Consider the following 115,343-nt stretch of genomic DNA (forward strand, 5'->3'; position numbering starts at 1 on the left):
CCGAGCCAATCGCCACCTTATAGAAGATGGCCAGCACTCCGGAGGAGTAGCCCATGTCCACCGCCAGTGTCTCCATCTGCCCCTGTACCGACGGCAGGGCCAGCGCCAGCGCCTCCTTGATGGCGTGGACGTCCGGCGCGCAGTTAAGCTTCGCGGCAATCACCGCCAGCTGGACCGGGTCGTGATGGGCCAGCAGGTTTTCCAGCGCGCTCAGCGCCAGCCCGGCCTCCGGGATATTGGAGAGCAGGCCGCCGAAGCCAATCGGCAGCAGCAGTAACGGCTCGAACTTTTTAGCAATCGCCAGCCACAGCAGCAGCAGGCTGACCAGCAGCATCGCCGCCTGGCCGGCCTGCAGGTGCATCAGCCCCATGCCCTGAATCAGGGCGTTCAGACTTTCCATTTGCGCTCCTCGTCCTTACGCCAGCTGCAGCAGGGTGTCGCCGACCGCCACCGCATCGCCGGATTTCACTGCGATACCGCGTACGGTACCGGCCTGCGCGGCGCGGATTTCGGTTTCCATCTTCATGGCTTCCAGAATCAGCAGCACCTCGCCTTCCGCCACCGCCTGGCCTTCGCTGGCCAGCACCTTCCAGATGGTGCCCGCCAGCGGCGCGGTCACCGGGGTGCCGGCGCCGGCCGGGGCGGCAGCCTGAACCGGTGCGGAAGACGGGGTGGCCGCCGTCAGCTGGCTGACGTCGCCGCCGTCGCTGACCTTGACCACGAAGGCTTTGCCTTCCACTTCCACGGTGTAGACGCCGGAGGCGGCGGCTTTTGCCGGCGCGGCAGAGGTGGCTTCTTCCACCTGCGGCACCGGCTCAAAGGCCGCCGGGTTGTGGCGGTTTTCGAGGAACTTCAGGCCGATTTGCGGGAACAGCGCCACGGTGAGCACGTCGTCGATGGCGTTTTCAGAAAGCGTGATGCCCTTCTCCTGCGCCTGGCTTTTCACGTCGGCTTCCAGCGCGGCCAGCTCCGGCTTCAGCAGGTCGGCCGGGCGGCAGGTGACGGCGTCGGTGCCATCGAGCACCCGCGCCTGCAGGGCGGCGTTAACCGGCGCCGGGGTGTGGCCGTATTCGCCTTTCAGGATACCGGCGGTCTCCTTCGCAATGGTTTTGTAGCGTTCGCCGCCCAGCACGTTGAGCACCGCCTGGGTGCCGACAATTTGTGAAGTCGGGGTGACCAGCGGGATGAAGCCGAGGTCCTCACGCACGCGGGGGATTTCCGCCAGCACCTGGTCCAGCTTATCGGCGGCGCTCTGCTGCTTCAGCTGGCCTTCGAGGTTGGTGAGCATGCCACCCGGCACCTGGGCGACCAGGATACGGCTGTCGGTGCCTTTCAGCTGGCCTTCGAAGGCGTGGTATTTTTTGCGCACCTCGCGGAAGTACGCGGCGATGCTCTCCAGCTTATGGATATCGAGGCCGGTGTCGTACGGCGTGCCGGCGAGGGTAGCCACCAGCGCTTCGGTGGCCGGGTGGCCATAGGTGGCGCTCATCGAGGAGATGGCGGTATCGACGCCGTCGACGCCGGCTTCAATGGCCTTCAGCAGTGCCATCTCCGCCATGCCGGTGGTGGCGTGGCAGTGCAGGTGCAGGGTGACGTCATAGCGTTTTTTGATTTCGCTGACCAGCTCAAAGGCGGCATGCGGGGTGAGGATGCCGGACATGTCCTTGATGGCGATGGAGTCGACGCCGGTCTCCAGCAGTTGTTCGGTGAGGTCGAGCCAGGTCTGCAGGGTGTGCGCCGGGCTGGTGGTGTAGCTGAGGGTGCCCTGGGCGTGGGCGCCGTAGCGGCGGACCGCCTGCAGGGCGGCCTGCATGTTGCGCGGGTCGTTCATGGCATCAAAGACGCGGAACACGTCCATGCCGTTTTTGACGGCGCGCTCCACAAAGCGCTCCACTACATCATCGGCGTAGTGGCGGTAGCCGAGCAGGTTCTGGCCGCGGAGCAGCATCTGCAGCGGAGTTTTCGGCATTGCCTTTTTCAGCTCGCGCAGGCGGACCCACGGGTCCTCGCCGAGGAAGCGGATGCAGGCGTCAAAGGTGGCGCCGCCCCAGCATTCGAGGGAGCGGTAGCCGACGTCGTCGAGCGCAGCCGCAACGGGCAGCATATCGTCGAGACGCAGACGGGTGGCGAACAGGGACTGGTGGGCGTCGCGCAGGACGACATCGGTAATGGCAACGGTCATGAATTCCTCCGTGAATTAAGAATTAAGGCGGCGATGGTGGTGAATGGCGGCGACAATCGCCGGCTTTAAACGAGCGAAGTCGTCGGCGGGCGCGACGGCCGCGGGCGCCGGTTTGGGCGCGGCAGGCGGCTCAGGGAACAGACGGGTAACGGCGAGAGACATTCCCCGGATGGCGAAAATGAGCAGCAGCAGAAACGCCAGCACGAAGCCCATGCCGAGGAACATCAGGGTGAAGCCTTCGCCTAACAGAACGGCATCAGTCATAAAAAATCTCGAATAAGGGCACGATGGCGCGTTGGTTGGCGAGCTTGTCGACGCTTCCGGCTAAGGAGCAGGGTGGATTTCCCGCAGCCGCCCCCGGCGCTGGTCCCTGACTGGGTCAACTTCTTCGGCCGCTCAACGGCGCCATCGTGCGTATGGGTTAAATCATCATGCCGAACACGATGCTGGCGATGACCAGCACAATACCGCCGCCCAAACGGGAGGAGATTTGCGCATAAGAGATAAGGCTCATACGGTTACAGGCAGAAAGAACTTCCAGGTCGCCGGAACCGCCGCGGTTAGCCATACACAGGCCAGCGGTGATCGCTGATTCAATTGGGAAGAAGCCCATCATCCAGCCGCCAATCGCCGCGCCGATCACTGCGCCGATAACGATAATGGCGGCGATAACGACGTTAGCGAAGGTGATGGCGTTGATGATTTCCTGCAGGTCGGTGTAGCAGACGCCGACGCCGACCATCAGTACCCACAGCAGCTGTTTAGAGAAGAAATCAGACAGACGCTTGGCGCCGGCTTTGATTTCCGGTGAACACAGGCCGGAGGCGTTCAGCGCTGCAACGATCAGCACCATCCACGCGAAGTAGTGAATCGAAACGCCGCCAATGCTTGGCAGGATTTTCTTCGCGACGACGTACGCCAGCAGGAAACAGGTCGTGGCAAGCACCAGACCGACGGCGGTTTCACGATGCGTGATTTGTCCCGCTTTCTCGTCATCTTCGACTTTGAACGAGGCTTTACGCACCAGTTCGCCTTCGCCGCTCATCCAGGTGTGTTTTTTGCCGATGATATCGAGGACGGCGGCAAAGACGATGGCGAAGATGTTAGCGATGGTCAGAATAGCGATAGCGGTTGAGTAGTACTCTTCGCGAGAACGACCGGTGACGGAGTGATAGATCTCCGACAGCGGAACCGCGCCCGCGCCGTTGCCGCCACCCATGATCGGCAGGACATACAGCATCATGATGCGATCCACCGGAATGCCGAACACCAGGCCGATAGCGATGCCGAAAATAGACGCGCCGACAATGCCCATCAGGATGGTTGGAATATAGCCGAGCAGAGATTTCAGCAGCAGCCGGCGGTTCACCGACAGAATTGCTCCGGTAATTAATACCGCGATGAATAAGTTAAGGAAGTTACTCTTATCCATAACGTTGCTGATAGCATCGATTTCTTTCTGCGTAAAAATACCGGCGTAAACAAAATAAGCGGCTACCAGGAAAATCATTACTGGAGCACCACCTATATATTTGTTGAATATTGGCAGGCGTTTGCCAATTTCACCGAATATAGCGCCGATGATAAACATGATGGCAAAACCGCCGACGATGTCGGTGGGTAAAGCGTTATAAAAATGTGAAAGTAATAGCGTAATTAACGCAAACGCGTAAAGGGGAAGCGGCATGCCGAAGATTTTAAATCCCAGCAGGTCGCTAACACCCTTCTTCTCCGTCGCCGGAGCCTGACTCATGTTAGTCATAAACGTTTTCCTGTTTATTGATGGAGTAATAATACCGGCGCATAGTAATAAATAGCTTTAGTGGTAAGGTGTGATTACCTTCACTGAATACTCGTGTTTTTTATTAATTTAATTGGTTTAATGATGCTGAATTAATTAACAACATAAAAACCATAAAGCCAATTAAGCCACGAGAAAAACTGTGACTTAAATACAAGTATCAACAGCCGAACGCTGGCGAAATACAGTTCGTTTTGGAATAACGAAGCGCTAAAAATGACTCTGATATTAAAACGCGTTCAGCTATTAAAAGATAAACCGCGGCGAGAAGCGATCGATCGGTTTCTTCGCCAGCATCAGCTGTCGTTAGAAGCCGACTGTGAAATGGCGATCGTCGCCGAGTATCAACAGCGGCTGGTCGGCTGCGGTGCTATTGCCGGCAATGTACTGAAATGTATTGCCATCGATCCCTCGCTGCAGGGGGAAGGGCTGAGCCTTAAATTACTGACCGAGCTCCTGACGCTGGCCTATGAATTGGGGCGCAGCGAACTGTTTTTGTTCACTAAACCTTGCAATGCCGCGCTATTTTCCGGCGCCGGCTTCTGGCCGATAGCCCAGGCGGGCGACCGCGCCGTGCTAATGGAAAATAGCCGCGAACGACTGACTCGTTACTGCCGACAGCTGGCGATGTATCGTCAGCCGGGAAAAAAAATCGGCGCTATCGTGATGAACGCCAACCCCTTCACCCTTGGCCACCGCTGGTTGGTGGAACAGGCGGCCAGCCAGTGCGACTGGCTACATCTGTTTGTGGTCAAAGAAGATGCGTCCTGCTTTTCCTATCACGATCGCTTCAAACTCATTGAACAGGGGATTGCCGGCATCGATAACGTGACGCTGCACCCCGGTTCGGCGTATCTGATCTCGCGGGCGACGTTCCCCGGCTATTTCCTGAAAGAGCAGGGGGTGGTTGATGACTGCCACAGCCAGATTGACCTGCAGCTCTTCCGCGAGCGCCTGGCCCCGGCGCTGCAGATCACCCATCGCTTTGTTGGCACCGAGCCGCTGTGTCCCCTGACTCGTAATTACAACCAGCGCATGAAGTCACTACTGGAAGCGCCAGGCGAGGCGCCGCCCATTGAAGTGGTTGAGCTGGCGCGAATCGAAAAAAATGGCGGGCCCGTGTCGGCCTCCCGAGTACGCGAACTCTATCGACAGCGCAACTGGCAGGCGGTCGCGGCGCTGGTACCGCCGGGGACCCTCTCTTTTCTGATGCAACTGGCGGAAAGCGAACATCAAACCGCCTGATTTTTATGCCCTAACTAAGGATTTTCCCCTATGGAAATGAAGATTGACGCCCTGGCCGGCACGCTGGAGTCCAGCGATGTGATGGTCAGGATTGGACCGGCGGCGCAGCCGGGCATTCAGCTGGAAATCGACAGCATTGTGAAACAGCAGTTTGGCGCCGCAATTGAGCAGGTAGTCAGAGAAACGCTGGCGCAGCTTGGCGTGAAGCAGGCCAACGTGGTGGTCGATGATAAAGGCGCGCTGGAGTGCGTACTGCGGGCCCGCGTACAGGCCGCGGCGCTGCGCGCGGCGCAACAGTCCCAATTACAATGGAGCCAGCTATGAAACCACGTCGCAGTATGCTGTTCATCCCTGGCGCCAATGCCGCCATGTTAAGCACTTCATTCGTTTACGGCGCCGATGCGGTGATGTTCGACCTTGAAGATGCCGTTTCGCTACGCGAAAAAGATACCGCCCGCCTGCTGGTGCATCAGGCGCTGCAGCATCCGCTGTATCAGGATATCGAAACCGTGGTGCGCATTAACCCGCTGAATACGCCGTTCGGTCTCGCCGACCTTGAAGCGGTAGTCCGCGCGGGCGTGGATATGGTGCGTCTGCCGAAAACCGACAGCAAAGAAGATATCCATGAGCTGGAAGCGCATGTTGAGCGGATTGAACGCGAGTGCGGCCGGGAAGTGGGCAGCACCAAGTTAATGGCGGCGATCGAGTCGGCGCTGGGCGTGGTGAACGCGGTGGAGATCGCCCGCGCCAGCCCACGTCTGGCGGCGATCGCGCTGGCGGCCTTCGATTACGTTATGGATATGGGCACCTCCCGCGGCGACGGTACTGAACTGTTCTACGCCCGCTGCGCCGTGCTGCATGCCGCGCGCGTTGCCGGCATCGCCGCCTATGACGTGGTGTGGTCGGATATCAATAACGAAGAGGGCTTCCTGGCGGAAGCTAATCTGGCCAAAAACCTCGGTTTTAACGGCAAATCGTTGGTTAACCCACGACAAATTGAACTCCTGCATCAGGTCTATGCCCCGACGCGCAAAGAGGTCGATCACGCGCTGGAAGTGATTGCCGCGGCGGAAGAAGCCGAAACGCGAGGTCTTGGCGTGGTATCGCTGAACGGCAAGATGATCGATGGACCGATTATCGACCATGCTCGCAAAGTGGTGGCGCTCTCGGCTTCCGGTATTCGTGATTAAGGGGAATAAGATGAAAGAGACAGTAACAATGCTTAATCAGCAGTACGTGATGCCGGAAGGGTTAGCGCCTTATGCGGGCGTGACGGCGAAAAGCCCGTGGTTGGCGAGCGAAAGCGAAAAACGTCAGCGTAAAATCTGCGATTCGCTGGAAACGGCGATTCGTCGTTCCGGTTTGCAAAACGGCATGACCATTTCGTTCCACCACGCGTTTCGCGGCGGTGACAAAGTCGTCAATATGGTAGTGGCGAAGCTGGCGGAAATGGGTTTTCGCGATCTGACGCTGGCATCCAGTTCGCTGATCGACGCCCACTGGCCGCTGATCGAGCATATTAAAAATGGCGTGATCCGCCAGATCTACACCTCCGGCCTGCGCGGCAAGTTGGGCGAGGAGATCTCCGCCGGTTTAATGGAAAACCCGGTACAGATCCACTCCCACGGCGGTCGCGTACAGCTGATTCAAAGCGGCGAGCTGTCGATTGATGTCGCGTTTCTCGGCGTTCCTTGCTGCGATGAGTTTGGCAACGCCAACGGCTTTAGCGGTAAATCACGCTGCGGTTCGCTGGGCTACGCGCGCGTTGATGCGGAACATGCCAAATGCGTAGTGCTGCTGACCGAAGAGTGGGTGGATTATCCTAACTATCCGGCCAGTATCGCCCAGGATCAGGTCGATCTGATAGTCCAGGTGGACGAAGTCGGTGATCCGGAAAAAATCACCGCTGGCGCGATCCGTCTGACCAGCAACCCGCGTGAGTTGCTGATCGCCCGCCAGGCGGCGAAAGTCGTTGAGCATTCCGGGTACTTTAAAGACGGTTTCTCGCTGCAGACCGGTACCGGCGGCGCCTCGCTGGCGGTGAGCCGCTTCCTCGAAGATAAAATGCGCCGTAACGGTATTACCGCCAGCTTCGGCCTTGGCGGCATCACCGGGACGATGGTTGACCTGCACGAAAAAGGGTTGATTAAAACGCTGCTCGATACCCAGTCGTTTGATGGCGACGCGGCGCGTTCATTGGCGCAGAACCCAAACCACGTTGAGATCTCCACCAACCAGTATGCCAGCCCGGGCTCTAAAGGCGCCTCCTGCGAGCGCTTAAACGTGGTGATGCTCAGCGCGCTGGAAATCGATACCGACTTTAACGTTAACGTGATGACCGGCTCTAACGGCGTGCTGCGCGGCGCGTCCGGCGGCCATAGCGATACCGCCGCCGGTGCGGATTTGACCATCATTACCGCGCCATTAGTTCGCGGCCGTATTCCCTGCGTCGTGGAAAAAGTGCTGACCCGCGTCACGCCGGGAGCCAGCGTAGATGTGCTGGTCACCGACCATGGCATAGCGGTAAACCCGGCGCGCCAGGATCTGATCGACAATTTGCGCAACGCGGGCATTCCGCTGATGACTATTGAGGAACTGCAGCAGCGTGCGGAACTGCTAACTGGCAAGCCGCAGCCGATCGAGTTTACCGATCGGGTGGTGGCGGTGGTGCGCTATCGCGATGGCTCCGTGCTTGATGTTATTCGTCAGGTGAAAAACAGCGACTAAATGCAGAGGGGGAAGGGCAATGAGCGAAGTGTTAATCAATCCGCAGCGTTCGCTGCGCGTGAAACCGCTGAACGCTGAAGAGGTGGTCAGCGCGGTAGAGCGCGCGCTGTTGACCGAAGTTCGCCTGACCCCAAAGCCCGGGTTGGTGGATATTCGTAACGCTGGCGCCCATCACGATATGGACCTGGCCTCGTTTGAGGCCAGTACCGCGGTGGTGGCGCCGTGGATGGAGAAATTTTTCATCATGGGCCACGATACCGCGGCGATCGTGCCGGAACAGGTGTTAATGATGCTGCGTCCAGTGGGAATGGCCTGTGAGAACGATATGCTGGAGGTCACCGGCGGGGTGAATACCCATCGCGGGGCGATCTTCGCTTTCGGTTTGCTGAGCGCGGCGGCGGGAAGGCTGGTATCGAAAGGGGAGCCGATTGAACAGCATCGGCTGTGCGACCAGGTGGCGCGATTCTGTCGCGGCATGGTTATGCAAGAACTCTCCGCTTCCAGCGGCGAACCGTTAAGCAAAGGCGAAGCCCATTTTCTACGTTATGGTCTCTCCGGCGCCCGCGGCGAGGCTGAGAGCGGCTTTCGTACCGTGCGTACCCAGGCGCTACCGGTGTTCAACCGCATGATGGAAGAGACTGGCGATAGCAACCTGGCGTTGCTGCAAACCTTGCTGCATCTGATGGCGTGGAATGATGACACCAATCTGGTCTCACGCGGCGGGCTTGCCGGCTTGAACTTTGTGCAGCAGGAGGCGCAGCGGCTGTTGTGGCAGGGCGGCGTCATGGCTGACGGCGGGCTGGAGGCGTTGCGTCAATTCGATGACGAACTGATTGCCCGCCACCTTAGCCCCGGCGGCAGCGCCGATTTGTTGGCGGTAACCTGGTTTTTGTCCGCTTTTCCCGCCGGTGAGCTTTTCCCTCTTTGATTTAGTACAACAACGCCTTAGCCCGCACCGCGCGGGCGGGGCGCTACCGTACCCCCACCCGAATTCCACTACTTAAACGCCGAATCGCGGCACAATCATATAGTTTTTACTGATATCGACCGCCGTTTGTCATAAATTTCTAATTATCGGCGTTTTTGAGTAGCGGCTATGCAACGGGCTGGTTACTCTGAAAACAATTCACGTGAAGTTAACAAAAGAGAATAGCTATGCAAGATGCACAAATCCGCGTGGCCATCGCCGGCGCGGGAGGCCGGATGGGACGCCAGTTAATTCAGGCTGCGCTGCAGATGGAAGGCGTGGCGCTTGGCGCGGCGCTGGAGCGCGAAGGTTCAAGCCTGGTGGGCAGCGATGCGGGCGAGCTGGCAGGCGCAGGCAAATCAGGCGTTACGGTACAAAGTAGCCTGGCGGCGGTAAACGATGATTTCGATGTATTGATCGATTTTACTCGCCCGGAAGGCACGCTCAACCATCTGGCTTTCTGCCGTCAGCACGGCAAAGGGATGGTGATCGGCACCACCGGTTTTGATGATGCCGGAAAGCAGGCGATTAGCGATGCCGCGCAGGACATTGCCATCGTCTTTGCCGCTAACTTTAGCGTTGGCGTCAACGTGCTGTTAAAGCTGCTGGAGAAAGCGGCGAAGGTGATGGGCGATTATACCGATATCGAAATTATCGAAGCGCACCACAGGCATAAAGTGGATGCGCCATCAGGTACCGCGCTGGCGATGGGCGAGGCGATCGCCGGGGCATTGAACAAAGATCTGAAGGACTGCGCCGTCTACAGTCGTGAAGGTCATACCGGCGAACGCGTTCCGGGTACCATTGGCTTTGCTACCGTTCGCGCGGGCGACATCGTCGGCGAACATACGGCGATGTTCGCCGATATCGGGGAACGTATCGAAATTACCCACAAGGCTTCCAGTCGGATGACTTTTGCCAATGGCGCCGTTCGTTCTGCTTTATGGTTGAAAGACAAAAAAAGTGGTCTCTTTGATATGAAAGATGTGCTTGATCTGAATGTTTTATAATGATTATTACCCATCGTGATGTGGTTATTGCATTCAATATGTGATTGATTGCAAAGGGCAATATTTTATTGCCCTTTTTTATTTTTGCATCTTGAACTGTTTTTCTTTGTTAGTGGTTTAAAAATCTGACTTATCTCATTATTTATGGTTATTAGATTGTAAATTTTGACCATCTGGTCCACTTTTTTCCCCTCCGGTGAGTGATTTTACAGTTTTCCACGCCCGCAAGCGTTTTCTCAACCAGGTTAGTTGATCTTTTTACCGTAAAAATCGCCCGTTACGCGCCAGTGGCGTAAAATAAGGTTAAAAATATCTGCTTTAAGTTGACTTTTACCCGACATCTCTCCAGAATGCCGCCGTTTGCCAAAATTCTGCGGGCAAAAATTTGCATTGATTCAGATCTATGTCTGAATTAATATGCAAATAAAGTGAGTGAATATTCTCTGGAGGGTGTTTTGATTAAGTCAGCGCTTTTGGTTCTGGAAGACGGAACCCAGTTTCACGGTCGGGCCATCGGGGCAACCGGCACGGCGGTTGGGGAAGTCGTTTTCAATACTTCAATGACCGGTTATCAAGAAATCCTCACTGATCCTTCCTATTCCCGCCAAATCGTCACTCTTACTTATCCCCATATTGGAAATGTCGGCACCAACGCCGCCGATGAAGAATCTTCTCAGGTACATGCACAAGGTCTGGTGATTCGCGACCTGCCGCTGATTGCCAGCAATTTCCGCAATACCGAAGACCTTTCTTCTTACCTGAAGCGCCATAACATTGTGGCCATTGCCGATATCGATACCCGTAAGCTGACGCGTTTACTGCGTGAGAAAGGGGCGCAGAATGGCTGCATCATCGCCGGCGATAATCTTGATGCCCAACTGGCGCTGGAAAAAGCCCAGGCATTCCCTGGTCTGAACGGCATGGACCTGGCGAAAGAGGTCACGACCGCAGAGACTTACGCCTGGACCCAGGGGAGCTGGACACTGGCGGGCGACCTGCCGGAAGCGAAGGCGGAAAGCGATCTGCCGTTCCACGTCGTGGCTTATGACTTCGGCGCCAAGCGCAATATCCTGCGGATGCTGGTTGACCGCGGCTGCCGCCTGACTATCGTTCCGGCGCAAACGTCGGCAGAAGACGTGCTTAAACTGAATCCGGACGGTATTTTCCTGTCTAACGGCCCTGGCGACCCGGCGCCGTGCGATTACGCCATTGCGGCGATTGAAAAATTCCTCACCACCGATATTCCGGTCTTTGGCATCTGTCTCGGCCATCAGCTGCTGGCGCTGGCGAGCGGCGCGAAGACCATTAAGATGAAATTCGGCCACCACGGCGGTAACCACCCGGTTAAAGATATCGATAACAATGTAGTGATGATTACCGCTCAGAACCACGGCTTTGCCGTTGACGAAGCGACGCTGCCTGCCAACCTGCGCGTGACCCACAAGTCACTGTTCGACGGTACCCTGCAGGGGATCCATCGTACCGACAAGCCGGCGTTTAGCTTCCAGGGGCACCCTGAAGCGAGCCCGGGTCCGCACGATGCCGCGCCGCTGTTCGACCACTTTATCGAGTTAATTGAGCAATACCGTCAGTCCGCGAAATAATCAGGAGTAAAAGAGCCATGCCAAAACGTACAGACATAAAAAGTATCCTGATTCTGGGCGCGGGCCCGATTGTTATCGGTCAGGCGTGTGAGTTTGACTACTCTGGCGCCCAGGCCTGTAAAGCCCTGCGCGAAGAGGGTTACCGCGTTATTCTGGTGAACTCTAACCCGGCGACCATCATGACCGACCCGGAAATGGCCGATGCGACCTATATCGAGCCGATTCACTGGGAAGTGGTGCGTAAAATTATCGAAAAAGAGCGTCCGGACGCGGTGCTGCCGACCATGGGCGGCCAGACCGCGCTGAACTGCGCGCTGGAGCTGGAGCGTCAGGGCGTGCTGGCAGAGTTCGGTGTGACCATGATTGGTGCGACCGCCGATGCGATCGATAAAGCGGAAGACCGCCGTCGCTTCGACGTGGCGATGAAAAAAATCGGTCTCGACACCGCGCGTTCCGGCATTGCGCACACCATGGAAGAAGCGCTGGCGGTGGCCGCTGAAGTTGGCTTCCCATGCATCATCCGTCCGTCCTTTACTATGGGCGGCACCGGCGGCGGTATCGCCTATAACCGCGAAGAGTTCGAAGAAATCTGCGAACGCGGCCTGGATCTCTCTCCGACCAACGAACTGCTGATTGATGAATCGCTGATCGGCTGGAAAGAGTACGAGATGGAAGTCGTACGCGATAAGAACGACAACTGCATCATCGTCTGCTCGATTGAAAACTTCGATGCCATGGGGATTCACACCGGCGACTCCATCACCGTCGCCCCGGCGCAGACCCTGACCGACAAAGAATACCAAATCATGCGTAACGCCTCGATGGCGGTACTGCGTGAAATCGGTGTGGAAACCGGCGGTTCTAACGTACAGTTCTCGGTGAACCCGAAAGATGGTCGCCTTATCGTTATCGAAATGAACCCGCGCGTATCCCGCTCTTCGGCGCTGGCCTCAAAAGCGACCGGCTTCCCGATTGCCAAAGTGGCGGCGAAGCTGGCGGTAGGTTACACCCTCGATGAGCTGATGAACGACATTACCGGCGGCCGTACTCCGGCTTCCTTCGAACCGTCCATCGACTATGTTGTGACCAAAATTCCACGCTTTAACTTTGAAAAATTTGCTGGCGCTAACGACCGTCTGACCACGCAGATGAAATCCGTCGGCGAAGTGATGGCGATTGGTCGCACGCAGCAGGAATCTCTGCAGAAAGCGCTGCGCGGCCTGGAAGTGGGCGCCACCGGCTTCGACCCGAAAGTCAGCCTCGACGATCCGGAAGCGCTGACCAAAATCCGCCGCGAGCTGAAAGACGCGGGCGCCGAGCGTATCTGGTACATCGCTGATGCCTTCCGCGCCGGCCTCTCCGTCGACGGCGTCTTCAACCTGACCAATATCGACCGCTGGTTCCTGGTACAAATCGAAGAGCTGGTGCGCCTGGAAGAGAAAGTGGCGGCTGTGGGCATCAACGGCCTCGACGCTGACTTCCTGCGCCACCTGAAGCGTAAAGGCTTTGCCGATGCGCGTCTGGCGAAACTGGCGGGCGTGCGCGAAGCGGAAATCCGCAAGCTGCGCGATCACTACAACCTGCACCCGGTCTACAAGCGCGTGGATACCTGCGCGGCGGAATTCGCCACCGATACCGCCTACATGTACTCTACCTATGAAGACGAGTGCGAATCCAACCCGTCGGTAGACCGCGATAAAATCATGGTGCTCGGCGGCGGCCCGAACCGTATCGGCCAGGGTATCGAGTTTGACTACTGCTGCGTACACGCTTCGCTGGCGCTGCGCGAAGACGGTTACGAGACCATCATGGTCAACTGTAACCCGGAAACCGTTTCGACCGACTACGACACCTCCGACCGTCTGTACTTCGAGCCGGTAACGCTGGAGGACGTACTGGAAATCGTGCGCATCGAGAAGCCGAAAGGCGTCATCGTGCAGTACGGCGGCCAGACCCCACTGAAGCTGGCGCGTGAACTGGAAGCCGCAGGCGTGCCGGTTATCGGCACCAGCCCGGACGCCATCGACCGCGCTGAAGACCGCGAGCGCTTCCAGCATGCGGTTGACCGCCTGAAACTGAAGCAGCCGGCGAACGCCACCGTGACTGCGATTGAGCAAGCGGTTGAGAAGGCAAAAGAGATCGGCTATCCGCTGGTGGTTCGCCCGTCTTACGTGCTCGGCGGCCGCGCGATGGAAATCGTTTATGACGAAGCTGACCTGCGCCGTTACTTCCAGACCGCGGTGAGCGTTTCTAACGATGCGCCGGTACTGCTGGACCGTTTCCTCGACGACGCGGTTGAAGTCGATGTTGACGCTATCTGCGATGGCGAAATGGTGCTGATTGGCGGCATCATGGAACATATCGAACAAGCGGGCGTGCACTCCGGCGACTCCGCCTGTTCTCTGCCAGCCTACACTCTGAGCAAAGAGATTCAGGATGTGATGCGTGAGCAGGTGCAGAAACTGGCCTTCGAACTGCAGGTTCGCGGCCTGATGAACGTACAGTTCGCGGTGAAAAACAACGAAGTGTACCTGATTGAAGTCAACCCGCGCGCGGCGCGTACCGTACCGTTCGTCTCGAAAGCCACCGGCGTACCGCTGGCGAAAGTGGCGGCACGCGTAATGGCCGGTAAAACCCTGGCGCAGCAGGGCGTCACCAAAGAAATCATCCCGCCGTACTACTCGGTGAAAGAGGTGGTGCTGCCGTTCAACAAATTCCCGGGCGTTGACCCGCTGTTAGGGCCGGAAATGCGCTCTACCGGGGAAGTGATGGGCGTGGGCCGCACCTTCGCGGAAGCGTTCGCCAAAGCGCAGCTGGGCAGCAACTCCACCATGAAGAAACAGGGCCGCGCGCTGCTCTCCGTTCGCGAAGGCGACAAAGAGCGCGTTGTCGACCTGGCGGCAAAACTGCTGAAACAGGGCTTCGAGCTGGATGCAACCCACGGTACCGCGATTGTTCTGGGTGAAGCCGGTATCAATCCGCGTCTGGTGAACAAGGTGCATGAAGGTCGTCCGCACATTCAGGACCGTATCAAGAATGGCGAATATACCTACATCATCAACACCACCGCAGGACGTCAGGCGATTGAAGACTCCAAGCTGATTCGCCGCAGCGCGCTGCAATACAAGGTGCATTACGACACCACCCTGAACGGCGGCTTCGCCACCGCGATGGCGCTGAATGCCGATGCGACCGAGAAGGTGATTTCGGTGCAGGAAATGCACGCGCAAATCACCAAATAAGCGTACCGGCCGGGCCGGATAGCGACACACAGGGGCTGACGATATCGTCGGCCCTTTTTTTTATGGCAATCATCTTCGGAGAGTTCTGCTTTTATCTGCCTGCCGGGTCAGGCTAACTATAGTTAGCACGATAACGATACCAATTGATGAAAAGACAGGAGGATACAATGCGGAACAAAATTCTGGTGGCATCCGCGCTGGCGGCAACGGCGATGGTATTTGTGGCAGGTTGCTCATCAAATCAGTCGCTCAAAACGACAGATGGCAAAACAATTGTGACCAGCGGTAAGCCGCAGGTCGATGATGATACAGGCCTTGTATCCTACAAAAATGCGGAAACCGGTCGCGTGGAGCAGATTAATCGCGACCAGGTGAAGTCAATGGACGAGCTGGATAACTAAAAAAAAAGCAGTGGCTTCGGCCACTGCTTTTTACCTTTCAGGGTATAGCGATTACCAACGGTGATTCAGCAGAATGTGGCCGCCATACGCGGCGTAGCTGTTTTCACCCCATTCGCCGCTGGCGCGCAGCGAGAGAGTGGTGGTCTCGTTCACATTGCCGGTTATGCCCAGCTCTAACTGACCGCGATCGTCCGGCGTATCATTGCTGACTTTTTCGCCATTGAATGCCAGATCGTTTTGACCCGCGCCTTTCAGCCAGTTCACGGCGACATAAGGCTGCCATGCTTTAACATCTTGCTGCTCGAAGTAGCTGCTCTTCACGCCGAGACGGCCAAAGAGGCTGTTGTTGTCGAGGGTTGTCACCCGCACGCCATCCGGGTCGGTATGATTTTCCTGATCGAGATAGCTGTAGATCATCTGCGCCTGAGGTTCAATCTTCCACGTACGCGCATTGTCTGAAGGGATCACCCAGGCATGGCCGACTTCGACAGAGGCGGCAAAACCTTTGCTATCATACTTTTCATTGTTGCGATTGCTGGTGACCGTGTTGTTATACCAGCTGTAGGACGCCCAGGTATCGATGTAGCTGCCCAGACGTAATTTCGGATCTTCCTGCCAGGTCGCGTACAGGCCAACGTTGAAACCGTCGACTTTACCCTGCGCGTCACGCACGTTGTGTTTCGCATCCGAGTCTGTTTTCGCCTGGCCCGCGCCAAACATGCCGCCGGCACGCAGTATCCCTTTGTCCATCGGCTTGCTCATGAAATCACTGCCGACCTGAAGCACGGTGGTAGTGGTGTCATAGCTGACTTTATCGCCGCCGGCATCGTTCTCATGATAGCGGCCCTTAACGTACATCCAGGTGTTCAGATTGTCTTCGTTGCGGAACGTGAGCTGGTCGCGATCGTCACGTTTATGCAGGAACATACTCTGCGCAGCAAGGTAGTTACCCAGATAAGCGCCGACTTCCGGCGCCATCACTTCTGGCGCGGATTGACCGCCATTATCGGTATTGCTGCCGTTATCGCTGTCGCCATCAGTGCCACTGCCGCCATCAGTGCCGCTATCGCTGCCGCTGTCACCATCGTCAGTATCATCCGACGGATCGTCAGACGGGGTCGCTTTGGATTCCAGATACCAGTTGCCGTTGTCGTGTTGATACAGACCGTATTCATAAGCCCCGGCGACAACCGGTTTGGACAAGGTGAGCTGCGCCTCGGAGTTGCCGCCAACGCTGACAATCTCCATACCATTAACGGTTTGTGCGCCCAGCCCGCCGATATTGGCGATGCTGACGCCAGACTGCCCGTAGCTGCTGCCGGTGATGGACAGATGGTCGGTCGGCGCGCTGTCTTCGCCGAGGGTGCTGTTCATTACGATCTGGCTGCCGGCGGAACCGGTATAGTCGCCGTTAATCGTAAAATTGTTGCCAACGCTATTATCGGCGGCGCTGAGTAACAGCGTACCGCTGTTGGTCACATTGCCGTTAATCGTATCGACGCCGGATGTTCTTAGCGTTGCGTTACCTTCAACCGCATTCCACGCCGCGAGGATACCGCCGCTGAGGATATCAATGTTGTTATTCACTTCGCCGGCGCTGGCAAATTGCGCGCCATTTTCGATGGTGATGGTGGCGTCGCTGTCTGCTACACCGAGAGTGGCGCCTTCCGCGACCAGAGTGGTGCCGCTTTTCAGAAGGGTATTACCGGTATAGCGATTGGTGCCGGTTAAGGTCAGGGTATTGGCATCGACTTTTTCCACGTTGCCGCTACCGATGATGCTGGTGGCAAACGTAGAGTCGCTTCCCTGATTGAAGATCACTGTGCCATTGTTGGTCATGCTGCCGGTGAGGGTCGCGGTTTTCTGCCCGTTGCCCAACTGTAGCGTGGCCGCTTCCGCGACCAGCGTGTTGCCGCTATTAGCGACAGCGCCCGCCAGCGTTAACTGACCGCTATTAACCTGGAGGGAATCGCCGCTGCCGATGATGTCCAGGTTGCCGGTGAGCGTCCAGGCCTCGCCGTTCATTTTCACGGAGGCAAAACCGTCGCCATCATGAAGGCCGACAAAATTGCTGTCTTCCGTACCAGAGCCCACCAGCGAGAGTGTGTTACCTGTAGAGCCCGTGGAGATGACATCGCCGATGAGGGAAGAGCCGGTATTGAGCACCAGGCTGTTATGTTTGCTGCTGGCAAACATGACGGCCGTACCGCCGCCGCCGAGTAAACCGCTGTTGATAATATCGGCTTTCGCGCTATCAACGACGTTGATCCCGTTTTGGCTGCCCTGCACGGTGCCGCTGTTGCTAATTTTGCTGTTGCCGTCGCTTAACGCCACACCATCACCAGCGGTACCAGTGATGGCGCCGCTGTTATCTAACCCGACGCCAATTTGCGAACTCAGGCCGTTTTTGCCGGTGATCACGCCGGTATCGGTATTGGTGATACTAATTGCCGATGACTCTTCGCTAACGAAAATACCGTTGTTGGAGCCAGTAATGATTCCACTATTATTAATCGCACCCGCCATTGATTGCACGTTAACGGCATTATCAGTTGCAGATGAAATAATTGCATTTTCATTATTATTTATTTCAACGGATTGTCCTTCGATATTAATATCCAGACCGATCCCCGTTCCTGCAATATTGCCTTCATTAGTGATTTTTTTGACGTTCATTCCGCTAACGGATACCGCCGGGGTGCTCTCTGCGGAAGAGATGGTGACGTCTCTATTGATGACGTACTCCGCGTCGACGGAGAAGTCTTGCGGCTCTGAGGTTGACTGATCAATCGTGGCAGCGCTAACGACTATTGGCGTTAACATTAATAAGGCGGGAAATATCCTTGCCAGCGTTTTGGTTGTTCTGTTTAGTTCAAAGTGTTTATTGCTCATGTACACATCCATTTGAGTAAATAGCGGTCCGGGATATCGCTATAAATTAGTGTTTATATTTAGTGTAAAGAATGGGCTCAAAACGAAGAGCGTAAAATTATTGGATTTACTTTCTATGGTGTATAGGGTTATTTATTAAATAATGCTTTAAGGTTCCCTTAAAATATATGACGATTGTATTATTGATAATTATTAATTCGTAGAGTGGATTATTTTCGGTATCAACGCGTGTTTTGCTTACCAACATGTCACTACGGCAGGAAAACTTGGCAATCGCTGTGATTGACTTTTCTCTCGCTATTCCCCCCTTTCAGTGAGCGAGTTAACTGTCTACACTCACTGCTACAAGAATACAAAAGACAGGCCTATTCATGATTCTGATAATTTACTCGCATCCTTATCCGCATCACTCGCATGCGAATAAACGGATGCTTGAGCAAGCAGGGACGCTTGATGGCGTAGAGATACGCTCCCTCTATGAGCTATATCCCGACTTCAATATCGATATCGCTGCCGAGCAGGCGGCGCTGGCGCGCGCCGATCTGGTTATCTGGCAGCATCCAATGCAGTGGTACAGCGTACCGCCGCTGCTAAAACTGTGGATGGATAAAGTGCTGTCTCACGGCTGGGCGTACGGCCACAATGGTATTGCGTTGCATGGTAAATCGCTGATGTGGGCGGTTACTACCGGCGGCGGCGAAAGCCATTTCGATATTGGTTCATTCCCCGGCTTTGACGTGCTGGCGCAGCCTCTGCAGGCGACGGCGCTGTACTGTGGCATGAAATGGCTGCCGCCGTTTGCCATGCACTGTACCTTTATCTGCGATGACGAAACGCTGCAGGCGCAGGCCCGTCATTATCGTCAACGCTTAATCGAATGGCAGGAGGCGCATAACAATGGATAGCCATACGCTAATACAGGCGCTGATCTACCTCGGCTCCGCTGCGCTTATCGTGCCGATCGCCGTGCGTCTGGGGCTGGGGTCGGTACTGGGGTATTTGATCGCCGGCTGCGTTATCGGCCCGTGGGGGCTGCGCTTGGTCACTGACGCTGAGGCGATTCTGCATTTCGCCGAAATCGGCGTCGTACTGATGCTGTTTGTCATCGGTCTTGAGCTGGATCCGCAGCGCTTATGGAAGCTGCGCGCCTCGGTATTTGGCGGCGGCGCGCTGCAAATGGTGGTGTGCGGCGCGTTTATCGGGCTGTTCTGCATGCTGCTTGGATTGCGCTGGCAGGTTGCGGAGCTCATCGGGATGACGCTGGCGCTGTCGTCGACGGCGATTGCGATGCAGGCGATGAATGAACGTAACCTGACGGTGACGCAACTGGGGCGTAGCGCTTTTGCCGTGCTGTTGTTCCAGGATATCGCTGCTATTCCTTTGGTTGCGATGATCCCGTTGCTGGCGGCCAGCGGCGGCTCAACGACCCTGGCCGCGTTTGCGCTGTCGGCGTTGAAAGTCGCCGGCGCGCTGGCGCTGGTGGTGCTGTTAGGGCGCTATCTGACCCGGCCGGTGCTGCGCTTCGTTGCCCGTTCCGGCCTGCGCGAAGTATTCAGCGCCGTGGCCTTGTTCCTGGTGTTCGGCTTCGGATTGCTGCTGGAAGAAGTGGGACTGTCGATGGCGATGGGCGCGTTTCTTGCCGGGGTGCTTCTGGCAAGTTCGGAATACCGACATGCGCTGGAAAGCGATATCGAACCGTTTAAAGGGTTGCTGTTGGGGCTGTTCTTTATCGGCGTCGGCATGTCTATTGACTTTGGTACCCTCGTCACCCATCCGCTACGTATCCTGATCCTGCTGGTGGGTTTCCTGGCGATCAAGGCCCTGATGCTGTGGCTGATTGCTAAACCGCTGGGCGTACCGCGCGCGCAGCGCCGCTGGTTTGCCGTGCTGCTGGGGCAGGGGAGTGAGTTCGCTTTCGTGGTCTTCGGCGCCGCGCAGATGGCCGATGTGCTGGATAGTGAATGGGCGAAGGCGCTGACGCTGGCGGTGGCGTTATCCATGGCGGCAACGCCCATCCTGCTGGTGCTGCTGACGCGGATGGAGAAATCCGCCAGCGGCCAGGAGCGCGAAGCGGACGAGATTGACGAAGAGCAGCCGCGAGTGATTATCGCCGGTTTTGGCCGCTATGGGCAGATTGCCGGGCGCGTGCTGCTTTCCAGTGGCGTGAAAATGGTTATCCTCGATCACGATCCGGATCACGTTGATACCCTGCGCAAGTTCGATATGAAGGTGTTTTACGGTGATGCCACGCGAGTGGATCTGCTGGAATCGGCAGGAGCGGCAAAGGCAGAAGTGCTGATTAACGCCATCGACGACCCGCAGGCCAGCCTGCAACTGGTGGAGCTGGCGAAAGAGCACTTCCCGCATCTGCAGATCATTTCGCGTGCCCGCGATGTCGATCACTACATTCAGCTGCGCCAGGCCGGGGTGGAAGCGCCGGAGCGTGAGACCTTCGAATCGGCGCTGAAAAGCGGCCGCATGACGCTGGAAGCCCTGGGCCTTGGCGCTTATGAGGCCCGCGAGCGCGCCGATCTGTTCCGTCGTTTCAACCAACAGATGGTAGAAGAGATGGTGGCGATGGCGGAAAATGATGCCGCCTCGCGGGTGGCGGTGTTTAAACGGACCAGCGATATGCTTACCGGCATTATCAACGAGGACCGTAATCATCTGTCGCTGGTGCAGCGTCACGGCTGGCAAGGCACTGAAGAAGGACGGCACACCGGAGACGTTCGCGATGAGCCGGAGAATAAGCCTTCAACCTGAGGTGGTAAGCAAATGTTGCGTTAACTTTACAGCTAACATTTTGTTTTCAATTTAGTTCCTGATCTGGCGGCTCATAAGGGTTACGTGGGCTCGCCAGCAAATCTAAAAATTTTCATGTTCTTTACTCTTCGTTCAGTCGACGAAGTATTACGCTTTCCGTATAGTGGCGGCAATTTTTTGCATTCGGGAAATTTTCAATGATTAGTCTGATTGCGGCGTTAGCTGTAGATCGCGTAATTGGCATGGAGAACGCTATGCCATGGGACTTGCCTGCCGATCTCGCCTGGTTTAAACGTAATACCTTAAACAAGCCGGTGGTTATGGGGCGTTTGACCTGGGAATCCATCGGTCGCCCGTTGCCAGGACGTAAAAATATCGTTATCAGCAGCAAGCCGGGCAGCGACGATCGCGTGCAGTGGGTGAAGTCTGTTGATGAAGCGATTGCCGCCTGCGGCGACGCGGAAGAGATTATGGTGATCGGCGGTGGCCGCGTTTACGAGCAGTTCCTGCCAAAAGCGCACAAACTCTACCTGACCCATATTGATGCGGAAGTGGAAGGGGATACCCATTTCCCGGATTACGATCCGGACGAATGGGAATCGGTATTCAGCGAGTTCCACGATGCCGATGCGCAAAACTCCCATAGCTACTGCTTCGAGATCCTCGAGCGCCGTTAAGCGAAATCGCATGGATTAAAAACCCCGGTCGCGTCAGGCGTGGCCGGGGTTTTGTTTTATCAGGAATATCCCGGCGACCATCCGGTACAGGCCGTAGGTCGGGTAAGGCGTAGCCGCCACCCGGTAAACAAACGGCGCCGTGGGTAGATACTGTTATCAGTTTGCAATGGTTTCGCTCCTGGAAAAGCGGTTGTTCTGTGCTGTTTCCGAACATATTGCGCTCCCAATATTTCTTCTGCGTTATGTCTCTCATGGCGCAGGGAGCGCACAGAGGGCGGCCAGTCGCCGCCGCCCTCTGTACTCCCGGGCTCTGGCCGCCAAAATCGCCACTTCGTGGTGCCTTCGACTTATCCCTGCAGGCTTCGGGTCGGGCCGAGGCAGCGTCCTTGCAAATCACGGCCCTCAGCCCGCATCCATGCGGGCTGCCCCGGCCTGCCGGGAACGTCTCAGCGATTTTGAGGCCACCAACACCGGCAGTTTCAGTAGCCATGGGGAGAGAGGTAGAGTTGAGAGCTTCAGCTCACAACGGTACAGGCCGTAGGTCGGGTAAGGCGTAGCCGCCACCCGACAAAAAAACGGCGCCGCGGGTAGCCCGGATAAGGCGCAGCGCGCCACTATCCGGGATCGACTCAGGAGGCGACCGCTTCGCCCTCGTCGAGGCTTTTCTGGCGGTTGGAACGCTGGGTGAAATACGTTTTATCTTCCCAGCGCAGGCAGGTCAGATCGCCCCCCCAGCAGCAGCCGGTATCCAGCGCGTAGATCCCTTCCGGCGTACCGCGGCCTTCCAACGACGCCCAGTGGCCAAAGGCGATACTGTACTCGCGAGCGACAGGGCCCGGAATGGCAAACCATGGCTTCAGCGGGGCGGGCGCGTCTTCCGGCGCCTCTTTGCTGTACATATCCAACTGGCCGTTCGGGAAGCAATAGCGCATGCGGGTGAAGGCGTTGGTGATAAAGCGCAGGCGCGCCAGGCCGCTGAGCTCATTGCTCCAGTGGTTCGGCATATCACCGTACATCGCGTCGAGGAAGAACGGATAGGAGTCGCTGGCCAGCACGGCTTCGACATCGCGCGCGCACTGTTTGGCGGTTTCCAGATCCCACTGTGGCGTGATGCCGGCATGAGCCATCACCAGCTTTTTCTCTTCGTCCACCTGCATCAACGGCTGGCGACGAAGCCAGTTAAGGAGTTCGTCAGCGTCGGGCGCTTCCAGCAGCGGCGTCAGGCGGTCTTTGGGTTTGTTGCGGCTGATGCCGGCAAATACCGCCAGCAGGTGCAGGTCATGGTTGCCCAATACGATGCGTACGCTATCGCCGAGCGTTTTCACAAACCGCAGCACTTCCAGAGAGCCGGGGCCGCGTGCGACCAGATCGCCAGTGAGCCACAGTGTGTCCGTATCAGGGTTAAACTCCACCTGCTCCAGCAATGCGATCAGTTCATCGTAGCAACCATGAACGTCGCCAATAAGGTATGTAGCCATTGTTTTAATGTATAAGCGTTGGAACTGCGAGACGGAAGACAGGGATCTCGATATTGAACGGCACGCCGTTGCTATCAATCATCTCATAGTGACCCTGCATGGTGCCCAGCGGCGTTTCGATAACCGCGCCGCTGGTATATTGATACTCTTCGCCGGCAGGGATGTGCGGCTGTTCGCCGACCACCCCTTCACCCTGGACTTCCGTCTCGCGACCGTGTCCATTGGTGATAAGCCAGTAGCGGCCGAGAAGCTGAACCTGACTCCGCCCCAGGTTGCGAATGGTGACGGTGTAAGCGAAGACGTAGCGCTCTTCTTCCGGAGAAGATTGCGATTCGATATAGACGCTTTGCACCTGGACGCAAACACGAGGCGAATTAATCATGGTTAGCTCTCCTTCGAAGGCAGATTGTTGGATAACCAGTTGGCCATCTTACAGTACTGCTCTACAGAAATATTTTCCGCACGTACCGCCGGGTCGACGCCCAGCTCCGTCAGCACTTCAACGCTAAACAGATTGCCGAGACTATTACGAATGGTCTTACGGCGCTGGTTGAAGGCTTCAGTTGTGATACGGCTCAGCACGCGGACATCCTTCACCGGGTACGGCATGGTGCGGTGCGGCACCAGACGCACGACGGCAGAATCCACTTTTGGCGGCGGCGTAAAGGCGGTCGGCGGAACTTCAAGTACCGGGATCACCTGGCAGTAGTACTGCGCCATTACGCTTAAACGACCATACGCTTTACTGTTCGGCCCGGCAACCAGACGATTAACCACTTCCTTCTGCAGCATAAAATGCATATCGGCAATGGCATCAGTATAGCTGAAGAGGTGGAACATCAGCGGCGTTGAGATGTTGTACGGCAGGTTGCCGAAGACGCGCAGCGGTTGGCCCATTTTCTCCGACAGTTCGCCGAAATTCATGGTCATCGCATCCTGCTGGTAAATGGTCAGCTTAGGTCCGAGGAACGGATGCGTCTGTAGGCGGGCCGCCAGATCGCGGTCCAGCTCGATAACGGTTAATTGATCGAGGCGTTCGCCGACCGGTTCGGTCAGCGCGGCGAGACCTGGGCCGATTTCGACCATCGCCTGGCCTTTCTGTGGATTGATGGCCGAGACAATGCTGTCGATCACGAACTGATCGTTGAGAAAGTTTTGCCCGAAGCGTTTACGGGCTAAATGGCCCTGATGGACTCGATTATTCATTGGGTATTAACAATCATTTTGATGGCGAGATTAAGCGCCGTGATAAAACTGCCGACGTCCGCTTTTCCCTGTCCGGCTAATTCCAGCGCGGTACCGTGGTCAACGGAGGTACGAATAAAAGGTAAACCGAGCGTAATATTCACGCCACGGCCAAAGCCCTGGTATTTTAGCACGGGCAGGCCCTGATCGTGGTACATCGCGAGTACCGCATCGGCATTATCGAGATATTTTGGCTGAAAAAGGGTATCCGCAGGCAATGGACCGCTAAGATTCATGCCCTTCGCCCGCATCTCTTCCAGCACCGGAATGATGGTATCGATCTCTTCCGTCCCCATGTGGCCACCTTCGCCGGCGTGGGGATTCAGGCCGCAAACCAGCACGTGCGGTTGAGCGATACCAAATTTATGCCGCAGATCGGCATCCAGGATGGTAATCACTTCGCGCAGCAGCTCCGGCGTAATCGCCTCGCTTATTGCCTTCAGCGGAAGATGGGTCGTGGCCAGCGCGACCCGCAGCTCTTCGGTCGCCAGCATCATGACCACTTTACTGGCGTGAGCGCGCTCTTCGAAGAACTCGGTATGACCGGTAAAGGAGATGCCGGCGTCGTTGATGTTGCCTTTGTGCACCGGCCCGGTAATCAGCGCCGCGAATTCGCCATTAAGGCAGCCATCGCAGGCGCGCGCCAGCGTTTCCACCACATAACTGCCATTCTCGACATCGAGCACGCCCGGCTGCACCGGCGCGTTGAGGGGGACGGAAAGCAGCGTGAGCGTTCCTGCCCGCTGCGGCTGCGGAGGGCGCGTTGGATCGTAGGGGAGGAGCGATAAAGGAAGACCGAGCTGGCAGGCTCGGTCAGTTAACAGGGCGCCATCGGCGCAAATAACCAGTTCAACCGGCCAGTCGCGCTGCGCAAGCTCGGCGACAAGGTCGGGACCAATCCCTGCGGGTTCGCCGGGAGTGATAACAACACGTTGCATAGAAACGTTCCTTCGGGCTCGTTATTGCCCGGCTACGCAGTCAACCCCAGCGTTTGCTGGGGTGACCGGTCTACCCTCCGGCACGTCTTAACGTGGCGCAGAGGGCTGAACTTTAGTTGCTCAGAATTTTGACGTAAGCGCTGGCGCGCTGTTCCTGCATCCAGGTTGCCGCTTCTTCAGAGAATTTGCGGTTCATCAGCATGCGGTAAGCGCGGTCTTTCTGCGCGGCGTCGGTTCTGTCGACGTTGCGGGTATCCATCAGTTGGATCAGGTGCCAGCCGAAGGAGGAGTGAACCGGACCGCTAGTCTGGCCTTTGTTGAGGCGCATCAGCGCATCGCGGAACGCAGGATCGAAGATATCCGGCGTTGCCCAGCCTAAGTCGCCGCCCTGGTTGGCGGAGCCCGGGTCCTGAGAAAACTCTTTCGCTGCTTTATCGAAAGTCGTTTTACCGCTCTTAATGTCTGCCGCAATCTGCTCCAGCTTCGCCTGGGCCTGGGCGTCATTCATGATCGGCGACGGCTTCAGCAGGATGTGACGGGCATGAACTTCGGTGACGGAGATATTCTGGCTGCCGCCGCGCATATCGTTCACTTTCAGGATGTGGAAGCCGACGCCGGAACGAATCGGACCGACAACATCGCCTTTCTTCGCGGTGCTCAGCGCCTGCGCGAAGATGCCCGGCAGCTCCTGAATACGGCCCCAACCCATCTGGCCGCCTTTCAGCGCCTGCTGGTCAGCGGAATAGGTGATAGCCAGTTTGCCGAAGTTAGCGCCGCTACGGGCCTGTTCAACGACGGACTTCGCCTGTTCTTCCGCAGCCGCAACCTGATCGGAGGTCGGGTTTTCCGGCAGCGCGATCAGGATGTGGCTCAGGTTCAGCTCGGTGCTGGCATCGTTCTGATCGCCAATCTGCTTGGCCAGCGCTTCAACTTCCTGCGGCAGCACGGTGATGCGGCGGCGCACTTCGTTGTTACGCACTTCCGAAATCAGCATCTCTTTACGGATCTGGTTACGGTAGGTGTTGTAGTTGATGCCTTCATAGGCCAGACGGCTACGCATCTGATCCATCGACATGTTGTTCTGTTTGGCGATGTTAGCGATGGCCTGATCAAGCTGATCGTCGCTGACTTTTACGCCCATTTTCTGCCCCATTTGCAGAACGATCTGGTCCATGATCAATCTTTCGAGGATCTGATGACGCAGGGTGGCGTCATCCGGCAGCTGCTGTCCCGCCTGACCAGCGTTGAGCTTCACCGACTGCATCAGACCATCGACGTCGCTTTCCAGAACAACGCCATTATTGACGACAGCCGCTACTTTATCGACCACCTGCGGGGCGGCGAAACTGGTATTCGCGATCATGGCGATACCGAGAAGCAGCGTTTTCCAGTTCTTCATACTTTTTCCATTTCAATTAACCGCAAATGCGGATTACGTTTTAAACCAGACGCCTTACAGGGAGCTCTGGTACGGCAAAATGTTCGAGCGCAGCATCTGCTGGGTGCCAAGACCGTAGTTGGAGCTCAGACCACGCAGTTCGATGTTGATACCGAAGGTGTTATCGTATTTGCTCTCGCCGCCGTTGCTGTTGTTATCCCAGCCGTTGAGCTTACGTTCGTAGCCAAGGCGGATAGCGTAGCAGCAAGAGTTGTACTGCACCCCTAACATCTGGTTAGCCGCTTTTTTGGTATTGGTATCGAAGTAGTATGCGCCGACCACAGACCAACGATCGACAATCGGCCAGCTGGCGGTCATACCTACCTGAGAAATACCCTCTTTGTACTGCTGAGCGGTGGAATACGAAGGCAGCGTCGCCTGAATATATTCCGGACTCGCATAACGGTAGTTCAGTTGCACTAAGCGGTTTTCGTCGCGGCGGTATTCAATGGTTCCGTTGCCGGTTGCGACGTTATCCAGACGCGTATCATACTGGATCCCCCCGCGTAAACCCCAGTCATCGGAGATGCGCCAGTAAGTGTCGCCGGCCCACACCAGTGAACCCGTGGTGTCGTTATTCTCCCAGTTGATGTTGTCCGCACCGGTCCGAGACTCGGTGAAATAGTAGATTTGACCAACGGAAATATTAAAACGTTCAACGGCCGCGTCATCATATACGCGAGATGTGAGACCGGTGGTGACCTGGTTTGCCGAGGCAATACGGTCCAGACCGCTGTAGGAGCGGTCGCGGAACAGGCCGCTATAGTCGGACTGCAGCAGGGTCGAGTCGTAGACGCCGATGTGGCTCTGGTCGCGATACGGGATATACAGGTACTGCATGCGCGGTTCCAGGGTTTGGGTATAACCCTCCTGCATATCGCGCTCGAAGACCAATTTGCCGTCAATTTTGAACTCTGGCATCACGCGGTTAACGGAATCTTTGTAATCGGTACCGTTGGCCGCGTTGTACTTATCGAGATTGCTCTGCTGGTAATGCGTCGCCAGCAGCTTCGCCTCGGTGTTGATGCTTCCCCAGCCGTTAGACAGCGGCAGGTTGATCGTCGGCTCCATGTGCAGACGCGTTGCTTCCGGCATATCACCGTTGGTGTTGACGAAGTGCACCGCCTGCGCATACAGATGGGTGTCGAACGGGCCAACGTCATTCTGATAGGCGTTAACATCCAGCTGCGGTTCGGCGCCGTAGGAGTTGCTTGAGCTACGGTCGAAGACCTGGAACTGCTTGGTCGACACGGTGGCGTCAAAATGCTGGTTAACGTAACCGGCGCTGAATTTCTGCGTCGCGTAGCCGTCGGTACTGGAACCGTACTTGGAGCTGAAGTCGTTAAAATAATCCGGATCGCTGACTTTGGTGTAGTCGGCGTTCAGACGCCAGACCTGATCGATAACCGCGTTGTGGTTCCAGTAGAACATCCAGCGGCGGCTGTTGCTGTCGTTAGGATGATCGTCTTCGTACACTTTATCAGACGGCAGATAATCGAATTCAAATAAACCTGCGCCCGCCTGGGTCAGATAGCGGAATTCGTTTTCCCACATCACGCCGCCGCGTTTATTCATGTAGTGCGGCGTAATCGTGGCGTCGAAATTCGGTGCGATATTCCAGTAATAAGGCAGCGAGAACTCAACGCCATTTTTAGTACTGTATTTGGCGTTAGGGATCAGGAAACCGGAACGGCGCTTATCGCCGACAGGAAGCTGCAGATACGGGCTATAAAAAATAGGGACGGAACCAAGCTTAAAGCGCGCGTTCCAGATTTCGGCAACCTGCTCTTCGCGGTCATGGATAACTTCGCTGCCGACGACGCTCCAGGTATCAGAGCCCGGCAGACAGGAGGTGAAGCTGCCGTTTTCAAGTATGGTATAGCGGTTTTCGCCGCGTTGTTTCATCAGGTCGGCGGTACCGCGCCCCTGACGGCCAACCATCTGATAGTCGCCTTTCCAGACGTTGGTATCCTTGGTATTCAGGTTCGACCACGCCTTTGGTCCCTTCAGAATGACCTGGTTGTCGTCGTAATGAACGTTGCCAAGCGCATCAACGGTACGCACCGGCTGCGGTTGTCCCGCCGGCTGCTGCTGATGCAACTGCACCTCGTCGGCCTGCAGGCGACTATTCCCCTGATTAATATCAACGTTGCCGGTAAATACGGCATTATCAGGGTAGTTGCCTTTCGCATGATCGGCGTTAATCGTCACCGGCTGATCGTTAGGCTTCCCTTCAACGAGAGGGCGATTATAGCTTGGCACGCCAAGCATACATTGCGTGGCGAGATCGGCGGCCATGCCCTGTTGGCTATACAAGGCGCTGGCGATCATGGTGGCCAGGAGGCTGGGGATACGTTTTTTCATACGTTTTATTTGTTGTTCCGTCATCTTGTGGCAGCGGCTTGCAAACGGTCAGAGCCTAACGTACTCATCTTAATCGCGCTAGTCTTAATCCGCTCGTTTCGTTTCTGAGCGTTAGGCACCGTGTAGAATGGCGAGTATGATAAAGCAAATTATAGGCGATGTCCCACATGACCGTGGCGTCAACGCTTGGTAACGTGCGGTCAGATATAGCTTAACTGGTAGCGGAAAGATTGGGGAGTCTATGCAGTATTTGGGTAAAGTGATTGGTGTAGCGGTTGCATTATTGATGGGTGGCGGCTTCTGGGGCGTGGTGCTTGGCTTTTTAGTCGGCCATATGTTTGACCGGGCCCGTAGCCGTCGCCTGAATTTATTTGCCAACCAGCAGGAGCGGCAGTCGCTGTTCTTTTCCACCACTTTTGAAGTGATGGGGCATCTGACCAAATCGAAAGGTCGCGTCACGGAAGCCGATATTCATGTGGCGAATGTGCTGATGGATCGAATGAACCTGCACGGCGAGTCGCGCACCGCGGCGCAGCAGGCTTTTCGCGCCGGTAAGGCCGATAATTATCCGCTGCGCGAGAAAATGCGTCAGCTGCGCAGCGTCTGCTTTGGTCGCTTCGATTTAATTAGGATGTTTCTGGAAATTCAGCTGCAGGCGGCCTTCGCCGACGGCGAATTACATCCCAATGAGCGCGAAGTATTGTTTGTTATCGCCGACGAGCTCGGTATCTCGCGCGCGCAGTTCGAGCAGTTCCTGCGTATGATGCAGGGCGGCGCGCAGTTCGGCGGCGGCTCGCAGCAGCAATCCTATGGTCAGCGCGGCGGCAATGGCGGCTGGCAACAGGCGCAGCGCGGCCCAACCCTTGAAGACGCTTGTAACGTGCTCGGCGTGAAACCGACCGATGATGCCACAACCGTCAAGCGCGCCTATCGTAAACTAATGAGCGAGCATCATCCGGACAAGCTGGTGGCCAAAGGGCTGCCGCCGGAGATGATGGAAATGGCGAAGCAGAAAGCGCAGGAGATCCAGAAAGCCTGGGAGCTCATCAAAGAGCAGCGCGGCTTCTGAAAACCGTGAGGCTTCTCCTGCGGGGAGAAGCCTTAGTTCGCGCCCCGCGCGCGGCGATACATCCGCCGCGGGTGGCCAATCTTACCGTACAGCATTTCCACTTCCAGAAAACTCACTTCTACGCAGTGCTCGAGATAACGACGGGCGGTGGTCTTGCTCAGTCCGGTTTCGCTGACCACTTCGTCCACTGAAAAGCAGTGCGTTTCGCGGCCATGAAATAAATTTTGCACCAGCGCCAGGGTCTTTTCCTCGATGCCCTTGCTGCCGTTATCGGCGCGAAAATTTTTGGCCTGCAGCTGATACAGGGAATCAACGTTTTGCTGATCGACGATTTTCCATTCCCGCTGCTGGTCATAAAACTGAATAAAGCGCTCCAGCGACTGGCTCAACCGTTTCCATGAGACCGGCTTGAGAATGTAGTCGAAGGCGCCATTGCGTATCGCCTGGCTGCAGGTTTCCATATCGCTGGCGGCGGTGATGAAAATGACCGAACAATTGGCGTTGGCCAGAAGCGGGTCGGTCATCAGCGTAACGCCTTTGCCGTCCGGCAGATAATTATCCAGCAGGACCAACTGCGGTGGTCTGGCGTTCAGCATCTGCCGTGCCTGGGAAAGCGAGGCGGCCGTTCCCGCCAGCCGCATGCGCGGGTGTTTCTGAATGAGCTCGGCGTGCAGGCGGGCCAGCTCGTTTTCATCTTCGATGATCAGCACATCGACCAGATCATGATGCATCGTTGGTCTCCGGTTGCGGATGGGCTGGCGGGTCGGCGGGAATAAACAGAGTAAATATCGTTCCGCGCGGCGCATTATCGGCGACTTCAATCGTGCCGCCAGCCTGGGTCACATAATGTTCAATAAGATACAGACCAATACCGTGATCGCCACGGGTTTTCGTCGTCACTCCACGTTCAAAAATACGCTCGCGGATATCCGGGCGGATACCGACACCGCGGTCGGCCACCTCAATCATCAGCTCGCGGGCGTTGAGTTGAATCAGTACCTCGACCGGCTCGTGCGGTAGTTCGGCGCGTTGCGTGGCTTCAATGGCGTTATCCAGCAGATTGCCGATGATCGAAATAAGTTCCGACTCCATCAGCGACGACAGCGGGCGATCGATACGGCAGGCCGGATCAAAGCTCAGTTCAACGCCTTTTTCATAGGCGCGGGTGGCTTTACCCAGCAGCAGGCCGCATAGCGTCGGCGATCGGAAACGCGAGGAGATGAAGTCCAGTAGCTCCTGGGCATGCTCCGATTGCGCCTGTATATAGCGAATAGCTTCGTCGTAGTGGCCCATATGCAGCAGGCCGGAGAGCGTGGTCATGCGGTTGAGCTGTTCGTGGCGCATAATGCGCAGGTTATCGACATAGCGTTTCACCTGGCTTAGCTGAGCGGTGAGGGCGTTAATTTCATCGCGGTCGCGGAAGGTGATCACCCAGCCCTGCAGCGAGTTTTCCAGCATGATGCGCACCCGGCTGGCGAGTACCGTCAACTGGTTAAAGCGACACAGTTCATCGTGAGTATCATTCGCCAGCATGGCGTCGCTGGCGAAGAACGGCTGCGGGGCGATCACGCTATCAATCGATTTGCCGCGCAGCAGATGCGCGGGCTGCTTAAGTCCCAGCAGGCTGCGGGCGGCGTGGTTAATCACTTCAATTCTTCGCTGGCTGTCGATAACGATAACTCCTTCGAAAATCGATTCCATCATCGCTTTTTGCTGGCGTACCAGCAGGCCAATTTCGCGCGGCTCCAGCGAAAAAATCTGTTTTTTAATACTGCGGGTAAAATACCAGGAGAAGATAAACAGGGCGATCAGCAACAGAATGGCGGCGACAAAAATATTCACCACCTTTTGCACGGTGATGCTGTCGAGATAGCTGGTCAGATAGCCGACGGAGACAATGCCAATCACCCTCCCGTTATCATCGACAATGGGCGTTTTACTGCGTAGCGAGACGCCTAAACCACCTTTACGGATGGTGGTGATAGTTTTGCCTTCCAGCACCGCCTGGTTATCGCCGCCCACTAAGCGGGTGCCGACCCATTCCGGGTGTACGGAATGAAACAGATGCACGCCTTTATCATCACCGATGACGATAAAGCTGGCGTCGCTGTGGACGGCGATTTGCTTCATAAAGGCGCTGATAGCCTGCGGGTCGTGCAGGCTAACCTGCTGGCGCAGATTGGGCATCAGCGCAATCTCTTCGGCCTGAATTTTCGCCCTGGCGCTCATTTCCTGATACAGCTGGCGGCTGGCGTCGAGATAATAATAGACCCCAAGCAGAGCGAATAAGATGGAGAAAAAGGCCACCAGGGAGATGAACAGCTTAAATTGAAATGAAACTTTCATAGTTATGCGCACAGTATTTGAGATGCGGCAACGATATCGTCAGCGGCCAGAAGGATAATTTATCTACTGGCGCCTATTTATAAAGGGTAATTATCCGGTTATTAAAAAAACCATAAAAACCACGCTAAGAAATTAGATATATATCACTAGAGTCAATAGAAACCATAAAAACCATAACGACCATTAAAACTTCTTTTTTAATCTGCCCCCTCTCACATTAACGCCGTGCTCCCCCCTCTACCCTGAACAGGAATAATAACTACAGGGCTGAATTTATGAGCACCACAGACAACGCATTCTCTGCAACCCTTGAACCTATTAACAAACCGAAGGCCTCGCTGAAGCAGCGCTGGTGGCACGTGATGGATAGCTGGAAAGTGGGGATTATCCCGCTGCCGCTATTTTTGTTGGCCGGCGGTCTTATCGCGCTGGACTGCCTTGGCGGCAAGCTGCCGAGCGATATCGTGGTGATGGTGGCGACGCTGGCCTTCTTCGGTTTTGCCTGCGGCGAGTTCGGCAAGCGCCTGCCGGTACTTGGTAAGCTTGGCGCGGCGGCGATTTGCGCCACCTTTATTCCTTCCGCGCTGGTCCATTACGGCCTGCTGCCGGATGTGGTGGTTGAATCCACCACCAAATTCTATAAATCGACCAATATTCTTTATCTCTACATCTGCTGCATTATCGTTGGCAGCATTATGAGCATGAACCGCACCACGTTGATTCAGGGGTTCCTGAAGATCTTCCTGCCGATGCTGTGCGGCGAAGTTGTCGGTATGTTGGTCGGCGTGGGAGTTGGCAGTCTGTTGGGGATGGATCCGTTCCAGGTCTTCTTCTTTATCGTGCTGCCGATTATGGCCGGCGGCGTGGGCGAGGGGGCGATCCCGCTGTCGATTGGCTATGCGGCGCTGATGCATATGGATCAGGGCGTTGCGCTGGGACGCGTGCTGCCGATGGTGATGCTGGGCAGTCTGACGGCGATTGTCATCGCCGGCTGTCTGAACCAGCTTGGTAAACGCTTCCCGCATCTGACCGGCGAAGGCCAGCTAATGCCGAACCGCAGTAATGAAACCCGCAGCCTGAGCGAAAGCGAAGGATTTGGCGGTAAAACGGATGTGGCGACGCTGGCCTCTGGCGCGCTGCTGGCGGTGCTGCTGTATATGATGGGCATGCTGGGACACAAATTGATTGGCCTGCCGGCGCCGGTTGGCATGTTGTTCCTCGCGGTGCTGCTGAAGCTGGCGAATGTCGTTTCGCCGCGCCTGCAGGAGGGCTCGCAGGTGGTGTATAAATTCTTCCGTACCGCGGTGACTTACCCGATTCTGTTTGCCGTCGGCGTGGCGATTACCCCGTGGCAGGAGCTGGTAAACGCCTTCACGCTGACCAACCTGCTGGTCATTGTTTGCACCGTGTCGGCGTTGGTGGCCACCGGGTTCTTCGTCGGCAAAAAAATGGGGATGCATCCGGTCGACGTGGCGATTGTCTCCTGTTGCCAGAGCGGGCAGGGCGGCACCGGCGACGTCGCTATCCTGACTTCCGGTAACCGTATGAACCTGATGCCCTTCGCCCAGATAGCCACCCGTATCGGCGGCGCGATTAATGTGTCGTTAGGGCTGCTGTTCTTAAGTCATTTCTTATCGTGATTTAGTGCTGCGCTAATAGCAAAAACTGCCATTTCCCTCCGCAGGACGAAGAAAATTTCTTTGTCCTGCATCCTAAATTCTGTGCAATTAGCGATACAATAGGCGGCGTTATCCGCGATAGCGACGGCAGCCCCGAGCTGTCTTTTTGATCATTAAAGGAGAGGAAAGAATGTCAGTGCATACTCCCGCCCGGGCGGGCGTCAGCATGGAAAATCTGCTGGCGGCGAAAGAGCAGCGCGCAGCCCGTCAACAAGACTGGCTCAACCATTATCAACAACCGGTCATTTCTCTCACCCTGGTAACGCCAGGGGCGGTAAAAGACAGTATTCGCTATCGCAATATGATGGGTGTTGCGCTGCAGGCCTGTGACCAACTTCTGTGGCAGCAGCGTTGGAAAACGCTCGACCGCCAGGTGTTGTGGCTGCCTACCGGCCCGGAAGCGATGTGGTGCGTTGAGCACTCCGCGGAAGAGATCAAAGCGCTATGCAGCGAACTGGAACAGAATCATCCGCTGGGTCGCCTGTGGGATATCGATGTCATTTGTCCGCAAGCGGGGCTGATTAGCCGCCAGGCGCAGGGCGAAGCGATGCGCCGCTGCCTGCTGTGCGATGAACCGGCCCACGCCTGCGCGCGCAGCCGTCGTCACGACACCGGGCTGGTGGTCGCTCGCGTTGAACAGATGATTGATGCGTGGTTCGCCCGCGATTAATCGCGTTAGCGTTAGAGATTTCCCCGGCGGCGTAGCGCAACCGGGGGCGTCCGGATAATGACTTAAAAGTCGATCGGCGCGCGGAAGGTCATCGCGTTGCCGTAGGCGGGATGGGTGATGGTTAACGTTTCTGCATGCAGTAGCAGGCGCGGGGCCATCGCCAGCGCCTCCGGCGTGGCGTAAAAGCGGTCGCCGAGGATCGGATGCCCTAACGCCAGCATATGCACGCGAAGCTGATGCGAGCGCCCGGTAATCGGCTTCAGGCGCACGCGGGCGGTGTTGTCCTCCGCGTACTCCAGCACTTCATATTCGGTTTGCGCCGCTTTGCCGGTTTCATAACACACCTTCTGCTTTGGCCGGTTCGGCCAGTCGCAAATTAGCGGTAAATCCACCAGACCTTCCGCAGGCTGCGGATGACCCCAGACGCGGGCGACGTACTGCTTTTTCGGCTCGCGCTCGCGGAACTGACGCTTTAGTTCACGCTCGGCGGCCTTATTCAGCGCCACCACAATCACGCCGCTGGTAGCCATATCCAGGCGATGCACCGATTCGGCCTGCGGGAAATCGCGCTGGATACGCGTCATCACGCTATCCTTATGCTCCTCCAGCCTGCCGGGCACGGACAACAAGCCGCTCGGCTTGTTGACCACCATAATGTGCTCATCCTGATACAGAATCACCAGCCAGGGATCCTGCGGCGGATTGTAGTTTTCCATCGCCATTTTCGCGTTCCGTTACTGGTGAGTGACGACGATCAGACGCAGCGCGTCCAGACGCCACCCGGCCTGCGCCAGCGCATCCATCACCTGCTGGCGGTTGCTTTCGATCGCCGCCAGTTCGTCGTCACGGATGTTCGGGTTCACCGCTTTCAGCGCTTCGAGACGCGACAGTTCAGCCGTCAGTTTATCATCGGCTTCGTTACGCGCCGCGTCGATCAGCGCCTGCGCCGCTTTGGCTATCTGCGCTTCGCCCTGCTGCAGAATCGCGTGAACGTCCTGCTGCACCGCGTTGACCAGTTTGCTACCGGTATGGCGGTTGACCGCGCTCAACTGGCGGTTGAAGCTTTCGAACTCCACCTGCGCGGCGAGGTTGTTGCCGTTTTTATCCAGCAGCATGCGAACCGGGGTCGCCGGCAGGAAGCGGTTAAGCTGTAATTGCTTCGGCGCCTGCGCTTCGACGACGTAGATTAACTCCAGCAGCAGTGTGCCAACCGGCAGCGCCTTGTTCTTCAGCAGCGAAATGGTGCTGCTACCGGTATCACCGGAGAGGATCAGATCCAGACCGTTGCGAATCAGCGGGTGTTCCCAGGTGATGAACTGCGCGTCTTCACGCGACAGCGCCACGTCACGCTCGAAGGTAATGGTGCAGCCATCTTCCGGCAGGCCCGGGAAATCCGGCACCAGCATATGATCGGACGGGGTCAGGACGATCAGGTTTTCGCCGCGGTCATCCTGGTTGATGCCGACGATATCGAACAGGTTCATTGAGAAGGCGATCAGGCTGGTATCGTCATCCTGCTCTTCGATGCTCTCCGCCAGGGCCTGCGCTTTTTCGCCGCCGTTGGAGTGGATCTCCAGCAGACGGTCGCGGCCCTGTTCCAGCTGCGCTTTCAGCGCTTCATGCTGCTGGCGGCAGGATTTGATCAGATCGTCGAAGCCATCGGTGGATTCTGGCGCGGCAAGGTAGTTTATCAGCTCATCATGGACGCTGTCGTAGACGGTACGGCCGGTCGGGCAGGTATGTTCGAAGGCGTCGAGCCCTTCGTGATACCAGCGCACCAGCACCGACTGCGCGGTTTTTTCCAGATACGGCACGTGGATCTGGATATCGTGCGCCTGGCCGATACGGTCGAGACGGCCAATACGCTGCTCCAGCAGATCCGGGTTAAACGGCAGGTCGAACATCACCAGGTTGCTGGCGAACTGGAAGTTACGCCCTTCGGAGCCGATTTCGGAACACAGCAACACCTGCGCGCCGGTGTCTTCTTCGGCAAACCACGCCGCGGCGCGGTCGCGTTCGATAATCGACATCCCTTCATGGAATACCGCGGCGCGAATACCTTCGCGCTCGCGCAGTACCTGCTCCAGCTGCAGCGCGGTGGCGGCTTTGGCGCAAATCACCAGCACTTTCTGCGAACGGTGGCTGGTCAGGTAACCCATCAGCCATTCGACGCGCGGATCGAAGTTCCACCAGGTGCCGGTATCGCCTTCAAACTCCTGATAGATCTGCTCCGGATAAAGCATATCGCGCGCGCGCTCTTCCGCGGTTTTGCGCGCGCCCATAATACCGGAGACCTTGATGGCCGTCTGGTACTGGGTCGGTAGCGGCAGGCGAATAGTGTGCAGCTCACGTTTCGGGAAACCTTTCACGCCGTTACGGGTGTTACGGAACAGCACGCGGCTGGTGCCGTGGCGGTCCATCAGCATCGAAACCAGCTCCTGGCGCGCGGCCTGAGCATCTTCACGATCGCTGTTGGCAGCCTGCAGCAGCGGCTCGATATCCTGCTCGCCGATCAGATCGCCAAGGGTATTGAGTTCATTATCGTTTAGCTTGTTGCCCGCCAGCAGCAGGGCGACGGCGTCGGCGACCGGGCGATAGTTTTGCTGTTCTTCAACAAACTGTTCAAAATCGTGGAAGCGGTTTGGATCCAGCAGACGCAGGCGCGCAAAGTGGCTCTCCATGCCCAGCTGTTCCGGCGTCGCGGTCAACAACAGGATGCCCGGTACGCGTTCGGCCAGCTGTTCAATGGCCTGATATTCACGGCTCGGCGCCTCTTCGCTCCACACCAGGTGGTGCGCTTCATCGACCACCATCAGGTCCCACTCGGCGTCGCACAGGTGCTCCAGGCGCTGCTTGCTGCGGCGTACGAAGTCTAAGGAACAGATCACCAGCTGTTCGGTTTCGAACGGGTTGTAGGCGTCGTGCTGCGCTTCGGCATAGCGTTCGTCGTCAAACAGCGAGAAGCGCAGGTTGAAGCGGCGCAGCATTTCCACCAGCCACTGGTGCTGGAGGGTTTCCGGGACCACGATCAGCACGCGCTCGGCGGCGCCGGAGAGCAGCTGCTGGTGGAGGATCATCCCGGCTTCGATGGTTTTACCTAAGCCCACTTCATCGGCCAGCAGAACGCGCGGCGCGTGACGACGGCCTACGTCGTGGGCAATATTTAACTGGTGCGGGATCAGGCTGGTGCGCTGGCCGCGCAGGCCGCTCCACGGCATGCGGTACTGTTCGCTCTGGAACTTACGCGCGCGGTAGCGCAGGGCAAAGCGGTCCATCCGGTCGATTTGCCCGGCGAACAGGCGGTCCTGCGGCTTGCTGAAGGCGAGCTTACTATCGAGCAGGACTTCGCGCAGGGTAACATGTTCTTCTTGCGTATCCAGGCGGGTGCCGGTGTAGGACAGCAGCCCATTTTCTTCATTTACTTCGTCAACGTGGAGCTGCCAGCCTTCGTGGCTGGTAATGGTATCACCCGGGTTAAACATCACGCGGGTAATCGGGGAATCGTTGCGAGAGTACAGACGGTTTTCGCCGATGGCGGGGAAAAGGAGAGTGACCATGCGCGCATCCAGCGCTACCACTGTCCCTAGTCCTAGTTCGCTCTCTGTATCGCTAATCCAGCGTTGACCAAGTGTAAAAGGCATATGTGTTCGGCTCTTTGTTCTTTAATTGCAGGCAATAGTGCATCCTCAGCATAGTTACGCTGAGGAATCAAAATTGGGTCCAGGAATGGAAAGGGCGCTATGGTACTGGATGCCGCGGTGTTAGTCACCTGTCAAAATAGCCCCAGTTGCCCTGTCACTATTGTAGCAAAGTCGTCGTTGACGAAGGGAAGGATTCCTTCCGCCACCGGCTGCAATTGCTTTGACAGATAGTGATCGTAATCGAGCGGCGACTGCTGGTAATCCACCGGCTCCGGGCCGCCGGTAGTCCAGACATATTTAATGGTGCCGCGCTGCTGATACTGCTGCGCCCGTCCAAGCTTCACGTTGTGTTCATCCGCCAGCCTCGCGGCGCGCACGTGCGGCGGCACGTTACGTTGATACTCTGCCAGCGGTCGGCGCAGGCGCTTGCGATAAACCAGTTGCTCATCGAGCTCGCCGTTCATCAGCCTGGCGATAGTCTCCCGCACATAATCCTGATACGGCTGATGGCGGAAGATGCGTAGATACAGCTCCTGTTGAAACTGCTGGGCCAGCGGCGTCCAGTCGGTGCGTACCGTCTCCAGCCCCTTGAACACCATGCGCTGGGTATCGCCTTCCTGAATCATCCCGGCATAACGTTTTTTACTGCCGGTATCGGCGCCGCGGATCGTCGGCATTAAAAAGCGGCAAAAGTGGGTTTCATACTCCAGCTCCAGCGCGCTGGTCAGTTGGCTTTTACCCAATTCCTGCGCCCACCAGTCGTTGACATAGGCAACCAGCTTGCGGCCGATTTCCGCCGCCTGCGCTTCGCTATGCGGGCGTTTGAGCCAGACGAAGGTGGAGTCGGTATCGCCGTAGATAACGTCATAGCCCTGGGCTTCAATCAGCGCTTTGGTCTGGCGCATGATCGCGTGGCCGCGCATGGTGATCGACGACGCCAGCCGTGGATCGAAAAAGCGGCAGGCGCTGGTCCCCAGCACGCCGTAAAAGGCGTTCATGATGATCTTCAGCGCCTGCGACAGCGGCTTATTATGCTGACGCTTGGCTTCATCGCGGCCGTGCCAGATCTGCCCGACGATGCCTGGCAGGCAGTGCTTTTCACGCGAGAAGCGGGCGCCGAGAAATCCTTCGGTGCTGTGGCGGTCATCGGGCTGCGCCAGCCCTTCAACCAGGCCGACCGGATCGATTAAAAAGGTGCGGATGATCGACGGATACAGGCTTTTGTAGTCCAGCACCAGTACCGAGTCATACAGGCCGGGGCGGGAGTCCATGACGTAGCCGCCGGGACTGGCCTGCGGGGGAATTTCGCCGAGATTCGGCGCCACGTAGCCCAGCCGGTGCATGCGTGGGAAATAGAGATGGCTGAAGGCGGCGACCGATCCGCCGTGGCGATCGGCGGGCAGACCGTTGACCGTCGCCCGTTCGAGCAGAAACGGCATGATCTCCGTCTTGTGAAAGATCCGTGTCACCAGCTCGCAATCCTGTAGGTTATAGGTGGCCAGCGCCGGTTTATCTTCATGAAAGCGGCGATCGATTTCGTCCATCCGATCCCACGGGTTGTCGATAGCTTTACCTTCGCCCAGCAGCTCGCGGGCGACGGCCTCGAGTGAAAATGAGGAGAAGTTCCAGAACGCCGATTTTAGCGCTTCGATGCCGTCGATAATCAGCCGGCCGTTGGCCTGGGCGAAAAAGACGCCGTTCTTAAAACCGTGCTCGCGCCACTCCAGCTCGCTATTGCCGCGGCCGAGCAGCAGCGGGATGCGGTAGCGCTCGGCGTGTTTTTGCAGGACCCGCAGATCGAACTGCACCACGTTCCAGCCGATCAGCACGTCGGGATCGTGTTCGGCAAACCAGGCGTTGAGCTTTTCCAGCAGCAGCGGACGGCTGGCAACGTAGACCAGGCTGAAGCCCACATCCGGCGGCGTAGCGGGCTCGGGGCCCAGCATGTAGACCACCCGCTGGCCGCAGCCTTCCAGGCCGATGCAGTAGAGCTCGCCGTGGCGGCTGGTTTCGATATCCAGCGAGACCCATTTCAGCGGCGGGCGATAGTCCGGATGCGGTTTCATGCGCGCGTTAACCAGCTGTGAACCCCGCGTTTCGCCTTCTACCCAAACCGGGGCGGTGATAAAGCGCTCCATCAGGTAACGCTCCGGCGGGCGGATATCGCCTTCGTAAACGGTGACGCCGTTTTCACGTAGCTTTTTTTCCAGCCGCATCAGCTGGCGATGGCCGCGGCAGTACAGGCCGAAAACCGGCTGGCGATGGAAATCTTTTAGCGCGAGCTGGGCCAGACGATAGCCGTTTTCACCCTGCAGCAGACGTTCAGCCTGCGACCGCTGCGCTTCAGGAATAAACGCGACGGATTCCTGCGGCGGCAGCGTGACCTGCAGCGGGCCGTTATCGGTCGCCAGCCAGAAGGCCAGTTCCGTTCCCTGCGGGGTATCCCGCCAGTGACGGGTGAGTAAAAATCCTGCTTGCGGCTGCGTCACGCGTGCTCTCAACGATAAAAAACCAGGCCTGATTATAGCCTGGTTTCACGATGGGTGCTGGGGTTTTATACAGGCATTCAGCGCCGCGGTTGCCCCGGATTTCGGCTTGCGCCTCATCCGGGCTACGCCCGGCATGTGATCTGTAGGCCCGCGCAAGCGCAGCGCCGCCGGGCAATATCCGTGGATCAGGTGCCGCTTTGCGCCGGATGGCGGCTGCGCCTTATCCGGCCTACGGTTCTATTCACCATGCTGGCTGAAACTGCCGGTGTTGGTGGCCTCAAAATCGCTGAGACGTTCCCGGAAGGCCGGGGCAGCCCGCATGGATGCGGGCTGAGGGCCGTGATTTGCAAGGACGCTGCCTCGGCCCGACCCGAAGCCTGCAGGGATAAGTCGAAGGCACCACGAAGTGGCGATTTTGGCGGCCAGAGCCCGGGAGTACAGAGGGCGGCGGCGACTGGCCGCCCTCTGTGCGCTCCCTGCGCCATGAGAGACATAACGCAGAAAAATTAACCGGGAGCGCAATGTGCTCTGAATTAACACAAAACACACGTTTTTCCCGGACCAAAACAGTTGTAAACCGACAACAGTTTCTACAACATGGCCCAACCAGCGGCCGTTATTGGCCGTAGTAGGCTTTGGCCCCGTGCTTACGCAGATAGTGCTTATCGAGCAGCGTCTGCTGCATATCCGGCAACTGCGGCGCCAGCTGGCGGCAGAAGATCCCCATATAGGCGATCTCCTCCAGCACGATGGCATTGTGTACCGCGTCTTCGGCGTTTTTACCCCAGGCAAATGGGCCGTGGGAATGCACCAGCACGCCGGGCATTTGCGCCGGATCGATTCCCTGCTGACGGAAGGTTTCGACAATCACATTGCCGGTTTCCCACTCATATTCGCCGTTGATCTCCGCATCGGTCATCAACCGGGTGCAGGGGACCGGGCCATAAAAATAGTCTGCGTGGGTGGTGCCGGTCGCCGGAATAGATTGTCCGGCCTGCGCCCAGATGGTGGCGTGGCGCGAATGGGTATGCACAATCCCGCCAAGCGTCGGAAACGCCTGATACAGCAGGCGATGGGTCGGCGTATCGGAAGAGGGCTTTTTGTTGCCTTCCACCACTTCACCGGTCTCCAGACTGACGACGACCATGTCGTCAGCGGTCATCAGGCCGTAATCTACGCCGGAGGGTTTAATAACCAATACCCCTTTGTCACGATCGACGGCGCTGACGTTACCCCAGGTTAAGGTCACCAGATTATGCTGCGGTAGCGCTAAGTTGGCCTCCAGCACCTGGCGTTTGAGATCTTCTAACATCTTGTTCTCCCTGCCCGATGAGCGGATTGTCATCGGGCATTATGCTTGTGCGCTTAGCGTTTTGAACCGTAATAGACTTCATTCCAGCGCAGCGCGTCTTTGAACGACGGCAGGCGGGTGTCGTTGTCGATGACGGTCAGTTCAATATCCTGCAGCTCGGCAAACTGGTGCATATCGTCGAGGGTTAGCGCATGGCTGAAGACGGTATGGTGCGCGCCGCCGGCGATGATCCAGGCTTCCGAGGCGGTACGTAGATCCGGTTGCGCCTGCCACAACGCGTTGGCCACCGGCAGCTTCGGCAGATCGTGCGGCGTCGCGACGGTTTCGATGGTGTTGACCAGCAGGCGGAAGCGATCGCCTAAATCAATCAGGCTGGCGACGATCGCCGGGCCGGTTTGGGTGTTGAAGATCAGACGGGCCGGATCGGCCTTGCCGCCAATGCCCAGCGGCTGGACGTCGAGGATCGGCTTCTCGGCGGTAGCGATAGTTGGGCACACTTCCAGCATGTGCGAGCCCAGCACCAGATCGTTGCCGTTGTCGAAGTGATAGGTGTAATCCTCCATAAAAGAGGTGCCGCCCTGCAGACCGGTCGACATCACTTTCATGATGCGTAGCAGAGCGGCGGTTTTCCAGTCGCCTTCGCCGGCAAAGCCGTAGCCCTGTTGCATCAGGCGCTGTACGGCGAGACCCGGCAGCTGTTTCAGGCCGTGAAGGTCTTCAAAGGTGGTGGTAAAGGCGTGGAAACCGCCTTGCTCAAGGAAGCGTTTCATCCCCAGTTCGATGCGCGCGGCGTCCAGCACGTTCTGGCGCTTATCGCCGTGCACCTGCGCTGCTGGCGTCAGGCGGTAGCTGCTTTCGTATTCATCGACCAGCGCGTTGATATCGCCGTCGCTGATGCTATTCACCACCTGCACCAGATCGCCGACCGCCCAGGTGTTGACCGAGAAGCCGAACTTAATCTGCGCCGCCACTTTATCACCGTCGGTTACCGCCACTTCGCGCATGTTATCGCCAAAGCGGCACACTTTCAGATGACGGGTATCCTGCTTAGAAACCGCCTGGCGCATCCACGCGCCGATGCGCTGGTGCGCTTCTTTATCCTGCCAGTGGCCGGTGACGACGCTGTGCTGCTGACGCATGCGCGCGCCGATAAAGCCGAATTCGCGGCCGCCGTGCGCGGTCTGGTTGAGGTTCATAAAGTCCATATCAATGCTGTCCCATGGCAGGGAGGCGTTGAATTGGGTATGGAATTGCAGAAGCGGCTTGTTGAGGAGCGTCAGGCCGTTAATCCACATTTTCGCCGGCGAGAAGGTGTGCAGCCAGACCACTAATCCGGCGCATTTATCATCGTAGTTGGCGTCGCGGCAAATATGCGTGATTTCATCCGGCGTGGTGCCGAGTGGTTTCAGCACCAGCTTGCACGGCAGTTTTGATTCCGCATTCAGGCTATTCACCACATGTTCGGCATGTTTCGTCACCTGGCGTAGGGTCTCCTGGCCATACAGGTGCTGGCTGCCAATTACGAACCATACTTCATAGTTATCAAAAATCGTCATTTTCGTATCCTTAATGGGTGAGCGCTGCCGGAGATTGCGGGGCGTTTTCCGCCTTTGCAGCCGAAGGGAGATAGTGTTGTTCCGCGCTAGCCGACCACTGCTGGTAGCGCTGATACAGTTGTTCGAAACGTTGCGCCTGTTGCGCGCGCGGCTGCAGGGTGTTTTCCACCTCGCTTGCCATGTTGCGCTGCGCGGCAGGGATATCCGGATAGACGCCCGCGGCGACGGCGGCGAAGATGGCGGCGCCCAACGCGCAGCATTGATCGGAGGCGACAATCTGCAGCGGGCGGTTCAGGACGTCGCAGCAGGCCTGCATGATGACCTGGTTCTTGCGTGCGATGCCGCCGAGCGCCATCACGTTATTCACCGGAATGCCCTGATCGGTGAAGCACTCCATAATGGCGCGAGCGCCGAAGGCGGTGGCGGCAATCAATCCGCCGAACAATGCCGGGGCGTCGGTGGCCAGATTTAAATCGGTAATAACGCCTTTCAGCCGCTGGTTGGCGTTCGGCGTGCGGCGGCCGTTGAACCAGTCCAACACCACCGGCAGGTGATCGAGGGACGGATTATTGGCCCAGGCTTCGGTGAGCGTAGGCAGCAGCTGTTTTTGACTGGCTTTGATTGGCTCGCGCAATTCAGGGTGCTGTTGGGCCAGCTGTTCCAGCGGCCAGCCGAGAATGCGGCCAAACCAGGCATAGATATCGCCGAATGCCGACTGACCGGCCTCCATACCGATGAAATCCGGCACCACGCTGCCGTCCACCTGGCCGCAGATACCTTTCACCGTGCGGTTGCCCACGCTCTGTTTATCGGCGATCAGAATGTCGCAGGTGGAGGTGCCGATCACTTTAACCAACGCGTTAGGCTGCGCGCCGGCGCCGACCGCGCCCATATGGCAATCGAAGGCGCCGCCGGAAATGACCACCGTTTCCGGCAGACCGAGGCGCTGCGCCCATTCGGCGGTCAGGTTGCCGACGGGGAGATCCGCGGTCCAGGTGTCGCGGAATAGTGGCCAGGTAAGGTGGCGGTTAATAATCGGGTCGAGTTCGTCGAAGAAACTGGCGGGCGGCAGTCCACCCCAGCTTTCGTGCCACAACGATTTGTGGCCGGCGCTACAGCGACCGCGACGGATATCCTGCGGACGGGTGGTGCCGGAAAGCAGGGCGGGTACCCAGTCACAAAGCTCAATCCACGACGCCGCGGCCTGCGCGACGGCGCTATCTTCGCGAGTGACGTGAAGGATCTTGGCCCAGAACCATTCGCTGGAGTAGATGCCGCCGATATAGCGCGAGTAGTCTTCTTTACCCGGCGCGTGGCACAGGCGGGTGATGGCCTCCGCCTCTTCCACCGCGGTGTGATCTTTCCACAGCACGAACATGGCGTTCGGGTTGTCAGCGAATTCTTCGCGCAGCGCCAGCACGTTTCCGTCTGCATCAATCGGCGCCGGGGTTGAGCCGGTGCTGTCGACGCCGATACCGACCACCGTCGCCCGTTGTTCAGCGCTTAATGCCGCCAGTACGCTTTTCAGCGCTGATTCCATGGATTCAATGTAATCGCGCGGGTGATGGCGGAAGCGGTTATTCGGCCCATCGCAGAACAGCCCTTCCTGCCAGCGTGGATACCACTCTACGCTCGCGGCCAGTTCCGCGCCGGTAGCGCATTCCACCGCCAGCGCGCGTACTGAGTCACTACCAAAATCGAGGCCAATCGCAATTGCCATCTTGTTACTCCATGCTGAAATCATTCATGCAGCAACAGTAGATATCCCCGGCCAAATCCGTCAGGCCGTATTCGCTAATCTTATGGATTATATTGCTGTCACCTTGCAAAGTGTGACGCCGTGCAAATATTCGATGTGGACTTTCCTGCCGTATTTATAGACACTTTTGTTATGCGCTGGATCAACGCGGAATGCGTGCTGGTAGCGCTTTTTTCGCTAGCTGTGCGGGTTTTTGTCTAAATTCCCACCGGTATCGCAGTCGAAACAGCGTGGATGGCGATAAAATGATGAATATGGACAATTGGTGTCAAAAAACTCGTGGAGAACGACGCTTATGGCCGAAACGCAAAACGATCCGCTGCTGCCGGGCTACTCCTTTAACGCCCATCTGGTCACCGGCCTGACGCCGATTGAGGCGCAGGGATATCTCGATTTCTTTATCGACCGCCCGCTGGGCATGAAAGGCTATATTCTCAACCTGACGATCCGCGGCGAGGGGGTGATCAACAACCACGGCGAACAGTTCGTCTGTCGCCCCGGCGATATGCTGCTGTTTCCGCCGGGGGAGATTCACCACTATGGCCGCCATCCCGACGCCAGCGAGTGGTATCACCAGTGGGTCTATTTCCGCCCACGCGCCTACTGGCATGAATGGCTCAACTGGCCGACGATCTTCGCCCATACCGGTTTTTTCCGCCCGGATGAGCAATGGCAGGCGCGGTTTGGCGAACTGTTCGGGCAGATCGTTGACGCCGGGCAGGGGGCGGGGCGCTATTCCGAACTGCTGGCGATTAACCTGCTGGAACAGTTGCTACTGCGGCGCATGGAGGCGATTAACGAATCGCTGCATCCGCCGCTGGATAACCGGGTGCGCGACGCCTGTCAGTACATCAGCGACCATCTGGCGGACAGCCATTTCGATATCGCCAGCGTCGCCCAGCACGTCTGTTTGTCGCCTTCTCGTTTGTCGCATCTGTTTCGCCAGCAGTTGGGGATAAGCGTACTTGGCTGGCGGGAAGACCAGCGAATTAGCCAGGCCAAACTGCTGTTGAGTACCACCCGGATGCCGATTGCCAGCGTCGGCCGCAACGTTGGCTTCGAAGATCAGCTCTATTTTTCGCGAGTCTTTAAAAAATGCACCGGCGCCAGCCCCAGTGAATTCCGCGCAGGATGTGAATAAAAAGTAAAGAAAGTGAAATGATGACCCGCTTAAATGTCACAGCCAGTAAACTATTAAGACAATTGGTGGCTTGACGACGACGTGACGGCTCCGGAGAATCCGGGCTTCGTTTTTTAACCGGGTACATTATGCAGGCATTGCTGGAACACTTTATCACCCAATCCACGGTCTACTCGTTGATAGCCGTGATGCTGGTGGCATTTCTTGAGTCGCTGGCGCTAGTGGGGCTTATCTTACCCGGCACGGTCATGATGGCTGGTCTGGGGGCGCTTATCGGCAGCGGCGAAGTTAACTTCTGGCAGGCGTGGCTGGCGGGGATTGTCGGCTGCCTGTTGGGAGACTGGATCTCATTCTGGCTCGGCTGGCGCTTTAAAAAGCCGTTACGCCGCTGGTCGTTTATGAAAAAAAATCGCGCGTTGCTGGAGAAAACCGAACACGCGCTGCACCAGCACAGCATGGTGACGATTCTGATTGGCCGCTTTGTCGGACCGACGCGGCCATTGGTGCCGATGGTCGCCGGGATGCTCGACCTGCCGGTAGCGAAGTTCGTGCTGCCGAATATTATTGGCTGCCTGCTCTGGCCGCCGCTCTATTTCCTCCCCGGCATTCTGGCGGGGGCGGCGATAGATATTCCTGCCGATGAAAACAGCGCCAGCTTCAAGTGGCTGCTACTGGGCGCGGCGCTGCTGGCGTGGCTGGCGGGCTGGCTGTGCTGGCGGCTGTGGCGGAGCGCGAAAACTTCCGGCGATCGTCTGACCCGTTGGTTACCGCGTGGACGCCTGCTGTGGCTGACGCCGTTGATGGTGACGCTGGCGGTAGCGGCGCTAACGTTTGTCTTCCGCCACCCCCTGATGCCGGTCTACCTTGAGATCCTGCATAAGGTCATTTTGCGCTAATTCCCAACAGCGCCGAGGCGCTGCTGTTGCCGCTTAACAGATCGTCAGTGGCGCCGTCCCAGGCAATGCGCCCTTCGGCGACCACGATGGAGCGAGGCGCAATGCGCGCCGCATCCTCCACGCTGTGCGATACCATCAACAGCGTCAACTGCTGCCGCTGACAGACATCGGCGACCAGCGTTAGCATCTCCTGGCGTAGTGCCGGATCGAGCGCCGAGAAGGGTTCATCAAGCAGCAGCACCGGCTGTTGGCGTACCAGACAGCGGGCCAGCGCCGCCCGCTGCCGCTGGCCGCCGGATAGCTCGCCAGGCAGGCGATCCAGCAGCGTATCCATTCCCATTTGTTCGGCTATCGCCGTGACCTGCGCGCGCTGCTCGCGGTTCAGCTTCAGGCCGGGGTGGATGCCGAGGCCAATATTCTGCCGGACGGTGAGATGGTTAAACAGGTTGTTCTCCTGAAACAGCATAGAAACCGGACGCTGTGCCGGCGGCGTGGCGTTATGCTTCTCGCCGTCGATCAGCAGGCTACCGCTGGCGGGGGGCAGAAACCCGGCAATCAGATTCAGCAGCGTGCTCTTTCCGGCGCCGCTGGGACCGAGCACGGCGATGCACTCTCCGCGCTCGACGCTGAGCGTAAAGCGCATCGGCAAGTGCTGATACAGCCAGGTGACATCATTGAGTTTTAGCATCGCGTCCCGGTAGTTTCTCGATCAAAGTAAAAAGGATAAAGCACAGCAACAGGAGCAGGAGGGCGGTGACCGCGCCGTCCTGGCTGCGGTAGGAGCCGATCTGCTGATACAGATAGAACGGCAGCGTGCGGAAAGATTCATTGCCGAATAGCGCCACCACGCCGAAGTCGCCGATTGACAGCACGCAGGCGAAAGCCAGGGCCTGCGCCAGCGGCCGTTTCAGCGCACGCAGCTCCACTACCCGCAGCCGGTTAAAACCTTGTAGCCCCAACGACTGACACAAAGCGCCATAGCGGGCGGCAATATCGCGCATTGGATTTTCCAGCACTTTCAGAGCATAGGGGATAGCCATCAGCGCGTTGGTAAAGATGACAATCCCGTCGGCGGATTCCGGCAGGCCGACGCTGTTATTGAGCAGCAGGAAGAAACCGGTCGCCAGCACAATCCCCGGCATGGCGAGGATGAGCATACCGCTGAGCTCCAGCGTCTGCCCGGCCAGCGGCAGGTTGCGGGCGCGCAGTTCGCGACTGCTCCACAGCAGCATCATGGTCAGGATAACGCTGAGCACACCGGCGGCGAGGGCGATACGCAGCGAGGTCCACAGCGCCTGCCATAGCGCGGCTTGGCCCAGCACCTTCGGCAGATTGACGTTGAGACCATCGACGATCACCGCCAGTAGCGGCGGAAGCAGCAACAGCAGAGCGAGCGCGATTAGCGCGTAATCACACAGGCGACTATGCAGACGGTCGTCGGGGTCGCGCCAGCCTTGTACCTGACTGGCGCCGATCGCCACGGCTTTGCTCAGGCGCTGGCTCAGCAGCACCAGCCCAAGGCAGCAGATCATTTGAATAATCGCTAACAGCGCCGCCCGTGCCGGGTCGTAATCAAAGCTCAGCGCCTGATAGATAGCCAGCTCAATGGTGGTGGCCCGCGGCCCGCCGCCTAGTGACAGCACGGTGGCAAAACTTGCGAAGCACAGCATAAAAATCAGCGCGGCCACCGGCGGGATCTGCCGACGCAGCCACGGCCATTCCACAAGACGGAAGAAGACGAAACCGCGCATGCCGAGCTGAGCGGCGATTTGCCGCTGTTCGCCGGGGATGTTTTCCAGCGCCTGCAGCAGCAGGCGGGTCGCCATCGGCATATTAAAGAACACATGGGCCAGCAGGATGCCCTGTAAGCCATATGGCGAGAAATCCCACTGCCAGCCGAGCGCGTGGAATAGAGCGGCGAGCCAACCCTGGCGGCCATAGACGCTGAGGATGCCGAACACCGCCACCAGAACCGGCAGGATCAACGTCATCGCGCACAGGCGCAGCAGCAGCGTGCGCCCCGGAAAGCGGCGGCGATACAGGGCGCGGGCAAGGAATATCGCCGGCACTACCGAAAACAGCGCCGACAAAAACGCCTGCCAGAAAGAAAAGCGTACGACGTGCCAGAGATAGCTATCGCTGAGGATCGTCTGCCAGGGCGCCTGCGGCGCCTCCAACCACAGCGCCAGAAACGCCGCCAGCGCTACGATGACCAGTAAGCAGGCCGCCGCGGCGCCGGGGATCAACCAGCCGAAACTTAGCGGCTGACGGCGCGTTGCCATGAACCGATCCAGTTTTGACGTTCAGCGGCGACCTGCTGCGGGGTGAACTGCAGTGTGGTTTGCGGTTTGGTCAGCGTGTTGAAGCCAGCCGGCAGCGCCACCTGGGTCACCGGGTACATCCAGTTGCCGGTGGGGATGGCGTTCTGGAAGCCTGGCGAGACCATAAATTTCAGGAACTTCTCAGCCAGTTCCGGCTGCTTGCTGGCGGCGGTACGCGCGGCGACTTCAACCTGCAGATAGTGGCCTTCGGTAAAGTCCGCCGCGGCATAATTATCTTTTTTCTCTTCGATGAGGTGATAAGCCGGCGAGGTGGTATAGCTCAACACCAGGTCGCTTTCGCCTTTCAGGAACAGGCCGTAGGCTTCGCTCCAGCCCTTGGTGACGGTGACGGTTTTGGCCGCCAGCTTCTGCCAGGCTTCCGGCGCCTTATCGCCATACACCTTTTGCATCCACAGCAGCAGGCCGAGCCCCGGCGTACTGGTGCGCGGGTCTTCGTAAATCACGCGCCATTTCTGCGGGCTCTCGACCAGATCTTTCAGGCTTTTCGGCGGATTTTTCAGCTTGTTTTTGTCATACACGAAGGCGAAGTAGCCGTAGTCGTAAGGTACAAAAGTGTCATTATCCCAGCCGCCGGGTACGGTGACTGCGCTGGCCGGCACGCCGCTTTTGGCAAACAGTTTGCTCTGCGCCGCCGCTGCCAGCAGATTGTTATCAAGGCCGAGCACGACATCGGCTTTGCTGTTTTTGCCTTCCATTCGCAGCCGGTTAAGCAGCGATACGCCATCTTCGAGGGCGACATATTTCAGTTCGCAGCCGCAATCGGCCTCAAAGGCCTTTTTCACCGCCGGGCCAGGCCCCCAGTCGGCGGAGAATGAATCGTAGGTGTAAACGGTCAGGACCGGTTTAGCAAAGACCGGGGCGGCGACCAGCGCCAGCAGGGGAAGCAGTTTTTTCAACACTTTGCACCTCAGTATATGGGGAGGCAAAGGATTTTGAGTAGGCCTCAAATCCCTTCGCCGGCGTTATCCGGATCAGGTTCGACGGGTATTTTCTCAGCCCATACGCTTCATCCTTCAAGCCGCATCTGCGTTAGCTTCGCGTGTTCACCCCAGTCACATAGTTACCTATGCTCCAGGGGATTCACCCGCTTGCTGCCTTGATGCAACTTGAATGATATTGCGTATGTTTATTAGCACCCCGTTGAGAACGGCGATAGTGTAATGATTTTGTTAGATGACGCAAAGCATTCAGGGCTCCGGCGGGGCGAACCACGCCGATTTAAAGTCGAACCAGCCGAGGGTGTTCATGCGCACGCCGCGCATACTGCGCTGGCCCTGAATCATTAGCCAGTGGTGGATCAGCGGAACAATATGCTGTTTCTCCAGCAGTTGCTGGCTCCAGGTCGCCGGGTTGAACTCGCCCGCGCGCCAGCGGTTGGCGTCAGCCTCCCAGTCGATGGGAATGCAGTGATGCATCAGCGGCACTTCATATAAATAGGCGAACAGGGAAAAATCGATTGGCAACGTGAAGTTGACGCTGTTGAGCCAGATATCGCTCACCGTTTCGCCGCGATGCCAGTCGTCGTACTCCAGTTCCTGAATGTTCAGCCTCACCTGATGTTCCGCCAGCAACGCCCGCATGATCCCGCCAATGACCCGATGTTCCACATGATCGCGATAGTAGGTGAGGGTAACTGACTCCAGGCCGGCGGGTTTTTCGCAGGCGTGACTGCGGGCGTGGTGCCAGCGCGGCAGCAAGCCGTAGGCCGGGAACCAGTTGCCTTGATAGTGCTCGCCGGCGTGATACAGCAGGTTGGCGGGCTGGAACAGATAACTTAACCAGCGGCGCACGTCATCATTGCCGCCCAGCGGGCTTCGACTATCAAAGAGCAGGTAATAGCACCCCTCTTCCAGGCGGCTCTCTACGGCTTTTTCGCTCTCGGTATTGCCCTGCAGGGTTAAGCCGCCGTTGGGTTCTTCGCTAATTTCCGGCAGCACCCAGACGTTAACCTCATCGATCAGCGCCCGATAGCCGAAGTACTCTTCGAAGGCATGGATTTTTAACTGGTTTTGATTATTGCGCGCGACCGCGTAAGGGCCGGTACCGATAGGCATACTGGAAAAGTTCTCCATCGTCCGCCATTCCTGCGGCAGCGCCATCGCCGGGACCTGGCCTAACAGCCAGGGCAGCCAACGATCCGGCTGGCTGAGGTGAATATCCAGCGTCCAGGCGGTCGGCGAGACGATGCGCTCGATATGGGAAAATAGCGGCAGTTCGCTGCTGCGCTGTAGCGAGGAGATAACGTCGGCCATCTCCAGCTCCCGGCCATGATGGAAATGAATGCCGGGACGCAGAAAAAAGCGCCAGTGGTTAGGCGAAATTTGCTGCCAGTGGTGGGCGATATCGGCCTCCAGTTCCCCATTTTCCTCATTTACCCGCGTCAGCGCGCTAAAAATTTGCCGCGCGATGTGGGTCTCCGAACGGCGCAACGCGCTGCCGGGCAGCAGATTCTTCATCGGCCGATAGTAGAGCACGCGCAGGATGTGGCGCCCCTGGCGGAAGCTGCGGCCAAGATGGGAGATCAACATCTGTCTGACCGCGGTTTTATCGCCAACCAGTTGCACCAGCTGATCGATGCGATCCTGCTCCAGTAGATCCTCGGCGCGCTGCTGCTGCAGCGCCAGACCGGTATAAAGGAAGGTCAGTCGTGAACGCTTGCCGCGCCCGGCTTCGGATTCCCAGGCAAGCCAGCCGCGCGCTTCCATCAGATTAAGCAAGGTGCGCATATGGCGGCGCGAACAGCTGAGCATTTCCGCCAGTTCGTTGAGGGTGGTCTGCTGCGACCTGCCGTCGCAGCATTGCCACAGGCGGATGAACTGTTGTTGCAGACGACTGGAAGGCATAAAAGGGGAACTCCTGACGAAAACTCAGCAATTTATCAGTTCCTATATTAAGCCAATAATGGACCTCGATGAAGTAAGGAGATGAATATGACGAGGTCAACCACTAAGCAGTTCTATCAACGGTACTTTTCTGCGACGCAGGGAGCGTCCTGGCTGGCCCGCCAGTTAGCAGGTAGGCAGCAGAAAATGCTGGAGGAATTGATGCAGTGGGGAGTTACGTCGCCGACCTCCGATCGTTGACTTGCCGACATCATGTGTGACTGAGTATTGGTGTTATACTCGCCATCTTCAGGCTGCAAGCGCATTGGCTGCAACTCGAAATCCAGAGTATTGAATCACCCGCCAGCAGATTGCTTCTGCTGGCTTTTTTCGTTTACTTCGCGTGTGTTAAGGATATTTCATGCTGTGGTTGATGACTATGGGGCGACGGCTAAACGGCGTCTACGCCGCCTTTATGCTGGTGGCTTTTATGATGGGGGTGGCCGGGGCGCTGCAGGCGCCGACGCTTAGCCTGTTTCTCAGCCGCGAAGTCGGCGCGCAGCCGTTCTGGGTTGGCCTGTTTTATACGGTGAATGCGATTGCCGGTATCCTGGTGAGCCTGGCGCTGGCCAAACGATCCGATAGCCGCGGCGATCGTCGGCGGTTAATTATGTTCTGCTGCCTGATGGCAGTGGGTAACGCGCTGCTGTTCGCTTTCAACCGCCATTATCTGACGCTTATTACCTGCGGTGTCATGCTGGCTTCGGTCGCTAATGCGGCAATGCCGCAGCTGTTTGCCCTCGCCCGCGAATACGCCGATAGCTCTGCCCGCGAAGTGGTGATGTTCAGCTCGGTGATGCGCGCCCAGCTGTCGCTGGCGTGGGTCATTGGCCCACCGCTGGCTTTTATGCTGGCGTTGAATTATGGCTTTACGACCATGTTCTCCATTGCCGCCGGGATTTTTGTCATCAGCCTGGCGCTGATTGCCTTTAAGCTGCCTTCGGTGGCGCGAGTGACGCAACTGCAGGAAGGCAGCAGCCTGCCGGAGCTGGAAGGCGGCTGGCGCGATAAAAACGTGCGCATGCTGTTTATCGCTTCTACGCTGATGTGGACCTGCAACACGATGTATATCATCGATATGCCGTTGTGGATCAGTAGCGATCTTGGCCTGCCGGATAGTCTGGCGGGGATACTGATGGGCACGGCTGCCGGTCTTGAAATTCCGGCGATGATCCTGGCCGGCTACTACGTTAAGCGTTGGGGTAAACGCAAAATGATGGTGGCGGCAGTCGCCGCCGGCGTGCTGTTCTATGTGGGGCTGATCATGTTCCATGGCCGCACGGCGCTGCTGGCGCTGCAGCTATTCAATGCTATTTTCATCGGTATTATCGCCGGGATCGGCATGTTGTGGTTCCAGGATCTGATGCCGGGGCGCGCCGGGGCGGCGACCACGCTGTTTACCAATAGTATCTCCACCGGGGTTATTCTGGCCGGAGTGATTCAGGGAGCGCTGTCGCAAAGCTATGGTCACGGTAGCGTGTACTGGACAATCGCGGCGATTTCTCTGCTGACGCTGTTTTTGACCAGCCGGGTTAAAGATATTTAAGTCAATCTCCCGCGCCGGCCATGCTGGCCCGGCGCGGGATAGCGTTACTTCAGTACGATTCGCTTGATGTCGCCGATAATAAAGATGTAGGCAATCACTCCGATCAGGGCGGTCACGCCAACGTAAATGAGAGCGTAAAAGAAGTTACCGGTGGCTGATATAATCACGCCAATGATGAGTGGCGCAATAATTGATGCCAGGTTGGCGCAGAAGTTAAATATACCGCCGGTCAATCCAGCCATATTATTCGGGGCAATATCAGATATTAACGTCCAGCCCAGACCGACCATTCCCTGACCAAAGAAAGCGATCGACATAATAATAATCACCGTCGAATTCGCGCTGACCCAATTGGCGGCGATAATGCAGCTGGAAAGGAGTAATCCGGAAATTATTGGAAGTTTTCGGCTTATATTTGCCGAGCCGGTACGCTTAAGTAGCCTGTCGGAAAGCCAGCCGCCGAAGATGATGCCAACCGCGGCGGCCAGGAAGGGCCAGGTGGCGAAAAAACCTACATGAAGCCACGGTAGATGGCGTTCGTTGGCCAGATAGGTTGGAAACCAGGTGAGGAAAAAGACCAGCGTGGTGTTACCGGCAAACTGCCCCAGGCTGGCGCCGATAATTTGTCGGCAGCACAGTAGCCGCCTGGCATCACGCCAGTTAAATGGAATGTTTTCACTCTTATTGGCAATCTGGTTGGCGCCAATATAATCCAGTTCTGCTTTATTTGCTGTTTTCGATTCATGTGGCTCATGATAAAAACGCCACCATACGAAAGTGAATAAAATTCCAAGCCCTCCGGTCAGAAAAAATAAGGTGCGCCAGCCGTGGTGTTCGAGGATTAAAAATAACAATGGCGAGAAGGCGGCTAACCCAATGTATTCACCAACCGTATAAGTTGCGGTAGCCCTGGCCCGTTCATGCTGGGGAAACCATTTGCTGACGATGCGGCTATTGGCCGGAAAGCAGGGGGCTTCACTGACGCCCAGGCCCAGACGCAAAAGGAGCAAAGATTTCAGCCCCAGAGAGAAGCTTTGCAGCAGCGTAAACAGAGACCAAAAGAAGATGGAGAGGGCGTAGGTCAATTTATTACCGAATCGGTCTAAAAACATGCCGCCAGGAATTTGCGCCAGCGCATAAGTCCAGGCAAAAGCGGAAAAAACAATGCCCATCATCGCCGGATCAATATGGATTTCAGTGGTTAATTTTGGAGCAACGATTCCAAGAATGGTACGATCGAGATAATTAATCATCGTACCCAGCGATAACAGCGATAAAATAAAAATACGCGTTCTGCTTCTTTTTAGCGTGCCGGGCGATGATGCTAGACTCCCTTGAGCGTCAGGTATGCACATAAAGATTTCCTTTAAAGTTTAAAATATTTTTGCATGTATTTATGCATGCAGAAATACTCTAAGGATTCATAGACTGGGTCTATGAATGGCAACGCTTTGTTACGCACAAAAGGAAATATCAAATAATATTTGATGTGAATCTGATATTGACTCGTTGTAGCGTATTATCAACCTGCCGCATGGTATATTAAACGCAGTGGTCTTATTCTTATATTATACGGACAAAAATAATGAACCTGAAGCAACTTTATTATTTTAAGCGATTGAGCGAGACGGAGCATTACACCGAGGCAGCATCCAGTCTGTTCATTACTCAACCCTCGCTAAGCCACGCCATATCTGAGCTGGAGAAGGAACTTGGCGTGGCGCTGTTCGCCAGAAAAGGACGCAACGTCAAAATTACGCAAAACGGTAAACGTTTTTTACCCTATGTGGAGGATGCGCTCGCTTCTCTGGAGAACGGGCGTCTGACGCTGCAAAACAATGATAGTGAAAAGAAAGAGAATATTCGTATCGCCTTTATTTATACGATGGGTGAATCTGTTGTTCCGCAGTTAATTAATAAATACACTAATTCACCTTCCAGTCACAAGGTGACTTTTTCCTTTACGCAAGGCACTTCGCTTTCGTTATTACAGGCGTTAAAGGCAGGAAAAACCGATCTGGCGATTTGTTCATATATTGCCGATGAACCCGAAATCGACTTTATTCCTATTATTCAGCAGGAGTTGGTGGTGGTGACCGCGAAAGATCATCCGCTTGCCCGGCTGTATGATAATGAGGTCGATTTGGTTGAGACGATTCACTATCCCTATATCTATTTTTCAGAGAATAGCGGTCTGCGGCCATTTATTGATAATGTCTTTATGCAACAAAAACTGGTACCGGATATCGCCTGCTACGTCGATGAAGATACTGCGATGGCGGGGCTGGTTAGCATCGACTATGGCATTGCGATTATGCCGAGGATCTCCGCACTGGCAAATTATAACGTGCGCATTCTGAAGATTAAAAATGCGATCCCACCTCGTTATATTTACCTCGCAACAATGAAAGAAAGGGTACTTTCCTCAGCGATTCAATCGTTTAAAAACGTCATCATTAACGATAGCCAGAGAATCAACTGAGCAAGCGCCCGGAGACTGGCTCCGGGCAGCCTGTTTATCAGGACAAAATGTCCATCAGTTCGCGCAGCTTAGCGATGGCAATCTGGCCCGGCGCGGAGGCCTGGCCGACGGTGCCAAAGGTCATCGCTGAACCGAACAAGCGACCGGTTACCCGGCTAACGCCGCCGGATTTGCCCATCGACATGGTGATCAGCGGGCGCGTCGCATACTTCTCTTTCATGGTCAGCGTGGCGGAAAGCAGAGTGAGAACGTCCTGAGGCGTCTGCGGCATCACCGCGATCTTCGGCAGATCGGCACCCAGATCCTGCATTCGACGCAGTCGATAGATGATATCTTCCTGCGCCGGCGTTTTATGGAAATCATGATTGCTCATAATCACTTTTACGCCGGCCTGATGGGCGTCGTTCACCAGCGCGCGAATTTGCGCTTCATCGTTAAACAACTCGATGTCGATAACATCGACTAATCCGCTTAGCGCCGCCTGGCGGTTAAGTTCAAAATACGCTTCGTCGCTGATTTCCGTTTCGCCGCCTTCTTTCTTACTGCGGAAGGTGAACAGCAGCGGGAGTGCTTTCAGGGTATGACGGATTTCCGCCAGTGCGGCCAGCACCTGGGGGATTTCCCGGACGTGAGTAAAATGGTCAACGCGCCATTCGATAATATCAGCGCCCGCGTCAACCAGGCCCTGAGCATTAGTCAGCAGTTCATCCAGCGTTTTTCCGATCAGCGGTACGCAAATTAAGGTTTCGCCTTCCTTGAAGGTGATGTTCTTTACGGTTACTGCAGTTGTCATGTAGGTATCCATTATTGTTGTCGTTGAACCTCAGGCGGTGACGGTGGTGCGAGACACTCTTTGCGCCGCGCGAGCCTGAAGTTGACGATAGCCGATGTACAGGGCGATCACAAAGCCGATGACGGCGATCAGGAAATCAAACCACATAATGCTGGCAATGCTAATCTGCGAAAGCTTTGCGGTGATAAGCGGGATCGTGAAGCTCGCGATGCTGCCTGCGGTGTAGAAGATCCCCGTTGCCTTGCCTTTGCCGTTCGGAAAGCTCATTGCCATGATGGTCGCCCCCAGCTGCAGTACCCCGCCGGCGGCGGCAAAGCCGATAACGAAGGCAAAACCGGTAACCATCACCGGTGTCGGGAATAAGCACACTAACAGCAGTGAGACCATCGACAGACAGGTGTAAATGATCATGGCTACCGCGGAGCTGAACACCTCTTTGACGAAGGCGGCGGTCACGAAGACGCAGACCAGTGAACCGACGGTATAGATACTCAGCAGCTTGATCGCCGAGGCATAAGGCATACCGACCACGAACTGGCCATATTGCGCCAGCCACTGGCTTACCAGGTAAAAGGTCGCCATGCCGATATAGCCGTACAGGGTAAAGATTACCATGTCCAGTTTGTTGGCTTGCGGTTTAGCGGAAGCCGCTGCCTGCGCCGCTGGGATCTCTTCTTTTTTGGCCGCCTGGCTATCGGGGAACGGCATCTTGAGCAGATAGATTGCGCTCAAGATAAACAGAGCCGCCGCAATCACAAACGACCAGCCAAACCACAGATTTGCCCATATCAGCAGGCTGATAATGAACGGCAGCAGGAACTGCCCTGCGGAAACGAAGGCTTTGATGAGCACGTTAGCGCGGCTGGCGGAGTGCGGGAAAGACTCCATCAGCGCCGGATAGGTTCCGGAGTCGAGGAAGCTGTTCGCCAGACCAGCCATGATGCCGAACACGTAGGCCAGATAGATATTTTTGGTCAGCAGAATGCCGACGAAGAAGATCAGATAACTCAGGATCCCTAGATAGATAAAAGGCTTACGACCAAAGCGATCCGACAAAAAGCCGGTCACGATCGTCGCCAGCTTACCGATACCTAATGAGGAGATAACGATCGATACGCCGGCAGCGTCTGTTCCCCACTGTTCCTGAAGATGGGCCATGTTGAGGGTGATTAACAGCACCCCCATGCCATGGATCAGGTAGTTGAGATACAGCCCTGCCGCAGTAGGGATGTATTTATTTTTCATCTCTGGCCTCTTAGAACAGAATGCTCTTGACGTATTCAACCGGCATTTCTTTGCCCGTCCAGATTTCGAACGCGCGCGCGCCTTGCCACAGCATCATTCCCAGGCCGTTGAGGGTCCGGCAGCCTTTTTTCTCCGCCACTTCCAGCAGATAGGTTTTACGCGGGTTATAGACGACGTCGGAGACAATCAGATCCGGGCGCAGGAAGCTGTCGTTTGGCAGCAGCATTTGGCCTTCGAAAGGCTTCATACCGACGCCGGTGGCGTTGGTGAGGATCACGCTGCTGTCGATTTCGGCGCGCAGCTTGTCATGATCGTCGAGATCGAAAAGGTGGATCTCGCAGTCGGTGTTATCGCGGATCTTGGCCACGGTCTGCTCGGCATTGGCGAAGAACTTGTCTTTGCGGTTGAAGATCGAGATGGCCTTCACGCCGTCGAGCGCGGCCTGTACGCTGATGGCGGTAGCCGCGCCGCCTGCGCCGAGGATGGTCATCTTTTTGCCGATGATATCGATACCAGCCTCCGACAGCGCGCGCATATAGCCGGTGCCGTCGGTAATGTGGCCGGTTAACACGCCATTATCGTTGACCACGGTATTGACCGCGCCGACCAGCTGCGCCGCCGGCGAGAGCTTATCGAGATACTGGCAAATTTCGGTTTTATTCGGCATTGAGACGTTGTAACCGCGCAGCTTCAGCGCGCGGAAACCCTGTACGACATCTTTTAGCTCCTGGTTATCGACTTCGAACGCCAGGTAGGCGTAATCCAGGCCAAGATGGGCAAAGGCTTCGTTGTGCATAGTCGGCGACATGCTATGACGAATCGGGGTAGCGATTAAGCCAATCAGTTCGGTATGACCGGTAAGACGTTCTGCCATGATAAATATCCTCAATATGTTAAAAATGGAATCTGTTGCGCTTCGCGATTGCCGAGTACGCCCATGTCTTCGAGTATCTCCAGCACGTTGCGGCCTTCGCGCACGCCGTCGATAATTCGCCGGGCCGACAGGCTGTCGCCGATATTCATGATTTTTACGTTGTTGGCGGCGGCCCACTGGGCGATGTCGTCGAGACCAGCGCGGTTAGCGCGCATTCCCAGGCAGACAAAGCCGTAGTCGAAGGGAATATCGAACGTGCCGCTGGCGGTACTCACGGTGAAATGGTCTGGCGCTACGGCGGTTAATCGGGTCCGCATGTGTTGTTCCACCTGGTGTTCGTCCAGCATGGTCAACATCGCGTTTTTGGTAATAATGTCGAGGTCCTGTCCCGGCGCGTCTTGCATTTCAATTAGCACCGTCTCGGCGCCGCGCGCGGAGAAGTATTCAATGACGTCCAGGCCGACGGCGCCGCCGCCAACCACCACGATGCGTTTACCTGCGGCATCGGCAAAGGTGTCCAGATGGTTAATCATTCCGGTTATCGAGAACAGGCGACCACCTTCGGCGTCAATGTTCTCGCGCAGGCCGTCGATAGGCGGCAGCAGAGGAATCGAGCCGGTGGCATTGACGATGAGCTGTGGATGCAGCGCGGCGACTGAAGCGACATCGGCGCGTTTACCGACCTGCAGCATCAGATTGCTTAGCCCGGAAAGGCGGTTTTTCATAAACTGCGGGAAATCAGCGATCCGTTTTTTCTCCGGCAGCAGCGCAATGGTGCTGGCCAGGCCGCCGACGTGGCTTTTCTCTTCCAGCAGCCAGGTGTTGCAGCCGACTTCCGCGGCGGTACAGGCGGCTTCCATTCCGGCCGTGCCGGCGCCGATCACCACGACGTTGGTTTCTCGTGAGACTCGCTGCTGCTTGTAAGCGTCGCCGTGGATAATGTCCGGATTGATCGAGCAGCGCAGCGGGCGAGAGCGGGCGATACGGTGATCCGCACAGCCGATATTGCAGGAGATGCATTTGCGCATCAGACGCTCATTGCCGCTTTGTACTTTCTGCACCCATTCTGGCTCGGCAATCAACCCACGACCAATGGCGATCAGATCGGCATCGCCGGTAGCGAGGATATCTTCGGCGATTTTTGGCGAACGAATGTTGCCGGCGATCACCGTCGGCTTATGGAATTTGTCGCGTACCGCGCGAGAGAGGTAGCGCTTCCAGCCGTCTTCCAGCGACATCTGGTCGATTTGCAGGTTCAGGTTATCGTTCTGCGCGGCAGAGACGTTAATGATGTCGACTTTGTCCTGGCACAGTTCGAGGATGCGCAGCGAATCTTCCAGCGTGTTGCCGCCCTTTAAGAAATCGTCGGCGCTGATGCGCAGGCTGATGGGGAAACGCGGCCCGACGCAGGCGCGAACCTTATCGATAATCAGGCTTAATATGCGGGTGCGGTTTTCGATACTGCCGCCAAATTCGTCGGTACGTTTATTAAATAACGGTGACAAAAACTGGCTAATTAAATAGGAATGGCCGCCATGAATTTCTACGCAGTCAAATCCGGCGCGGCGCACGCGCTCCGCGGCGTCGCCGAATTTGTCGACCGCGTGATAAATTTCCTCATGGGTCATTGGCCGCGGAATATTACCGTGCTTTTTCGACGGCGTGCTGGAAGCGGATAACGGCGTCTGTCCATTCAGGCGATAAGCATAAGCCGAAGCGCCCGCGTGGTTCAGCTGAATCGCTACGCAAGCGCCGTGTTTATGAAGGGTTTCGGTTAATTTAAACAGGCGTGGGATATATTGATCGTTATCGATGCGTAACTGCGTTGTACCATTGGAGGCGAAGGGAAAATCGATGCAGATATTTTCCACAGTAATGAGCCCGGTGCCGCCTTTCGCCCGCAGCTCGTAGTATTCAAGCTGTTCCTGCGAGACCTCGCCGTTGAGGGTAGCCATATTGGTGCCCATCGGCGGCATAATAATACGGTTTTTTATGGTCATCCCGTTGATGGTCAGCGGGCTGAATAGGTGAGGATAGTGGCTCATTTAGGCTCTCCACAAGAACGCCCGGCGGCCCACGAGGTGATGTAAGCGGCGTGGCGTATCTAAAGTTAATATTTCTCTGTCTGGAAAGATAACGAGCCAGGGAGGGGAAAAATAATGCTTTTTTTTGCGCTGAGCTATAGGGGTTTTCTATGGAGTTAACCGTTAATTCACATATTGCTCGGTTTGTTTTAAATACTTCCGTTGATTATTTACTTGTCATTGTTGATATATACAAAAATAGCCTGCTATTGCCGGTATAAATGCACGATGAGGGATGGGAAGGATAAAATTATCTATTAATTATACGTATTAATATGCGCCTGAGAGGGGCAAAAAGAGAAAGCCCGGCTTGTTCACCGGGCTTGAAGATTAGTTCATAAAGGCGGGCTGTTGGCGTTCGTAGGCGGAAATCGCCTCTTGATGCTGCAGCGTCAGGCCGATGCTATCCAGGCCGTTGAGCATACAGTGGCGGCGGAAGTCGTCGATTTTAAAGCTGTAGGTTTTATCCCCGGCTTTAACCACCTGAGCTTCAAGGTCTACTTCAAAGCTGATGCCCGGGTTCGCCTGTACCAGCTTGAACAGCTCGTCCACCTGCTCATCGCTGAGCGTCACCGGCAGCAGTTGGTTATTAAAGCTGTTGCCGTAAAAGATATCGGCAAAGCTTGGCGCAATCACCACTTTGAAACCGTAATCGGTCAACGCCCACGGCGCGTGCTCGCGCGAGGAGCCGCAGCCGAAGTTTTCACGCGCCAGCAGGATAGACGCCCCTTTATATTGCGGGAAGTTCAGCACGAACTCCGGGTTCGGTTGCTGCCCCTGGTCGTCGAGGAAACGCCAGTCGTTAAACAGGTGCGCGCCAAAGCCGGTACGCGTCACTTTCTGCAGGAACTGCTTTGGAATGATCGCATCGGTATCGACGTTTGCGGCATCCAGCGGAACCACCAGGCCAGTATGTTGGGTAAATTTCTCTGCCATGATGGTCTCCTTATTTCAAGTTACGGATATCGGCGAAATGGCCGGTAACCGCTGCTGCCGCGGCCATCGCCGGGCTGACTAAATGGGTGCGTCCGCCGCGGCCTTGACGGCCTTCAAAGTTACGGTTGCTGGTAGAGGCGCAACGTTCGCCGGGATTCAGGCGGTCGTTGTTCATCGCCAGGCACATGGAGCAGCCCGGTAAGCGCCACTCAAAACCGGCGTCGATGAAAATCTTATCCAAACCTTCGGCTTCCGCCTGCGCTTTCACCGGGCCGGAGCCGGGGACGACCAGCGCCTGTACGCCCGGCGCCACTTTACGTCCTTTGGCGATTTCCGCCGCCGCGCGTAAATCTTCGATTCGCGAGTTAGTACAGGAACCGATAAAGACTTTGTCGATCGCGACCTCGGTCAACGGTACGCCGGATTTCAGGCCCATATAGGCCAGCGCTTTTTCGGCGCTGGCGCGCTCGACCGGATCGCTGAACGACGCCGGATCCGGGATAATATCGGTAACCGAGATGACCTGGCCTGGATTGGTGCCCCAGGTGACCTGCGGCGCAATCTCTTCCGCCTGCAGCGTCACCACGGTATCGAAGGTGGCGTCATCATCGGTTTTCAGCGTTTTCCAGTATTCCACCGCGTCGGCGAAATCCTGGCCCTTCGGCGCGTGCAGGCGGCCCTGCACGTAATTGAATGTCGTCTCGTCAGGCGCGACCAGACCCGCTTTGGCGCCCATCTCGATTGCCATATTGCACAGAGTCATACGGCCTTCCATGCTCAGATCGCGAATGGCTTCGCCGCAGAATTCGACGACATGGCCGGTACCGCCGGCGCTACCGGTTTTACCAATGATTGCCAGCACAATGTCTTTCGCGGTAATGCCCGGCGCCGCTTTGCCACGGACTTCGATTTTCATGGTCTTCGCGCGCCCCTGTTTCAGGGTCTGAGTCGCCAGTACATGTTCAACTTCAGAGGTGCCGATACCGAATGCCAGCGCGCCGAATGCGCCGTGGGTCGCGGTATGGGAATCGCCGCACACGATGGTCATCCCCGGCAGGGTGACGCCCTGTTCCGGGCCCATCACGTGTACGATGCCCTGGAACGGGTGATTTAAGTCATACAGCTCAACGCCAAATTCTTTGCAGTTCTTAATCAGTTCCTGCATCTGGATGCGGGCCATTTCGCCGGAGGCGTTGATATCTTTGGTCTGCGTCGAGACGTTGTGATCCATGGTGGCGAATGTTTTACCCGGCTGACGCACCTGGCGGCCATGGGCGCGCAGCCCGTCAAACGCCTGCGGAGAGGTGACTTCGTGCACCAGATGGCGGTCGATATACAGCAGCGGTGTTTCGTTCTGCGCTTCGTACACCACGTGCGCATCAAATAATTTCTCGTATAACGTCTTCGCCATGATTACACCCCTTCCGCGACATAGCGGGCAATGATATCGCCCATTTCATCTGTACTGACCGCCGCCGTACCGCGCGCTAAGTCGCCGGTACGAATGCCTTCTTCTAATGCGCGGTTGATAGCGCGTTCAATGGCGCTCGCCGCGTCGCCCGCATCCAGGCTGTAGCGTAGCAGCAGCGCCAGCGACAGGATTTGCGCAATCGGATTGGCGATATTTTTGCCCGCGATGTCCGGCGCCGAGCCGCCCGCTGGTTCATACAGGCCAAAACCTTGCTCGTTGAGGCTGGCGGACGGCAACATGCCCATAGAGCCGGTGATCATCGCGCACTCGTCGGACAGGATGTCGCCAAACAGGTTGGAGCACAGCAGTACGTCGAACTGCGACGGATCTTTAATAAGCTGCATGGTGGCATTATCGATATACATATGCGCCAGTTCGACGTCCGGATACTCTTTGCCAATCTCGTTGACGATTTCGCGCCACAGGATAGAAGACTGCAGGACGTTGGCTTTATCGATTGACGTCACTTTATGGCGACGTTTGCGCGCCGATTCAAAGGCGATACGCGCGATGCGCTCAATTTCAAAACGATGGTATACCTCGGTATCGAAGGCTTTTTCGTGCTGGCCGCTGCCTTCACGACCTTTCGGCTGACCGAAGTAGATGCCGCCGGTCAGTTCGCGCACGCACAGAATGTCGAAGCCATTGGCGGCGATATCGGCGCGCAGCGGGCAGAATGCTTCCAGCCCCTGATACAGTTTAGCCGGGCGCAGGTTGCTGAATAATTTGAAGTGTTTACGCAGCGGCAGCAGCGCGCCGCGCTCCGGCTGTTCGGCCGGCGGCAGATGTTCCCACTTCGGGCCGCCGACGGATCCGAACAGAATCGCGTCAGCCTGCTCGCAGCCATCAACGGTAGCTTGCGGCAGCGGCATGCCCTGACGGTCGATGGCGATGCCGCCCACGTCGTACTGGCTGGTGGTGATACGCATTGAAAAACGGTTACGAACGGCTTCCAGTACTTTCATCGCCTGGTTCATCACTTCCGGGCCAATTCCATCACCCGGCAAAACGGCAATATGATAATTCTTCGACATTACACGGTTTCCTTGTTGTTCTCTTTATTCTGAGCCTGGCGTTGCAATTCTTTTTCGACTTCGGCGGCGCGCCAGATGTTGTTAAGCACATGTACCATCGCTTTTGCTGAAGATTCGACGATATCGGTCGCCAGGCCGACGCCGTGGAAGCGGCGACCGTTGTATTCCACGACAATATCCACCTGACCCAGCGCATCTTTGCCGTGGCCTTTGGCGCTTAAGCCATACTTCACTAAGTCGATGTTGTAGTCTGTCACACGGTTGATTGCCTGGTAGATAGCGTCAACCGGACCGTTGCCGTTGGCGGCTTCGGTTTTAATGTCATCACCGCAGGCCAGCTTGATAGAGGCGGTAGCGATATCGCTGGAGCCAGACTGGACGCTGAAGTAGTCCAGACGGAAATGCTCTGGCTCTTCCTGCTGTTTATTGATAAATGCCAGCGCTTCCAGGTCATAGTCGAAGACCTGGCCTTTTTTATCCGCCAGCTTCAGGAAGGCGTCATACAGATGATCCAGGTTGTAGTCGCTCTCTTTGTAGCCCATCTCTTCCATACGGTGTTTCACCGCCGCGCGACCGGAGCGTGAAGTCAGGTTCAGCTGTACCTGGTTCAGGCCGATGGATTCCGGGGTCATGATTTCGTAGTTTTCGCGGTTCTTCAGCACGCCATCCTGATGAATACCGGAGGAGTGGGCGAAGGCGCCGGTACCGACGATAGCTTTGTTAGCCGGGATCGGCATATTGCAGATTTGGCTGACGGTCTGGCTGGTACGCCAGATTTCATGGTGATTGATATTGGTGTGCACGTTCATGATGTCTTTGCGCACCTTGATCGCCATGATGACTTCTTCCAGCGCGCAGTTACCGGCGCGTTCGCCGATACCGTTCATCGCGCCTTCTACCTGACGAGCGCCAGCGTGGACGGCTGCGAGGGCGTTGCCGACGGCGATACCTAAATCATCATGGGTGTGGACTGAAATAATTGCTTTATCAATGTTTGGTACGCGTTCATACAGGCCGCTGATGATGTTGGCGTATTCGAATGGCATGGTGTAGCCGACGGTATCCGGGATATTAATGGTCGTGGCGCCGGCGCGGATAGCCGCTTCAACGACGCGAGCCAGATCGTCGATCGGCGTACGGCCTGCGTCTTCACAGGAGAATTCCACGTCGTCGGTATAGTTACGCGCACGTTTCACCATATAAATAGCGCGTTCGATGACTTCATCCAGCGTGCTGCGCAGCTTGGTGGCGATATGCATCGGAGACGTGGCGATGAAGGTGTGGATGCGGAACGCTTCCGCCACTTTTAAGGATTCCGCCGCCACGTCGATATCTTTCTCAACGCAGCGCGCCAGAGCGCAAACGCGGCTATTTTTGATGGTGCGAGCGATGGTCTGTACCGATTCAAAATCGCCCGGGGAAGAAACCGGGAAACCGACTTCCATTACATCGACGCCCATACGTTCGAGGGCCATGGCGATCTGCAGCTTCTCTTTCACGCTCAGGCTGGCCTGTAACGCTTGTTCCCCATCACGTAAGGTCGTATCGAAAATAATGACTTGCTGGCTCATGGTTGAGATCCTTAATCTGTTGCCTGGCGCCTTGCTTCGAGCATAAAAAAACCCGCGCAATGGCGCGGGTTTAGTGTCTTGCTGGAAGATGACTTAACGCTGAACGTCGCCCAACAGCCTACCGCGCACAATGGATGCGTTTAGTAGTAGTAGGCTGGTGAAGCGAGTGGTGCGAATCATGCGTCATACTCCAGTTGAAATCGATATGCTTTTAGAGTTACTGGATAGCGGTTTTGATGTCAACCCCAGGCAAGATAAAAACTGTTTTTAACCCGTCATATGAATTAGCTAATTGTGCTGGATTATCCCTCATTTCGCCGACGATCCTATTTGAGACATTCATCGACTGCTGGAAAAATAAAACAATTAGAAAAAATAATTTTCATTCAAGGACTCAATGTCAATGGGGGATGCCTGGTTGATAAGGTAATGAAACATAAAGTGTTATATGCCTTTTACCTTTATGCGCTGCCGCATTGAGTCGTTCGAAAGGATAACGAAGTGTTAATTTTTATCAGGTAAAAAATAGATAGTTAATTAATACTTAAATTGCAATTAACTATTGGTGGTGTTGTTTATTCCTGTGATCTATGGGTACACTTTATATCATCAAGTAAATGATATGTTTTAGGCGAGTTCCGGTGATATCCAGTGAGGTTTTTCGTCGCTACTCATAACCTTGATATATTCCTAAAATTCCATTTTGCCCTTTTGCAGATTTAATATGCATGATAAATGATATTGTCTTAATTAATTACTGCACTTTGGTAAAAGGAATTTAGCGTGACGGTGGAGTTAGATATGTTAATTGAAAATACTGAATATAAATCAGCCCCGGGACAGGAAGTCGTCAAACCACAACTGCGGATGGTGGATCTCAACCTGCTGACCGTGTTTGATGCGGTGATGCAGGAACAAAATATTACCCGTGCGGCCCATACTCTCGGCATGTCCCAACCGGCGGTGAGTAACGCGGTATCTCGTCTCAAGGTGATGTTTAATGATGAGCTGTTCGTTCGCTATGGGCGCGGCATTCAGCCAACGGCGCGGGCCTATCAGCTGTTCGGCTCAGTACGCCAGGCATTGCAACTGGTGCAAAATGAGTTGCCGGGTTCCGGTTTTGAACCGCTGAGCAGCGAGCGCGTATTTAACCTCTGCGTTTGTAGCCCATTGGATAATTACTTAACCTCGCTAATATTTAATAAAGTTGGTGAAATCGCGCCAAATATTCATCTGGTCTTTAAATCAGCGCTACATCAAAACACCGAACATCAGCTGCGTTATCAGGAAATTGAATTCGTTATCGGTTATGAAGAGTTCCGTCGCCCGGAGTTTGCCTGCATACCTTTATTCAAAGATGAAATGGTTCTGGTGGCCAGCCGTAAACATCCGCGTATTTCCGGGCCGCTAACGGAAGCGGATATTTATCAGGAAGAGCACGCGGTCGTCGCATTGGATCGTTATGCGTCATTTAGCCAGCCGTGGTATGACTCCGTGGATAAACAATCCTGTATTGCTTATCAGGGTAATGCCATGGTTAGCGTATTAAACGTGGTGTCACAAACCCACATGGTGGCAATAGCGCCACCTTGGTTGGCCAATGAATTCGCTGATAAATTAGATTTGCAGATCTTACCGTTGCCGCTGAAGGTCAACAGCCGTACCTGCTTCCTCTCCTGGCACGAAGCGGCCGGTCGTGATAAAGGCCATCAATGGATGGAAGAGTTATTGGCGAATATCTGTCAGCGCTAATCGACGTTATCGACCAACGGCGGTGAAAGCGCCAGCTTATCTGAATAAACTTTAAAAAAGCAGAATATTATTCTGTTTGTCACCGCGGGTTCTCGCAACCCGACGGTGAAAAATGGATGATTTTCTGCCGTAAGCCGTTTCTCCCGAGTATTGGCTATCTCATTTTGTTATTCCTGAAGCAATCCTCCATATATTTCTCCAGATGCTTTCTTTTCTGCTTTTAAGAGGCGCGCTATACGCTCTCAGGCGAATTGCCTGCCTGTTGGCGAGCAGTTATGTTAATGCACAGCAAGTCGTTCACCTCAATGCGCTGCCTTTAGCGGCGCATCATACGACGCGTGCGGAAAATGACTTCCGCCGTCGTGAAAACAATAAGCCTGGAGGCAAACCATGGAGATGTTGTCAGGAGCCGAGATGGTCGTCCAATCGCTTGTCGATCAGGGCGTCAAGCAAGTATTCGGCTATCCCGGAGGCGCGGTCCTCGATATCTATGATGCATTACATACCCTCGGCGGCATTGACCATGTGCTGGTCCGCCATGAGCAGGCGGCGGTGCATATGGCCGACGGGCTGGCGCGCGCAACCGGCGAAGTAGGGGTGGTGCTGGTGACCTCCGGTCCGGGAGCGACTAACGCTATTACCGGTATCGCAACGGCTTACATGGATTCTATTCCACTGGTCATTCTTTCCGGGCAGGTCGCCACCTCGCTGATTGGCTACGATGCCTTCCAGGAGTGCGATATGGTCGGTATCTCGCGCCCGGTGGTTAAACACAGCTTCCTCGTGAAACAGACTGAAGATATCCCCGGTATTTTAAAGAAAGCCTTCTGGCTGGCGGCCAGCGGCCGACCGGGGCCGGTAGTGGTCGATTTGCCGAAGGATATTCTCAATCCGGCGAAAAAGCTGCCTTATGTTTGGCCGGATGCGGTCAGCATGCGTTCCTATAACCCGACAACCAGCGGTCATAAAGGGCAGATCAAACGTGCGTTGCAAACGCTGGTGGCGGCGAAAAAACCGGTCGTATACGTTGGCGGCGGGGCAATCAATTCGCAGTGTGAAGCACAGCTGCGTACCTTGGTCGAAAAGCTGAAGCTACCGGTGGTCTCTTCATTAATGGGTTTAGGCGCTTTTCCGGCGACTCATCAGCAGGCGCTTGGCATGCTGGGGATGCACGGTACCTATGAAGCCAACATGACCATGCATCATTCCGACGTTATTTTTGCAGTCGGCGTCCGCTTTGACGATCGTACCACCAACAATTTGGCTAAGTACTGCCCGAACGCCACGGTGCTGCATATTGATATCGATCCCACGTCGATCTCCAAAACCGTCCCGGCAGATGTGCCGATCGTCGGCGACGCGCGCCAGGTGCTTGACCAGATGTTTGATCTGCTTGAACAGGAAGAGAGCCAGCAACCGCTGGATGAGATCCGCGACTGGTGGCAGCAGATCGAACAGTGGCGTTCCCGTCACTGTCTGCAATACGACACGCAAAGCGGCAAGATCAAACCGCAGGCGGTGATTGAGGCTATCTGGCGCCTGACCAATGGTGATGCTTACGTGACTTCCGATGTTGGACAGCATCAGATGTTCGCCGCGCTCTATTATCCATTCGATAAACCAAGACGTTGGATTAATTCCGGCGGCCTCGGCACGATGGGCTTTGGCCTGCCAGCGGCACTGGGCGTGAAGATGGCGCTACCGCAAGAAACCGTTATCTGCGTGACCGGTGACGGTAGCATCCAGATGAACATTCAGGAGCTTTCCACCGCCCTGCAGTATGAACTGCCGGTGCTGGTGCTGAACCTGAATAACCGCTACCTCGGAATGGTAAAGCAGTGGCAGGATATGCTCTATTCTGGCCGCCATTCGCAGTCCTATATGGAATCGCTGCCGGACTTCGTTCGCGTCGCCGAGGCTTATGGCCACGTTGGTATTCGTATCAGCGAGCCGCAAGAGCTGGAAGCGAAGCTGGCGGAAGCCCTGGAGCAGGTGCGTAATAATCGTCTGGTGTTCGTTGATGTTACGGTTGATGGTAGCGAGCATGTTTATCCCATGCAGATCCGCGGCGGCGGCATGGACGAAATGTGGTTGAGCAAAACGGAGAGAACCTGATTATGCGCCGGATATTATCTGTATTACTGGAGAACGAATCGGGAGCGTTATCCCGGGTGATCGGCCTCTTTTCGCAGCGCGGCTACAATATTGAAAGCCTGACGGTAGCGCCAACCGACGATCCGACGTTGTCCCGCATGACCATCCAGACGGTGGGCGACGAAAAAGCCATTGAGCAGATTGAAAAGCAATTACATAAGCTGGTGGACGTGCTGCGGGTCAGCGAACTGGGTCAGGGCTCCCACGTCGAACGTGAAATCATGCTGGTGAAAGTGCAGGCCAGCGGTTATGGCCGCGAAGAGGTGAAACGCAACACCGAGATCTTCCGCGGGCAGATCATTGACGTCACGCCATCTATTTATACCGTGCAGTTGGCCGGAACCAGCGATAAGCTGGATGCGTTCCTGGCTTCTTTACGCGATGTCGCGCGCATTGTTGAAGTGGCGCGATCCGGAGTAGTCGGCCTGTCGCGCGGCGATAAAATCATGCGCTAACCCCTGGCAAACTGACGTAAAAACAGCCCGACACGAACTGTCGGGTTATTTTTTTGCGAATTCCGTAGGAACTGTGGACGAAAGCGGTTGCCGCGCTATCTATTCTGCGTTTAGATGTTATAAAAATGGAACTCTATACTCTAACGAGTATGTCTATTTAATGGTTGTTTTTTGTACTTCTTACCCAAGGGGCAATTGTGAAACTGGATGAAATCGCCCGGCTGGCCGGTGTTTCAAGAACCACCGCGAGCTATGTGATTAATGGCAAAGCGAAGCAGTATCGCGTCAGCGATAAAACGGTCGAGAAGGTGATGGCGGTGGTGCGCGAGCACAACTACCACCCGAATGCGGTCGCTGCTGGCCTGCGCGCAGGACGCACGCGTTCAATCGGTCTGGTGATCCCGGATCTCGAAAATACCAGTTATACCCGTATTGCGAACTATCTGGAGCGCCAGGCGCGTCAGCGCGGCTACCAGTTGCTGATCGCCTGCTCGGAAGATCAGCCGGATAACGAAATGCGCTGTATTGAGCATCTGCTGCAGCGTCAGGTGGATGCAATTATCGTTTCGACTTCGCTGCCGCCGGAGCACCCGTTCTATCAGCGCTGGGCGAACGATCCTTTCCCGATTGTCGCGCTCGACCGCGCGCTCGATCGTGAACACTTTACCAGCGTCGTCGGCGCCGATCAGGACGACGCCGAGATGCTTGCCGCCGAGCTGCGCAAATTCCCCGGTGACCGAGTGCTCTATCTGGGAGCGCTGCCGGAGCTGTCGGTGAGCTTCCTGCGTGAGCAGGGTTTCCGTTCAGCCTGGAAAGACGACCCGCGCGAGGTGAACTTCCTCTATGCCAACAGCTATGAACGCGAAGCCGCGGCCCAGCTGTTTGAACGGTGGCTGGAAACGCATCCGATGCCGCAACTGCTGTTCACCACCTCTTTCCCGCTGCTGCAGGGGGTGATGGATGTTACGCTGCGCCGTGAGGGCAAACTGCCATCTGAGCTGGCCATCGCCACCTTCGGTGATAACGAACTGCTCGACTTCCTGCAGTGCCCGGTGCTGGCGGTCGCGCAGCGTCATCGCGACGTTGCCGAGCGCGTTTTAGAGATTGTACTGGCAAGCCTGGATGAACCACGTAAGCCGAAACCGGGCTTAAGTCGTATTCGTCGTAACCTCTATCATCGCGGAAGTTTGAATCGTCGCTGATTCATTTGCGAAAAAAGGTTAAGATTCTTCGTAGGTTATTCGCCAGATGGATCAGCATCTGGCGATATTCCATACAATTTACGTAGAGATTCGTAAATCTATTCGCTTTCAGACAAATCCCTAAACTTCTTTACGCCTTATTTTGTTTTATTCTGGAGCAGGCTTTTTTTGTATCCAAATGGTGCAAGAAAAAGCGCAGCGGCATTAATTTGAATTGTTTTGTTACATTCTTCGTAATAATTGCTGAATTAACAATCGCTTTATCCCACCTTCACCGCCGCTGAGAGCGTCAGGCCGCGGCACAAGTGCTTCTCCGTCCACAACAGGCACTGTTAACGGACATCAGAATGACCTAAAATGCCGCTCGCGTCGCAAACTGACACTTTATATTTTCCCGCTGAAGATATTTTGTCGTTTTTAACTGTTACGGGTTTGTTGGTTATTTTCTTACACGTATTCATAACGTTAATTTGCCTCGTTTGTTGGTGATTTATTCATCAGGGCTAATATCGGCTGTAAATAATGGGTTTTTGCGCTCCGTTGGCATTAGTGCTGGCTTGACAAGCTTTTCCTCCGCTCCGTAAACTCCTTTAGGTGGGAATTTGTGGGGTAAAGTGGCGAAAAGGGGTGAGGCTGGCATGTTCCGTGGAGCAACGTTAGTCAATCTCGACAGTAAAGGCCGTTTGGCCGTACCGACGCGCTACCGCGACGGGCTGATCGAGGATGCTTCTGGTCAAATGGTATGCACCATTGACATTCATCACCCGTGCCTGCTGCTTTATCCTTTGCCTGAATGGGAAATCATCGAGCAAAAATTGTCGCGTTTGTCGAGCATGAATCCCGTTGAGCGGCGCGTACAGCGCCTGCTTTTGGGGCATGCCAGCGAATGTCAGATGGATAGCGCCGGACGATTGCTAATCGCGCCGGTGCTGCGGCAACATGCCGGGCTGACAAAAGAAGTGATGCTGGTCGGACAGTTTAATAAATTTGAACTGTGGGATGAAACGACCTGGTATCAACGGGTCAAGGAAGATATCGACGCTGAGCAGTCCGCTACCGGTGAACTGTCGGAGCGCCTGCAGGATTTGTCTTTATAAAATGATGGAAAATTTTAAACATACTACGGTACTTCTGGATGAAGCCGTTAACGGCCTGAAAATTCGTCCAAATGGTATCTACATTGATGGAACCTTTGGCCGCGGTGGTCACTCGCGTCTGATCCTCTCCCAACTGGGGGCGGAAGGGCGCCTGCTGGCAATCGATCGCGACCCGACGGCTATTGCCGTTGCGCAAACCATCGATGACCCACGTTTTTCCATCGTACATGGTCCTTTCTCGCAGCTGGCTGACTACGTCGCCGAGCGCAATCTTACCGGCAAGATCGACGGTATTCTTCTCGACCTTGGCGTTTCTTCACCGCAGTTGGACGACGCGGAACGCGGGTTCTCCTTTATGCGCGATGGTCCGCTGGACATGCGCATGGATCCGACTCGCGGTCAGTCCGCCGCCGAATGGTTACAGACCGCCGAAGAAGCCGACATCGCCTGGGTAATCAAAACCTTTGGCGAGGAGCGTTTCGGTAAACGTATCGCGCGCGCGATCGTTGAGCGTAACCGCATTGAGCCGATGACCCGTACCAAAGAGCTGGCGGAAGTTATCGCGGCGGCAACGCCGGTGAAAGATAAGCACAAACATCCCGCGACCCGTACCTTCCAGGCGGTGCGCATTTGGGTGAACAGTGAACTGGAGGAGATAGAGCAGGCGCTAAAAAGCTCGCTCGGCGTGCTGGCCCCCGGCGGTCGGCTGTCGATTATCAGTTTCCATTCGCTGGAAGACCGCATTGTGAAGCGCTTTATGCGTGAGCAAAGCCGCGGTCCGCAGGTTCCAGCAGGGATCCCGATGACTGAAGAGCAGCTCAGGAAACTGGGCGGCCGTCAGTTGCGAGCACTAGGCAAGTTGATGCCGGGCGAAGAAGAGGTGGCAGAGAATCCACGCGCCCGTAGTTCAGTGCTGCGTATCGCAGAGAGGACGAACGCATGATCGGCAGAGTGACAGTAGCCTTAAGCAAAGTTAAAGGATCGTTAGGAAGCAACGAGCGCCATGCCTTGCCTGGCGTTATCGGGGACGATCTTCTGCGGTTTGGGAAGCTGCCACTCTGCCTGTTCATTTGCATCATCATAACGGCAGTGACCGTGGTGACGACGGCGCACCATACCCGTCTGTTAACCGCGCAGCGTGAACAATTGGTTCTGGAGCGTGACGCTCTGGATATTGAATGGCGCAACCTGATCCTCGAAGAGAATGCCCTTGGCGATCACAGTCGGGTTGAGCGGATCGCGACAGAGAAGTTGCAGATGCAACACGTTGATCCATCACAAGAAAATATAGTGGTACAGAAATAAGGATTATTGCGACGCATGAAAGCAGCGCCGAAAACGCCAAAAGCAAAACGTCAGGAAGAACAGGCCAACTTTATTAGTTGGCGTTTTGCGTTGCTGTGCGGATGTATTTTAATCGCTCTCGCCTTCCTGCTTGGCCGCGTCGCGTGGCTGCAGGTGGTGAGCCCGGATATGCTGGTGCGTCAGGGAGATATGCGTTCCCTGCGTGTGCAGGAAGTGTCAACCGCGCGCGGCATGATTACCGACCGCTCCGGCCGCCCGCTGGCGGTCAGCGTGCCGGTAAAAGCCATCTGGGCCGACCCGAAAGAGCTGCATGATGCCGGAGGCGTGACGCTCGATAACCGCTGGAAAGCGTTAGCCGATGCGCTGAACATGCCGCTGGACCAGCTGGCATCGCGCATCAACAGCAACCCGCGGATGCGTTTTATCTATCTGGCGCGTCAGGTGAACCCTGACATGGCTGACTACATCAAAAAACTGAAGCTGCCGGGGATTCATCTGCGTGAGGAGTCTCGCCGTTACTATCCGTCAGGCGAAGTAACCGCTCACCTCATTGGCTTCACCAACGTCGATAGCCAGGGGATTGAAGGGGTTGAGAAAAGCTTTGATAAGTGGCTGACCGGCCAGCCGGGCGAGCGTATCGTGCGTAAAGACCGCTATGGTCGCGTGATCGAAGACATTTCTTCCACCGACAGCCAGGCGGCGCATAACCTCGCGCTGAGCATCGACGAGCGCCTGCAGGCGCTGGTTTATCGCGAACTGAATAATGCGGTGGCGTTCAACAAAGCGGAATCAGGCACCGCCGTTTTGGTCGACGTCAACACCGGTGAAGTGCTGGCGATGGCGAATAGCCCGTCGTACAACCCGAATAATTTCGCGGGTACGTCCAAAGATACCATGCGTAACCGCGCCATCACCGACGTATTCGAACCGGGTTCAACGGTCAAACCGATGGTGGTGATGACGGCGCTGCAGCGCGGCATCGTCAATGAAAATACCGTGCTGAACACCATTCCATATCGAATTAACGGCCACGAAATCAAAGACGTGGCGCGCTATAGCGAATTAACCCTGACCGGGGTGCTACAGAAGTCGAGTAACGTCGGCGTTTCTAAGCTGGCGTTAGCGATGCCGTCCTCAGCGTTAGTAGATACTTACTCACGTTTTGGGCTTGGAAAGGCGACCAATTTGGGGTTGGTCGGAGAACGCAGTGGCTTATATCCTCAAAAACAACGGTGGTCTGACATAGAGAGGGCCACCTTTTCTTTCGGCTACGGGCTAATGGTAACTCCGTTACAGTTAGCGCGAGTCTACGCAACGATTGGCAGCTACGGCATTTATCGCCCGCTGTCGATTACCAAAGTTGATCCACCGGTTCCGGGCGAGCGCGTGTTCCCGGAATCACTGGTTCGTACCGTCGTTCATATGATGGAAAGCGTGGCGCTGCCCGGCGGCGGCGGCGTGAAAGCGGCGATCAAAGGCTATCGCATCGCGATTAAAACCGGTACGGCGAAAAAAGTGGGGCCGGATGGCCGCTACATCAACAAATATATTGCTTACACCGCAGGCGTTGCGCCCGCCAGCCACCCGCGTTTCGCGCTGGTGGTGGTGATCAACGACCCGCAGGCAGGTAAATACTACGGTGGCGCCGTTTCCGCGCCGGTATTCGGTGCCATCATGGGCGGCGTATTGCGCACCATGAACGTCGAACCGGATGCGCTGGCAACGGGCGAAAAAAGTGAATTTGTGATTAATCAAGGCGAGGGAACAGGTGGCAGATCGTAATTTGCGCGACCTTCTCGCTCCGTGGGTGCCAAATGCGCCGGAGCGAATTCTGCGAGAGATGACGCTGGACAGCCGCGTAGCGGCGTCCGGCGACCTCTTTGTCGCGGTACAGGGTCATCAGGCGGACGGGCGTCGTTATATCCCGCAGGCGATAGCGCAAGGTGTTGCTGCCATTATTGCTGAGGCGCAGGGCGAGGCCGCAGACGGCGAAGTTCGCGAGATGCACGGCGTGCCGGTCATCTACCTGAGCCAACTAAACGAGCGGTTATCCGCGCTGGCCGGGCGTTTTTACCAACAACCTTCGCAGCAGATGCGTCTGGTGGGCGTCACCGGTACTAACGGTAAAACCACGACTACGCAGCTGTTGGCGCAGTGGGCAAAGCTGCTCGGCGAAACCAGCGCGGTGATGGGTACCGTCGGTAACGGCCTGCTGGATAAAGTGGTGCCGACCGAAAACACCACCGGCTCTGCGGTCGATGTTCAGCACGTGCTTTCCGGCCTGGTAGGGCAGGGGGCGACTTTCGGTGCGATGGAAGTCTCTTCTCACGGGCTGGTTCAGCATCGCGTGGCGGCGCTGCAGTTTGCCGCCTCGGTGTTTACCAACCTGAGCCGTGACCACCTCGACTACCATGGCGACATGGAACATTACGAAGCGGCGAAATGGCTGCTCTATTCCACCCACCATTGCGGCCAGGCCATTGTTAACGCTGACGATGAAGTCGGGCGTCGCTGGCTGGCGAAACTGCCGGATGCGGTGGCGGTGTCGATGGAAGATCATATCAATCCGAACTGCCACGGCCGCTGGCTGAAGGCGACCGCGGTCAACTATCACGACAGCGGCGCGACCATTCAGTTTGACTCGAGCTGGGGCAAGGGCGAAATCGAAAGCCGCCTGATGGGCGCCTTTAACGTCAGCAACCTGCTGCTGGCGCTGGCTACGCTGCAGGCGCTGGGCTATCCGCTGGCGGATCTGCTGAAAACCTCTTCGCGTTTACAGCCGGTGTGTGGCCGTATGGAAGTGTTCAGCGCGCCGGGCAAACCGACCGTGGTGGTTGATTACGCCCATACGCCTGACGCGCTGGAAAAAGCGCTGCAGGCCGCGCGTCTGCACTGCAGCGGCAAGCTGTGGTGCGTCTTCGGCTGCGGCGGCGACCGCGACAAAGGTAAGCGCCCGTTGATGGGCGCTATCGCGGAAGAGTTTGCCGATATCGTGGTCGTGACTGACGATAACCCGCGTACCGAAGAGCCGCGGGCGATTATCAATGACATTCTGGCTGGCATGCTTGATGCCGGGCAGGTGAAGGTGATGGAAGGCCGCGCGGAAGCGGTGACCGGCGCGGTGATGCAGGCGAAAGCGAACGACGTTGTGCTGGTAGCGGGCAAAGGCCACGAAGACTATCAGATAGTCGGCAACCGCCGTCTGGATTATTCCGACCGCGTTACCGTCGCGCGTCTGCTGGGAGCGGTAGCATGATTCGCTTTACATTAAGCCAGCTCGCCGAGATCGCCCGCGGCGAACTGCAGGGTAGCGATATCGCTATCGATGACGTGACGTCCGATACCCGCAAAGTCACGGCAGGTTGCCTGTTTGTGGCGCTGAAGGGCGAGCGATTCGACGCGCATGATTTTGCCGAACAAGCGAAAGCGGCGGGCGCAGGCGCGCTGCTGGTTAGCCGCCCGCTGGCCTGCGATTTACCGCAGGTGGTGGTGAAAGATACCCGTCTGGCTTTCGGCGAGTTAGCGGCCTGGGTGCGTCAGCAGGTGCCGACCCGCGTCGTTGCGCTCACCGGTTCGTCCGGTAAGACCTCGGTGAAAGAGATGACCGCGGCGATCCTCAGCCAGTGCGGCAACACGCTGTATACCGCCGGTAATCTGAACAACGATATCGGGGTTCCGATGACGTTGCTGCGTCTGAATAAAGATCACCAGTATGCGGTGATTGAACTCGGCGCCAACCATCAGGGCGAAATCGCCTGGACCGTCAGCCTGACGCGTCCGGAAGCGGCGCTGGTCAACAACCTCGCCGCCGCGCACCTCGAGGGCTTCGGCTCGCTGGCGGGCGTGGCGAAAGCGAAGGGTGAAATCTTTACCGGCCTGCCGCAAAACGGCACCGCGATTTTGAATGCCGACAACAATGACTGGCTGAACTGGCAGAGCGTGATTGGCGATCGCAAAGTGTGGCGCTTCTCGCCGAACGCGGCGAACAGCGACTTCACGGCGACCAACGTGCATATCACCAGTCATGGTACCGAATTTACGCTGCAGACCCCGTTCGGGAATGTCGACGTACTGCTGCCGCTGCCGGGGCGCCATAACATCGCTAACGCGCTGGCGGCAACATCGCTGGCGATGGCGGTCGGCGCCGATCTGGCCGCGGTGAAAACCGGGCTGGCGCAGCTGCAAGCGGTGCCGGGACGTCTGTTCCCGATTCAACTGGCGGAAAACCAGCTGTTGCTGGATGACTCCTACAACGCCAACGTCGGTTCGATGACCGCCGCGGTACAGGTGCTGGCGGAAATGCCGGGCTTCCGGGCGATGGTGGTCGGCGATATGGCGGAGCTCGGCGCTGAAAGCGCGGCCTGTCATCGCGAAGTTGGCGAAGCGGCGAAAGCGGCGGGGCTGGATTGCGTCCTCAGCGTCGGTTCCCTGAGCGCGGATATCAGCAGCGCCAGCGGCGTGGGCGAACATTTTAACGATAAAGCCGCCGTGGTAGCTCGCCTGCGCGAGCTGCTGGCTGAGCATAAAATCATGACCATTTTAGTGAAGGGTTCACGTAGTGCCGCTATGGAAGAGGTAGTACGCGCATTACAGGAGATTGCGACATGTTAGTATGGCTGGCCGAACATCTGGTCAAATATTATTCCGGCTTTAACGTCTTTTCCTATCTGACGTTTCGCGCCATCGTCAGCCTGCTGACCGCGCTGTTCATCTCTCTGTGGATGGGCCCGCGCATGATCGCCCGTCTGCAAAAACTGTCCTTTGGTCAGGTCGTTCGTAACGACGGCCCGGAGTCCCACTTCAGCAAACGCGGTACCCCAACCATGGGCGGGATCATGATCCTTACCGCGATTACCGTTTCCGTCCTGCTGTGGGCCTATCCGTCCAACCCGTACGTCTGGTGCGTGCTGACGGTATTAATCGGCTACGGCATCATCGGGTTTGTCGATGATTACCGTAAAGTCGTGCGCAAAGACACCAAGGGCCTGATTGCCCGCTGGAAGTATTTCTGGATGTCGGTGATTGCGCTGGGCGTAGCGTTCGCGCTGTATCTGGCGGGGAAAGACACCCCAGCGACCGAGCTGGTAGTGCCATTCTTTAAAGACGTGATGCCGCAGCTGGGACTGTTTTACATCCTGCTGGCTTACTTCGTCATCGTCGGTACCGGCAATGCGGTCAACCTGACCGACGGCCTCGACGGCCTGGCGATTATGCCGACCGTCTTCGTCGCCGCCGGCTTCGCGCTGGTGGCGTGGGCTACCGGTAACATGAACTTCGCCAACTACCTGCATATTCCTTATCTGCGTCACGCCGGCGAGCTGGTTATCGTCTGTACGGCGATTGTCGGCGCGGGCCTGGGTTTCCTGTGGTTCAACACCTACCCGGCGCAGGTCTTTATGGGCGATGTCGGTTCGCTGGCGCTCGGCGGCGCGCTGGGCATTATCGCCGTACTGCTGCGCCAGGAATTCCTGCTGGTGATTATGGGCGGCGTTTTCGTCGTGGAAACCCTGTCGGTTATCCTGCAGGTCGGCTCGTTCAAGCTGCGCGGCCAGCGCATCTTCCGTATGGCGCCGATTCACCACCACTATGAACTGAAAGGCTGGCCGGAACCGCGCGTTATCGTGCGCTTCTGGATTATTTCGCTGATGCTGGTGCTGATTGGCCTGGCGACGCTGAAGGTACGTTAATCATGGCAGATTATCAGGGTAAAAAAGTCGTCATTATTGGGCTGGGTATGACCGGCCTGTCATGCGTGGACTTTTTCATGGCGCGCGGCGTAACCCCGCGCGTGATGGATACCCGCGTCGCCCCAGCCGGGCTTGATAAGCTGCCGGAAGCCGTTGAGCGCCACGTGGGCGGTCTTAACGACGATTGGCTGCTGGCGGCGGATCTGATTGTCGCAAGCCCCGGGATTGCCCTTGCGCACCCTTCACTGAGCGCTGCGGCCGACGCTGGCGTGGAAATCGTCGGCGATATCGAGCTGTTTTGCCGCGAGGCGCAGGCGCCGATTATCGCCATTACCGGCTCTAACGGAAAAAGCACCGTCACTACCCTGGTGGGCGAGATGGCGAAGGCGGCGGGCGTGAACGTCGGCGTTGGCGGCAATATCGGCCTGCCGGCGCTGATGTTGCTGGATCCGGCGCGCGAACTGTACGTGCTTGAACTTTCCAGCTTCCAGCTGGAGACGACCTCCAGCCTGAAAGCCGTCGCGGCAACCATCCTCAACGTGACTGAGGACCATATGGACCGCTATCCGCTGGGGCTGCAGCAGTATCGCGCGGCGAAACTGCGGGTCTATGAAAATGCTAAAACCTGCGTGGTGAATGCCGATGACGCGCTGACTATGCCGGTACGCGGCGCTGACGAACGCTGCGTCAGCTTCGGCGTCGATGTTGGCGACTATCACCTTAACCGCCAGCAGGGCGAAACCTGGCTGCGGGTGAAGGGTGAGAAAGTGCTGAACGTGAAGGAAATGACCATCAGCGGCCAGCACAACTACAGCAATGCCCTGGCGGCGCTGGCGCTGGCGGATGCCGCGGGTTTGCCGCGCGCCAGTAGCCTGAAGGCGCTGACCACCTTCACCGGCCTGGCGCACCGTTTCCAGCTGGCGCTGGAGCATAACGGCGTGCGTTGGATCAATGACTCCAAGGCGACCAACGTCGGCAGTACCGAGGCGGCGCTGAACGGCCTGCATCTCGACGGCACGCTGTATCTGCTGTTGGGCGGCGACGGTAAATCCGCCGACTTCACGCCGCTGAAACGCTATCTTGGCGGCGATAACGTTCGTCTGTACTGCTTCGGCCGCGACGGCGCTCAACTGGCGGCGCTGCGTCCGGAAATCGCGGTACAAACCGAAACCATGGAACAGGCGATGCGGCAGATCGCTTCGCAGGTCAAATCAGGCGATATGGTCTTACTGTCGCCAGCCTGCGCGAGCCTGGACCAGTTTAAAAACTTTGAACAACGGGGCGATGTCTTTACCCGTCTGGCGAAGGAGTTAGGTTGATGCGTTTCTCTCTCCCACGCCTGAAAATGCCACAGCTGGGCCTGCCCCGGTTGAAGCTGCCGCGACTGCCGGGGATGTTTATTTTTGCCTGGCTGTTCGCCGCGCTGAAAGGTTGGGTGATGGGCTCGCGCCCGAAAGATAACGATAGCCTGGTCATGTACGACCGGATGCTGCTGTGGCTGACCTTCGGCCTGGCGGCAATCGGCTTCATTATGGTGACCTCGGCATCGATGCCGGTTGGACAGCGTCTGGCGAACGATCCGTTCCTGTTTGCTAAGCGTGATGGTCTGTACATCGTGCTGGCCTTCGCGCTGGCGATTATTACGCTCCGTCTGCCGATGGAGTTCTGGCAGCGCCACAGTACCGCGATGCTGATCGCCTCGATTGTGATGCTGCTAATCGTCCTGGTGGTGGGGAGCTCGGTTAACGGCGCCTCGCGTTGGATCGCGCTCGGGCCGCTGCGTATTCAGCCGGCGGAGTTTACCAAGCTATCGCTGTTTTGCTACATCGCCAACTATCTGGTGCGTAAAGCGGATGAGGTGCGTAACAACCTGCGCGGCTTCTTAAAACCGATGGGCGTGATTTTCGTACTGGCGATTCTGCTGCTGGCGCAGCCTGACCTCGGTACGGTGGTTGTGTTGTTCGTCACCACGCTGGCGATGTTGTTCCTGGCCGGCGCCAAGCTCTGGCAGTTTATCGCCATTATCGGCATGGGGATCTCGGCGGTGGTGCTGCTGATCCTCGCCGAACCGTATCGTATTCGCCGCGTCACTTCCTTCTGGAACCCGTGGGAAGACCCGTTTGGCAGCGGCTATCAGCTGACCCAATCGCTGATGGCCTTTGGTCGCGGCGAGATGTGGGGACAGGGCCTCGGCAACTCGGTGCAGAAACTGGAGTATTTACCGGAAGCGCACACCGACTTCATCTTCGCCATTATCGGCGAAGAACTCGGTTATATCGGTGTGGTACTCGCGCTTTTAATGGTATTCTTCGTCGCCTTTCGCGCCATGTCGATTGGTCGCAAAGCGCTAGAGATTGACCACCGCTTCTCCGGCTTCCTGGCCTGTGCAATCGGCGTGTGGTTTAGCTTCCAGGCGTTGGTTAACGTCGGGGCGGCGGCGGGGATGCTGCCGACCAAAGGTCTGACCCTGCCATTGATTAGTTATGGTGGTTCCAGTCTGCTGATTATGTCGACGGCCATTATGTTTTTATTGCGAATTGATTATGAAACACGCCTCGAGAAAGCGCAGGCGTTTACACGGGGTGTTCGATGAGCGGTCAGGAAAAGCGGTTAATGGTGATGGCGGGCGGCACTGGCGGACACGTGTTCCCGGGGCTGGCGGTCGCGCACCATTTAATGGACCAGGGCTGGCAGGTTCGCTGGCTGGGCACCGCCGATCGTATGGAAGCGGATTTAGTGCCGAAACACGGCATTGATATCGATTTTATCCGCATCTCCGGCCTGCGTGGCAAAGGGCTAAAAGCGCAACTGTTAGCGCCGGTGCGGATCTTCAACGCCTGGCGGCAGGCGCGGGCGATCATGAAGCGTTTCCAGCCGGATGTGGTGCTGGGCATGGGCGGTTATGTTTCCGGGCCTGGCGGTCTGGCGGCATGGTCACTCGGGATCCCTGTGGTGCTGCATGAACAAAACGGCATTGCAGGCCTGACCAATAAATGGCTGGCGAAGATTGCGAAGAAAGTGATGCAGGCGTTTCCCGGCGCCTTCCCGCATGCAGATGTCGTCGGGAATCCGGTGCGTACTGACGTTCTCGCGCTACCGCTGCCGGGACAGCGTCTGGTGGGGCGGCAGGGGCCGATTCGCGTGCTGGTGGTAGGCGGCTCTCAGGGCGCACGCGTGCTGAACCAGACTATGCCGCAGGTGGCCGCGAAGCTTGGCGATGCGGTGACTATCTGGCATCAGAGCGGGAAAGGCGGCATGGATACCGTGCGCCAGGCGTACGCCGCCGCCGGTCAGCCGCAGCATAAAGTGACTGAGTTTATTGATGATATGGCGGCAGCCTATGCCTGGGCCGATGTGGTTGTTTGTCGTTCCGGTGCGCTGACGGTCAGCGAAATCGCTGCCGCAGGTTTACCGGCATTGTTCGTCCCGTTCCAGCACAAAGATCGTCAGCAGTACTGGAATGCGCTGCCGCTGGAAAAAGCCGGCGCGGCGAAAATTCTCGAACAACCCGAGTTCACGGCGGATGCTGTGGCGGCCACCCTGGCCGGTTGGGATCGGGAAACCCTGATGGATATGGCGGAACGAGCGCGTGGCGCTTCGATTCCGGATGCTACCGAGCGGGTAGCGGAAGAGGTCAGCGCCGTAGCTTTGGCGCGCTAATCGCGGTGATTTTCACCGCCCGAATAAAGAAGTTGATGGCGTAAAGAATGAATACACAAGATTTGGCAAAACTGCGTTCCATAGTGCCCGAGATGCGTCGTGTCCGGCACATTCACTTTGTCGGCATCGGCGGTGCCGGTATGGGCGGTATTGCCGAAGTGTTGGCGAATGAAGGCTACCAGATTAGCGGCTCCGATCTCGCGCCGAATCCGGTGACTCAGCAATTGTCGCAGCTTGGCGCCACCATTTATTTCAACCATCGCCCGGAAAACGTGCGCGATGCCAGCGTTGTCGTGGTGTCCAGCGCGATCTCCGCGGATAACCCGGAAATCGTCGCTGCGCACGAAGCGCGCATTCCGGTGATCCGCCGCGCGGAAATGCTGGCGGAACTCATGCGTTTCCGTCACGGGATTGCGATTGCCGGTACGCACGGCAAAACCACGACCACCGCGATGGTATCCAGCATTTACGCCGAAGCCGGCCTCGATCCGACCTTCGTCAACGGTGGGCTGGTGAAGGCGGCGGGCGTACATGCCCGTCTTGGCCATAGCCGCTACCTGATTGCGGAAGCGGATGAGAGCGATGCGTCGTTCCTGCATCTGCAGCCGATGGTCGCCATTGTGACCAACATCGAAGCTGACCATATGGATACCTATCATGGCGACTTCGAGAACCTGAAGCAGACCTTTATTAACTTCCTGCACAATCTGCCGTTCTACGGGCGCGCGGTGATGTGCGTGGATGACCCGGTGATTCGTGAACTGCTGCCGCGCGTCGGCCGCCAAATCACCACCTATGGTTTTAGCGATGACGCCGACGTACGCATTGAAGAGTATCGTCAGGTGGGCGCGCAGGGCCATTTCCGCCTGGTACGCCAGGATAAAGAGGTCATGCAGGTGACGCTGAACGCGCCGGGTCGCCACAACGCGCTCAACGCTGCCGCGGCCGTTGCCGTCGCGACGGAAGAGGGCATTGAAGACGAGGCGATTCTGCGCGCGCTGGAGAGTTTCCAGGGCACCGGCCGCCGTTTCGACTTCCTTGGCGAATATCCGCTGGCGGAAGTCAACGGCAAGAGCGGTAGCGCGATGCTAATTGACGATTACGGCCATCATCCAACGGAAGTTGACGCCACTATCAAAGCGGCGCGTGCCGGCTGGCCGGATAAAAATCTGGTGATGGTATTCCAGCCGCACCGTTATACCCGTACTCGCGATCTGTACGATGATTTCGCCAACGTGCTGACCCAGGTTGATGCGCTGCTGATGCTGGATGTGTATCCGGCGGGCGAAGCGCCGATCCCAGGCGCCGATAGCCGCTCGCTGTGCCGCACGATCCGCGGTCGCGGCAAAGTTGACCCGATTCTGGTTTCCGATCCGGCGCAGGCCGCGGAGATGCTGGCATCGGTATTGACCGGCGACGATCTGGTGCTGGTGCAGGGCGCCGGCAACATAGGAAAAATCGCACGTCACCTGGCTGAAATCAAACTGGTACCGCAAAAAACGGAGGAGGACCGACATGGCTGATAAAATCGCGGTTCTCTTCGGCGGAACCTCCGCTGAACGTGAAGTCTCGCTGAATTCAGGCGCTGCGGTGTTGGCCGGGCTGCGTGAAGGCGGGGTGGATGCTCACCCGGTCGATCCGCGCGACGTTGATATCACCCAGTTGAAGAACATGGGCTTTAAGAAAGCGTTTATTGCCCTGCACGGGCGCGGCGGCGAAGATGGCACGCTGCAAGGCCTTCTGGAGCTCATTCAACTGCCGTACACCGGCAGCGGCGTAATGGCTTCCGCTATTTCTATGGATAAGCTGCGCAGTAAATTACTGTGGCAGGGAGCGGGATTACCGGTCGCGCCGTGGGTTGCATTGACCCGCGCGCAGTTCAACGCAGGACTTTCTGCTGGCGTTTCTGAGCAGATTGCGGCGCTGGGGCTGCCGGTTATCATCAAGCCGAGCCGCGAAGGGTCCAGCGTCGGCATGTCGAAAGTTAGCGAAAGTTGTGCAATGCAGGATGCATTGGCGCTGGCTTTTCAGCATGATGATGAAGTTCTGATTGAGAAATGGCTCAGTGGCCCGGAATTTACCGTCGCTATCGTCGGTGAAGAAATTTTACCGTCAATTCGTATCCAGGCGGCTGGAACCTTCTATGATTATGAGGCGAAGTATCTCTCTGATGAGACGCAATATTTCTGCCCTGGTTTTGAGGAACCCGCCCGCGAGTCAGAAATCCAGAGCCTGGTGCTTAAAGCCTGGAATGTTCTGGGTTGCAAAGGATGGGGACGTATTGATGTGATGCTGGACAGCGATGGCCAGTTTTATCTGCTGGAAGCGAACACCTCACCGGGGATGACCAGCCATAGTCTGGTGCCGATGGCGGCCCGTCAGGCGGGGATGAGCTTCTCGCAGCTTGTTGTACGAATTCTGGACCTGGCGGGGTGATATGTCGCAGGCGGCGCTGAATACGCGGAACCAGGAAGAAGAATCGATTGCTTCTTCGCGTCGGAATAATGGAACCCGGCTGGCAGGGATCGTTTTCCTGCTGGCGGTGTTGTGTACCGTGTTGGTCAGCGGATGGATGGTTCTTGGTTGGATGGAAGATGCGCAGCGTCTGCCGTTGTCGAAAATGGTCGTCACCGGCGAACGTCACTACACGCGTAACGATGATATCCGTCAGGCTATTCTGGCGTTGGGCTCGCCGGGCACCTTTATGACTCAGGATGTCAACATCATCCAGAGCCAAATTGAGCGCCTGCCGTGGATTAAACAGGCGAGCGTAAGAAAACAATGGCCCGATGAATTGAAGATTCATCTGGTTGAATATGTGCCGATTGCGCGCTGGAATGATCAACATATGGTAGACGTCGAAGGAAATTCTTTCAGCGTGCCGGCGGATCGTACCAGCAAACAGAACTTACCGATGTTATACGGCCCGGAAGGCAGCGAAAATGAAGTGCTGCAGGGATACCGCGACATGGGACAGGTGCTGGCAAAGAATAAGTTCACGTTGAAAGTGGCGGCAATGACCGCGCGTCGCTCCTGGCAGTTGACGCTTAATAACGATATTAAGCTCAACCTTGGCCGCGGCGACACCATGAAACGGCTTCAGCGCTTTATGGAACTCTACCCGGTTCTTCAGCAGCAAGCACAGACCGACGGCAAACGGATAAGCTACGTTGATTTGCGCTATGACTCGGGTGCGGCGGTAGGTTGGGTACCTGCTCCCGTAGAGGAAAATAATCAACAACAGAATCAGGCACAGGCAGAACAACGATGATCAAGGCGACGGACAGAAAACTGGTAGTTGGACTGGAGATTGGCACCGCGAAGGTTGCCGCTTTAGTAGGGGAAGTTCTGCCCGACGGTATGATTAATATCATTGGCGTGGGCAGTTGCCCATCGCGCGGCATGGATAAAGGCGGGGTGAATGACCTCGAGTCGGTAGTGAAATGCGTACAGCGCGCTATCGACCAGGCTGAACTGATGGCCGATTGCCAGATCTCATCAGTGTATCTGGCGCTTTCAGGTAAGCATATTAGCTGTCAAAATGAGATTGGCATGGTGCCTATCTCCGAAGAAGAGGTGACGCAGGATGACGTGGAAAACGTCGTTCATACCGCGAAATCGGTACGCGTACGCGACGAACATCGCGTACTGCACGTCATCCCGCAGGAATACGCCATCGACTACCAGGAAGGTATTAAAAACCCGGTAGGGTTATCCGGCGTGCGTATGCAGGCGAAGGTACATCTGATTACCTGCCATAACGATATGGCGAAAAACATTGTTAAAGCGGTTGAACGTTGTGGTTTGAAAGTTGACCAACTTATTTTCGCCGGTTTAGCGGCCAGTTATTCCGTATTAACGGAAGACGAACGTGAGCTGGGTGTCTGCGTCGTGGACATCGGCGGTGGTACAATGGATATCGCCGTGTATACCGGCGGCGCGCTGCGTCACACCAAAGTGATCCCTTACGCGGGCAACGTGGTGACCAGCGATATCGCCTATGCCTTCGGTACGCCGCCGAGCGACGCTGAAGCCATTAAGGTTCGTCACGGTTGCGCATTAGGTTCAATCGTCGGTAAAGACGAAAACGTGGAAGTACCGAGCGTGGGCGGACGTCCGCCGCGTAGCCTGCAGCGTCAGACGCTGGCAGAGGTGATTGAACCGCGTTATACCGAACTGCTCAATCTGGTTAACGAAGAAATCCTGCAGCTGCAGGAACAGCTCCGTCAGCAAGGGGTCAAACACCATCTGGCGGCGGGGATTGTATTAACCGGCGGCGCCGCGCAAATTGAAGGCCTGGCGGCCTGCGCGCAGCGCGTGTTCCATACGCAGGTGCGCATTGGCGCGCCGCTGAACATCACCGGTTTAACGGATTACGCTCAGGAGCCGTACTATTCGACGGCGGTTGGGCTGCTGCACTACGGAAAAGAGTCACATCTCAGTGGTGAAGCAGAAGTAGAAAAACGCGTGACGGCGTCAGTGGGCTCGTGGATTAAGCGACTCAACAGCTGGCTGCGAAAAGAGTTTTAATTTTTTAAGAGAACGCAGACAATTAGCGTTCTCAGGCGACAGGCACAAGACGGAGAGAAACTATGTTTGAACCTATGGAACTGACCAACGACGCGGTGATTAAAGTCATCGGCGTCGGTGGCGGCGGCGGTAATGCCGTTGAACACATGGTGCGCGAGCGCATTGAGGGTGTTGAATTCTTCGCGGTGAACACCGATGCGCAGGCGCTGCGTAAAACGGCTGTTGGCCAGACTATCCAGATCGGTAGCGGTATTACCAAAGGTCTGGGTGCAGGCGCGAACCCGGAAGTGGGCCGTAATGCGGCTGACGAAGACCGTGAAGCGCTGCGCGCTGCGCTTGATGGCGCGGACATGGTCTTTATCGCGGCGGGTATGGGCGGCGGTACCGGTACCGGTGCTGCGCCAGTGGTCGCGGAAGTGGCGAAGGATCTGGGTATCCTGACCGTTGCGGTCGTCACTAAGCCATTTAATTTCGAAGGCAAGAAGCGCATGGCGTTTGCTGAGCAGGGGATCACCGAGCTGTCCAAGCACGTTGACTCACTGATCACCATCCCGAACGACAAGCTGCTGAAAGTACTGGGCCGCGGTATCTCTCTGCTCGACGCTTTCGGCGCGGCAAACGACGTACTGAAAGGTGCGGTGCAGGGTATTGCCGAACTGATTACCCGTCCGGGTCTGATGAACGTCGACTTCGCGGACGTCCGTACCGTGATGTCGGAAATGGGCTACGCGATGATGGGCTCCGGCGTGGCGAGCGGTGAAGACCGTGCGGAAGAAGCGGCTGAAATGGCTATCTCTTCTCCGCTGCTGGAAGATATCGATCTGTCCGGCGCGCGCGGCGTTCTGGTCAACATCACCGCTGGCTTCGACCTGCGTCTGGATGAGTTCGAAACCGTTGGTAACACTATCCGCGCCTTTGCTTCGGATAACGCGACCGTGGTTATCGGTACCTCTCTGGACCCGGATATGAACGACGAGCTGCGCGTAACCGTTGTTGCCACCGGTATCGGTATGGACAAGCGTCCGGAAATTACCCTGGTGACCAACAAACAGGTACAGCAGCCGGTAATGGATCGCTACCAGCAGCACGGTATGGCTCCATTAACGCAAGAGCAGAAACCGGTGGCGAAAGTGGTGAACGACAATACGCCGCAAACCGCGAAAGAGCCGGATTATCTGGATATTCCAGCTTTCCTGCGTAAGCAAGCTGATTAAGAATTGGCTGGAAGTTGGGCATCTGCGCTCTTTGTGCTAAACTGCCCTGCCGAATGTATAGTACACTTCGGTTGGATAGGTAACTTGGCGAGATTATACGATGATCAAACAAAGGACTCTTAAACGTATTGTTCAGGCGACTGGTGTCGGTTTGCATACCGGCAAGAAAGTCACGCTGACTTTACGCCCTGCGCCGGCAAATACCGGGGTCATCTATCGTCGCACCGACTTGAATCCACCGGTTGATTTTCCGGCTGATGCCAAATCTGTGCGTGATACCATGCTCTGTACTTGCCTGGTGAACGAGCATGACGTGCGGATTTCTACAGTCGAGCACTTAAATGCCGCACTGGCTGGCCTGGGCATCGACAACATTATTGTTGAAGTCGATGCGCCGGAAATCCCGATTATGGACGGTAGCGCCGCTCCGTTCGTTTATCTGTTGCTGGATGCCGGCATCGATGAACTGAACAGCGCCAAGAAATTTGTGCGTATCAAAGAGACGGTTCGCGTTGAAGATGGCGACAAATGGGCTGAGTTTAAGCCGTATAATGGTTTTTCGTTGGACTTTACCATCGACTTTAACCATCCGGCGATCGACTCCAGCACCCAACGCTATGCGCTGAACTTCTCGGCCGATGCGTTCATGCGTCAGATTAGCCGTGCTCGTACTTTCGGTTTCATGCGTGATATCGAATATCTGCAGTCCCGTGGCCTGTGCCTGGGCGGCAGCTTCGATTGTGCCATCGTTGTTGACGATTATCGCGTACTGAACGAAGACGGTCTGCGCTTTGAAGATGAATTTGTTCGCCACAAAATGCTGGATGCGATCGGTGACCTGTTTATGTGTGGTCACAACATTATCGGCGCATTCACGGCGTTCAAATCCGGTCACGCGTTAAATAACAAACTGCTACAGGCTGTTCTGGCAAAACAGGAAGCCTGGGAGTATGTGACCTTCGAAGACGACGCAAAACTGCCGCTGGCATTCCGCGCACCGTCAATGGTTCTGGCGTAAGCCTGACCATTCAGTAAATTCGACTGGTAACCTGGTACTCTCTCCGTCCAGGGAACCAGTCGTTTTTCTTTTTATCCTCCCTAAACCGCTTTTCACTGTGTTTCGCCGGCAATAATATGTGCGCGTTCGCTGCTTTATTAAGCGTTTTCCCGCAGCATTAGCGTTCATTCCTGCTGTCTCGGCGCGGTATTAATGTTAGTATTTGGGCGCAAAATTTTTCTCTGGGTTGCTTTATCCTGTCGATTTCAGGCTGTACTGCGAAGACCGCCAATAAAATGGACCGCCTGAAAGGACGCAGGAATACCAACTAAAGGTAAAGAAAGTGAGTGGATTGCTGACGCGTTGGCGACAGTTTGGCAGACGGTATTTTTGGCCGCATCTCCTGTTGGGGATGGTCGCGGCTAGCCTCGGCCTGCCTGCGCTTAACAACAGCCACGAAACCACTACGCCGGCGAAAGCCACGGCCAGCAACCATAATCCGAATAAAGTTAACTTCTCCCAGCTGGCGCTGCTGGAGGCCAATCGTCGGCCGAACTTTACCGTCGACTACTGGCATCAGCATGCGATTCGCACCGTCATTCGCCATCTGTCGTTTGCGATGGCGCCGCAGGCTTTGCCGGTGGCGGAAGAATCATCGCCGCTGCAGGCCCAGCATCTGGCCCTGCTCGATACGCTCAGCGCGCTGCTGACTCAGGACAGCAAACCGCCGGTGGTTATCCGCCAGGCGGCTTATATCCCTTCTTCTTATTCTGCCTTCCGCGTCAGCGCCTGGATAAGCCAGGTAGCGGGGATCCGCGCAGGGCCTCAACGTCTCAGCTGAAAATAAACACGGACCATCCTATTTTTTTGACTCCGCACCGCGGGGCGTTTGAGATTTTATTATGCTAATTAAAATGTTAACTAAAGTGTTCGGTAGCCGTAACGACCGTACGCTGCGTCGTATGCGCAAAGTCGTCAACATCATCAACGGTATGGAACCGGCGATGGAAAAGCTCTCTGATGACGAGCTGAAAGCCAAAACCGGAGAATTCCGCGCGCGTCTGGAGAAAGGTGAAAGCCTGGAAAGCCTGATCCCGGAAGCGTTTGCCGTGGTGCGTGAAGCGAGTAAACGCGTCTTCGGCATGCGCCACTTTGACGTGCAGCTGCTGGGCGGTATGGTACTGAACGACCGCTGCATCGCGGAAATGCGTACCGGTGAAGGTAAAACCCTGACCGCGACGTTACCGGCGTATCTTAACGCGCTGACCGGTAAAGGCGTTCACGTCGTTACCGTCAACGACTATCTGGCGCAGCGTGACGCCGAAAACAACCGTCCGTTGTTCGAATTCCTTGGTATGAGCGTGGGCATCAATATGTCCGGCCTGCCTGCGCCGGCGAAGCGTGAAGCCTACGCGGCCGACATCACCTACGGTACCAACAACGAATACGGCTTCGACTATCTGCGCGATAACATGGCGTTCAGCCCGGAAGAGCGCGTACAGCGTAAACTGCACTATGCGCTGGTTGATGAGGTGGACTCCATCCTGATCGACGAAGCGCGTACGCCGCTTATCATTTCCGGCCCGGCTGAAGACAGCTCCGAAATGTATCGCAAGGTGAACAAAATTATTCCGCACCTGATCCGCCAGGAAAAGGAAGACTCTGACACCTTTACCGGTGAAGGCCACTTCTCCGTGGATGAGAAAGCTCGCCAGGTTAACCTGACCGAACGCGGTCTGGTACTTATTGAAGAGCTGCTGGTGCAGGAAGGCATCATGGAGGAAGGCGAATCACTGTATTCTCCGACCAACATCATGCTGATGCACCATGTCACCGCCGCGCTGCGCGCCCACGCGCTTTTTACCCGCGACGTTGACTACATCGTGAAAGATGGCGAAGTCATCATCGTCGATGAACACACCGGCCGTACGATGCAGGGGCGTCGCTGGTCCGATGGTCTCCACCAGGCGGTAGAAGCCAAAGAAGGCGTGGAGATCCAGAACGAGAACCAGACTCTGGCATCCATCACCTTCCAGAACTACTTCCGTCTGTACGAGAAGCTGGCGGGGATGACCGGTACCGCGGATACCGAAGCCTTTGAATTCAGCTCCATCTATAAACTGGATACCGTTGTCGTCCCGACTAACCGTCCGATGATCCGTAAGGATATGGCGGATCTGGTCTACATGACCGAAGCGGAAAAAATTCAGGCGATTATCGAGGATATTAAAGATCGTACCGCTGCCGGTCAGCCGGTGCTGGTCGGTACTATCTCAATCGAAAAATCTGAAGTGGTTTCCCGTGAACTGACGAAAGCCGGCATCAAGCACAACGTCCTGAACGCCAAGTTCCACGCCAGCGAAGCGGATATCGTCGCCCAGGCGGGTTATCCGGCTGCGGTTACCATCGCCACCAACATGGCGGGCCGTGGTACCGATATTATGCTCGGTGGTAGCTGGCAGGCAGAAGTCGCCGCGCTGGAAAATCCAACGCCGGAGCAGATTGAAAAAATCAAAGCTGACTGGCAGGTGCGCCACGATGCGGTCCTGGCCGCAGGCGGTCTGCACATCATCGGTACCGAGCGTCATGAGTCCCGCCGTATCGACAACCAGCTGCGTGGCCGTGCTGGCCGTCAGGGTGATGCCGGTTCTTCCCGCTTCTACCTGTCGATGGAAGATGCTCTGATGCGTATCTTCGCCTCCGATCGCGTATCCGGCATGATGCGTAAACTGGGGATGAAGCCGGGCGAAGCTATCGAGCACCCTTGGGTGACCAAAGCGATTGCCAACGCTCAGCGTAAAGTGGAAAGCCGCAACTTCGATATCCGTAAACAGCTGCTGGAATATGATGACGTCGCCAACGATCAGCGTCGCGCTATCTATACCCAGCGTAACGAGCTGTTGGATATCTCCGACGTGAGCGAAACCATCAACAGCATCCGCGAAGACGTCTTCAAAGCCACTATTGATGCGCATATCCCGCCGCAGTCGCTGGAAGAGATGTGGGATATTGAAGGCCTGCAGGAACGTCTGAAAAACGACTTCGACCTTGATCTGCCAATTAAAGAGTGGCTGGATAAAGAGCCGGAGCTGCACGAAGAGACCCTGCGTGAACGTATTCTGCAGAGCGCGGTAGAAACCTACCAGCGTAAAGAAGAAGTGGTCGGCGCCGAAATGATGCGTCACTTCGAGAAAGGCGTCATGCTGCAAACGCTGGATTCCCTGTGGAAAGAGCACCTGGCGGCGATGGACTACCTGCGCCAGGGTATCCATCTGCGCGGCTACGCGCAGAAAGATCCGAAGCAGGAGTACAAGCGCGAATCCTTCTCGATGTTTGCCGCTATGCTCGAATCGCTGAAGTATGAAGTTATCAGCACGCTGAGCAAGGTACAGGTGCGGATGCCGGAAGAAGTCGAAGAGATGGAACAGCAACGTCGCGAAGAGGCAGAGCGTCTCGCGCAGATGCAGCAGCTGAGCCATCAGGATGACGATACACTGGCTGCCGCCTCGCTGGCTGAACAGACCGGCGACCGTAAAGTCGGGCGTAACGATCCGTGCCCGTGCGGTTCCGGTAAAAAATACAAACAGTGCCACGGCCGTCTGAGCTAAGGGCTGATAAAAAGCAAACCAGGGCGCAGATTTCTGCGCCTTTTTTATGGAGCTGTTTCAATGAAAAAACTGCAAATCGCCGTCGGGATAATTCGCAATCCGCAAGGCGAAATTTTTATTACCCAGCGTGCTGCAGACGCGCATATGGCCAATAAACTGGAATTCCCCGGCGGAAAAATAGAATCAGGTGAGACGCCGGAACAGGCGCTGGTACGTGAACTGCAGGAAGAGGTCGGGATTACGGTGACGACGTCCACGTTGTTCGACAAACTGGAGTATCAATTTCCGGACCGCCATATCACGCTATGGTTCTTCCTGGTGGAAAACTGGCAAGGTGAGCCGTGGGGCAAAGAAGGACAACCGGGGCAGTGGATGGCGCAGCAGGCGTTGGATCCGCAGGCATTTCCGCCGGCGAACGAGCCGATAATCAATAAACTTATTACGCTTGCCTGAGCGCCGGGCAACCCGGCGCAGGCCTGAAACGCTAATCCGGAACGTCCCGGATTAGCGATGGGAAAGGTTACTGCTGCGGCTCGCTCCAGTCATCGCTGTCTGATAAGTCGCCGGAACTGGGGATACGTTTCTCTTCCGCCGCCCACTCGCCAAGATCGATCAGCTGGCAGCGCTTCGAGCAAAAAGGGCGAAACGGGCTTTGCTCGCTCCAGACGACGTTTTTACCGCAGGTTGGGCAGTTAACGATAGTCTCTTCTGACATAGTGTCTCCTTAGCAACAAGCCAGTTCAAAATCAAAGCGTTCCGGCACGATACCATGCTCGCTGTCCAGCGGCAGGAAGCGGATGGCGAAGCGGCTTTTATGGCCGGAAATTTGCGGGTATAGCTGGCTTGCGAGATCCAGGCGCAGGCGCAGCAGATCGGCATCGTCGCCATTATCCTGATAAAAGCCATTGAGGCTGGTCTGCTTACGGAAAGGCGCGGAGTTACGAATCAAATCAAGGATCAGCTCCAGCGACTGCATCAGCGGCGTCAGGCTCGCTAACCATTTTGCCACCTGCTCATCGCGATACTCTTGCGGCATATGCAGCCAGATATGCAGCGTTGGCAAATCAAAGCCGCAACAGCCGCCAGGGATGCTCAGACGCTGGCGCACCAGGCCAATCAGCCGATCTTCACGAAGAAACTGGCCAATACGCGGAGCGGAAATCAAGGTGCTGCCGGACAGTTTGAGCTGCTGACGTAGGGCTTCAATACGCTGCTGGTCGACGCCGGGCACTTCGGCCCAGGTTTGTAATTTCCGCTGTTGTCGCTCCAGCTCTTTCAGCAAATCGGTACGCACTTCGCCGCGTTCCAGCACGTCCAGTAGATCGCCGGTATTGCGGAAAAAATGGAGAGCGTCCGCGTAGCTGGCAATGGCCGGGCGGGAAGAGAGCTGCTGAAATAAAAATTCAATGCGCAGCCAGGTGCGCATTTTCTCATTGAGCGGATGTTCGAAGAGAACAGGGGTATGCATTACGGTTTTTCCTGTGAGGCGGCCTGCGATGCCAGCATTAAATACTTATCGTGCAGGCGGGCGACGTGGGATGCGACGGCATCCGCGGAGCCCATGTTTTCAATAACATCATCCGCTGCGGCAAGACGCTGTTCGCGCGTCGCCTGGGCGGCAAGAATATGTTCAGCGTGTTCACGACTGACCCCATCGCGGCGTATGGTGCGCTCGATTTGCGTCTCTTTTGGCACATCGACAACCAGTACGCGATCGGCTTTATCGGTCAGGCGGTTTTCGACCAGCAAGGGTACGACCCAGAGGAGATAAGGTGAGGTTGAGGCCTGCATCTGACGGCGCGTTTCTTGCTGAATCAGCGGATGCAGCAGCGCGTTAAGCCAGGCCTTGTCCTCGCTATGCGCAAAAATGCGTTCGCGTAAGCGGCGGCGATTCAGACTGCCATCGTCGTTGATCATCTGTGGACCAAACCTTTCAGCGATAGCAAGCAGGGCGGGAGTACCGGGCTCTACAACCTGACGCGCAATAATATCGGCGTCGATGACGGTTACGCCCAGGTGAGCAAATTCGTCGGCGACGGTACTTTTACCGCTACCGATGCCGCCTGTTAACGCTACCGTATACCCCATACACTTCAATCCCGATGTCACATTATTGTTCAAAACCCTGGCGATTCACCGCGCCATTCAGACCCAGAGGATAGCTTAATCAAGATTTTGTTAAATCGAAAAAGTATCCATAATGTGAATTGTGATTCACTTTATATATAAAAAACAATTGGTTAAAAATGACGCAATGGTAAGGAAAGCACACGAATGTGTTTTTCGCTATTCACCAGGTAAATTTTAACGATTGTAGCGTAAAAAAAGTGAAAATCGCAGTCTTGCGCGGCTATGATTCGTGCGTATGATAGCGTCACTGGAGTTGTGCTCTCACATTAATGCAATTAACCCCAGGAATTCGCACATGCGTATTGAAGAAGATCTGAAGCTAGGTTTTAAAGACGTTCTTATCCGCCCGAAACGCTCTACCCTCAAAAGCCGTTCTGATGTTCAACTGGAACGTGAATTCACCTTTAAGCATTCAGGCCAGACCTGGTCCGGCGTACCGATTATCGCTGCTAACATGGATACCGTCGGTACCTTCAGCATGGCGAAAGCCTTGTCCGCTTTTGGAATTCTGACCGCCGTGCACAAACACTACAGCGTTGAAGAATGGCAGGCGTTTGTGCAGAGCGAATCCGCAGAAGTGCTGCAGCATGTGATGGTTTCCACCGGTACCTCTGACGCGGATTTTGAAAAAACTCAGCAGATCCTGACCCAGAATCCACAGCTGAACTTCGTCTGCATAGACGTGGCTAACGGCTACTCTGAACATTTTGTTCAGTTTGTGGCGAAAGCGCGCGCCGCCTGGCCACAAAAAACCATTATCGCCGGCAACGTGGTGACCGGTGAAATGTGTGAAGAACTGATTCTCTCCGGCGCTGATATCGTTAAAGTGGGCATTGGCCCTGGCTCCGTCTGTACTACCCGCGTGAAAACCGGCGTTGGCTACCCGCAGCTGTCTGCGGTGATTGAATGTGCCGATGCCGCGCACGGTCTCGGCGGCCAGATCATCAGCGACGGCGGCTGCACCATGCCGGGCGATGTTGCGAAAGCTTTTGGCGGCGGTGCCGATTTTGTCATGCTCGGCGGGATGCTGGCGGGTCACGAAGAGAGCGGCGGTACCGTGGTTGAAGAGAATGGCGAAAAATTCATGCTGTTTTACGGTATGAGCTCTGAATCGGCGATGACTCGCCACGTCGGCGGCGTTGCGAAATATCGTGCCGCGGAAGGTAAAACCGTTAAGTTGCCGCTGCGCGGCCCGGTTGATAATACCGCGCGTGATATCCTCGGCGGCCTGCGTTCAGCATGCACCTATGTTGGCGCTTCCCGCCTGAAAGAGCTGACCAAACGTACAACCTTTATCCGCGTACAGGAACAAGAGAACCGCGTGTTCAACAGCCTGTAATGACGATGGCTGGCGCTCTGGCGCCAGCCATTAACTCCCCGTTGTGCCCAGCGCGTCCCCCAGATGAAAAACAGGTAGGTACATCGCTACCACCAGCACACCGACGATCGTTCCGGTCACCACCAGCAGTATTGGCTCCAGCAGCGTCGCCAGATTATCCGCCTGCTGATGAGTTTGCTCGCTATGATGGCGGGCCAGGTTATCGAGCATCGTATCCAGCGCTCCAGATGCCTCGCCGGTACGAATGAGCTGCAGGCACAGCGAGGTAAATCCGCCACAATTCGTCAGCGCCTGCCAGATTGGTTGGCCATGGATAATCTCTGCGCGCGCCTGTGCAATCCGCTGCCGCCACAGCGGGCAGCCCACGGTTTCCTCGACGCTCTCCAGCCCCTGGACAAAGCTTATGCCCGCGCTTTGGGTCAGTGAAAGAATGGTAAATATTTGGCTCAGTTGCTGGCCGTTGATCAGCCGACCCGCTATTGGAATCGCGTGAAATAATCTTTGCCTTAACAGCAGCCAGCGTGGCCGACGCCGGGCTAGCCGGTTGAGAAAAAGTAGAATAGCAAAAAGAGGCGGCAGCAAGGGCCAGTAGCGGGCCAACGCATCGCCAAGGTGAATGACCATTTGCGTCAGCAAGGGGAGCGGCGTGTTGAAGGTCCGATAGATGGCGGTAAATTCCGGCAGAACGAAAAACAGCATCGCCACGACCAGCGCCAGCGCTAATGTCAGGATAACGATCGGATAGCGCAGCGCCTTCTTTACCTTTTCTGTCAGACGCTGTTGTTCCTGCTGCTGTAGCGCGAGCTGAAAGCAGCAGCGTTCCAGTTTACCGGTGAGCTCGCCGGTGCGGATCATCGCCAGATAGAGCGGGGGGAAGACCTGTGGCCATTGCGCCAGGGCGCTGGAGAGAGAAACGCCATTTGCCAGTTCCTGCGCCAGCATTCGCAGCAACGCCTGCCACTGTTTGTGAGGCTGTTGTTGGGCCAGCAGCTCCAGCCCTTCAGCCAGCGGTAAACCAGCCTGCAGCAGCGTGGCAAGCTGGCGGATAACCTCACCGCTGTAGCGCGGGCGCCACAGCGAATTCTGTACCGTTTTACGCCGTAGCGCCAGCGTCAGGATCCGCTGCTGTTCCAGTGATGCCAGCGCCTGCCCACGCGTTTCTTGCCACAGGGCGCCCTCGCACATCATTCCTTGCTTATTCATCCCCCGCCACTGCCAAAGCTGCTTAGTCGCCATGCTGGATCCCCAGCACTCGGATAATCTCTTCAAGAGTGGTTAATCCACGCTCCACCGCTTCACAACCGCTTTCAAACAGCGTCATCATGCCGGCTTCGCGGGCCAGCGTTTCGATTTCCGCCGCGCTGTGATCGCGATTAATGGCCTGACGCAGCGCGCTATCCACCGGCAGCAGTTCGAATAAGGCCAGGCGGCCGTAGTAACCGTGGTAGCACTGTGGGCAGCCAACCGCCAGCCAGCCGGGCAATGGGCGTGGCCAAAGACTGTGCGGCACCTCGGTAGGGCGGCCGCCATCGCGCCGGCAGTGGGGGCACAGTTTTCGTACCAGCCGCTGGGCGACCACCAGCGATAGCGCCGAGGAGATCATCCAGCGCGCTACGCCCATTTGTTGCAGGCGAATTAACGTTTCGCTGGTGGAGTTAGTATGCAATGTAGAGAGCACCAGATGCCCGGTTTGTGCGGCTTTAATGGCGATTTCCGCGGTTTCGGCATCGCGAATTTCTCCGACCATGACGATATCCGGATCCTGACGCAGCAGCGCCCGCAGGACGCTCTGGAAGGTAAGCCCGGATCGCGGGTTGATCTGCGTTTGGTTGAGCCCGGTAAGCGGGATCTCCAGCGGATCTTCCACGCTGCAGATATTGACCTCTTCGCGGTTTCGCGCCTGCAGCGCGCTGTACAGGGTGACGGTTTTGCCACTCCCCGTAGGCCCGGTAACCAGTAGCAACCCCTGCGGCTGGTTCAATGCGGCGCGGAAAAAAGCAAGCTGACGAGAGGAGAGCCCCAGAGCTTCCAGATCCAGCGCCTGCTCCACCTGGTGTAATAAACGCAGGACGATTTTCTCCCCGCCGCGGCAGGGGAGGGTTGCAATGCGAAAGGAGACCGTGCGCCCGGTAAGCGTCAGAGTGAACTGTCCATCCTGCGGTAGACGATGCTCGGCAATATCGAGGTTGCCCAGCACCTTAAGCCGTGCGGCTATTGGCGCAGCCAGCGTGGCCTCAAGTAACGGTAGGGCATGCAACACGCCATCGACACGCAGGCGTATCCGCAGCTGATTTTCCGCCGGCTCAATATGGATATCAGAGGCTCGCTGGCGCAGCGCCTGCTCCAGAATTTGATTCAGTAGATCGGTTACGCCCTGGGGGTTACCCGTGGCGGAGTCTGCTGCTGACCGCGGTGCCTCATGCTGATGCTTATCCATCCGCTCCTGGCTCCAGCATTCAATATCGATGCGCTTTTGGGTAGCGAAGCGCAGCGCTTCCATCAGTTCTGGCGACGGCGTATCCACGACGGCGATAACGATGGTCTGCTCGTCGCTCTTCAACAACAGTGCGTGATGGCGCTGACAGAGTGAGAGTAGCTGTTCGGTTTTCATGGCTGTCACCTCAGTTAAAGCGGAAGACATCTTCGCAGGCCTGCTTTAACGCGCTGTCATCGCCGATGGCGCAGACGCGCTGCCAACCGGTGATACCGTTGGCGTTATCCCAGGAAGGGGTCAGGGTGACGGCCAGGCCGTTAAGGCTCTCCTGCCCGGTCAGCGTGACCACCCCTTGGGCGACGCTCATCGCCGATACATAGCGGGTAGTCGACGGTGAAGGGATACCGTTGCTGCCGCCATCGCAGCTGGTTAGTCCGCCGTGGTCCAACGCGCACAGCTCTATTGCCGTGCGGTAGGGCACAAAGGTTTGCAGCATATCGGTGAGGGCGGCTTTGCGTAGGTAGTTTTGGTAGGCAGGGATGCCGATGGCGCTGAGGATGGCGATAATGCCGATAACCACCATTAATTCGATCAGGGTAAAACCACGTTGCTTATCCATAAGTCACTCCTTGTTGGTTGTGGGGTGACTTTGGCGCGATTACGTCGCGGCGGCGAGGAGGAAAAATACGCTTAGGATGCAGGCATCCAGCTTTTCGGTAGCATTTTCAAAGATGCACGGGAAGCGTGCGAGGCGTCTCGCAAAAATAACCCCGATACCCGGTGGATATCGGGGGAGAGAATTAACGAAAACGCATGGACAGGTCGAGGGCCCGTACGTGCTTAGTGAGTGCGCCGACGGAAATATAGTCAACGCCGGTTTCCGCGAATTCGCGAATGGTATCGAAAGTAACGTTGCCGGAGACTTCCAGCGCCGCCTGGCCGTTGGTACGTTTTACCGCCTCACGCATCAGGTCGGTGGTGAAATTGTCGAGCATGATGATATCAGCGCCGGCTTTTAACGCTTCATCCAGCTCATCCAGCGTTTCGACTTCGACTTCCACCGGTACGTCCGGGTGCAGCCAGAAGGCTTTTTCCACCGCCTGACGTACCGAACCAGAGGCGATGATATGGTTTTCTTTGATCAGGAAAGCGTCGAAGAGGCCCAGACGGTGGTTCGCGCCGCCGCCGCACAGCACCGCATACTTCAACGCGGTGCGCAGGCCTGGTAATGTTTTACGCGTATCAAGCAGTTGCGTTTTGGTGCCTTTGAGCAGGTCGACGTAGCGGCGTACTTCGCTTGCTACCCCGGAGAGGGTCTGCACGAAATTCAGCGCGGTGCGTTCGCCGGTCAGCAGCACCCGCGACGGCCCGTCCAGTTCGAACAGCGGCTGATCGGCTTTTACCGTATCGCCGTCAGCCACGTGCCAGGTGATGCTGACATCGTCGCCGGCAAGCTGAATGAAAACTTCTTCTACCCAACGCTTACCGCAGAATACCCCATCTTCGCGGGTGATAACGACGGCGTGAGAGCGCGCGTCCGATGGCAGTAATTGCGCGCTAATATCGTTGTTAGCGTCAACTTCGCCGCCCAGATCTTCGCGTAGTGATTGCGCGACGGCGTCGGTAATATCGAGATTAATACGTTCCAGCAGCGCGTCACGGCGGCGGTCGGGGCTGTAGCGACGAGGCGTCATGATAAAGCTCCAGATAGATAAGATTCAGAAGTGGGAAACATGCTAACCTGAACCACGTTTCTGTACCACACATACCCAATGGATTTCGCGTCGCCTGTGGGGCCGCCGGGATCTACGTTTGCGAAAGGAGATTCCCCATGCAGTTGAATGGCGGATGGCTGGTGGGCGCGCGTCGGGTGCCTTCGCCGCATCACGATTGCCGCCCGGACGATGAAAACCCTTCTTTACTGGTGGTACATAATATCAGCCTGCCGCCGGGGGAGTTTGGCGGCCCGTGGATTGACGCGCTATTTACCGGTACATTGGATGCCGACGCGCATCCTTACTTCGCCGGGATTGCTCATCTGCGCGTTTCGGCGCATTGTCTGATTCGCCGCGATGGCGAGATAGTCCAGTATGTACCCTTTGATAAGCGCGCATGGCATGCGGGCGTCTCCAGCTATCACGGCCGCGAGCGCTGCAATGATTTTTCGATCGGCATTGAGCTGGAAGGGACGGATACTCAGGCCTACACCGAGGCGCAGTACCAGCAGTTAGTGGTGATTACCCAGGCGCTCATCCAGCGTTATCCTGGTATTGCTGATAATATTACCGGCCATTGCGATATCGCGCCGGTACGTAAAACGGATCCCGGCCCGGCCTTTGATTGGGCAAAATACCGCGGTATGTTGGCCGCATCGTCACATAAGGAGATACCATGACGTTGTTTACTACGCTGCTGGTTCTCATCGCCGAGCGTCTGTTCAAACTTGGCGAGCACTGGCAGCTCGATCATCGCCTGGAGGTACTGTTCCGCCGCGTGAGGCATTTCTCGCTGTTCGGCACCGTGCTGATGACCGTCGTCGCGGTGGCGGTGGTATACGTTATTCAACGCCTGCTACAGGGGCAGCTATTTAACGTACCGCTGCTGGTGTTCTGGATTTTGCTCGGCCTGCTGTGTATCGGCGCGGGCAAGGTGCGCCTGCATTATCATGCCTATCTGAAGGCGGCGGCGAACAACGATAGCCACGCCTGCGATTCTATGGCCAGCGAGCTAACGCTTATTCACGGCGTGCCGCCGGGCTGCGATCGTCAGGAGTATCTCCGCGAGCTGCAAAACGCACTGCTATGGATCAACTATCGCTACTATCTCGCGCCGCTGTTCTGGCTGGTGGTCGGCGGCCCGTGGGGGCTGTTGACGCTAACCGCTTATAGCGTCCTGCGCGCCTGGCAGACCTGGCTTGCGCGCTATCAGACGCCGCGCCATCGTTTACAGTCCGGCATTGACGGTATTCTGCATATTGTCGATTGGGTGCCGGTGCGCCTGGTTGGCGTGGTATACGCGCTGCTGGGGCACGGCGAAAAAGCGCTGCCGGCGTGGTTTGCCTCGCTAGGCGATCGTCACTCTTCACAGTATCAGGTATTAACTCGTCTGGCCCAGTTCTCGCTGGCCCGCGAGCCGCACGTCGATGCGGTTGAGACACCAAAAGCGGCGGTTTCCATGGCGAAGAAAACCTCGCTGGTGGTGGTGGTGATTATGGCGCTGCTGACCATCTACGGGACTTTAATTTAACGGCCCGAAGCCAGGCGCTGCTGGGCTTGGCGCACTCATGTCGCCGGATGGCGCTGCGCTTATCCGGCCTACGCTCCGCGGCCCGGTAAGCGCAGAAGTGGTAGCCCTGCTAAGCGCAGCGCAAGCAGGGAAAATTCCAGTGGTGGAGTTGGATCCCGGACGGCTCGCTGTTCACTCGCTACAACGTATCAGCAGGAGGGATGCCGAAGTCGGGCATCCCGTTTTCTTGCCAGCGCACTAACTTCAGCCGGGTGTGACGGTTAGGATCGTACAGCGGGTCGCCTTCGATTTCGGTGTAGTTGCGCGCGTGGTACACCAGCACATCTTCCCCCTCCGGCGTTTGCGTAAAGCTATTGTGGCCGGGACCATACTGGCGGTTTTCGTAGCTGGTGCGAAATACCGGCTGCGGGGATTTGTGCCAGTTAGCCGGCTGTAGCGGATCGGCCTGAATATCTATCCATAATAATCCCATGCAGTAGTTTTCATCGGTCGCGCTGGCGGAATAGCTGATAAACAGCTTATCGCCGTGTACCAGCACCGCAGGCCCCTCATTGACCATAAATCCCCGGCATTCCCAGGCAAACTCCGGCTTACTCAGCATGATCGGCGTGCCTTTTAGCGTCCACGGGTTTTCCAGCTCCGCCAGATAGAGATTGGTATTGCCGGCGATCTGCGGGTCTTTCTGCGCCCATAAATACCAGCGTTTCCCTTGATGGCAGAAGGTGGTGGCATCGAGGGCGAAGGTATCGAACGGGGTGATAATTTGCCCTTTTTCCTGCCAGCGGCCGCTGAGCGGATCGCTGTCGGTACACTCAAGGGCGAACATCCGGTGCTGGAACATCCCCTGGGCGTCGAGGTCATGGGTCGGGGCGGCGGCGAAATAGATATACCACTTGCCGTCGATGTGGTGGAGCTCCGGCGCCCAAATCAGCTGGCTCATCGGACCGCTTTGCGGCTTGCGCCAGACGGTCACCGGCTCGGCTTCACGCAGGCCTTCCAGCGTGGCAGCGCGGCGGATCTCCAGCCGATCGTATTCCGGCACGGAGGCAATAAAATAGTAGTGGTCGTGATGGCGCAGGATAAAAGGGTCCGCGCGTTGTTCAATAAAGGGGTTAGGCCAGTTGTTCATCAGGCTTTCCTTATGTGTTCATTGGTTTTCAATTCCTGGAGTTCATTCAGTTCGCTGTAGTTACTGCGGCGTTTTTCCAGATCGCTCTGGATTTGGCGCATCAGATCACGGTCAACTTTCAGCAGGCGTACGACGCCTGCGGTAATCAGGTAGCCAACGCCGGGGATCACAGAGAACAGCAGTACGATACCGTTTAGCGCCGAGGCGCTTTGCTGCTTCGCGCCGGCATCGTAGCCGTACCACGACAGCAGGAAACCCACCATGGCCCCGGCGACCGCCAGCCCCACTTTCAGGAAGAACAGGTTACCGGAGAAGCTGATGCCGGTGATCCGTTTACCGGTTTTCCACTCGCCGTAGTCATCAACGTCGGACATCAGCGACCAGTGCAGCGGCGACGGGATTTGATGCAGGATATTGAGCAGGAAGTAGAGCACCAGAATCAGCGTTGTGGCATGCGGATTAAAGAAGTAGAACGCGCAGGAGAAGACTGCCAGTACAATGTTGGTCCAGAAAAAGACCTGCAGTTTACACCAGCGGTCGGTCAGCACTTTCGCCAGCATGCTGCCGATCATCATGCCGACCACGCCAAGGCTGATAAACAGAGTGGCGAAGTGGGTGCTTTGCCCCATCACCCAGGTGACGTAGTACATGGTGGCGGCCATGCGAATAAAGCCGGGGCAAACGTTACATAGGGTTAAGAGCAAAATGCGAACCCACTGGTCGTTTTTCCACACGTCTTTGAGGTCTTTTTTCAGCTCGTCGTTGGTTTGTACCGCAGGACGGATGCGCTCGCGTACGGTGGCGAAGCAGAACAAAAACATACACATGCCGATGAACGCCAATACGGTCATCGCCATTTGATAACCTTTCGCTTTATCGGCGCCGCCGAACCACTCCGCCATTGGCAACAGAGTCAGCGAGAGCAGAAGCGTCGCGATACCGACCAGCACAAAGCGGTATGACTGGCAGGCGACACGTTCTTGCGGGTCGGATGTCATCACCGTCCCCAAAGAGCAGTAGGGGATGTTAATCGCGGTATAGGTTATCGACAGCAGGAAGTAGGTGACGAAGGCATAGATAACCTTGCTGTTGTAGGTCCATTCCGGGGTGGTGAACATCAGCACGCTGAACAGGGCGTAGGGGAAGGCCATCCACAGCAGCCATGGGCGAAAGCGGCCATATTTACTGCGGGTGCGGTCGGCCATCGCCCCCATGATCGGGTCGGTGACGGCATCGATGACGCGCACCGAAAGCAGCAGCACCCCAACCAGCGCCGGCGCAAGACCAAAAATATCCGTATAAAAATAGTTAACGAACAACATGATGGCGCCAAAGATAATGTTACATCCGGCATCGCCCATCCCGTAGCCAATCTTTTCTTTCAGCGAAAGTGTATTGCCTGTCATCCTGGAACTCTCCATTGCAGTCTGGAGAGAATTATTGGTCTTAGCGTCGGGAATTACGTTGCAGTAATCCGTCATCGATATGGATAAAACTGTTACAGGAAGGAAAGTGTGAAGCAGATAACAATGCGCCGTGCCCGTCGCTCGAGGACGGACACGGCGTGACGAGATGTATTATTGTGCTTTTACGACGCCGGCGCTTTTCTGCTTAAACAGATAGCCAACGCCGAGAACGGCAATCCATACCGGTATCAGCCACACCGAAATCGCCATTCCCGGGGTCATCAGCATGATGGCCAGTACCGCGACCATAAATAGCAGGCATACCCAGTTACCCAGCGGGTAGAACAGTGCCGGGAAACGTGTTTTCACGCCTTCTTGCTGCTTAGCGCGACGGAATTTGATGTGCGCGAGGCTAATCATCGCCCAGTTAATCACCAGCGCGGAGACCACCAGCGCCATCAGCAATCCGAACGCCGATTCCGGCGCCAGGTAGTTGATCAGCACGCACAGCGCGGTGACTACGGCGGACACCAGAATGGTGTTGACCGGTACACCGCGTTTATCGAGAGTCAGCAGCGCTTTCGGCGCATTACCCTGCTGCGCCAGGCCGAACAGCATACGGCTGTTACAGTACACGCAGCTGTTGTAAACCGAGAGCGCGGCGGTGAGCACCACGATGTTGAGGGCGTTTGCCACCAGCGTATCGCCGAGTTCGTGGAAGATCAGCACGAACGGGCTGGTATCGGCGGTGACGCGCGTCCACGGCAGCAGGGAGAGCAGCACGGCCAGGGAGCCTACATAGAAAATAAGGATACGGTAGATAACCTGATTGGTGGCTTTCGGGATGCTCTTTTCCGGGTTGTCCGCTTCTGCCGCGGTGATGCCCACCAGTTCCAGACCGCCGAAGGAGAACATAATGATCGCCATCATCATCACCAGCCCGGTGAAGCCGTGCGGCAGGAAACCGCCCTGATCCCACAGGTTACTGACCGTTGCCTGCGGGCCGCCGTTGCCGCTGAACAACAGCCAGGCGCCGAACAGAATCATGGCCACTACCGCGACGACTTTAATAATCGCGAACCAGAATTCCATTTCGCCGAACACTTTTACGTTGGTCAGGTTAATGGCGTTAATGGCGATGAAGAAGACCGCCGCGGAGGCCCAGGTAGGGATTTCCGGCCACCAGAACTGGATATATTTGCCGACGGCGGTCAGTTCCGCCATGGCGACAAGCACATACAGCACCCAATAGTTCCAGCCGGAGGCAAAGCCGGCAAAGCCGCCCCAGTATTTATAAGCAAAATGGCTGAATGAACCGGCTACCGGTTCTTCGACGACCATCTCGCCGAGTTGACGCATGATCAGGAAGGCGATAAACCCGGCGATAGCGTAGCCGAGAATAATACCAGGACCTGCAGATTGAATCACTGACGCACTACCCAGGAATAAGCCCGTACCAATAGCGCCTCCTAGCGCAATGAGCTGTATATGGCGGTTCTTCAAGCCGCGCTTGAGTCGATCGCCATGCTGTTGACCTTCCATCATGAAACCTCGTGTGTGGTTATTATGTTTATACGCTTCATCCTTCAGGTTGCTGCTTTGCTGTCCGTCTCTGCCAAATAGCATAGTTAGCTAATTTCAAGGCTTTTGAGGCCAGTTTTTACCCGAGTGACGCAACGCACACATTGTTGTGTTTGTGTAATTATGAAATTCCATTTTTGTATTGATTTCTTTACGGAAAGCAAAGCGGAAATTCCCTCAAAGACCTTTCGCCTGATGCAGAATAATGGTAAGGGCGTGCGAATGCACCTGCTTTATGAAGGGATGATGACGGAACGAACAAAAAGACACCGTTTGTCATTTTTTCTTACCACCGCCACCGCTACCCTTTATTGGTTATCTATTCACTTTATTGGTTTATAAATGCACTTTTTCGCTTCTTGAATCGGTTCAGAAAGCGTAATTTTTCGTTTATATAAAGTTAATGCTACCCCTTGCTGGGTAAATGTAAGTTTTGTGCAAGGTTACATTTCTGAAACGTTATTTCTGTAAGGTTGTTAAAAAAGGCCAGGTTTACTGATTTCAATCAAAACCTGTATGGACAGGAGGTGAATACTTTGTTACTTTAGCGCTACGAACTTTAAATTGGTAAGACCAATTGACTCCGGGCGAATGGCAGAGACAGGGAATATGGCCTACAGCAAGATCCGCCAACCAAAACTTTCTGATGTGATAGAGCAGCAGCTGGAGTTTCTGATTCTTGAGGGGACGTTGCGCCCCGGTGAAAAACTCCCGCCTGAACGCGAACTGGCAAAACAGTTCGACGTTTCCCGTCCCTCGCTCCGTGAGGCGATTCAACGCCTCGAAGCCAAGGGCCTGTTGCTTCGTCGCCAGGGCGGTGGAACCTTTGTACAAAGCAGCCTGTGGCAGAGCTTTAGCGACCCGTTGGTCGAGCTCCTGTCCGACCACCCTGAATCCCAATTCGATTTGCTGGAAACCCGTCACGCGCTGGAAGGCATCGCGGCTTATTACGCGGCGCTGCGCAGCAATGATGAAGATCGCGACCGTATTCGCGAGCTGCATCAAGCCATTGAGCGGGCCCAACAGTCCGGCGATCTCGACGCCGAATCCGGCGCTGTCGTCCAGTACCAAATCGCCGTCACCGAAGCGGCGCACAATGTGGTGTTGCTCCATCTGCTAAGGTGTATGGAGCCGATGCTGGCACAGAACGTTCGTCAGAACTTTGAATTGCTGTATGCCCGCCGGGAAATGCTCCCGTTGGTCAGCAACCATCGTACTCGCATTTTCGAGGCGATAATGGCCGGGGAGCCGGAGCAGGCGCGTGAGGCGTCGCACCGTCACCTGGCGTTCATTGAGGAAATTTTGCTGGATCGTAGCCGTGAACAGAGTCGTAGAGAACGTTCACTGCGTCGTTTACAGCAACGAAAGGACGAGAACTCCGGTTCTTAAGCGCCATTTTTTAGAGCGCGGCAACTAAACGCAGAACCTGTCTTATTGAATTTTTGGTTGTTCATCAGAGTGACACGCTAAAGAGTTCAATGGGACAGGTTCCAGTTAAATCAACGATTAGATAGATAAGGAATACCCCCATGTCAGAACGTTTCCAGAATGACGTGGATCCGATCGAAACTCGCGACTGGCAACAGGCGATCGAATCGGTCATCCGTGAAGAAGGTGTTGAGCGTGCTCAGTATCTGATCGACCAGCTTCTTTCTGAGGCCCGCAAAGGCGGCGTGAAAGTAGCGGCCGGTGCGGCAGCGCATAATTACGTCAACACTATTGCCGTTGAAGATGAACCGGAATACCCGGGCAATCTGGAGCTGGAACGCCGTATTCGTTCAGCGATCCGTTGGAACGCCATCATGACCGTTCTGCGCGCATCGAAGAAAGATCTGGAGCTGGGTGGCCACATGGCATCCTACCAGTCTTCCGCTACCTTCTACGAAGTCTGCTTCAACCACTTCTTCCGTGCGCGCACTGAGAAAGACGGCGGCGATCTGGTTTACTTCCAGGGTCACATCTCTCCGGGCGTATATGCACGTGCCTTCCTGGAAGGTCGTCTGACTGAAGAGCAGATGAACAACTTCCGTCAGGAAGTTCACGGTAATGGTCTGTCCTCTTATCCGCACCCGAAACTGATGCCGGAATTCTGGCAGTTCCCGACCGTATCAATGGGTCTGGGGCCGTTGGGCGCTATCTATCAGGCTAAATTCCTGAAATATCTGGAACACCGTGGTCTGAAAGACACCTCTGCGCAAACCGTTTACGCCTTCCTGGGCGATGGCGAGATGGATGAGCCGGAATCTAAAGGCGCTATCACCATCGCGACCCGTGAAAAACTGGATAACCTGGTCTTCGTCATCAACTGCAACCTGCAGCGTCTGGACGGCCCGGTCACCGGTAACGGTAAAATCATTAACGAACTGGAAGGCATCTTCGGTGGTGCTGGCTGGAACGTTATCAAGGTTATCTGGGGCGGTCGTTGGGATGAGCTGCTGCGTAAAGACACCAGCGGTAAGCTGATTCAGCTGATGAACGAAACCGTTGACGGCGACTACCAGACCTTCAAATCCAAAGACGGCGCCTACGTTCGTGAGCACTTCTTCGGTAAATATCCGGAAACCGCCGCGCTGGTTGCCGACTGGACTGACGAGCAGATCTGGGCCCTGAACCGTGGCGGTCACGATCCGAAGAAAGTCTACGCTGCACTGAAAAAAGCGCAGGAAACCAAAGGCCAGCCGACCGTGATTCTGGCGCATACCATTAAAGGTTATGGTATGGGCGACACCGCGGAAGGTAAAAACATCGCGCACCAGGTTAAGAAAATGAACATGGACGGCGTTCGCTACGTCCGCGATCGTTTCAACGTGCCGGTGGCTGATGCCGATATCGAAAAACTGCCGTACGTGACCTTCCCGGAAGGTTCCGAAGAGCACACTTACCTGCACGCTCAACGTGAAAAGCTGAACGGCTACCTGCCGACTCGTCAGCCGAAATTCACTGAGAAACTGGAGCTGCCGACCCTGGCCGACTTCAGCGCGCTGCTGGAAGAGCAAAACAAAGAAATCTCTACCACTATCGCTTTCGTTCGTGCCCTGAACGTGATGCTGAAGAACAAGTCGATCAAAGATCGTCTGGTGCCGATCATCGCCGATGAAGCGCGTACTTTCGGTATGGAAGGTCTGTTCCGTCAGATCGGTATCTACAGCCCGAACGGCCAGCAGTACACCCCGCAGGACCGTGAGCAGGTTGCATACTACAAAGAAGACGAGAAAGGCCAGATTCTGCAGGAAGGTATTAACGAGCTGGGCGCAGGCGCATCCTGGCTGGCTGCTGCGACCTCCTACAGCACCAACGACCTGCCGATGATTCCGTTCTACATCTACTACTCGATGTTCGGCTTCCAGCGTATCGGCGATCTGTGCTGGGCGGCTGGCGATCAGCAGGCTCGCGGCTTCCTGATTGGCGGTACTTCCGGTCGTACTACGCTGAACGGCGAAGGTCTGCAGCACGAAGATGGTCACAGCCACATTCAGTCGCTGACTATCCCGAACTGTATCTCCTACGACCCGTCTTACGCGTACGAAGTCGCTGTCATCATGCATGACGGTCTGGTACGTATGTACGGCGAAGCGCAAGAGAACGTTTACTACTACATCACTACACTGAACGAAAACTACCACATGCCGGCCATGCCGGAAGGCGCCGAGGAAGGTATCCGTAAAGGTATCTACAAACTCGAAACCCTCGAAGGTAGCAAAGGTAAAGTTCAGCTGCTGGGCTCCGGTTCTATCCTGCGTCACGTTCGTGAAGCAGCGCAGATCCTGGCGAAAGATTACGGCGTAGGTTCTGACGTGTATAGCGTCACCTCCTTCACCGAACTGGCGCGTGATGGCCAGGATTGCGAACGCTGGAACATGCTGCACCCGCTGGAAACTCCGCGCGTACCGTACATCGCTCAGGTGATGAACGACGCTCCGGCTGTAGCATCCACTGACTATATGAAACTGTTCGCCGAGCAGGTTCGTACTTACGTACCGGCTGATGATTACCGCGTACTGGGTACCGATGGCTTCGGTCGTTCCGACAGCCGTGAAAACCTGCGTCACCACTTCGAAGTCGATGCTTCCTACGTGGTCGTTGCGGCGCTGGGCGAACTGGCTAAACGTGGTGAAATCGATAAGAAAGTTGTGGCTGACGCCATTGCTAAATTCGACATCGATGCAGAAAAAGTTAACCCGCGTCTGGCGTAAGAGGTAAGAGAATAATGGCTATCGAAATCAAAGTACCGGACATCGGGGCTGATGAAGTTGAAATCACCGAGATCCTGGTCAAAGTTGGCGACAAAGTTGAAGCTGAACAGTCGCTGATCACCGTAGAAGGCGACAAGGCCTCTATGGAAGTTCCGTCTCCGCAGGCTGGCGTCGTGAAAGAGATTAAAGTCTCCGTCGGCGACAAAACCGAGACTGGCAAACTGATCATGATTTTCGATTCCGCCGAGGGTGCAGCAGCCGCTGCACCTGCGCAGGAAGAGAAAGCGGCTGCTCCGGCACCGGCAGCAGCGCCGGCGGCAAGCGCAGCGAAAGAAGTTCACGTACCGGATATCGGCGGCGATGAAGTTGAAGTCACCGAGATCATGGTTAAAGTGGGCGACACTATTGCCGCTGAGCAATCCCTGATCACCGTCGAAGGCGACAAAGCTTCTATGGAAGTTCCGGCGCCGTTCGCGGGTACCGTTAAAGAGATCAAAATCAACACCGGCGACAAAGTGTCCACCGGCTCCCTGATCATGATCTTCGAAGTGGCGGGCGCTGCGCCTGCAGCCGCTCCGGTACAGGCTGCCGCTCCGGCTGCAGCGGCACCGGCTGCAGCGGCTGGCGTGAAAGACGTTAACGTACCGGATATCGGCGGCGACGAAGTTGAAGTTACCGAAGTGATGGTAAAAGTCGGCGATAAAGTGGCTGCTGAGCAGTCACTGATCACCGTCGAAGGCGACAAAGCTTCTATGGAAGTTCCGGCGCCGTTCGCGGGTACCGTTAAAGAGATCAAAATCAGCACCGGCGACAAAGTATCCACCGGCTCTCTGATCATGGTCTTCGAAGTGGAAGGCGCCGCGCCTGCTGCTGCTCCGGCTCAGGCCGCGGCACCGGCACCGGCTGCTGCACCTGCACCGGCTCAGAAAGCTGCCGCGCCGGCTGCGAAAGCGGAAGGTAAAACCGAATTCGCTGAAAACGAAGCTTACGTTCACGCGACTCCGCTGATTCGTCGCCTGGCGCGCGAGTTCGGCGTAAACCTGGCGAAAGTGAAAGGGACCGGCCGTAAAGGTCGTATCCTGCGCGAAGACGTTCAGGCTTACGTGAAAGAAGCGGTTAAACGCGCTGAATCCGCACCGGCTGCTGCCGCAGGCGGCGGTCTGCCGGGCATGCTGCCATGGCCGAAAGTTGACTTCAGCAAGTTTGGCGAAATCGAAGAAGTGGAACTGGGTCGTATCCAGAAAATCTCTGGTGCGAACCTGAGCCGTAACTGGGTGATGATCCCGCACGTTACGCACTTCGACAAAACCGATATCACCGATCTGGAAGCGTTCCGTAAGCAGCAGAATGCCGAAGCTGAGAAGCGCAAACTGGACGTGAAATTCACCCCAGTGGTCTTCATCATGAAAGCCGTTGCCGCTGCGCTTGAGCAGATGCCGCGCTTCAACAGCTCGCTGTCCGAAGACGGTCAGCGCCTGACGCTGAAGAAATACATCAACATCGGTGTGGCGGTTGATACTCCGAACGGTCTGGTGGTTCCGGTCTTTAAAGACGTGAACAAGAAGAGCATCACCGAGCTGTCTCGCGAGCTGACCACCATCTCGAAGAAAGCGCGCGATGGCAAGCTGACTGCTGGCGAAATGCAGGGCGGTTGCTTCACCATCTCCAGCATCGGCGGCCTGGGTACTACCCACTTCGCGCCGATTGTTAACGCGCCGGAAGTGGCCATCCTGGGCGTGTCTAAGTCCGCGATGGAGCCGGTATGGAATGGTAAAGAGTTCGTTCCGCGTCTGATGCTGCCGATCTCTCTGTCCTTCGACCACCGCGTCATCGACGGTGCTGATGGTGCCCGCTTCATTACCATCATTAACAACACCTTGAGCGACATTCGCCGCCTGGTGATGTAAGCGAAAAAGCCGGCCTGACGGCCGGCTTTTTTCTGATAACCTCAGGCTGTTGAGGATTATCAGCAACAAAGGACAAAATCGTTTGCCGTTTGTTGTTTAAAAATTGTTAACAATTTTGTAAAATACACGCGGATAGAACGTCCCGGTGGACTTGGGCGTAATAATAAAAGCGTCAGACCCGCCGGATATAAATTACAGAGGTCATGATGAGTACTGAAATCAAAACTCAGGTCGTGGTACTTGGGGCAGGTCCTGCAGGCTACTCTGCAGCCTTCCGTTGCGCTGATTTAGGTCTGGAAACCGTCATCGTAGAACGTTACAGCTCTCTGGGCGGTGTTTGCCTGAACGTGGGTTGTATCCCTTCTAAAGCACTGCTTCACGTTGCTAAAGTTATCGAAGAAGCGAAAGCGCTGGCCGAACACGGCATCGTTTTCGGCGAACCGAAAACCGACATTGACAAGATCCGCACCTGGAAAGAAAAAGTTATCACTCAGCTGACCGGTGGTCTGGCTGGCATGGCCAAAGGTCGTAAAGTGAAGGTGGTTAACGGTCTGGGTAAATTCACCGGCGCTAACACCCTGGAAGTTGAAGGCGAAAACGGCAAAACCGTGATTAACTTCGACAACGCGATCATCGCGGCGGGCTCCCGTCCGATTCAATTGCCGTTTATCCCGCATGAAGATCCGCGCGTTTGGGATTCCACCGACGCTCTGGAACTGAAATCTGTACCAAAACGCATGCTGGTTATGGGCGGCGGTATCATCGGTCTGGAAATGGGTACCGTATACCATGCGCTGGGTTCAGAGATTGACGTGGTTGAAATGTTCGACCAGGTTATCCCGGCTGCCGACAAAGACGTGGTTAAAGTCTTCACCAAGCGTATCAGCAAGAAATTCAACCTGATGCTGGAAACCAAAGTGACTGCCGTTGAAGCAAAAGAAGACGGTATTTACGTTTCCATGGAAGGCAAAAAAGCCCCGGCGGAAGCGCAGCGTTACGACGCGGTGCTGGTAGCTATCGGCCGCGTGCCGAACGGTAAAAACCTCGACGCAGGCAAAGCCGGCGTGGAAGTTGACGATCGCGGCTTCATTCGCGTAGACAAACAAATGCGCACCAACGTGCCGCACATCTTTGCTATCGGCGATATCGTCGGTCAGCCGATGCTGGCGCACAAAGGCGTACACGAAGGTCACGTTGCCGCAGAAGTTATCTCCGGCCTGAAACACTACTTCGATCCGAAAGTGATCCCGTCCATCGCCTACACCGAGCCAGAGGTGGCATGGGTTGGCCTGACTGAGAAAGAAGCGAAAGAGAAAGGCATCAGCTACGAAACCGCCACCTTCCCGTGGGCTGCTTCCGGCCGTGCTATTGCTTCCGACTGCGCAGACGGTATGACCAAACTGATCTTCGACAAAGAGACCCACCGTGTTATCGGCGGCGCGATTGTCGGCACCAACGGCGGCGAGCTGCTGGGTGAAATCGGTCTGGCTATCGAAATGGGCTGCGACGCTGAAGACATCGCGCT

93 protein-coding genes and 1 riboswitch (1 of these 94 running past the window's edge) are annotated in these 115,343 nt (G+C 56.2%); of the genes, 50 read left to right on the plus strand and 43 right to left on the minus strand.

The annotated features are described in order from the left end of the window. The 4 genes from ABLU80_RS09065 to citS form a co-directional block, all read right to left on the minus strand. Positions 1-400 (minus strand): sodium ion-translocating decarboxylase subunit beta (locus tag ABLU80_RS09065; protein ID WP_348849911.1); only part of this gene is annotated, 400 nt, incomplete at its 3' end. Between the two features lie 15 nt (positions 401-415). Further along, on the minus strand, positions 416-2,182 hold the full coding sequence (oadA, locus tag ABLU80_RS09070) for a sodium-extruding oxaloacetate decarboxylase subunit alpha (protein ID WP_348849912.1): 1,767 nt from the start codon (positions 2,180-2,182) through the stop codon (positions 416-418). 15 nt (positions 2,183-2,197) lie between these two features. Then, entirely contained in the window at positions 2,198-2,446 is a 249-nt protein-coding gene (locus tag ABLU80_RS09075; protein ID WP_015703617.1) for an oxaloacetate decarboxylase subunit gamma, read from the minus strand. 157 nt (positions 2,447-2,603) lie between these two features. Further along, positions 2,604-3,944 carry a citrate/sodium symporter CitS gene (citS, locus tag ABLU80_RS09080; RefSeq protein ID WP_042893961.1) on the minus strand — a complete coding sequence of 447 codons (1,341 nt, stop codon included), beginning with the start codon at positions 3,942-3,944 and terminating at the stop codon, positions 2,604-2,606. A gap of 255 nt (positions 3,945-4,199) precedes the next feature. On the opposite strand from citS, the gene citC reads away from it, so the two are divergent. The 9 genes from citC to ABLU80_RS09125 all read left to right on the plus strand — a co-directional run bounded on the left by citC (position 4,200) and on the right by ABLU80_RS09125 (position 15,179). Continuing rightward, positions 4,200-5,228, plus strand: a complete 1,029-nt coding sequence (gene citC / locus ABLU80_RS09085; protein ID WP_059444358.1) for a [citrate (pro-3S)-lyase] ligase — start codon at positions 4,200-4,202, stop codon at positions 5,226-5,228. Positions 5,229-5,258: 30 nt separating this feature from the next. Further along, positions 5,259-5,552, plus strand: coding sequence for a citrate lyase acyl carrier protein (gene citD / locus ABLU80_RS09090; protein WP_012542888.1), 294 nt, complete (start codon positions 5,259-5,261; stop codon positions 5,550-5,552). Beyond that, positions 5,549-6,418: a citrate (pro-3S)-lyase subunit beta gene (gene citE, locus ABLU80_RS09095; protein ID WP_015368307.1), complete on the plus strand. Its 870-nt coding sequence runs from the start codon at positions 5,549-5,551 to the stop codon at positions 6,416-6,418. Before citD ends, citE begins: the two co-directional genes overlap by 4 nt. A gap of 10 nt (positions 6,419-6,428) precedes the next feature. Continuing rightward, positions 6,429-7,955, plus strand: a complete 1,527-nt coding sequence (gene citF / locus ABLU80_RS09100) for a citrate lyase subunit alpha (RefSeq protein WP_045411537.1) — start codon at positions 6,429-6,431, stop codon at positions 7,953-7,955. A gap of 19 nt (positions 7,956-7,974) precedes the next feature. Continuing rightward, positions 7,975-8,883 (plus strand): triphosphoribosyl-dephospho-CoA synthase CitG, encoded by a 909-nt coding sequence (citG, locus tag ABLU80_RS09105; RefSeq protein ID WP_015368305.1) that lies wholly within the window; start codon positions 7,975-7,977, stop codon positions 8,881-8,883. Between the two features lie 227 nt (positions 8,884-9,110). Further along, positions 9,111-9,932 carry a 4-hydroxy-tetrahydrodipicolinate reductase gene (gene dapB, locus ABLU80_RS09110; protein WP_260842117.1) on the plus strand — a complete coding sequence of 274 codons (822 nt, stop codon included), beginning with the start codon at positions 9,111-9,113 and terminating at the stop codon, positions 9,930-9,932. A 455-nt stretch (positions 9,933-10,387) separates the two neighbouring features. Next, a complete protein-coding gene (gene carA / locus ABLU80_RS09115; protein ID WP_015704367.1) occupies positions 10,388-11,536 on the plus strand; it encodes a glutamine-hydrolyzing carbamoyl-phosphate synthase small subunit in 1,149 nt (382 codons plus the stop codon). Positions 11,537-11,553: 17 nt separating this feature from the next. Next, positions 11,554-14,778 carry a carbamoyl-phosphate synthase large subunit gene (carB, locus tag ABLU80_RS09120; protein WP_015368300.1) on the plus strand — a complete coding sequence of 1,075 codons (3,225 nt, stop codon included), beginning with the start codon at positions 11,554-11,556 and terminating at the stop codon, positions 14,776-14,778. Between the two features lie 167 nt (positions 14,779-14,945). After that, positions 14,946-15,179: a YgdI/YgdR family lipoprotein gene (locus tag ABLU80_RS09125; RefSeq protein ID WP_015704368.1), complete on the plus strand. Its 234-nt coding sequence runs from the start codon at positions 14,946-14,948 to the stop codon at positions 15,177-15,179. A gap of 51 nt (positions 15,180-15,230) precedes the next feature. On the opposite strand, the gene ABLU80_RS09130 is transcribed toward ABLU80_RS09125, so the two are convergent. Next, complete coding sequence (locus tag ABLU80_RS09130) at positions 15,231-18,071, minus strand: autotransporter outer membrane beta-barrel domain-containing protein (protein WP_348849913.1); 2,841 nt, start codon at positions 18,069-18,071, stop codon at positions 15,231-15,233. A 371-nt stretch (positions 18,072-18,442) separates the two neighbouring features. On the opposite strand from ABLU80_RS09130, the gene kefF reads away from it, so the two are divergent. From kefF to folA, 3 genes are all read left to right on the plus strand, one after another. Continuing rightward, complete coding sequence (gene kefF / locus ABLU80_RS09135; RefSeq protein ID WP_015704370.1) at positions 18,443-18,976, plus strand: glutathione-regulated potassium-efflux system oxidoreductase KefF; 534 nt, start codon at positions 18,443-18,445, stop codon at positions 18,974-18,976. Continuing rightward, a complete protein-coding gene (kefC, locus tag ABLU80_RS09140) occupies positions 18,969-20,834 on the plus strand; it encodes a glutathione-regulated potassium-efflux system protein KefC (protein WP_015368295.1) in 1,866 nt (621 codons plus the stop codon). The genes kefF and kefC overlap by 8 nt, the downstream gene beginning before the upstream one ends. A 197-nt stretch (positions 20,835-21,031) precedes the next feature. Then, positions 21,032-21,511 carry a type 3 dihydrofolate reductase gene (gene folA / locus ABLU80_RS09145; protein ID WP_015368294.1) on the plus strand — a complete coding sequence of 160 codons (480 nt, stop codon included), beginning with the start codon at positions 21,032-21,034 and terminating at the stop codon, positions 21,509-21,511. A 629-nt stretch (positions 21,512-22,140) separates the two neighbouring features. On the opposite strand, the gene apaH is transcribed toward folA, so the two are convergent. From apaH to lptD, 6 genes are all read right to left on the minus strand, one after another. After that, a complete protein-coding gene (gene apaH, locus ABLU80_RS09150; protein WP_015368293.1) occupies positions 22,141-22,989 on the minus strand; it encodes a bis(5'-nucleosyl)-tetraphosphatase (symmetrical) ApaH in 849 nt (282 codons plus the stop codon). A gap of 4 nt (positions 22,990-22,993) precedes the next feature. After that, a complete protein-coding gene (gene apaG / locus ABLU80_RS09155; RefSeq protein WP_015368292.1) occupies positions 22,994-23,371 on the minus strand; it encodes a Co2+/Mg2+ efflux protein ApaG in 378 nt (125 codons plus the stop codon). Between the two features lie 2 nt (positions 23,372-23,373). Further along, the gene (rsmA, locus tag ABLU80_RS09160) at positions 23,374-24,195 is read right to left on the minus strand and encodes a 16S rRNA (adenine(1518)-N(6)/adenine(1519)-N(6))-dimethyltransferase RsmA (RefSeq protein WP_015368291.1); all 822 of its coding nucleotides are present in this window, start codon (positions 24,193-24,195) and stop codon (positions 23,374-23,376) included. Beyond that, the gene (pdxA, locus tag ABLU80_RS09165) at positions 24,192-25,172 is read right to left on the minus strand and encodes a 4-hydroxythreonine-4-phosphate dehydrogenase PdxA (protein ID WP_045363446.1); all 981 of its coding nucleotides are present in this window, start codon (positions 25,170-25,172) and stop codon (positions 24,192-24,194) included. Before pdxA ends, rsmA begins: the two co-directional genes overlap by 4 nt. A gap of 112 nt (positions 25,173-25,284) precedes the next feature. Further along, positions 25,285-26,571, minus strand: a complete 1,287-nt coding sequence (surA, locus tag ABLU80_RS09170; protein ID WP_015368289.1) for a peptidylprolyl isomerase SurA — start codon at positions 26,569-26,571, stop codon at positions 25,285-25,287. A gap of 54 nt (positions 26,572-26,625) precedes the next feature. Further along, a complete protein-coding gene (lptD, locus tag ABLU80_RS09175; RefSeq protein WP_020079626.1) occupies positions 26,626-28,974 on the minus strand; it encodes an LPS assembly protein LptD in 2,349 nt (782 codons plus the stop codon). A 241-nt stretch (positions 28,975-29,215) separates the two neighbouring features. On the opposite strand from lptD, the gene djlA reads away from it, so the two are divergent. After that, on the plus strand, positions 29,216-30,043 hold the full coding sequence (gene djlA, locus ABLU80_RS09180) for a co-chaperone DjlA (RefSeq protein WP_015704375.1): 828 nt from the start codon (positions 29,216-29,218) through the stop codon (positions 30,041-30,043). Positions 30,044-30,075: 32 nt separating this feature from the next. Here the strand turns inward: djlA and ABLU80_RS09185 are convergent, their stop codons facing one another. Continuing rightward, on the minus strand, positions 30,076-30,774 hold the full coding sequence (locus ABLU80_RS09185) for a response regulator (protein WP_015368286.1): 699 nt from the start codon (positions 30,772-30,774) through the stop codon (positions 30,076-30,078). Beyond that, on the minus strand, positions 30,764-32,389 hold the full coding sequence (locus tag ABLU80_RS09190) for a sensor histidine kinase (RefSeq protein ID WP_348849914.1): 1,626 nt from the start codon (positions 32,387-32,389) through the stop codon (positions 30,764-30,766). The genes ABLU80_RS09185 and ABLU80_RS09190 overlap by 11 nt, the downstream gene beginning before the upstream one ends. A gap of 275 nt (positions 32,390-32,664) precedes the next feature. Here ABLU80_RS09190 and ABLU80_RS09195 point away from each other — a divergent pair, with 275 nt between their 5' ends. Then, positions 32,665-34,029: a 2-hydroxycarboxylate transporter family protein gene (locus tag ABLU80_RS09195; protein ID WP_015368284.1), complete on the plus strand. Its 1,365-nt coding sequence runs from the start codon at positions 32,665-32,667 to the stop codon at positions 34,027-34,029. A 169-nt stretch (positions 34,030-34,198) separates the two neighbouring features. Continuing rightward, the gene (gene citX / locus ABLU80_RS09200) at positions 34,199-34,738 is read left to right on the plus strand and encodes a citrate lyase holo-[acyl-carrier protein] synthase (RefSeq protein ID WP_015368283.1); all 540 of its coding nucleotides are present in this window, start codon (positions 34,199-34,201) and stop codon (positions 34,736-34,738) included. Positions 34,739-34,800: 62 nt separating this feature from the next. On the opposite strand, the gene rluA is transcribed toward citX, so the two are convergent. The 6 genes from rluA to araB form a co-directional block, all read right to left on the minus strand. Then, on the minus strand, positions 34,801-35,460 hold the full coding sequence (gene rluA / locus ABLU80_RS09205; protein WP_002888348.1) for a bifunctional tRNA pseudouridine(32) synthase/23S rRNA pseudouridine(746) synthase RluA: 660 nt from the start codon (positions 35,458-35,460) through the stop codon (positions 34,801-34,803). A 12-nt stretch (positions 35,461-35,472) separates the two neighbouring features. After that, positions 35,473-38,379 (minus strand): RNA polymerase-associated protein RapA, encoded by a 2,907-nt coding sequence (rapA, locus tag ABLU80_RS09210; RefSeq protein ID WP_015704377.1) that lies wholly within the window; start codon positions 38,377-38,379, stop codon positions 35,473-35,475. A 131-nt stretch (positions 38,380-38,510) separates the two neighbouring features. Next, positions 38,511-40,868 carry a DNA polymerase II gene (gene polB / locus ABLU80_RS09215; protein WP_242814382.1) on the minus strand — a complete coding sequence of 786 codons (2,358 nt, stop codon included), beginning with the start codon at positions 40,866-40,868 and terminating at the stop codon, positions 38,511-38,513. A 616-nt stretch (positions 40,869-41,484) separates the two neighbouring features. Next, positions 41,485-42,180 carry an L-ribulose-5-phosphate 4-epimerase gene (gene araD, locus ABLU80_RS09220; protein ID WP_015368280.1) on the minus strand — a complete coding sequence of 232 codons (696 nt, stop codon included), beginning with the start codon at positions 42,178-42,180 and terminating at the stop codon, positions 41,485-41,487. Positions 42,181-42,233: 53 nt separating this feature from the next. Further along, positions 42,234-43,736, minus strand: a complete 1,503-nt coding sequence (gene araA / locus ABLU80_RS09225) for an L-arabinose isomerase (protein WP_348849915.1) — start codon at positions 43,734-43,736, stop codon at positions 42,234-42,236. A gap of 10 nt (positions 43,737-43,746) precedes the next feature. Continuing rightward, entirely contained in the window at positions 43,747-45,456 is a 1,710-nt protein-coding gene (gene araB, locus ABLU80_RS09230) for a ribulokinase (RefSeq protein ID WP_348849916.1), read from the minus strand. Positions 45,457-45,790: 334 nt separating this feature from the next. On the opposite strand from araB, the gene araC reads away from it, so the two are divergent. Further along, positions 45,791-46,636, plus strand: coding sequence for an arabinose operon transcriptional regulator AraC (araC, locus tag ABLU80_RS09235; protein WP_015368277.1), 846 nt, complete (start codon positions 45,791-45,793; stop codon positions 46,634-46,636). Positions 46,637-46,764: 128 nt separating this feature from the next. After that, positions 46,765-47,532, plus strand: coding sequence for a DedA family protein (locus ABLU80_RS09240; protein ID WP_348849917.1), 768 nt, complete (start codon positions 46,765-46,767; stop codon positions 47,530-47,532). Here the strand turns inward: ABLU80_RS09240 and thiQ are convergent. The 4 genes from thiQ to sgrR all read right to left on the minus strand — a co-directional run bounded on the left by thiQ (position 47,519) and on the right by sgrR (position 52,717). After that, entirely contained in the window at positions 47,519-48,220 is a 702-nt protein-coding gene (gene thiQ / locus ABLU80_RS09245) for a thiamine ABC transporter ATP-binding protein ThiQ (protein WP_348849918.1), read from the minus strand. The genes ABLU80_RS09240 and thiQ overlap by 14 nt on opposite strands. Next, positions 48,204-49,814 (minus strand): thiamine/thiamine pyrophosphate ABC transporter permease ThiP, encoded by a 1,611-nt coding sequence (gene thiP / locus ABLU80_RS09250; RefSeq protein ID WP_032709877.1) that lies wholly within the window; start codon positions 49,812-49,814, stop codon positions 48,204-48,206. The genes thiQ and thiP overlap by 17 nt, the downstream gene beginning before the upstream one ends. Continuing rightward, on the minus strand, positions 49,790-50,773 hold the full coding sequence (gene thiB, locus ABLU80_RS09255; RefSeq protein WP_047052912.1) for a thiamine ABC transporter substrate binding subunit: 984 nt from the start codon (positions 50,771-50,773) through the stop codon (positions 49,790-49,792). The genes thiP and thiB overlap by 25 nt, the downstream gene beginning before the upstream one ends. A gap of 31 nt (positions 50,774-50,804) precedes the next feature. Continuing rightward, positions 50,805-51,024, minus strand: a riboswitch (TPP riboswitch). Positions 51,025-51,061: 37 nt separating this feature from the next. After that, positions 51,062-52,717: an HTH-type transcriptional regulator SgrR gene (sgrR, locus tag ABLU80_RS09260; RefSeq protein ID WP_032709878.1), complete on the minus strand. Its 1,656-nt coding sequence runs from the start codon at positions 52,715-52,717 to the stop codon at positions 51,062-51,064. Between the two features lie 87 nt (positions 52,718-52,804). On the opposite strand from sgrR, the gene sgrT reads away from it, so the two are divergent. After that, entirely contained in the window at positions 52,805-52,957 is a 153-nt protein-coding gene (gene sgrT, locus ABLU80_RS09265; RefSeq protein WP_015704385.1) for a glucose uptake inhibitor SgrT, read from the plus strand. Between the two features lie 160 nt (positions 52,958-53,117). After that, positions 53,118-54,302 carry a sugar efflux transporter gene (locus ABLU80_RS09270; RefSeq protein WP_015704386.1) on the plus strand — a complete coding sequence of 395 codons (1,185 nt, stop codon included), beginning with the start codon at positions 53,118-53,120 and terminating at the stop codon, positions 54,300-54,302. A 44-nt stretch (positions 54,303-54,346) separates the two neighbouring features. Here the strand turns inward: ABLU80_RS09270 and ABLU80_RS09275 are convergent, their stop codons facing one another. Further along, on the minus strand, positions 54,347-55,657 hold the full coding sequence (locus ABLU80_RS09275) for an MFS transporter (RefSeq protein WP_348849919.1): 1,311 nt from the start codon (positions 55,655-55,657) through the stop codon (positions 54,347-54,349). A 230-nt stretch (positions 55,658-55,887) separates the two neighbouring features. Between ABLU80_RS09275 and ABLU80_RS09280 the strand changes: the two genes are divergently transcribed. Further along, entirely contained in the window at positions 55,888-56,784 is an 897-nt protein-coding gene (locus ABLU80_RS09280) for a LysR family transcriptional regulator (protein WP_015704388.1), read from the plus strand. 37 nt (positions 56,785-56,821) lie between these two features. Here ABLU80_RS09280 and aroD read toward each other — a convergent pair whose 3' ends face one another. From aroD to leuL, 9 genes are all read right to left on the minus strand, one after another. Then, complete coding sequence (gene aroD / locus ABLU80_RS09285) at positions 56,822-57,577, minus strand: type I 3-dehydroquinate dehydratase (protein WP_015704389.1); 756 nt, start codon at positions 57,575-57,577, stop codon at positions 56,822-56,824. A 30-nt stretch (positions 57,578-57,607) separates the two neighbouring features. Then, on the minus strand, positions 57,608-58,822 hold the full coding sequence (locus ABLU80_RS09290) for an MFS transporter (protein ID WP_015368267.1): 1,215 nt from the start codon (positions 58,820-58,822) through the stop codon (positions 57,608-57,610). A 10-nt stretch (positions 58,823-58,832) separates the two neighbouring features. After that, positions 58,833-59,696, minus strand: a complete 864-nt coding sequence (locus tag ABLU80_RS09295; RefSeq protein ID WP_015704391.1) for a shikimate dehydrogenase — start codon at positions 59,694-59,696, stop codon at positions 58,833-58,835. An 11-nt stretch (positions 59,697-59,707) separates the two neighbouring features. Then, positions 59,708-61,741, minus strand: coding sequence for an FAD-dependent oxidoreductase (locus tag ABLU80_RS09300; RefSeq protein ID WP_348849920.1), 2,034 nt, complete (start codon positions 61,739-61,741; stop codon positions 59,708-59,710). Positions 61,742-62,110: 369 nt separating this feature from the next. Continuing rightward, complete coding sequence (leuD, locus tag ABLU80_RS09305; RefSeq protein ID WP_348849921.1) at positions 62,111-62,716, minus strand: 3-isopropylmalate dehydratase small subunit; 606 nt, start codon at positions 62,714-62,716, stop codon at positions 62,111-62,113. 10 nt (positions 62,717-62,726) lie between these two features. After that, the gene (gene leuC / locus ABLU80_RS09310) at positions 62,727-64,127 is read right to left on the minus strand and encodes a 3-isopropylmalate dehydratase large subunit (protein WP_015368263.1); all 1,401 of its coding nucleotides are present in this window, start codon (positions 64,125-64,127) and stop codon (positions 62,727-62,729) included. A 2-nt stretch (positions 64,128-64,129) separates the two neighbouring features. Next, positions 64,130-65,221, minus strand: a complete 1,092-nt coding sequence (gene leuB, locus ABLU80_RS09315) for a 3-isopropylmalate dehydrogenase (RefSeq protein WP_015368262.1) — start codon at positions 65,219-65,221, stop codon at positions 64,130-64,132. Next, on the minus strand, positions 65,221-66,792 hold the full coding sequence (gene leuA, locus ABLU80_RS09320; protein WP_015368261.1) for a 2-isopropylmalate synthase: 1,572 nt from the start codon (positions 66,790-66,792) through the stop codon (positions 65,221-65,223). The genes leuB and leuA overlap by 1 nt, the downstream gene beginning before the upstream one ends. A gap of 93 nt (positions 66,793-66,885) precedes the next feature. Continuing rightward, positions 66,886-66,972: a leu operon leader peptide gene (gene leuL / locus ABLU80_RS09325; RefSeq protein ID WP_020079614.1), complete on the minus strand. Its 87-nt coding sequence runs from the start codon at positions 66,970-66,972 to the stop codon at positions 66,886-66,888. A 603-nt stretch (positions 66,973-67,575) separates the two neighbouring features. Here leuL and leuO point away from each other — a divergent pair. From leuO to mutT, 23 genes are all read left to right on the plus strand, one after another. After that, positions 67,576-68,544: a transcriptional regulator LeuO gene (gene leuO, locus ABLU80_RS09330; protein WP_348849922.1), complete on the plus strand. Its 969-nt coding sequence runs from the start codon at positions 67,576-67,578 to the stop codon at positions 68,542-68,544. A gap of 390 nt (positions 68,545-68,934) precedes the next feature. Continuing rightward, positions 68,935-70,659, plus strand: a complete 1,725-nt coding sequence (gene ilvI / locus ABLU80_RS09335) for an acetolactate synthase 3 large subunit (protein ID WP_032706640.1) — start codon at positions 68,935-68,937, stop codon at positions 70,657-70,659. Positions 70,660-70,661: 2 nt separating this feature from the next. Continuing rightward, positions 70,662-71,153, plus strand: a complete 492-nt coding sequence (gene ilvN, locus ABLU80_RS09340) for an acetolactate synthase small subunit (protein WP_015368257.1) — start codon at positions 70,662-70,664, stop codon at positions 71,151-71,153. A gap of 197 nt (positions 71,154-71,350) precedes the next feature. After that, positions 71,351-72,355, plus strand: a complete 1,005-nt coding sequence (gene cra, locus ABLU80_RS09345) for a catabolite repressor/activator (RefSeq protein ID WP_015704397.1) — start codon at positions 71,351-71,353, stop codon at positions 72,353-72,355. Positions 72,356-72,993: 638 nt separating this feature from the next. Then, positions 72,994-73,452: a division/cell wall cluster transcriptional repressor MraZ gene (gene mraZ / locus ABLU80_RS09350; RefSeq protein ID WP_015368255.1), complete on the plus strand. Its 459-nt coding sequence runs from the start codon at positions 72,994-72,996 to the stop codon at positions 73,450-73,452. 1 nt (position 73,453) lies between these two features. Then, on the plus strand, positions 73,454-74,395 hold the full coding sequence (gene rsmH, locus ABLU80_RS09355) for a 16S rRNA (cytosine(1402)-N(4))-methyltransferase RsmH (RefSeq protein ID WP_045386029.1): 942 nt from the start codon (positions 73,454-73,456) through the stop codon (positions 74,393-74,395). Then, on the plus strand, positions 74,392-74,757 hold the full coding sequence (gene ftsL / locus ABLU80_RS09360) for a cell division protein FtsL (protein ID WP_015704398.1): 366 nt from the start codon (positions 74,392-74,394) through the stop codon (positions 74,755-74,757). The genes rsmH and ftsL overlap by 4 nt, the downstream gene beginning before the upstream one ends. 15 nt (positions 74,758-74,772) lie before the next feature. Then, positions 74,773-76,539, plus strand: a complete 1,767-nt coding sequence (locus tag ABLU80_RS09365) for a peptidoglycan glycosyltransferase FtsI (protein ID WP_015368251.1) — start codon at positions 74,773-74,775, stop codon at positions 76,537-76,539. Continuing rightward, positions 76,526-78,013 (plus strand): UDP-N-acetylmuramoyl-L-alanyl-D-glutamate--2,6-diaminopimelate ligase, encoded by a 1,488-nt coding sequence (gene murE / locus ABLU80_RS09370; RefSeq protein WP_348849923.1) that lies wholly within the window; start codon positions 76,526-76,528, stop codon positions 78,011-78,013. The genes ABLU80_RS09365 and murE overlap by 14 nt, the downstream gene beginning before the upstream one ends. Then, positions 78,010-79,368: a UDP-N-acetylmuramoyl-tripeptide--D-alanyl-D-alanine ligase gene (gene murF, locus ABLU80_RS09375; RefSeq protein WP_047058208.1), complete on the plus strand. Its 1,359-nt coding sequence runs from the start codon at positions 78,010-78,012 to the stop codon at positions 79,366-79,368. The genes murE and murF overlap by 4 nt, the downstream gene beginning before the upstream one ends. Next, complete coding sequence (mraY, locus tag ABLU80_RS09380) at positions 79,362-80,444, plus strand: phospho-N-acetylmuramoyl-pentapeptide-transferase (RefSeq protein WP_004204335.1); 1,083 nt, start codon at positions 79,362-79,364, stop codon at positions 80,442-80,444. The genes murF and mraY overlap by 7 nt, the downstream gene beginning before the upstream one ends. A gap of 2 nt (positions 80,445-80,446) precedes the next feature. Next, positions 80,447-81,763 carry a UDP-N-acetylmuramoyl-L-alanine--D-glutamate ligase gene (gene murD / locus ABLU80_RS09385; protein WP_015704401.1) on the plus strand — a complete coding sequence of 439 codons (1,317 nt, stop codon included), beginning with the start codon at positions 80,447-80,449 and terminating at the stop codon, positions 81,761-81,763. Beyond that, a complete protein-coding gene (ftsW, locus tag ABLU80_RS09390; RefSeq protein ID WP_348849924.1) occupies positions 81,763-83,037 on the plus strand; it encodes a cell division protein FtsW in 1,275 nt (424 codons plus the stop codon). Before murD ends, ftsW begins: the two co-directional genes overlap by 1 nt. Next, positions 83,034-84,104, plus strand: a complete 1,071-nt coding sequence (gene murG / locus ABLU80_RS09395; RefSeq protein ID WP_015368246.1) for an undecaprenyldiphospho-muramoylpentapeptide beta-N-acetylglucosaminyltransferase — start codon at positions 83,034-83,036, stop codon at positions 84,102-84,104. Before ftsW ends, murG begins: the two co-directional genes overlap by 4 nt. A 47-nt stretch (positions 84,105-84,151) precedes the next feature. Continuing rightward, positions 84,152-85,627, plus strand: coding sequence for a UDP-N-acetylmuramate--L-alanine ligase (murC, locus tag ABLU80_RS09400; RefSeq protein WP_020079611.1), 1,476 nt, complete (start codon positions 84,152-84,154; stop codon positions 85,625-85,627). Continuing rightward, positions 85,620-86,540: a D-alanine--D-alanine ligase gene (locus ABLU80_RS09405; protein ID WP_015704403.1), complete on the plus strand. Its 921-nt coding sequence runs from the start codon at positions 85,620-85,622 to the stop codon at positions 86,538-86,540. The genes murC and ABLU80_RS09405 overlap by 8 nt, the downstream gene beginning before the upstream one ends. A 1-nt stretch (position 86,541) precedes the next feature. After that, a complete protein-coding gene (ftsQ, locus tag ABLU80_RS09410; RefSeq protein WP_015368242.1) occupies positions 86,542-87,375 on the plus strand; it encodes a cell division protein FtsQ in 834 nt (277 codons plus the stop codon). After that, positions 87,372-88,634 (plus strand): cell division protein FtsA, encoded by a 1,263-nt coding sequence (gene ftsA, locus ABLU80_RS09415; protein WP_002888625.1) that lies wholly within the window; start codon positions 87,372-87,374, stop codon positions 88,632-88,634. The genes ftsQ and ftsA overlap by 4 nt, the downstream gene beginning before the upstream one ends. Positions 88,635-88,696: 62 nt before the next feature. After that, complete coding sequence (ftsZ, locus tag ABLU80_RS09420; RefSeq protein WP_004857884.1) at positions 88,697-89,848, plus strand: cell division protein FtsZ; 1,152 nt, start codon at positions 88,697-88,699, stop codon at positions 89,846-89,848. 100 nt (positions 89,849-89,948) lie between these two features. Further along, entirely contained in the window at positions 89,949-90,866 is a 918-nt protein-coding gene (lpxC, locus tag ABLU80_RS09425; protein WP_015368241.1) for a UDP-3-O-acyl-N-acetylglucosamine deacetylase, read from the plus strand. A gap of 322 nt (positions 90,867-91,188) precedes the next feature. Further along, positions 91,189-91,686 carry a secA translation cis-regulator SecM gene (secM, locus tag ABLU80_RS09430; RefSeq protein ID WP_015368240.1) on the plus strand — a complete coding sequence of 166 codons (498 nt, stop codon included), beginning with the start codon at positions 91,189-91,191 and terminating at the stop codon, positions 91,684-91,686. 61 nt (positions 91,687-91,747) lie between these two features. After that, complete coding sequence (gene secA / locus ABLU80_RS09435) at positions 91,748-94,453, plus strand: preprotein translocase subunit SecA (RefSeq protein ID WP_032709883.1); 2,706 nt, start codon at positions 91,748-91,750, stop codon at positions 94,451-94,453. A 60-nt stretch (positions 94,454-94,513) separates the two neighbouring features. After that, the gene (mutT, locus tag ABLU80_RS09440; protein ID WP_015368238.1) at positions 94,514-94,906 is read left to right on the plus strand and encodes an 8-oxo-dGTP diphosphatase MutT; all 393 of its coding nucleotides are present in this window, start codon (positions 94,514-94,516) and stop codon (positions 94,904-94,906) included. A gap of 67 nt (positions 94,907-94,973) precedes the next feature. On the opposite strand, the gene yacG is transcribed toward mutT, so the two are convergent. From yacG to coaE, 3 genes are read right to left on the minus strand one after another with little or no spacing between them, the layout of a single operon-like run. Continuing rightward, a complete protein-coding gene (gene yacG, locus ABLU80_RS09445; RefSeq protein WP_015368237.1) occupies positions 94,974-95,168 on the minus strand; it encodes a DNA gyrase inhibitor YacG in 195 nt (64 codons plus the stop codon). 9 nt (positions 95,169-95,177) lie between these two features. Further along, complete coding sequence (zapD, locus tag ABLU80_RS09450) at positions 95,178-95,921, minus strand: cell division protein ZapD (protein WP_015368236.1); 744 nt, start codon at positions 95,919-95,921, stop codon at positions 95,178-95,180. Next, complete coding sequence (gene coaE / locus ABLU80_RS09455) at positions 95,921-96,541, minus strand: dephospho-CoA kinase (protein WP_015704406.1); 621 nt, start codon at positions 96,539-96,541, stop codon at positions 95,921-95,923. The genes zapD and coaE overlap by 1 nt, the downstream gene beginning before the upstream one ends. Before the next feature lie 337 nt (positions 96,542-96,878). On the opposite strand from coaE, the gene ABLU80_RS09460 reads away from it, so the two are divergent. Continuing rightward, positions 96,879-97,922, plus strand: coding sequence for a GMP reductase (locus ABLU80_RS09460; RefSeq protein ID WP_015368234.1), 1,044 nt, complete (start codon positions 96,879-96,881; stop codon positions 97,920-97,922). Between the two features lie 30 nt (positions 97,923-97,952). On the opposite strand, the gene hofC is transcribed toward ABLU80_RS09460, so the two are convergent. The 4 genes from hofC to nadC all read right to left on the minus strand — a co-directional run bounded on the left by hofC (position 97,953) and on the right by nadC (position 102,050). Continuing rightward, positions 97,953-99,158, minus strand: coding sequence for a protein transport protein HofC (gene hofC / locus ABLU80_RS09465; RefSeq protein WP_047079955.1), 1,206 nt, complete (start codon positions 99,156-99,158; stop codon positions 97,953-97,955). Next, a complete protein-coding gene (gspE, locus tag ABLU80_RS09470) occupies positions 99,148-100,533 on the minus strand; it encodes a type II secretion system protein GspE (RefSeq protein WP_348849925.1) in 1,386 nt (461 codons plus the stop codon). Before gspE ends, hofC begins: the two co-directional genes overlap by 11 nt. A gap of 10 nt (positions 100,534-100,543) precedes the next feature. Continuing rightward, positions 100,544-100,975 (minus strand): prepilin peptidase-dependent pilin, encoded by a 432-nt coding sequence (ppdD, locus tag ABLU80_RS09475; RefSeq protein ID WP_020079603.1) that lies wholly within the window; start codon positions 100,973-100,975, stop codon positions 100,544-100,546. Positions 100,976-101,156: 181 nt separating this feature from the next. Next, a complete protein-coding gene (gene nadC, locus ABLU80_RS09480; RefSeq protein ID WP_015368230.1) occupies positions 101,157-102,050 on the minus strand; it encodes a carboxylating nicotinate-nucleotide diphosphorylase in 894 nt (297 codons plus the stop codon). Positions 102,051-102,187: 137 nt separating this feature from the next. Here nadC and ampD point away from each other — a divergent pair, with 137 nt between their 5' ends. Both ampD and ampE read left to right on the plus strand, forming a co-directional pair. Beyond that, positions 102,188-102,751: a 1,6-anhydro-N-acetylmuramyl-L-alanine amidase AmpD gene (gene ampD / locus ABLU80_RS09485; protein WP_032716028.1), complete on the plus strand. Its 564-nt coding sequence runs from the start codon at positions 102,188-102,190 to the stop codon at positions 102,749-102,751. Continuing rightward, positions 102,748-103,602: a beta-lactamase regulator AmpE gene (gene ampE / locus ABLU80_RS09490; RefSeq protein WP_032709890.1), complete on the plus strand. Its 855-nt coding sequence runs from the start codon at positions 102,748-102,750 to the stop codon at positions 103,600-103,602. The genes ampD and ampE overlap by 4 nt, the downstream gene beginning before the upstream one ends. Before the next feature lie 178 nt (positions 103,603-103,780). On the opposite strand, the gene ABLU80_RS09495 is transcribed toward ampE, so the two are convergent. The 3 genes from ABLU80_RS09495 to aroP all read right to left on the minus strand — a co-directional run bounded on the left by ABLU80_RS09495 (position 103,781) and on the right by aroP (position 107,682). Next, entirely contained in the window at positions 103,781-104,731 is a 951-nt protein-coding gene (locus ABLU80_RS09495) for a family 43 glycosylhydrolase (protein WP_348849926.1), read from the minus strand. Next, positions 104,731-106,137, minus strand: a complete 1,407-nt coding sequence (locus ABLU80_RS09500) for an MFS transporter (RefSeq protein ID WP_348849927.1) — start codon at positions 106,135-106,137, stop codon at positions 104,731-104,733. The genes ABLU80_RS09495 and ABLU80_RS09500 overlap by 1 nt, the downstream gene beginning before the upstream one ends. A 171-nt stretch (positions 106,138-106,308) precedes the next feature. Then, on the minus strand, positions 106,309-107,682 hold the full coding sequence (aroP, locus tag ABLU80_RS09505; RefSeq protein WP_161799840.1) for an aromatic amino acid transporter AroP: 1,374 nt from the start codon (positions 107,680-107,682) through the stop codon (positions 106,309-106,311). Between the two features lie 645 nt (positions 107,683-108,327). On the opposite strand from aroP, the gene pdhR reads away from it, so the two are divergent. The 4 genes from pdhR to lpdA all read left to right on the plus strand — a co-directional run. Continuing rightward, a complete protein-coding gene (gene pdhR / locus ABLU80_RS09510) occupies positions 108,328-109,107 on the plus strand; it encodes a pyruvate dehydrogenase complex transcriptional repressor PdhR (protein WP_015368223.1) in 780 nt (259 codons plus the stop codon). Positions 109,108-109,247: 140 nt separating this feature from the next. After that, positions 109,248-111,911 carry a pyruvate dehydrogenase (acetyl-transferring), homodimeric type gene (gene aceE / locus ABLU80_RS09515; RefSeq protein ID WP_015368222.1) on the plus strand — a complete coding sequence of 888 codons (2,664 nt, stop codon included), beginning with the start codon at positions 109,248-109,250 and terminating at the stop codon, positions 111,909-111,911. Positions 111,912-111,925: 14 nt separating this feature from the next. Then, positions 111,926-113,818, plus strand: coding sequence for a pyruvate dehydrogenase complex dihydrolipoyllysine-residue acetyltransferase (gene aceF / locus ABLU80_RS09520; protein ID WP_049033255.1), 1,893 nt, complete (start codon positions 111,926-111,928; stop codon positions 113,816-113,818). 206 nt (positions 113,819-114,024) lie between these two features. Continuing rightward, a protein-coding gene (gene lpdA / locus ABLU80_RS09525; protein WP_015368220.1) for a dihydrolipoyl dehydrogenase crosses the window boundary here: on the plus strand, positions 114,025-115,343 show its 5' portion. The gene runs 106 nt beyond the window's last position; only the first 1,319 of its 1,425 coding nucleotides appear in the window; its start codon is at positions 114,025-114,027; its stop codon lies beyond the right edge, outside the window.

Origin of the sequence: Klebsiella sp. CN_Kp104 (genome assembly GCF_040064515.1) — a bacterium.
Lineage (GTDB): Bacteria > Pseudomonadota > Gammaproteobacteria > Enterobacterales > Enterobacteriaceae > Klebsiella > Klebsiella aerogenes.

What these genes read in the sequence shown, in the direction of transcription:
- yacG (WP_015368237.1), bottom strand. Translation starts at nt 95,168, where the DNA reads ATGTCAGAAGAGACTATCGTTAACTGCCCAACCTGCGGTAAAAACGTC.
- citD (WP_012542888.1), top strand. Translation starts at nt 5,259, where the DNA reads ATGGAAATGAAGATTGACGCCCTGGCCGGCACGCTGGAGTCCAGCGAT.
- citS (WP_042893961.1), bottom strand. Translation starts at nt 3,944, where the DNA reads ATGACTAACATGAGTCAGGCTCCGGCGACGGAGAAGAAGGGTGTTAGC.
- ftsQ (WP_015368242.1), top strand. Translation starts at nt 86,542, where the DNA reads ATGTCGCAGGCGGCGCTGAATACGCGGAACCAGGAAGAAGAATCGATT.
- mraY (WP_004204335.1), top strand. Translation starts at nt 79,362, where the DNA reads ATGTTAGTATGGCTGGCCGAACATCTGGTCAAATATTATTCCGGCTTT.
- araA (WP_348849915.1), bottom strand. Translation starts at nt 43,736, where the DNA reads ATGACGATTTTTGATAACTATGAAGTATGGTTCGTAATTGGCAGCCAG.
- pdhR (WP_015368223.1), top strand. Translation starts at nt 108,328, where the DNA reads ATGGCCTACAGCAAGATCCGCCAACCAAAACTTTCTGATGTGATAGAG.
- folA (WP_015368294.1), top strand. Translation starts at nt 21,032, where the DNA reads ATGATTAGTCTGATTGCGGCGTTAGCTGTAGATCGCGTAATTGGCATG.
- ABLU80_RS09240 (WP_348849917.1), top strand. Translation starts at nt 46,765, where the DNA reads ATGCAGGCATTGCTGGAACACTTTATCACCCAATCCACGGTCTACTCG.
- leuA (WP_015368261.1), bottom strand. Translation starts at nt 66,792, where the DNA reads ATGAGCCAGCAAGTCATTATTTTCGATACGACCTTACGTGATGGGGAA.
- ABLU80_RS09290 (WP_015368267.1), bottom strand. Translation starts at nt 58,822, where the DNA reads ATGAAAAATAAATACATCCCTACTGCGGCAGGGCTGTATCTCAACTAC.
- lptD (WP_020079626.1), bottom strand. Translation starts at nt 28,974, where the DNA reads ATGAAAAAACGTATCCCCAGCCTCCTGGCCACCATGATCGCCAGCGCC.
- ftsW (WP_348849924.1), top strand. Translation starts at nt 81,763, where the DNA reads ATGCGTTTCTCTCTCCCACGCCTGAAAATGCCACAGCTGGGCCTGCCC.
- ilvN (WP_015368257.1), top strand. Translation starts at nt 70,662, where the DNA reads ATGCGCCGGATATTATCTGTATTACTGGAGAACGAATCGGGAGCGTTA.
- mutT (WP_015368238.1), top strand. Translation starts at nt 94,514, where the DNA reads ATGAAAAAACTGCAAATCGCCGTCGGGATAATTCGCAATCCGCAAGGC.
- ABLU80_RS09500 (WP_348849927.1), bottom strand. Translation starts at nt 106,137, where the DNA reads ATGACAGGCAATACACTTTCGCTGAAAGAAAAGATTGGCTACGGGATG.
- ftsA (WP_002888625.1), top strand. Translation starts at nt 87,372, where the DNA reads ATGATCAAGGCGACGGACAGAAAACTGGTAGTTGGACTGGAGATTGGC.
- sgrT (WP_015704385.1), top strand. Translation starts at nt 52,805, where the DNA reads ATGACGAGGTCAACCACTAAGCAGTTCTATCAACGGTACTTTTCTGCG.
- ABLU80_RS09185 (WP_015368286.1), bottom strand. Translation starts at nt 30,774, where the DNA reads ATGCATCATGATCTGGTCGATGTGCTGATCATCGAAGATGAAAACGAG.
- carB (WP_015368300.1), top strand. Translation starts at nt 11,554, where the DNA reads ATGCCAAAACGTACAGACATAAAAAGTATCCTGATTCTGGGCGCGGGC.
- ampD (WP_032716028.1), top strand. Translation starts at nt 102,188, where the DNA reads ATGCAGTTGAATGGCGGATGGCTGGTGGGCGCGCGTCGGGTGCCTTCG.
- aroP (WP_161799840.1), bottom strand. Translation starts at nt 107,682, where the DNA reads ATGATGGAAGGTCAACAGCATGGCGATCGACTCAAGCGCGGCTTGAAG.
- ABLU80_RS09280 (WP_015704388.1), top strand. Translation starts at nt 55,888, where the DNA reads ATGAACCTGAAGCAACTTTATTATTTTAAGCGATTGAGCGAGACGGAG.
- araB (WP_348849916.1), bottom strand. Translation starts at nt 45,456, where the DNA reads ATGGCAATTGCGATTGGCCTCGATTTTGGTAGTGACTCAGTACGCGCG.
- ABLU80_RS09495 (WP_348849926.1), bottom strand. Translation starts at nt 104,731, where the DNA reads ATGAACAACTGGCCTAACCCCTTTATTGAACAACGCGCGGACCCTTTT.
- murF (WP_047058208.1), top strand. Translation starts at nt 78,010, where the DNA reads ATGATTCGCTTTACATTAAGCCAGCTCGCCGAGATCGCCCGCGGCGAA.
- citG (WP_015368305.1), top strand. Translation starts at nt 7,975, where the DNA reads ATGAGCGAAGTGTTAATCAATCCGCAGCGTTCGCTGCGCGTGAAACCG.
- leuB (WP_015368262.1), bottom strand. Translation starts at nt 65,221, where the DNA reads ATGTCGAAGAATTATCATATTGCCGTTTTGCCGGGTGATGGAATTGGC.
- djlA (WP_015704375.1), top strand. Translation starts at nt 29,216, where the DNA reads ATGCAGTATTTGGGTAAAGTGATTGGTGTAGCGGTTGCATTATTGATG.
- ABLU80_RS09190 (WP_348849914.1), bottom strand. Translation starts at nt 32,389, where the DNA reads ATGAAAGTTTCATTTCAATTTAAGCTGTTCATCTCCCTGGTGGCCTTT.
- ABLU80_RS09460 (WP_015368234.1), top strand. Translation starts at nt 96,879, where the DNA reads ATGCGTATTGAAGAAGATCTGAAGCTAGGTTTTAAAGACGTTCTTATC.
- rsmH (WP_045386029.1), top strand. Translation starts at nt 73,454, where the DNA reads ATGATGGAAAATTTTAAACATACTACGGTACTTCTGGATGAAGCCGTT.
- secA (WP_032709883.1), top strand. Translation starts at nt 91,748, where the DNA reads ATGCTAATTAAAATGTTAACTAAAGTGTTCGGTAGCCGTAACGACCGT.
- ppdD (WP_020079603.1), bottom strand. Translation starts at nt 100,975, where the DNA reads ATGGATAAGCAACGTGGTTTTACCCTGATCGAATTAATGGTGGTTATC.
- apaG (WP_015368292.1), bottom strand. Translation starts at nt 23,371, where the DNA reads ATGATTAATTCGCCTCGTGTTTGCGTCCAGGTGCAAAGCGTCTATATC.
- oadA (WP_348849912.1), bottom strand. Translation starts at nt 2,182, where the DNA reads ATGACCGTTGCCATTACCGATGTCGTCCTGCGCGACGCCCACCAGTCC.
- ampE (WP_032709890.1), top strand. Translation starts at nt 102,748, where the DNA reads ATGACGTTGTTTACTACGCTGCTGGTTCTCATCGCCGAGCGTCTGTTC.
- pdxA (WP_045363446.1), bottom strand. Translation starts at nt 25,172, where the DNA reads ATGCAACGTGTTGTTATCACTCCCGGCGAACCCGCAGGGATTGGTCCC.
- citC (WP_059444358.1), top strand. Translation starts at nt 4,200, where the DNA reads ATGACTCTGATATTAAAACGCGTTCAGCTATTAAAAGATAAACCGCGG.
- sgrR (WP_032709878.1), bottom strand. Translation starts at nt 52,717, where the DNA reads ATGCCTTCCAGTCGTCTGCAACAACAGTTCATCCGCCTGTGGCAATGC.
- mraZ (WP_015368255.1), top strand. Translation starts at nt 72,994, where the DNA reads ATGTTCCGTGGAGCAACGTTAGTCAATCTCGACAGTAAAGGCCGTTTG.
- ABLU80_RS09275 (WP_348849919.1), bottom strand. Translation starts at nt 55,657, where the DNA reads ATGTGCATACCTGACGCTCAAGGGAGTCTAGCATCATCGCCCGGCACG.
- apaH (WP_015368293.1), bottom strand. Translation starts at nt 22,989, where the DNA reads ATGGCTACATACCTTATTGGCGACGTTCATGGTTGCTACGATGAACTG.
- murG (WP_015368246.1), top strand. Translation starts at nt 83,034, where the DNA reads ATGAGCGGTCAGGAAAAGCGGTTAATGGTGATGGCGGGCGGCACTGGC.
- thiQ (WP_348849918.1), bottom strand. Translation starts at nt 48,220, where the DNA reads ATGCTAAAACTCAATGATGTCACCTGGCTGTATCAGCACTTGCCGATG.
- leuL (WP_020079614.1), bottom strand. Translation starts at nt 66,972, where the DNA reads ATGATTCGCACCACTCGCTTCACCAGCCTACTACTACTAAACGCATCC.
- kefC (WP_015368295.1), top strand. Translation starts at nt 18,969, where the DNA reads ATGGATAGCCATACGCTAATACAGGCGCTGATCTACCTCGGCTCCGCT.
- ilvI (WP_032706640.1), top strand. Translation starts at nt 68,935, where the DNA reads ATGGAGATGTTGTCAGGAGCCGAGATGGTCGTCCAATCGCTTGTCGAT.
- ABLU80_RS09270 (WP_015704386.1), top strand. Translation starts at nt 53,118, where the DNA reads ATGCTGTGGTTGATGACTATGGGGCGACGGCTAAACGGCGTCTACGCC.
- surA (WP_015368289.1), bottom strand. Translation starts at nt 26,571, where the DNA reads ATGAAGAACTGGAAAACGCTGCTTCTCGGTATCGCCATGATCGCGAAT.
- ABLU80_RS09300 (WP_348849920.1), bottom strand. Translation starts at nt 61,741, where the DNA reads ATGAGCCACTATCCTCACCTATTCAGCCCGCTGACCATCAACGGGATG.
- araC (WP_015368277.1), top strand. Translation starts at nt 45,791, where the DNA reads ATGGCCGAAACGCAAAACGATCCGCTGCTGCCGGGCTACTCCTTTAAC.
- murD (WP_015704401.1), top strand. Translation starts at nt 80,447, where the DNA reads ATGGCAGATTATCAGGGTAAAAAAGTCGTCATTATTGGGCTGGGTATG.
- aroD (WP_015704389.1), bottom strand. Translation starts at nt 57,577, where the DNA reads ATGACAACTGCAGTAACCGTAAAGAACATCACCTTCAAGGAAGGCGAA.
- citE (WP_015368307.1), top strand. Translation starts at nt 5,549, where the DNA reads ATGAAACCACGTCGCAGTATGCTGTTCATCCCTGGCGCCAATGCCGCC.
- ABLU80_RS09130 (WP_348849913.1), bottom strand. Translation starts at nt 18,071, where the DNA reads ATGAGCAATAAACACTTTGAACTAAACAGAACAACCAAAACGCTGGCA.
- leuC (WP_015368263.1), bottom strand. Translation starts at nt 64,127, where the DNA reads ATGGCGAAGACGTTATACGAGAAATTATTTGATGCGCACGTGGTGTAC.
- ftsL (WP_015704398.1), top strand. Translation starts at nt 74,392, where the DNA reads ATGATCGGCAGAGTGACAGTAGCCTTAAGCAAAGTTAAAGGATCGTTA.
- dapB (WP_260842117.1), top strand. Translation starts at nt 9,111, where the DNA reads ATGCAAGATGCACAAATCCGCGTGGCCATCGCCGGCGCGGGAGGCCGG.
- citX (WP_015368283.1), top strand. Translation starts at nt 34,199, where the DNA reads ATGTCAGTGCATACTCCCGCCCGGGCGGGCGTCAGCATGGAAAATCTG.
- ABLU80_RS09365 (WP_015368251.1), top strand. Translation starts at nt 74,773, where the DNA reads ATGAAAGCAGCGCCGAAAACGCCAAAAGCAAAACGTCAGGAAGAACAG.
- ABLU80_RS09125 (WP_015704368.1), top strand. Translation starts at nt 14,946, where the DNA reads ATGCGGAACAAAATTCTGGTGGCATCCGCGCTGGCGGCAACGGCGATG.
- rsmA (WP_015368291.1), bottom strand. Translation starts at nt 24,195, where the DNA reads ATGAATAATCGAGTCCATCAGGGCCATTTAGCCCGTAAACGCTTCGGG.
- leuD (WP_348849921.1), bottom strand. Translation starts at nt 62,716, where the DNA reads ATGGCAGAGAAATTTACCCAACATACTGGCCTGGTGGTTCCGCTGGAT.
- rapA (WP_015704377.1), bottom strand. Translation starts at nt 38,379, where the DNA reads ATGCCTTTTACACTTGGTCAACGCTGGATTAGCGATACAGAGAGCGAA.
- ABLU80_RS09295 (WP_015704391.1), bottom strand. Translation starts at nt 59,696, where the DNA reads ATGGCAGAACGTCTTACCGGTCATACCGAACTGATTGGCTTAATCGCT.
- thiP (WP_032709877.1), bottom strand. Translation starts at nt 49,814, where the DNA reads ATGGCAACGCGCCGTCAGCCGCTAAGTTTCGGCTGGTTGATCCCCGGC.
- murC (WP_020079611.1), top strand. Translation starts at nt 84,152, where the DNA reads ATGAATACACAAGATTTGGCAAAACTGCGTTCCATAGTGCCCGAGATG.
- ABLU80_RS09405 (WP_015704403.1), top strand. Translation starts at nt 85,620, where the DNA reads ATGGCTGATAAAATCGCGGTTCTCTTCGGCGGAACCTCCGCTGAACGT.
- araD (WP_015368280.1), bottom strand. Translation starts at nt 42,180, where the DNA reads ATGTTAGAAGATCTCAAACGCCAGGTGCTGGAGGCCAACTTAGCGCTA.
- citF (WP_045411537.1), top strand. Translation starts at nt 6,429, where the DNA reads ATGAAAGAGACAGTAACAATGCTTAATCAGCAGTACGTGATGCCGGAA.
- aceE (WP_015368222.1), top strand. Translation starts at nt 109,248, where the DNA reads ATGTCAGAACGTTTCCAGAATGACGTGGATCCGATCGAAACTCGCGAC.
- coaE (WP_015704406.1), bottom strand. Translation starts at nt 96,541, where the DNA reads ATGGGGTATACGGTAGCGTTAACAGGCGGCATCGGTAGCGGTAAAAGT.
- lpxC (WP_015368241.1), top strand. Translation starts at nt 89,949, where the DNA reads ATGATCAAACAAAGGACTCTTAAACGTATTGTTCAGGCGACTGGTGTC.
- ftsZ (WP_004857884.1), top strand. Translation starts at nt 88,697, where the DNA reads ATGTTTGAACCTATGGAACTGACCAACGACGCGGTGATTAAAGTCATC.
- gspE (WP_348849925.1), bottom strand. Translation starts at nt 100,533, where the DNA reads ATGAAAACCGAACAGCTACTCTCACTCTGTCAGCGCCATCACGCACTG.
- aceF (WP_049033255.1), top strand. Translation starts at nt 111,926, where the DNA reads ATGGCTATCGAAATCAAAGTACCGGACATCGGGGCTGATGAAGTTGAA.
- rluA (WP_002888348.1), bottom strand. Translation starts at nt 35,460, where the DNA reads ATGGCGATGGAAAACTACAATCCGCCGCAGGATCCCTGGCTGGTGATT.
- nadC (WP_015368230.1), bottom strand. Translation starts at nt 102,050, where the DNA reads ATGACGCCTCGTCGCTACAGCCCCGACCGCCGCCGTGACGCGCTGCTG.
- zapD (WP_015368236.1), bottom strand. Translation starts at nt 95,921, where the DNA reads ATGCATACCCCTGTTCTCTTCGAACATCCGCTCAATGAGAAAATGCGC.
- kefF (WP_015704370.1), top strand. Translation starts at nt 18,443, where the DNA reads ATGATTCTGATAATTTACTCGCATCCTTATCCGCATCACTCGCATGCG.
- hofC (WP_047079955.1), bottom strand. Translation starts at nt 99,158, where the DNA reads ATGGCGACTAAGCAGCTTTGGCAGTGGCGGGGGATGAATAAGCAAGGA.
- ABLU80_RS09195 (WP_015368284.1), top strand. Translation starts at nt 32,665, where the DNA reads ATGAGCACCACAGACAACGCATTCTCTGCAACCCTTGAACCTATTAAC.
- ABLU80_RS09075 (WP_015703617.1), bottom strand. Translation starts at nt 2,446, where the DNA reads ATGACTGATGCCGTTCTGTTAGGCGAAGGCTTCACCCTGATGTTCCTC.